The following is a 115,343-nucleotide window of genomic DNA, read 5'->3' as shown; positions in this document are numbered from 1 at the left end:
TCAAGAGGCTGAAGAGGTGCCCCTGCTAAGGGCATAGGTCGCGTAAGCGGCGCGAGGGTTCAAATCCCTCCTTCTCCGCCATACATATTGTTTTTTGGCCCCTTGGTCAAGCGGTTAAGACACCGCCCTTTCACGGCGGTAACACGGGTTCGAATCCCGTAGGGGTCATCTCATTAAAAAACCATCTGATTATAATCAGATGGTTTTTTTTATATATGAATTATCGTTATTGAAATCTAGTCTTCATCATCAACATAGCCGTCCGAATATTTATATGGAACATCTCCAAACGGTGCTTCAATTCCTTCTTTATCCAATATCTCTTCATACTCCATTTTTTCTTCAGAATTGTAGGATTTTACATCTTTTCCGTCTATATCAGTTCCGGTAAAGGTTTCGTATTCCTCAACAAATCCATCCTTTATTTCACCTTCGTACAGATCATTATAATCATTAAAGTCTCCTTCAAAATCAGAGGGTGTTTCAGATGTACCGTACTTCGCCACTTCCTGAAAACTATCTTGATAATCTTTTACAGCACTTCTCTTGTCGCGGAAGGCAAAAGAATTATCTGTTGCCGGTTTCAATAATTGTTCTTCAACAGGGCGGTCTTCGTGTAAAATTTGTTCTGGCGAGTGTTCTACACAAAAAGTAGTATTTGGAATAGCTTCTAGTCTTTCATAAGGTATATCCTTTCCACAAATTTCACATTTTCCATACGTTCCAGCTTCTATTGCTTCAAGTGCTTGGTTTACTTTTACTAGTTCCGATTCAGAATGATTAAGCAAAGCCAGATCTCTTTCCCGTTCAAAAAGCTCAGTTCCCATATCTGCAGGATGGTTATCGTACATGGATAATTCTCTTTCTCTTGCGTTTGCGCTTTCGACCGTACCTTCATCTTGATGAGTATCTTCTGTTAATTGATTTTTTATCTCTAAAAGTTCATTTTTTAAATGTTCTAGTTGCTCTTGTGTCAACATATCAATCACGTCCTTTTTATCAATTCCTTTTTAGTATGAACCTATTGTTTGTAAACAACCATTTCCTTATAGTTTCCTTTTTTTACAAAATAGTAAACATAATAAAAAACACTTGCTATAAAGACAAGTGTTTTAAGAAAAATAGCTTATGAAAAGTCCAACTGCCATAAGAAAACCAAATATTGTATTCGTTTGTGCTGTAGCTTTCATCGCTGGCATCATTTGTAGCGGTTCTGTTTTTCCAATAAATCCTTTAACAGCTTTCAAAGCTTTAGGTATACTGATAAAGGTTATTAATAGCCAAAAAGATGTTTCTGTAAAAAGTATTAAAAAGATGATCCAACTGTATGAAATGATAAACATAGCAGCTAAAAGGCCAATGGCTTTTTGTCTTCCGATAATGATTGCCAGTGTTTTACGGCCATTTTCTTGATCTCCATCCAAATCCCGTATATTATTCGCTAGCATAATACTACCAATCAAAATGGACACTGGGATGGACACAAGAATACTGATTGTTGAAATAGAACCAGTCTGAATAAAATAAGAAATTTGTATGATGACAACACCCATAAAAAATCCGGACATTAATTCACCGAACGGAGTGTATGCAATCGGTTTTGGTCCACCTGTATAGAAGTATCCTACTGCCATGCAAATTAGACCAATTACAGCAATCCACCAGCTACTGCTTATTACAATATAAAAACCTAATAGGATGGATATTCCGAAAAGAAGAAATCCTAAGTTTAGAACAGTCTTTGGCTTTACTCCGTTTCGAACGATGGCTCCGCCGATCCCAACGGATTCTTCATTGTCAAGGCCCCTAGCATAATCAAAATACTCGTTAAACATATTCGTTGCTGTTTGTATGAGCAAGCTTGCGACGAGCATTGCAATAAATATCGGAATATGAATCGGGCCATTTTGTATCGCCAATGCCGTTCCTAATAAAACCGGAATAAAAGCGGCTGTCAATGTATGTGGGCGACTTAATTGCCACCAAACCCGCCAACCTTTATCTGGATGAACGACACTGTTAGTTTGTAAATTCATTACTTGTCTCTCCCTTAAAATGATACATAAAAAAGTAATCGAAATTATAAATCCGTGTAACGAAACATCTTCACCTATTAAAGTGTAGGTAATGAGTAGGCTCGTGTCAATCCATTTCATTAGGTAATTGTGAGAAATGTTTTCCATAAGCACGATTGCTACATTTAGCATCAATATTCATATATAATAAAGAAGTGAATTAGTAATAATGTTTTTGGAGAGATTATGTTGACAAAATTATTAACACAGAAGTCCCGTGATATTTTACAGAATAAACTTAATGGGAAAAATAAACTTTTAAGCTATACGTTCCCCATAGATTTTTATGATCCTTTAGACTTTTTTAATTATCAATCTTCTACTTTTAAAGGAAATAGATTTTTTTGGAAAAGCTCTGATGGACTTTTATGGACAGTAGGACTAGGAATTGCCGCATCCATTTCAGCAGATGATGCTGATAAAAGATTTCAGATAACAAACAACCAATGGAATCGTCTCATTAAAGAGGCGGAAATTGATAATCCTTCAGGAGTCCCTGGTACAGGACCGCTTTTATTTGGAGGATTTTCGTTCGATCCATATAGTAACAACGAAATGGAATGGGAAAATTATGGACATTCTATTTTATATTTGCCGTCATATATGTTAACTGTTGCAGAAAACCAATATTATTTGACGATTAATGTAGTCTCTGAAGACGATCGAATTAATATTGATACGCTTCGTACAGAGGGAAACCAATTCGTTAAACAATTAAGGAAAAAAAATAATTCATCGTCAGTAATTCCTATTAAAATTAAGTCAAGTGAAGAAGTAGCGCCAAATAAATGGCTTCGTTCAGTAGAAGAAATTGTTCATGTATTAAAGACGACGGATGTTAAAAAAGTTGTTTTGGCACGAAAGCTATTACTAGAGTTTGAAAACAATGCTCAACCTTCTTACGTCATAGAACAATTAATTGAACAACAGCCAACAAGTTTTATATTTGCACTTGAAGTGGGAGATTATTGTTTTCTAGGTGCATCCCCTGAAAGGCTAATTAAAAAAACAGGTAATCATGTTTTATCTACATGTTTAGCAGGTTCAATCGGTCGAAATCATGATGAACAAGAAGATCAAAAGCTCGGAGAAACGCTTTTAAAAGATCATAAAAACCGATTTGAACACGAGTTAGTCGTATCAATGGTAGAAGATGCACTTAAGCCTTATTGCGCTGAAATCAATATCCCTAATGAACCAATCCTTATGAAAACACCAGACATACAACATTTATATACGCCTGTAACGGGAAAAGCAAATAATGATTTTTCAATATTAAATGTGGTAGAGAAATTGCATCCAACTCCGGCTTTAGGGGGAGTTCCAACAAATGCAGCTCTAGAGATCATTCGTGAAAAAGAAAACATGGACCGGGGTTTTTATGCTGGGCCGATTGGGTGGACCGATTATCAAGGGAATGGGGAATTTGCTGTTGGCATCCGTTCAGGCTTATTAAATGGTAAAAAAGCATTTTTATATGCTGGATGCGGACTAGTGTCTGATTCCGTTGCGGAAGATGAGTTAAAAGAAACGAGAATTAAATTCCAACCTATGTTAAAGGCAACCGGAGGAGAGAGTTTATGAGCCATCAGGAGGCACTTACAAAATATCTTGCTGCATTTATAACGGGGCTTGTCCAAGCTGGGATAAAAGATGTTGTCATTAGCCCTGGCTCACGCTCGACTCCTCTCGCATTAATGTTTTCAGAGCATCGTGACGTAAAAGTGTATATGAATGTGGATGAACGCTCTGCTGCATTTTTTGCTTTAGGACTTGCAAAAGCTTCAGGAAATCCAGTTGGTTTGCTTTGCACTTCAGGAACTGCCGCTGCCAATTATTATCCTGCTGTCATAGAGGCAAGTCTTTCAGGTGTGCCACTCATTGTGATGACAGCGGATCGTCCTCATGAGCTTCGCGACGTAGGTGCACCACAAGCTATTGATCAACTGCATTTATATGGTCGCCATGTAAAATGGTTTGCAGAAATGGCGTTGCCTGAATCTGGAGCAACTCAGCTTCGTTATGCGAAAACAACGGCAATAAGAGCAGTTAAGGAAGCAATAGGGCATGATAAAGGTCCAGTTCATTTGAATTTTCCTTTGCGAGAACCTCTTCTTCCTTTGCTTGATCCTTATCCATTTAATGATGAAGAGACTACCATTATTATTGAAGAAAGCATCCTTTTTCTTCCATATGAAAAGTTAAAGAACCTTGCTGAACAATTCCAGGGAGTAGAAAGAGGGTTAATCATCTGCGGTAAAATCGAAGAAGATGGTTTCACTGAAGCTGTTACAACTTTAGCGATAAAGCTCGGTTTTCCGATTTTAGCCGATCCACTTTCACAGCTAAGAAGTAGTTCTATGTCTTCAACGACTGTCATCGATAGTTATGACGCCATTTTAAGAGTGAATAAAGTTGTGGATGAACTCAAACCGGAAGTGATTATCCGTTTTGGGGGAGCGCCGGTATCAAAGTCGCTCTCAATCTTTATGAAAAGTCTATATGATTCGGAGCATATTGTTGTAGATAGTGGTTCGCAATGGAAAGATCCGAACTATGTTGGGACAACCATGATACATTGTAACGAAACAGCATTCTGTACTGAGCTTGCTATATTGATCCAAGAGAAGAAGTCATCTAACTGGCTTTCAACATGGTTGGCAATGGATGAAATAGCGAAAAAAACGATATCAGACCATATGCAATTAACGGAAGAGCTAGAAGAAGGAAAAGCAGTCTATGAGCTTGTAAATCTCCTTCCTGTTGACAGCACCGTATTTGTAGGAAATAGTATGCCGATTAGGGACATCGATTCGTTTTTTCATAAAAATAGTAAAAATATTATGGTGATGGCCAATAGAGGAGCGAATGGAATCGATGGAGTTGTATCAACTGCCCTAGGGGCATCCGTCTATAAACGACCGCTGTTTCTCGTCATTGGGGACCTTTCGTTTTTTCATGATCTAAATGGTTTATTGATGGCAAAATTACACAAATTAAATATTACAGTTATCTTGCTAAATAACGACGGGGGCGGAATCTTCTCGTATTTACCCCAGTATGGTGAGCCGAAGCATTTTGAAGTGTTATTTGGAACACCTACCGGCTTGAATTATGAACATGCAGTACAGATGTATCACGGCCAATATACAAAAATCCTCGACTGGGAGGGGTTAAAAATGGCCATTTTAGATTCAGTTAGTTACGAAGGATTAAATGTCATCGAAATTCCGACAGATCGTGAAAGAAATTTGACCTCTCATCGTGAAATGTGGCAGAAGGTTTCCCAGGAAATAAATTTATTCCTACAGGATGCGGAAAAATGAATATAATGGTCGATGGCATTGATTATTATTATGAGGTTTCCGGAAATGGAGAACCCGTCATACTTTTACATGGGTTTACAGGTGATCATTCAACATGGAATCCAATAAAACAATATTTAATCGATTCTTTTAAAGTCATATCTATTGATATTATCGGTCATGGAAAAACTTCATCTCCGCCAGATGTAAGAAACTACAGAATAGAACAGGTCGTTTCCCAAATAAGTGGTATCTTGGACCATCTATCGTTAAAAAAAGCTCATATCCTCGGTTATTCAATGGGGGGAAGGCTTGCTCTAAGCTATGCGATTGCTAACCCTGAACGAGTGAAAAGTCTCGTTCTTGAGAGCGCATCTCCAGGATTAAGGACGGAAGAAGAGAGGAGATTACGTGTCCAAGCAGATGAACAGCTTAGTAATAAAATCTTGCGAGACGGAATAGAAAAATTTGTTGATTACTGGGGAAATATCCCTTTATTTAAAACCCAAGAAAAAAATCTAAACACTCTAGATCGTGAGCAAATTCAGCAACAACGACTTGCAAACAACCCAACCGGTTTAGCGAACAGCTTAAAAGGAATGGGAACAGGTGCGCAGCCTTCGTATTGGGAGGAGCTTGCAATATTGGATATGCCTGTACTATTAATTTGTGGTGATTTGGATCCGAAGTTTTGCAGGATATCGCAAGAAATGCAATTATTAATCCAAAATGCGGATCTTATCGAAGTAAATGAAGTGGGACATGCAATTCACGTGGAGGTTCCCAAAAAATTTGGTACAATAGTGAAGGAGTTTTTGTGTAAAATTTCATAAAAGGAGGAAATGAAAAATGGGATTTAATTGGACAAAGGAAAGAGAATACGAAGATATTTTATATGAAACATATAATGGGATCGCTAAAATTTCAATTAATCGACCAGAAGTACATAATGCATTTAGACCAAAAACGGTTATGGAATTGATCGACGCATTTGCATATGCACGTGATGATGAAAATGTTGGTGTCATTGTTTTAACAGGTACGGGCGGAAAAGCATTCTGCTCGGGTGGAGATCAAAAGGTCCGCGGTCATGGTGGATATGTTGGAGAGGATAATATTCCACGTTTAAACGTCCTCGACTTGCAAAGACTTATTAGAGTGATTCCGAAACCAGTAGTAGCCATGGTTGCAGGGTACGCAATCGGAGGAGGACATGTTCTTCATGTTGTCTGTGATTTAACAATTGCTGCTGATAATGCGATATTCGGACAAACAGGACCAAAAGTAGGAAGCTTCGATGCTGGATATGGTTCCGGTTATTTGGCTCGTATTGTAGGCCATAAAAAAGCGAAAGAAATTTGGTTCTTATGCCGTCAATATAATGCACAGGAAGCTCTTGATATGGGGCTAGTCAACACTGTGGTTCCTCTTGAACAATTAGAAGAAGAAACAGTAAAATGGTGTGAAGAAATGCTTGAAAAGAGCCCAACTGCATTACGTTTCTTAAAGGCAGCTTTTAATGCTGATACCGATGGTCTTGCGGGCCTTCAACAATTAGCAGGCGATGCAACACTTCTCTATTATACGACGGATGAAGCGAAAGAAGGACGCGATGCATTTAAAGAAAAGCGCAAGCCGGACTTTGGGCAATTTCCGAGATTCCCTTAATACGCTAAATTTTAAGCCTGATGGAAATTCCCATTCAGGCTCTTATTTTATTTTTAGGAGGCCCCCACATTATGGGAGAAATGATTCCAAATTGGCTTCTGCAAAGAGCCTATCTGACACCGGAACGGACGGCGCTGGTCTTTAATGATCAAACCTGGACTTTTCGCGAAATGAAAGATATTGTTCATGAGCTGGCAACGAAAATAAGTGGATATTCCGTGTCTCGTCAGTCAAGGGTCGCTATCCTTGTCAAAAATAGGCAAACGACTGTATTTTTGATTCACGCTCTTCAATCGATAGGAGCTGAAATTGTATTTCTTAATAGTCGTCTAACAGCATCTGAATTAAGCTATCAGATTAAAGATAGTGGTTCATCGGTTTTATTATATGATCAAGACTTTTATACAACTGTAAAAGATCTTGAGTATCTTTCTATTGATCTAAATGCTTATTCAATTGAAAATATCATGACCTCTTCTCAAAAGAAGTTAGGTAATGTTCGTTCGGACTTTGATCTTGATGAAACTTGTTCCATTATGTACACTTCGGGAACTACCGGTAAACCGAAAGGGGTTCGACAAACATATGGAAATCATTGGTGGAGTGCTACTGGCTCATCATTAAATCTTGGGCTGCAAGAAAATGATGCATGGCTCTGTGCAGTACCTATTTTTCATATTAGCGGTCTTTCTATTCTTATGAGAAGTGTCATATATGGAATTCCAGTATTCCTAATGGAAGATTTCAATGAAAAGCAAGCTAATTTGTTTTTGCAAAGTGGAAAAGTAACGATTATGTCTGTCGTCACTGCCACGTTAAATCGAATGCTGACGGATTTACAAAATGAAATTTATCATGAAAATTTCCGGTGCATGTTGCTTGGAGGAGGTCCAGCGCCACTGCCACTGTTAGAAAAATGTGCAGCTAAGAATATCCCTGTTTTTCAAACGTATGGGATGACGGAAACGGCTTCCCAAATCGTTACGTTATCACCTGAGGATAGTTTCGCAAAGCTTGGATCAGCGGGGAAACCATTATTTCCAGCACAAATAAAAATCGTGAGGACCGATGGTAAAGCAGCGGACGCTCGAGAAACTGGAGAAATTGCACTAAAAGGACCGAATATTACACCGGGGTACTTAAATCAGAAGCATTTTTTACAAGATGGTTGGTTTCTAACAGGAGATCTTGGATATTTAGATGAAGATGGATTTTTATATGTGCAAGATCGCCGCTCTGATTTAATCATATCAGGTGGAGAAAATGTGTATCCTGCTGAAATCGAAGCTGTGCTGATAGCTCATGAGGCGATTGATGAAGCTGGAGTTGTGGGAATTAGTGATCCGACATGGGGACAAGTGGCGTATGCTTTTATTGTAGGGAAGGCTTTTTCGGAAGAAGAACTGCTCCAATTTTGCCGAGAGAGATTGGCTTCTTATAAAATTCCGAAGCGATTCATACAAGTAAAGGAATTGCCACGGAATGCCGCGAATAAATTAGTACGTGAAAAATTACGACTTTTAATCGAGGGAATAAAATAAATGTTACATATAGAGCGTGTCCGTTTATCAATTATAGAAATGCCTTTAAAAAAGCCATTCACTACCCATCTTGGGACCTTAGGAAATAGGCAATCAATCATCATCGAGGTGATCGACCGGGATGGTGTTTCCGGATTTGGTGAAGCGGTAGCTTTTTCATCTCCATGGTACACAGAGGAAACCACAAAAACTGAATGGCATATTTTAAACGATTATTTAATTCCTGGACTGTTTAATCAAGAAATCAATCATCCAAATGAAGTTTCTAGCCTATTTGATTCAATACGAAGGAATGAAATGGCTAAGTCTGGGATTGAGACGGCTATTTGGGACTTATACGCAAAAAAGCAAGCTGAGCCACTTTCTAAATTACTTGGAGGCAGTCGAAAGGAAGTTCCTACTGGTGCTGTTGTCGCAACACAAAATGCAGAAGCAGCAATAAAACAAATTGAAAAATTTCAAGAAGAGGGCTATCAAAGAATAAAAGTAAAGATAAGTCCTGGTAACGACATTGATTTTTTGAAAGCAGTTAGAAAGGAATATCCCAATCTTCCACTAATGGCTGATGCGAATTCGGCTTATACACTGGATGATATAGAGCAGTTGAAGGCGTTAGATGACTTCCAATTAATGATGATTGAACAGCCTCTTTCCGTAACAGATATGGTGGATCACGCCACATTGCAAAAGCATATCTCGACTCCCATTTGTTTGGATGAGAGTATAACTAGTTTTCACGATGCGTATAGTGCTATCAAGCTAGGCAGCTGCCAAATCATAAATATTAAAATGGGGCGAGTCGGCGGGTTGGAAAATGCTAAACGTATCCACGATTTATGCGTTGAACATCATATCAAAGTATGGTGTGGAGGAATGATTGAATTTGGAGTCTCACGAGCCCATAATCTCGCCCTTGCTACGCTAGAAGGTTTTACAATACCGGGTGATATTGTATCTTCTCAACATTATTGGGAAAAAGATATCATTGAACCTTTTGTTGAAGTGAATAATGGAATGATTTCAGTGCCAACGGGAGCTGGAATTGGATTTTCGATCAATCGTAAAAGATTAAAAGAAGTTACGATTTCTTATGAAGAATATGTAAAAGGGAAGGGAGTATAACACTCGCCTTCCCTTCTTTAGTTTTTGTATCGTAAAAGAAAGTATAATTTGTTTTAAATTGGTATTCTTTGAACAAAGACTGTCGCTGTCCAGCTCCAGCGCCTATCGAGTAGCAAACTTCTTGTCCTTCTCTTTTGCGTAAGTCAACATCGATTCACCTTATAGGTCCAGCTGCAGGCGCCTTCCGCTTTTCGTAGCTCATCGTGTTTCCTTTATCTCAGTCGAAGGCCGAAGAGGAACGTCGACTAGAACCGCCACCCTGTTGCGATGGCGACGGACCCACATCCTGTAGGCCTGTACGTCGATGAACAAGGCGCTTGCACTTTTCCCTATCATTTATGTTTAAACGTTTGGCAGTCCGTTTCACGCTCAGTCTCTGCTTTTTTTCCTGTGTGGCTTACTACATAAATTTGATCCGCTGAGCAACGGTTGCCTTTTGCCCAATATTGACAGTTTTCTACTTCACATAATACATCATCAGCCAACTGTATCACTCCTTTTCAGAATAGGATACAACAATATTTTTGGCTAAGTGATGGTTGTTATGAGAGGAAAAGAAACGTTAAGCAGCAACAACATTCCAATCCTGGCAAAATATTAGTGCTTTTTTTCAGGGACTGGATCGATGCCTCCAGGATGGAAAGGGTGGCATTTTAAGATTCTTTTTATAGTCAGGAACCCACCGCGCAATGCACCAAAACGCTGAATCGCTTCAATCCCATATTGTGAACAGGTTGGATAAAATCTGCAAGTTGGTGGTTTTAATGGCGATATAACCTTTTGATAAAATCGAATAATCATGATAAATATGTTTTTCAACATCATCGCTTCTTTCGTGAAGGATATAGTGTGATTTTAACATATTTTGAATGAGTAAGGAGAAAATACAATTGTTTGGAAAAAGGACACGCAGGGTAAAGTAACGATAGGAGGAATGATAAAAATGTCAGATACAACTAAGATGGTTCAAATAGTCAATAAGCAAGTAGCAAATTGGACCGTTCTCTACATGAAGCTACATAATTATCATTGGTATATTAAAGGACCTAATTTCTTTTCTCTCCATGCAAAATTGGAGGAATTGTATAATGAAGCGGATGCTAATATCGATGAACTTGCCGAAAGAATCCTTGCACTTGATGGAAGCCCCATTGCTACATTAAAAGAGGCACTTGAGTTGTCCAGTATTGGAGAGGCTGAGGGCATTGAAGATGCAAATCAAATGATTCAATCTCTTGTCGATGATTTTTCTGTTTTGATTACTGAATTAAAAGAGGGAATTGAAGTAGCAGACAATATGGGAGACGACCCAACTAGTGATATGTTAATCGCGATGCAACAAAGTCTAGAAAAGCATAACTGGATGTTAAAAGCATATCTTGGATAATAACAAAAGCGGAAGCGCATGTTTATCGACGTACAAACTTAGTGCCTTTGACTGAGATAAAGGAAACACGACGAGGAACGAGTCGATGTTGACTTATCGTAGGGAAAAGGACAAGAAGTTTGCTAGTCGATGGGCGCTGGAGCTAGACGTAAACTCATCTTTATAAAGTTATCCAACGCGTTTCAAATTTATAATTTCATAAATAAGAAAAAAACTTGGCACAATAGCCAAGTTTTTTTCAGGAATTTTTTATGTATCCTATCAGTGTAGATGTCTGGAGTTTGTATAATGAGTTCCATCTAATTGGGCAAATTTCCCTTTAAGTGTTTCCAGCAAGTACAAACGGATGAAATATTGGAGTTCATGCTCATCCATGTCTTTTACAATCTCCATCAATTCATTGCGGTTATAATGTTCTAAAACTGCAAATGTAATCATGTCTAAATCTTCTTCATCATCTGTAATTTTATTACGATACATGGCGAATAGTTCGTCCACCAATCTCATTCATGTCACCTCTTTACCATAAAATATCATCCCATATATGAGAGTTTCTAGCAACCCATAATTTTCTATACCCGAAATTTGATAGATACAATCGAAAAAACTTCGAGAATCCTTGTTAAGAATAAAATTAGTAGCTGTGCGGCAAAATATGCATAGTATTTTCAGTCAATTAGGAGGTACTTACCTTGGAAAATAAAAAGACCTATTATATATCAGTAGGTGCAGGAGAAATAATGACGGTTCCGAATGCCTCACCTTGGGAATTTATGATACAAGCAACTGATGATGAAATTACTCGATTAAGACAATTATTTGATTTTAATCAAGAGAATAGTGTAGACGATTTTTTACGGACTCACGTACCATTTGTAGAATATCATAACGATTCAACCAACGATATTCACGATGAAAATTTGATAAAAGTTTATGAAATGATTCATCAACTTGGTGATGAAGAAGCTAGAAACCATATAGAAAGTATGGACATTTTAAACAATTTTACAAGTGAATGATTAATAATGCACTCCTCTTTTCTCCATAACTACATTATCATATAGTGAGAAAGAGGAGTGATATTTGTGTTAGAATTTTTCGATACAAATGGAAATAAAGTCGTTTTTTCTTTTGAAAAAAATGCATTCCCGCTTGAAGTACGCCACGTATTAGTTCTATCTCGCTATAAAGGGGAATGGCTGCTAACTGAACACCCTATTCGAGGTCTGGAATTTCCAGGAGGTAAAGTGGAATCAGGGGAAAGTATCGAAGAAGCGGCTAAAAGGGAAGTAAATGAAGAAACTGGCGGCGTTGCAGAATCGTTGGACTACATAGGTGAGTATTACGTAGAAGATAAACAAAACATTCCTTTTGTAAAAGCAGTTTTTTATGCTGAAATTCGCACTTTGGAAAAAAGGGATCATTTTATGGAAACGAATGGGCCTGTCTTAAAAGGAGGGAATCTCGTAGAAGAGTTAATGAATCCGGAATATAGTTTTATTATGAAAGACAAGGTTGTTTCACTTGCCATTGGCAAAATAATAGAGAAATATGGAGACTGCCTCATTTGAGACAGCCACATTATTCTCCGGCGTCTTTTATCAGCTTTTTTTCCAGCCACTCTACAACTTTATACATGATCGTGGCTACAATAGCGATGAGTAGAAGGGAAAGCATCACAAGTGTGAAGTTAAACACTTGGAAACCATATATAATCATATATCCAAGTCCTTTTTTGGAAACTAGGAATTCTCCAACGATGACACCTACCCAAGATAAGCCAACATTTACTTTTAAAGTAGAAATAATGGTCGGAAAAGATGCTGGTAAAATTGCTTCTTGAAAGATTTGCCTTCTTGAGGCACCGAACGTTCTTAAAACCTTTAAGTAGTTGCCATCCACCTCGCGAAAAGAAGTATAGACGACGATGGTTGTGATGATGACTGAAATAATCGCTCCCATCGCGATGATGGATGTAAAACCCGGTCCGAGCCCTACGATTAAGATTGGGCCAAGTGCCACTTTAGGCATCGCATTAAAAATGACGAGATAGGGATCGAGTATTTTTGATAAAAATGGGGACCACCAAAGAATTGCAGCAAGAATAGTGCCAAGGACTGTCCCTACAATAAATCCTAACAATGTTTCGAATACAGTAACACTAAGATGAGTAAATAAAGATGAATCGGCCACTTTTTCGATAAACAGATTTGCCACTTTCGAAGGGTAACTAAAGATGAGAGGATCTACCCAATGGAGTCTGCTCGCCATTTCCCAGAAGGCAAAAAAGAAAATGAAGATTAATAACTGGTAAAATAACACCCATTTTTTTTCTAAGGCCAGTTTTTGTCTATACTTTGCATGAAGGAGATGTGGATCAGTTATTTTCTTCAAGACTCTCCAACTCCTTCCAAATAGTTTGAAATATTTCATTGTAGCCTTCCATGCTACGGACTTTAAATGGAGAAACAGCACGAAGTTCTTTAGGTACTTCAAATATTTTGTGAATCCTCCCTGGCTTAGATGAGAAAAGCAAAATCCGATCACTCATAGATATTGCCTCTCCAATATCATGAGTTACAAGCACGGCTGTTTTTTTATAGGATCTTAGTGTTTCAAACACTAGGTCTTCAAGTTTTAGTTTTGTCTGGTAGTCTAAGGCGGAAAAAGGTTCATCCAATAAAAGTAGCTTCGGATTTACGGCCATTGTCCTAGCTAGTGCGGCACGCTGCCTCATTCCTCCAGATAGCTGTCTTGGGAATTGTTTCTCAACACCTTCTAACCCAATTTGTTTTAGAAAACGTAGTGCATCTTCCTGAGTTTCTACACTTAACCGACCATTAAGTTTTAGTCCCAATAATATGTTCTCTTCAATTGTTTTCCACGGAAATAAATAATCTTGTTGAAGCATATAGCCGATTAAATTGGAGTTAGCATCCGGCGATTCATGGTCAATCGTTACATTGCCGCTTGTTGGAGGGAAAAGACCGGCTAATATGGATAGCATAGTCGTTTTCCCACATCCGCTCGGTCCTAATAAGGAGATAAATTCACCTTCTTCAATGGAGAAGGAAATGTCCTCCAAGGCTTTCGTAGCAGTGGAGGGAGTAAAATAAAAGTGGGCGACCTGCTTAACTTCTAAAAAACCCATTGCTTAAGCCCTCCTTTATAAGTGTCTAGCTCCAATGCCTATCGACTAGCAAACTTTTTGTCCTTTTCCCTACGATAAGTCAACATCGACTCGTCCCTCGTCGTGTTTCCTTTATCTCAGTCAAAGGCCCTAAAGTTTGTACGTCGATTAGCAAGGCATTTGCGCATTTCTTTATTTCATTACTTTATCAACAATCTCTGTATTTACTAGCTTTTCATAATCAACTTTTTCCGGTAGTTCACCAGCTTCTTCCATAATCGCTTGTAAATTGGTCCAACCTTCTTTTGTGATTTTCATTTCTTTCGCAAAAGAACCTTGGCTCTTGTAGCGTTCAACTACAACCTCCAATGTTTCAAGATCGGAATCTTCGAAGAACGGCTGTACGACTTTAGCGATATCTTTTGAACTATTTTCATCGACCCATTGTTGAGCTTTATAGAGAGCACGAACAAATTTTTCTACAATCTCTTTATTTTTTTCGATATAACTTTCCTTTGCCATAAATGATGTGTAAGGAACTTCTCCTGACTCTTCACCAAAAGAGGCAATAATATGTCCTTTTCCTTCTTTTTCAAAAATTGATGCAGTCGGTTCAAATAGCTGGACATAATCGCCTGTTCCAGAACCAAAAGCACTTGCAATATTCGCAAATTCAATATTCTGGATTAAATCCAAATCCGCATGCGGATCGATGCCATGTTTTTTTAATACAAACTCACCAACCATTTGTGGCATTCCACCTTTACGCTGACCCAAGAATGTCGATCCTTTCAGCATATCCCAATCAAAATTGTCAATTTTTTCACGAGAAACGAGGAAAGTACCGTCCGTTTTTGTCAATCCAGCAAAGTTTATAACCGGATCAGATGCTCCTTGCGCATAAACGTAGATCGATGTCTCTGACCCTACAAGTGCGATGTCAGCTCCATCTGCCAACAGTGTCGTCATTGTTTTATCTCCGCCCCAGGCAGTGGTTAGTTCAACATCAAGACCTTCATCTTTAAAAAAACCTTTTTCAATGGCCACATACTGTGGTGTATAAAATATTGATCTAGTTACTTCAGCAATTCTTACTTTACTTTCCTTTTGTGAGCAAGCAGTAATAGAAATAAGCATAAATGTTGATATGATGACTACGATTCCAGTTTTCATCCATGCCTTCATTGTGCGATCCTCCTTGTGATTTAATCTGGGCTAACATATAGTATGAATTGGGCTAAAATGTGTGATAGCCTATAAGAAAAGCGGAAGCGCCTGTTCATCGACGTACAGTTCCACAGGATGTGGTCCGTCGACGTTCCGATTTTGCCCTTTGATTTATCGTAGGGAAAAGGGCAAGGAGTTTGCTAGTGGATAGGCGCTTGACAATTATAAGAATGCACACTTTAGTAAAGGGGACCTCTATTAGCATGAATGGAACATTAATTGATAAACAACATTTTCCATCTCCTAATCCACTAGTTCGACTTTTTTTAGTCTCCTATATGTCACAAGGATTAAGGGTAAAAGGTTTACTTGCGGAGCCGATAGAGAATGGTATATATGAAGGGTTTCTTTACTTGCGTGGTGGAATAAAAAATGTGGGAATGGTCAGACCTGCAAGAATTGCCCAATTTGCTTCAGAAGGGTTTGTAGTCTTTGCCCCCTTTTATAGAGGGAATCGTGGTGGAGAAGGGAACGAGGATTTTGCAGGTGAGGATCGGCACGACGCATTTTCTGCATTCGAATTATTAAAAAACCTCCCTAATGTTCAAGAAAACAGAATTCATATTTTTGGCTTCTCAAGAGGAGGCGTCATGGCGCTTTTTACAGCCATACAATTTCCTAAAGCAGCCTCTGTTGTAACGTGGGGAGGAGTGTCTGATCTTTCACTTACATACGTGGAACGAAACGATATGAGAAGAATGATGAAGCGTGTCATTGGCGGCTCACCGAAAACAAAGCCAACTGGATATGAATCCAGAACACCATTGTTTGAATTAGAAAATTTGATGCCACCTGTCCTAATTATTCACGGTGAACTTGATGAAAATGTATCGGTCGAACATGCGAAGCGATTAGAAAAGAGGCTTCAATCACTTGGAAAACAAGTAGAAACTTGGTATTTTAAACAATTTACTCATTATTTTCCGCCTGCTATAAATCGAGAAGTCGTTCGAGACCTTTGCCTTTGGATGAAAAAACAAAGATGTGATATATATTAAGTAGGAATGGAAAAGGGGGAATCAAGAATGGGAATGCCGTTTGAATTAAATACGATGATTGTGACAAAAGGTAGGGAAAAAAGGGAAAAGGATAATATGTTCACGCTCGAAAAAAATGGTTACAGACTGTACCCAATTGATATTCCTTTAGAGGTTCGACATTCAATAAAAAGTGATTATCGTGCAACGGCCATTATTAAAAAAGTTGAATGGGAAAACGAAATGACCAAGATTTTGTATCAGCTGACTGCATTGCATTCGAGTAATTAAGTAACATTTGGGTGTGCATGTTAAGCTTCTCAAGCTTCTTTGAAAATACTCTTAAATAATAAGAGCAAATTTGATAAAGTATCCAAAGTGATCATCTCTCAGTGGATAGCGCGAATACAGTCAGATGAAGCGGTCAAAATGCCTGTGACCCTTGTGGAAAACGAGAATGCTGTCATTATAAAAGCGTTTAAAGTGCCAGTTTCTCAGTGAAAATCGTTAATCTTGTCAGTTTAAAGGCCTTTACTCCATATTATTTTTAACAAATGACACGTGCCCAACTTATTTTTCCAGCTAAAGGTCAAGATGTAGAAAGCTAATAATCTTTTACATTCAATATTTAAAATAGTCCTTGAAAAAAAACAAATTCAATGATTTTTCTTATTTGACAATGTCAAGCCCATTACGCTATTATTTTAGATTGAACGGATACTCTTATCCTGAGATGGTGGAGGGTACAGGCCCTATGAAACCCAGCAACCTACTGACAATTTGTTAGCAAGGTGCTAACCTGATGCAGGGCAATTGCCTTGGGCGATAAGAGTGAAAGGCTCGAATGATAACAAAACCTTTCCTCATTGTATAGAATAGGAAAGGTTTTTATTTTTTAGGCGACTTGCGTTTTTTAGAGTTAATAGTGGTAAAGATGCCTTAATATCATTACGTAGTCGTTATCATCATGAAGGAATTGAGTACCGTTACTTATATAGGGAAACCATACTGTTAGAGGGAGGAAACATCGTGTCTAAAACTCGCCATCTTTTTACATCAGAATCTGTAACGGAAGGGCATCCTGATAAGATTTGTGATCAAATCTCGGATTCCATCCTAGATGCTATTTTATCCAAAGATCCAAATGCACGTGTAGCATGTGAAACTTCTGTTACGACAGGTCTAGTACTAGTTGCTGGAGAAATTACGACGACCACTTATGTGGATATTCCAAAAATTGTCAGAGATACAATAAAAGAAGTAGGTTATACTCGCGCGAAATACGGATTTGACGCGGAAACTTGTGCAGTCATTACTTCAATCGACGAACAATCACCTGATATTGCTGCAGGAGTAAACCAAGCTCTTGAAGCAAGAGAAGGTTCTATGTCAGAGGAAGAGATTGAAGCAATTGGAGCGGGAGACCAAGGATTGATGTTCGGGTATGCATGCAATGAAACGAAAGAACTGATGCCACTTCCAATCTCGCTCGCACACCAGCTTTCAAGAAGGCTCTCAGAAGTTCGGAAAGAAGAAGTTTTACCATATTTACGACCAGACGGAAAAACGCAAGTGACAGTCGAGTACGATGAACATAATAATCCGGTTAGAATTGATACAATTGTTATATCAACACAGCATAATCCAGAAATTACGTTAGAACAAATTAAAAGTGATATTAAGGAATTTGTCATCACACCTGTTGTTTCTGCTGAATTGATTGACGAAGAAACAAAGTACTTCATTAATCCAACAGGACGTTTCGTTATCGGAGGACCACAAGGTGACGCTGGATTAACTGGCCGAAAAATTATTGTTGATACGTACGGTGGATATGCACGCCATGGCGGTGGTGCTTTCTCAGGGAAAGATCCAACGAAAGTTGACCGATCTGCTGCTTACGCTGCTCGATATGTCGCAAAAAATATTGTCGCTTCAGGACTTGCGGACCGTTGTGAAGTTCAGTTGGCGTACGCAATTGGCGTTGCTCGACCTGTCTCTATTTCAGTCGATACATTCGGAACCGGAAAAGTTTCTGAGGAAGTTTTTGTTGAAGCAATCAGACAAAACTTTGATCTAAGACCAGCAGGAATTATTCGGATGCTCGACCTTCGCCGTCCAATTTACAAAAAGACAGCTGCTTATGGTCATTTCGGTCGTACTGATTTAGACTTACCTTGGGAAAGAACAGATAAAGCTGAAGCCATAAGAAAATCGGCACAGCAATAACCAAATAATGATGAAAAATGGGCTGTATGAAAAATACGGCTCTTTTTTTGTAAATATTACTGCCAAATTTGATAAAATAATGTTAGTATTAACAAGTATGTAACGCATTTAAGCAACAATTGCGCTTGAAATATTTCAGAGTAGGTGACAAAGAAATGTGTGGGTTTATCGGTTGCATTCATGATCAGGCTACGGAACACCGCGAATCTGATCATGAATTATTTAAACAAATGAATCAAATCATCACTCATCGTGGACCGGATGATGAGGGATATTTTACAGATGAACATATACAATTCGGTTTTCGCAGGCTTAGTATTATCGATATCGAAAGCGGTAAACAGCCTTTATCATATGAAAATGATCGATATTGGATTATTTTTAATGGTGAAGTATATAACTTTGTAGAATTGCGTGAAGAACTTTTAAAAGAAGGAATCACGTTTGAGACAGCTTCGGATACAGAGGTTATCATCGCTTTATATAGCCAAATGAAAGAAAAAGCTGTTGAAAAGCTGCGTGGAATGTTCGCCTTTATGATTTGGGATAAAGAAAATCAGCAGCTGTTCGGTGCTAGAGATCCATTTGGTATTAAACCATTCTTTTATTTTGAAGATAATGGTCGTACCTTCTTTGCTTCTGAGAAAAAGAGCATTTTGCTTGCAATGGGCAAAAACGAATTGAACCGTGACGCATTACAACAATATATGACATATCAATTCGTTCCAGAGCCGGAGTCCATGACCGTAGGGATAAAAAAGTTAGAACCAGGTCATTATTTTATTAAAAAAATAGGGGAACCATTGCAAATTTCTCGATATTGGAAGGCGCAGTTCCATCCAGTCTATAAATCTGAAAAAGAGTTTATTAAGGAAATTCAAGACGTATTATTTGATTCTGTTAATATTCATATGCGCAGTGATGTTCCGGTTGGATCTTTCCTTTCAGGTGGAATTGACTCATCCATAATCGCATCCATTGCAAAACAATTTCATCCGAATATTAAAACATTCTCCGTCGGATTCGAACGCGATGGGTTTAGTGAAATTGTTGTGGCAAAAGATACAGCTGATAAGCTTGGAGTCGAAAATATAAGCTATGTTATCACACCAGAGGAATATATGAACGAACTTCCGAAGATTATGTGGTATATGGATGATCCTCTTGCCGACCCAGCATGCGTTCCTTTATATTTTGTGGCGCGTGAGGCACGGAAGCATGTAACCGTCGTTCTTTCTGGTGAGGGAGCGGATGAGTTATTCGGTGGATACAATATTTATCGAGAACCACAATCATTGGAAATGTTTAATAAAATTCCTGCTGTTGGTAAATCACTTCTTCGTGGTCTTGCGAAAGTATTACCTGAAGGAGTAAAAGGAAAAAGCTTCATTGAGCGTGGACTTACCCCAATGGAAGAACGCTATATCGGAAATGCAAAAATGTATTCAGAAGAAGAAAAAAGGAATTTGCTCAAATTTTATAATGAAAACATCGATTATCGTGATATAACAAGACCTTTATATGCTGACACAGTTGGGTACGATCCAGTAGATCAAATGCAATATATCGATATTCACACTTGGATGAGAGGAGATATCCTCCTTAAGGCAGATAAAATGACGATGGCTCATTCACTGGAGCTTAGAGTACCTTTCCTTGATAAAGAAGTATTCAATGTTGCATCCAATATTCCAACGAGTTTGAAAACTGCGGAAGGTACGACGAAATACATCCTTCGGAAAGCGGCAGAAGGAATTGTTCCTGATCATGTATTGAATCGTAAAAAACTAGGTTTCCCTGTTCCAATCCGTCACTGGCTGAAAAATGAGATGTACGATTGGGTAAAAAACATCATTAAGGAAAGCGATACGGATCATATTATTAATAAGCAATATGTTCTGAACTTGCTTGAAGACCATTGCCAAGGAAAAATGGACTATAGTCGTAAGATTTGGACTGTCGTAGTGTTCATGGTATGGCATTCGGTCTATATGGAAAATCAATATGACTTTCAAAATCAATATAAAACAGCCACCGCTCACTAATATGAATACGTGAGCGCTTGGCTGCCCATTTGCACCCAAGATTTTTCAAAATCTTTTATGGGTGCTTTTTTATTTTTTTTGCCTGTTAACGGATCATTAAAATAGACAAATTGATCGTCATAACCAGTAATTAGCACGGAATGCTCCTTCATCGTAATTCGGACTTTTCCGTCTTTCGTATGCCATATTTGAAAATATGAATCTTCTAATTCTCGGTATTGAGAATTAATAATAACCCAAACGGGACGACCATCCGAAATGGGGATTTTTAATTCATCGAAGGATTGTCCTGATAGATTAACCATTTTCTTAGGTAAATAATTTTCTGCAAGTTCCAAGATCGGTTCGTGATATACTCCAAGTCCCGGCTCATTAAATGTATACATATTGCCAACGAATCCTTTATGAGGATTGCCAAAATGGATTTCGCCATTATTTATCGTACGGGGTGTCGGATCTCTTTTGATTTCTTCAGCAAGGGTCATTTTATCCACTTCAACCCCTGCACTGCCTAAAAGCATAGCCAATGTTGTTACTTCACAGCCACGTGGCAGCTCTGGGAATTGCTTAATAACAGGAGCGTCAATCAACACTTTATTCTCTATCTTAATAATGGCTGTTTTTTCTTTTTGCTCAGTTGAGTTTGCAGCTTTAATATATTGCGGTGCTTCTTCAGTCTTTTCACTATACGTTCTGTCTATTCCATAAAAATAGATCGTGGCTCCAAAAACGATAATTGCTATAAAAGAAAAGAAACCGGAAATGAATGTTTGTCTTTTAAATTTTACAAATAGAAAAATGAATACACCGACAGCACATGCTATCGATATGAACTGTAGTGTTTCCATATAAATCAATCACCTTTTAGATATAATGAATGGATGATTACTAGAAAGTAACCTTCTTCTATTACATCGGAATATAATCAAGTCTTTTCAATCTTTTTGTAGAGATTTGTAGTATGTTGCTTTTTCTGCGTATTCCCTCGAAATTCGCTCCATATCTTTTATATCTTCAGCGTTTAATTCTCGTATGACCTTTGCAGGGCGTCCGAATGCGAGTGTATTTGGTGGAATGACTTTACCTTGTGGAACTAAGCTCCCGGCCCCGATAAAAGCACCTTCACCAATTTCAGCTCCATCCAAAATAATGGAGCCCATCCCAATTAATGCTCTCTTTCTTATTTTGCAGCTATGTAAAATAACCTGATGTCCAATTGTCACCTCATCTTCTATAATGAGAGGATTTTCAGGACTTTGATGGAGGACTGAGTTATCTTGAATATTTACTTTTTCACCAATGATGGTAGGAGCGACATCTCCGCGAATAGAACAATTGAACCATACACTCGATTTTGCTCCAATTTTGACATCTCCTGTAACCGTAGCATAATCAGCGATAAAAACAGAAGGATGGATGTCGGGGTTTTTTCCTTTATAAGGGTAAATAGCCAAATATAATCCCTCTTTCTAAATTTTTCTATCTATAGTGTAACAAATTATTTACAAATTTGTTGAAAACTCTTTTTGTTTGTCGAAAATATTTCATTTGTTAAAAAAGGGGGTAGAATATTTTTAACAATTACCTGAGGTGGTTATGTGCGAAAGTGGGAAGCTTATCAAAATCCAAAGGGAGTTATGGTTATTGTCCATGGAGCAATGGAACATCATGGTCGATATGGTTGGCTAATTGAAAATTGGAGACTGAATGGTTTTCATGTCATTATGGGTGATTTGCCGGGGCAAGGGCTAACAACTAGATCCAGTCGAGGTCATGTGGATTCCTTTGATGAGTATATAAAAGAAGTTTATAGTTGGATAAAGGAAGCTGAAAGATTTGCATTGCCTATTTTTCTTCTTGGGCATAGTATGGGTGCTTTAACTGTTATTAGACTTTTGCAAAACATCGAAGTGAAAATTGAAGGTGTATTATTATCTTCTCCTTGTCTTGGGCTTGTAGAATATCCCCCCGTTCCCATCAATGCTTTATCTGTCGGGTTGAATTGGATTCTCCCTGAATTTAAAGTTAGCAGCAAGATGGATATCGATCTTGTAACGAGAAATGAAGAAATTAAGGAGAGAGCCCATAACGACAGTCTCTACGTTACAAAGGTTTCAGTGCGTTGGTATCGAGAATTGTTAAAGGCAATGAAAACGGCCTTTACAAAACTTTCAAACTTTCCCGATGTTCCTTTATTGGTTCTACAAGGTGGAGATGATAAAATTGTGAATAAGCGCGATGTAATGGATTGGTTTAATCAGGTGAAAATTTCGGAAAAGATTTATAAGGAATGGGAAAATTGTTATCATGAAATTTTTAACGAGCCTGAAAGAGAGCGTATATTTGATTATGCAAAAAGCTTTGTTGAGATATGGCTGCGTCAAATAGGTTATAATGTATATACTGAATAAGCGAGCATTGATGATGAGGTGATTGGAAGATGTCTTTGCCGTTGCATCCAATAGCGTTAATGAATCAAGTTTATCGAAAAATAATGCCTGCCGTTCATGCTGAATTAGCACATTGGAAGGAGCGAGCAGCAGCTATTCCAGATATAGAATTAAGACAGCAAGCCCTCGCTAGCATAGAACATAAAACATTTCATTGTGAGGGCGGAGCAATTATGGCACTTACAGCTCATGATGGGAAGCAATCGGCGATAGAATTTATTGTTGCATATCAAACGATCAGCGACTATTTAGACAATCTTTGTGATCGAAGCACATCTCTTGATCCAAAGGATTTTGCCGCATTGCACGAGTCGATGAGGGATGCCTTGACGGTTGGGGAAGAGCCAAAACAATATTATCGTTTTAGAGTGGAGAGGGAAGATGGCGGTTATTTAACCGAGCTAGTGCAAACATGTCAAAATGTACTCGCGGACGTACCTCATTATGAGGCCGTAAAACCGTTTTTACTTGAATTATGTCAATATTACTGTGATTTGCAAATACATAAACATGTTTGTTGGGAAGAACGGGAAGATCGTTTAAAAGAATGGTTTGCCGAGTATAAGGATTTATTGCCTGAAATGGGATGGCATGAATTTTCAGCTTGTTCTGGATCAACTTTAGGGATCTTTTGTTTAATTTCGTATGCCTTGCGTAATGATTTTGAAGAAAAACACGCGGAAATGATTCGCGAAGGATATTTTCCTTATATTCAAGGCTTGCATATTTTACTTGATTATTTTATTGATCAAGATGAGGACCGCGCGGGCGGGGACTTGAATTTTTGTTTTTATTATGAAGACGAAGACCAAATGCTAAATCGGTTTATTCACTTTCTGGACGAGGCTGACAAGCATACGAAAAATTTACCTGACAAGAAATTTCATCAGTTAATAAATCGCGGCCTTCTCGGAGTTTACTTATCGGATCGTAAAGTTAACGAACAAAAGGATGTAAGAACACTTGCGAAAAAAATCATGAAGCACGGCGGAGTCACTAGTTATTTCTTTTACTGGAATGGAAGGCTTTATAGGAGACTTCAGCAGCTTGTAAGTGGATCTGGAAGGTTTTTGACTGCAAAATAAGAACAAAAGCGCAAGCGCCTGACCATCGATGTGCAGGCCCACAGGTTGTGGGTCCGCCGATGAAGACATGAGGATGTGGCGGTTTTAGTCGACGTTCCTATTTCGGCCTTTGACTGAGATAAAGGAAACACGGCGAGGTTGGAAAAGCGTAAGGCGACTGTTTACTGAAGGAAGGCTAAAGGCGCAACGTCCTGTTGCAACGCCTTCCTGACCCGCATCCTGCGGGCCTCCGACAAGCAAATGTTCTGAGTCAAAAGAAGTCTGCTCTTCGACTTTTATTGACTCAGGTTATTTGACCTCGAGGGGCTGGCGCCTGAAGCTAGACGGGAACCACATTCTTTAAAGGTATCCACATAGTCCAAATCCATAATTTTCCGGTGAATAGATAAAAGGGCGCTTGGAAGAATGTATCCAAGCGCTTCTTTTATAAAATATTTTTAAAAGTTTTATCTAGTGTATCAAAAGAAAAGTTGAACCCTTCTTTTTCGAGTCTTTCTGGTATAACCCAACGACTTTTTAAGACTAATTCCGTTTCTGTTTTAATTAAGACTGCACCAATTTCTAGCATCCATCTTGGTGCAGGTAAACCAAGTTTTACATTCATTGCATCCCTAAGTGATTTCATAAGCTCATGATTACTTACAGGATTGGGAGCAGAACAATTAAATACGCCTTCAAGGTCATTCCTGTTATTTAGAAAAAGAACGATTTGAAAAAGATCTTCGATATGAATCCAACTAAATTTTTGCTTGCCATTTCCTTGTATGCCGCCGAGCCCTAGCCTTGCTAAATTTCGATAAGGTGTTATAACACCACCATCTTTTCCTAATACGATTGCTGTTCTTAATGCGATTTTTCTTGTATTAGGTAAATCAAAACTGAACAATTCCTTTTCCCACTTAGTAGCTACATCGACCGAAAATCCTGCCCCAATTTCTCCATTTTCTTCAGTCATTGGTCTGTCTTCCGCATGTAGATAAATCGTAGCAGTACTTGAATTCATCCAAACTTTAGGCGGATTTTTACATTGTAAAATACTTTCCCCAAGAATTCTTGTCGTTTTTATTCTTGAATCCATAATTTCTTTTTTGTTTTTTTCATTATATCTACAATTTACTGATTTCCCGGCAAGATTTATTAATAGTTCAGAGCCTTCTAATGCTTCTACAATTGCTTGTCTATCGTCCCATTGAATATTGTGTTGTTGTCTTGAAATAATGATTACTTCGTAACCTAGTTGATGAAATCTATTCTTAAAGTATTGGCCGATAAAACCCGTTCCCCCAGCTATAATCACCTTTTTCATAATCATCCCCCTATATTTCGTGAAAAACTTCACAATATATAATCTAATTGTAACACAGATAAGTTGGAATAAATAAAATTATCTATAAATAAAATACCAATCTTAATGCAGATTGGTATTCCTTCTAACAAAAACTTATTGTTTGCCTCTTTTTTCAATCGCGATGATAAAAGGAGGATTGTTCATTTGGTTAATAAAAGCATATTGCAAAACGTGATATTTTTTTTGGTCTAAGCTTGATGTGTACCGAAGCAAAGCATCTCTTTCTAATTTTCCTCCATTATGACCATAATAAATAACGAGAACAACGACGCCTCCAGAAACCATAACTTTTAAAAGTTGATGAACTGCGTATATGGTTGTTTCAGGTTTTGTAATAATGGATTTGTTACCTTTTGGCAAATACCCTAAATTAAATATGGCACTTTTAATCCGGGAATGTTGATCTTTTGGAATAACTTTTAGGACATGTTCATGACCTGTATGCAAAAGGGTAGTACAACTTAATAAATCATTTGACATAAGCAATTTCTTCGTTTCGTGAACAGCCTCTTCCTGAATATCAAATCCGTATACATGGCCTGTAACCCCAACAAGATTGGCCAAAAAAAGAGTATCATGCCCATTTCCAATTGTCGCATCAACAACAATATCTCCAGGCTCCACGACCTTTTCAAGAACCGATCGTGCAAAAGAAAGAATATTCTCTAAAGACACTTCTTCCAACTCCTAACTCAACATACAAAAAATTGTAACATAACCCTAAACAGAAGAGAACAAACTAAACCTGACCCTTTGGGACAGTCTCAAAGGGGACGGGTCCAAAAGGGACAGGTTGAAAGGAGAGGATTGTTAGTGGCAACTCGCCAATCGATTGAGGATTGTATAAATCGTTGTGAGTCGGCAATTCTTTATGCGAATGACCAGTTTACAGAAGCAAAAAAGCAGGAACACTACTATGATGTGGAGTTCAGCGAGGCGCAGCAAGGGTTAGAAAACGCAGTGCAGGAGCTTGAAAAACTAACCGATAGCTCGAATCCACAGCAGAGAGAACAATTGCATCGAATTCGCTTAAAAGTGCAGCAGTTGCAAAACAAAATGATTCTCCAAAACCATGATCATCCGTTGTATAGCACTTGGCATTAATAAATGAAATCTGGCACTTTTAGGGTGCCAGATTTCTCAAAAATGAATTTATATAAAAGAACTACTTTGTATTTACCAAAACTAAATAATTCTTCTTTTGGTCAACGATTTGATGGCCAAGAGCCTTGCATTTTCTTAATTGTATAATTTACCCTGTATGATAAGCATCGTGAAGCATGATGTCTAGTAATTTCCCTTCAAGTGAATGATCAAGTCTTTCAGCGGAAATATTACTAAATACTTGTTTTAAATTGCGTTGAGCATTTTCCGCCCGTTCAACGACTTTTTTCCAGTCCATGTCGTCATTAGATTGATCATTTAAATAGAAGGTTTCATTACCGTCTAGATTATTTTCCCATTCAAGCCCTTCCAAGTTGGCAGCAAGCCTCTCTTTGTAATATATGAGATGATTAACGTTCTCCCAAATGTTATTTGTCGCCTCTCAAGATGGTTTCCAGTTAGTCTGTTCGGCAGTAAGTCCTTCTATAGCATGTTTAAATGGTGCATACTAACTCTCTTTATCGTAAGTTGAATCTAGGGCGGTTAAAAGTAAATCAATTCGTTTCAAAGTCCTCTCTCCTTGAAAAGTCAGGATTTAATATACAGGCCCTTAATGAGACTCTCCATTTTCAATAAAACATCCTGCTTCTCTCCCGCTAATATTGTCCAGCATCTCTCTCTGTTAACAATCAAAAAATTAGTATTTTCAACATAAAACTTAATAAATTAACTGAATTTATTTTTATCTTTTTCTTTCTTGCCAGCCTATATAAAAAAGCATAGAATTGCTTTGGTACACGAAATATAAGGTTAGGAAGGGTGCAGACAAACTTGCCAAAAGCATTATGGCTGTTAGTCATTGGGATGCTAGTAAATGTGACAGGATCCTCTTTTTTATGGCCGCTCAATGCGATCTATATCCATGAGCATTTAGGTAAATCTCTATCTGTTGCTGGATTAGTTTTAATGTTAAATTCAGCTGCAAGTGTTGTAGGAAACTTATTCGGTGGAATGCTATATGATAAATTTGGCGGTTATCGTTCGATTTTACTAGGAATCATTATCTCTGTCGTTTCATTAACAGGATTAACAATATGGCATGGATGGCCTCATTATGTTTATTTCTTGGCCTTAATTGGCTTCGGAGGAGGAATTGTGTTTCCGTCCATGTTTGCTATGGCCGGAGCTGTTTGGAAAGAAGGAGGCAGAAAAGCTTTTAATGCGGTGTATGTTGCGCAAAATGCGGGAGTTGCAATCGGTTCTGCATTAGGAGGTTTTGTCGCATTCTATTCCTTTGATTATATTTTTCTAGCGAATCTAGTTATGTATGTCGTTTTTTTATTTTTAGCGATATTTGGATATAAAAATATTGCAGGAAATCAGTTAGCGCAAACAAATGTATTGCAGGAAAGGAAATCCTTAAAAAGCAAAAATAAATTTTTTGCTCTTTTATTATTATGTTCCGCTTATTTATTAGGATGGGTGTGCTATGTTCAATGGCAATCCACCATAGCAGCATATACACAAGAGATTAATATTACATTAAAACAATATAGTTTTTTATGGACTGTCAATGGAGCCTTAATTGTCCTAGCTCAACCAATATTGCAAAGAGCTCTAAAAAAATACAGTGATAAATTAAAAGGTCAAATGATCATCGGTTTTTTTATTTTCGTTATTTCATTCCTCCTGGCGAGTACTGTAAATGGATTCAGCGGATTTCTCGCTGCCATGATCATTTTAACAGTTGGCGAAATGCTTGTATGGCCAGTAGTTCCTACGGTTGCGGATAAATTAGCTCCGAAAGGCAGAGAGGGCTTTTATCAAGGTATTGTCAATAGTACGGCCACAGGAGGAAGAATGATTGGGCCAGTTCTTGGGGGAATTCTTGTCGACTTAAATGGGATGAATATGCTATTTTATTTCATGATCGTCCTTCTAGTCTTTGCCCTAGTTCTTACTTACTTCTACGATCGGCCACTAAAATCGTTAGATAAAGATTCTTCATTCATTTCCTAACATTGAAATTTTGTTGAAACATTGTATAATATTGATTACAATTGGTAATATCATGAATAACATAAATGAAACGTTAACGAAGGATTAGTAATGATTAACAGCCTGTTTAGAGAGTTGGCGGAAGGTGCAAGCCAATCAGGAACAATCACGAACTCACCTTTTAAGTTGCATGTGTCAAAGGATTTTTATTAAGTTTTCGACCTCATTTCGAATATATAATAAAAGTCTAAGTAATACGTGCCGTTTTCCGCGTTAAGGATGAATGAAGTGAGTGTAATTACACTAATGTGGGTGGTACCGCGGGAGATTCAACCTCTCGTCCCAAGAAAAATGTTTTTCTGGGATGAGGGGTTTTTTGTTTATTAAAAATAGGAGGAAATAACATGAGTTTCAACCACAAAGAAATAGAGCAAAAATGGCAAAAATATTGGGAAGAACATAAAACATTTAAAACAGATGCACATGGGAAAGGGAAAAAGTTTTATGCCCTTGATATGTTTCCATATCCATCTGGTGCTGGGTTGCATGTCGGACACCCTGAAGGATATACGGCAACTGATATTCTTTCAAGAATGAAAAGAATGCAAGGCTACAACGTTCTTCATCCAATGGGATGGGATGCTTTCGGGCTACCCGCTGAGCAATATGCGTTAGATACTGGTAATAACCCTGCAGATTTTACGCAGCATAACATCGATACGTTTAAAAGACAAATTAAGGAACTTGGGTTTTCTTATGATTGGGATCGTGAAATCAACACGACAGATCCGAATTATTATAAATGGACGCAATGGATCTTCACTAAGCTTTTTGAAAAAGGGCTTGCTTATGTTGACGAAGTTGCTGTTAACTGGTGTCCTGCTCTAGGAACAGTACTTGCTAATGAAGAAGTCATCGATGGAAAAAGTGAGCGCGGCGGACATCCAGTAGAACGTCGCCCTATGAAGCAATGGATTTTAAGGATTACAAAATACGCAGATCGCCTTCTTGACGATCTGGAAGAATTGGATTGGCCAGAAAGCATTAAGGATATGCAGCGAAACTGGATTGGACGCTCGGAAGGTGCGGAAGTCATTTTCGGGATTGACGGTTTTGATGAAACGTTCACTGTATTTACGACTCGTCCTGATACGCTTTTCGGTGCAACTTATGCAGTCCTTGCACCAGAGCATCCATTCGTCGATAAAATTACGACAGCAGAGCAAAAATCCGCTGTCCAAGCGTATATCGATCAAATCAAATCAAAAAGTGATCTTGAAAGAACAGATCTTGCAAAAGATAAAACGGGTGTTTTCACAGGGGCATTTGCTGTAAATCCTGTGAATGGCAAAAAAATCCCAATTTGGATTGCCGATTATGTCTTAATGTCTTATGGAACTGGCGCCATAATGGCTGTTCCAGGGCATGATGAGCGAGATTATGAATTTGCTAAAAAATTCGGATTGGAAATCATCGAAGTTGTAGCTGGCGGAAATGTCGAAGAAGCTGCTTATACAGGAGACGGAGTTCACGTGAATTCTGGATTCCTTGATGGAATGAACAAGGAAGATGCAATTGCTGCTATGATTGAATGGTTGGAGAAGGAAGAGAAAGGGACGAAGAAGGTCACATATCGTCTAAGAGATTGGCTATTTAGCCGTCAGCGATATTGGGGCGAACCAATTCCGATTATTCATTGGGAAGACGGAACAATGACGACAGTTCCTGAAGACCAACTTCCTGTCGTTTTACCTGAAACCGATCAAATTAAACCATCTGGAACAGGGGAATCTCCACTAGCGAATATTGAAGATTGGCTCTATGTAGAAGATCCTGAAACGGGGAAAAAAGGACGCCGTGAAACGAATACAATGCCGCAATGGGCAGGCAGTTGCTGGTATTATCTTCGTTATATCGATCCTAAAAATGATAAAGCACTTGCAGATGAGGAGCTTTTGAAAAAATGGCTTCCGATTGATATTTATATCGGCGGTGCCGAGCATGCGGTTCTTCACTTGCTATATGCACGTTTCTGGCATAAATTTTTGTATGACATTGGTGTGGTACCAACGAAAGAGCCTTTTCAAAAGCTATTTAACCAAGGGATGATTCTTGGTGAAGGCAATGAAAAAATGAGTAAATCTAAAGGAAATGTAGTAAACCCGGATGATATCGTGGAAAGCCACGGTGCCGATACATTGCGTTTATATGAAATGTTCATGGGACCTCTAGATGCTTCTATTGCTTGGTCTACTACTGGTCTCGATGGATCTCGCCGTTTCCTTGATCGTGTGTGGAGACTTATTGTAGATGAAGATGGAAATCTGACAGATAAAATAAAAGATGGCGCTGGTCCAGTTCTTGAAAAAGTGTATCATCAAACCGTTAAAAAAGTGACGAGTGATTACGAAGCATTACATTTTAACACAGCCATTTCTCAGTTGATGGTATTTATCAATGATGGATATAAGGCTGATGTTCTGCCAAAAGAGTATGTTGAAGGTTTTGTAAAATTACTTTCACCAATCGCTCCTCATATTTCAGAAGAACTATGGGGAAAATTAGGACATTCAAACACACTTGCATATGAACAATGGCCAGTTTATGATGAAGCAAAGCTTGTTGACGATGAGGTAGAAATCGTTGTTCAATTGAATGGCAAGGTTCGGTCAAAGTTGACAATTTCTCGAAAAGCGACACGTGAAGAACTTGAAGAAGTTGCATTGAACGATGAAAAAATCAAAGAAATGATTGAAGGAAAAACGATTCGAAAAGTAATTGCGGTTCCTGGTAAATTAGTAAATATTGTTGCGAATTAGTTCAGAAAGGTGATAAGGAATGGAGCTTATTAAAACAGTTACTCCCGAAGAAGTCCAAAAGCAGCTAGAGGAAGGAAAAACATTAAATCTCATTGATGTGAGAGAAGATGAAGAAGTGGCAGAAGGGATGATTCCAGAAGCAGTTCATATAAAAATGGGTGATATTCCGGAAAAACTTGATAAACTGGATCTACATTCGGAATATATTATTATTTGCAGATCCGGTGGTCGGAGCAGCAGAGTTTGTGAGTACCTTTTTGATCAAGGCTATAATGTTTGTAATATGGTTGGCGGAATGCTTGAATGGGAAGGATCGCTTAAACCAAAAAAATAGTATTTTACAAAAAGGTTATCTAGAATGAGGTTGTAACTTTCTAGATAGCCTTTTATTATTAATATTATTAGATAATATAGATATAGATAATAAGGGGGAGTTGAGCATTACAGTTTTAATGAATGCTTTAAAATCAATAGCTCTATACATAATTGTATTATTATTACTTATCTTAATTGTACTATTTCCACGTAACCCAGTTTATGATTATGATGGGATAGCCATGACCCCAATTATAAAATATGAATTTCATTGGGAAGAGTACAAAAGTAGTTTGCAAAATTTTTATCATTTACTAAAAGATGAGCATTCGTTAGGTATGACGAGATTTGAAATAACAGCAGAAGAAGAGATTAAACGATACTTACCTAAAAGCTTAAAGGTCATTGCTGTTGCTTTTGTTTTAAGTATCGTGTTGGGGATCTTTAAAGGTATTTTTGACTATAGGGTCAAAGATAGTAAGCTTAAAATATTTGGAAATGGTAGTACTTGGTTCCTTCAGTCCATTCCTGATTTTTTCATTATTCTTTGTGTTCATTGGCTAACTATATTCATGATTCCTTCATTACGGCTCTTTAATAATGCTGTTTGGTATAATTTTTTGATAATTGGATTCCTTGTTTCCTTGTATCCAATGATGTATATTGCGCGAATCACATTTGCGTCAATCGCAGCTGAAGAAGGAGAGTTATATATTCAAGTTGCGAAGTCTAAAGGTTTTAGCAATAAGAAAGTTTTATATAAACATATTATGCGAAATAGTATGCAAACCATTTTAACGCATATTACGCCTTTAATGCTTTTTATCCTTTCAAGCCTTCTCATTACTGAATACATAGTTGGTTATCAAGGAATTGCGTATCGTGTATTTACAGCAATAGGTGTTGCTCAAACAATTGGTGGAGGTTGGCCAATTTATGAACCTGGGATAATAATCGGAACCGGTTTTTGCTTTATTGTGCTCGTCATGCTCTCTCAGCTTGTTGGTTTTATTATTAGAAAAAGTATAAAACTAGAATGGGAGAGAGATTAATGAGAAATAAATTTTTAATTATTGGATGTGTATTGTTAGCCATTCTATTATTCGTTATGTTTATTGGACCCAAATTACCATTTGTCGATACAAAATTAGAAGGTGAACGACTTTTTTTCCCTGAAAATGGGAAATTTCAAAAAGCTCCATTTGCACCGTCTGAACGTCAATGGCTTGGTTCTGACCGCGATGGAAGAGATTTATTTAGCTTGATTGTAATGGGTGCAAAAGAAACGATTCTCCTTATTTTTGGAATTACGTTTATTCGTTATCTGATCGCAATCCCACTAGGATTATCGGGTTATAAGAATAAAGGAATCATGCCCAAGATTATAAATGGATGGCATAAACTTTTTTCCAGCCTTCCAACAATCTTTATTGCCATCATTTTATTAAATATGCCTTTTCTTCTTTATGCCGAGCATCGAATGTATTGGGCTATCATAGTACTAGCCCTTGTAGAAGTTGGAAGAGTCAGCTACATCATTCAGCAACAAGCACATTTAATTTCAAAAAAACCCTATATGGATGCTGGAATTACAATAGGAATGAAGCCGGTCAATCTATTGAAAAACTATTATTTATCTAATCTAGCACCGGACATCGCAACGAATTTTTGTCTTGATGTTGGACGAGTTGCATTATTAATGGGTCAGTTAGCCATTTTTGGGATTTTTATGAAGGTCGAATTTATTCAAACTGGTTACGGTGTAAGCGATATCGTAAATACAAGTCTTGAATGGGGAACAATGATGAGAGAGGCAAGAAAAGACGTTGTTACTGCCTTTTGGATTCCTTTTTTCCCAGCACTCGCACTAGCATATGTAATTTTCACTTTCAATATATTAGGAGAAGGTTTAAGAAGATATTTCAATCGACATTTAGATTAAATTCTGAATTGTATAAAAAATCACCTCTTAGGGAATACTTAATAAAAAACTCTAAAAAGGTGAGTACAATGGTTCAAGTAAAATTATTCGATTGTGAGCATGAAAAAGATCTCGAGGTTGAAATGAATGCTTTTCTTGGAGATCTGGAGGAAAGAGATATAATTGACATTAAATATAATGTAGCTGCTATTGGGGAAGCTGGCGCAGAACAAGTTTATTGTTTTAGTGCCATGGTGTTGTATGTAAAATGAAAGCTGTCTAGATATGTCTAGGCAGCTTTACTTTTTTTATTTACTTGACTGGGCTGCGTTTATACCGGCTAATCTCCCAGTCACTAAAGCAGATGTGATATTGTAGCCCCCTGTGTATCCGTAAATATCGAGCACCTCTCCACAGAAATACAGACCAGACATTAGCTTAGAGGCCATTGTTTTTGGTTCGATTTCTTTAACGGATACGCCTCCGCCCGTGACGAATGCTTTTTCAAGCGATAATGTTCCATCTACTTTAAAACGGAATTGCTTGCAATTTTGCGCAAAGGAACGCAATTTTTCACTAGAAATCGATGTACATATTGCTCCAGAATCAATTTCGCTTCGCTCTAATAAGAACAATAAATATCGTTCAGGCAGGATTCCTTTAAACGCATTTTTTATAGCCTTCTTAGGCTCCTCCTTCACTATTTTTAATAAATCCTTATGTAAATCCTCCTGCTTACGTTCCGGAAGTGCGTCCAATGACATCATAACATCATCGAGTTTCCATTTTTTTTGTGCTTTAATAACGAATTGGCTGCACCTTAGAACAGCTGGACCGGAAATGCCAAAGTGTGTGAAAATCATATCCATTTGATGAGTAATGAGTGGCTTTCCTTTTGGGTTTAGAACACTTAATGCTACATTACGCAATGATAATCCTTGTAATGTTTTTTCTTTTATAAAATCTTCTGATGATGTGACAGGGACTTCTGTAGGAAATAGTTCTGATATCGTATGCCCTGCTTCAACTGCCCAAGGAAATCCATCGCCTGTTGAGCCAGTTTGAGGAACAGACTTACCGCCAGTTGCTACTACAACAGATTTACTTGAAATTTTTTCTCCTGTTTCTAATAAAACTCCAGCAATTTTATGATTGCTAAATAAAAGCTCTTGTACGGGACTATTTACCTTTATTTTAACTCCGAGAAGGTCTAACTGGTTTAAAAGGGCATCTACAACCGATTGAGCACGGTTGGAAACGGGAAACATCCTTCCGTGATCTTCTTCCTTTAGTTCTATTCCTAGATTTTCAAAAAAGCGGATGATATCTTCGTTATTAAAAACCGAAAATGCTCCGTAAAGAAAGCGGCCGTTTCCCGGAATATGACGGATAATTTCGTCGATCGGAAGCCTATTTGTAACATTGCAGCGTCCACCGCCGGAAATAGCCAGCTTGCGTCCTAATTTATTTCCTTTATCAATGAGAAGAACTTTAGCATTATTTTCAGCAGCTCCAATAGCAGCCATTAATCCTGAAGGTCCTCCGCCTATTACAATGACATCATACATAATATAGTCAACACCTTGTTATTTGCTGATACAATTGTAAAATTAGAGCAGATGAAAAGCAAACAGTTCATATCTCGTTCATTGTCAAATGGCGTGGATAACTGTAAACTAACAATAGAGATTTACCGAATAAAAGGCTCTTTAAGCGAAAGGAAACACTTCAAATTCGGTGATAAGATGTTTATAATTTGTGGTTTACCGTGTAAAAACGGATGTAATATACTTAATATTATTTTTACAGAAAAAAACAAATGGAGAGTTAGAGAATGTATGTCTTCTAAATTAATTCGGGGAACTTTTATATTAACGTTGGGTACATTATTGTCGAAAGTGTTGGGATTAATATACGTAATCCCTTTCTATGCCATAATTGGCGGGGAAGGACCGTATGCTTTATATAATTTTGGGTATGTGCCTTATACCATTTTTATCAGTATTGCAACAGCAGGAGTACCTTTAGCTGTTTCTAAATATATCGCTAAGTATAATGCAATGGAAGAATATGCGGTCGGTCGTAAATTATTTAAATCCGGTCTTTTAGTTATGAGTGCGACAGGGATCATAGCATTCCTGATAATGTATGCAACTGCTACACCGTTGGCGGAAATTGTTTTGCGGGGAGCGAAAACCACATATACTGTTTCCGACGTCTCACAAGTAATCAAGGCAGTTAGCTTTGCCCTGTTGGTAATTCCATTAATGAGTTTAATCCGTGGTTTTTTCCAAGGACATCAGTCGATGGGCCCTTCAGCAATGTCGACAGTAGTAGAACAAATTGCACGTATTATCTTTTTGTTGGCAGGAAGTTTCGTTGTTTTATTTATCTTAAAAGGAAGTATTGTTACTGCTATCAGTATTGCCACCTTTGCAGCACTTATCGGGGGAATCGCCAGCTTAGTCGTCCTTCTAGTGTATTGGAAAAAACGAAAGCCTGGTCTCGATGAACTATTAAAACATGACAAAGGAACCTTACAAATTTCTTTAAAAGATATGTATAAGGAAATTATCGTTTATGCGTTTCCGTTTGTTTTAGTAGGAATAGCGAACCCTCTCTATCAATTTATCGATCAAGCTACTTTTATGAGTGCCATGGAGCAAGCCGGTAAAGCTAAAAATAGTTTTAATGCTTTAGGTACTTTAAATGGAACAACACATAAGCTCGTCATCATTCCAGTTTCCTTAGCAACAGCCTTTGCGTTGACGCTCGTTCCGCTTATTACAGAGGCATTCGTAAATAATGATCGAAAAATCATGTTTCGTCAGCTCGACCAGACGATACAAGTGTTAATGTTTATTACATTACCCGCCGCTTTAGGATTGTCTCTACTAGCGGATCCGATTTATTCGGCATTTTTCACGTATAATCCTTTCGGGGGAGAGGTTCTTCGCGCGTATGCTCCTGTAGCGATTCTCTTCGCATTATACTCAGTTACAGCAGCGATTTTACAGGGGATTAATGAACAGCGGTTTACGATTTTAAGCTTGCTAACAGGTTTACTATTAAAATTATCCTTTAATATTCCATTCATTAAAGCATTTGGAACGGAAGGAGCCATATATGCAACTTCCTTGGGGTATACTGTTTCTATTATTATCAATCTTTTTGTCATTAGAAGTTTTGCGCGCTATCCATTTAGGTTAATTTTTAGACGATCCCTATTAATAATCATATTTAACGTCATGATGGTCGTACCTGTTTATTTTGCTTATAAGGGATTGCTCCTTTTCCTAACTCCAGAATCTAGATTTCAATCGATCCTGATCATTATTATCTGTGCTTCCATCGGAGGTGTGATTTATGCCTATCTAGGACTTAAATCTGGACTGGCTGATCGACTGTTTGGCGAAAGATTGACAAAAGTAAAACGTAAATTAGGGATTAGAAGTATATAAGAAAAGTGCAAGCTCCAGTAGCTGGACAGCTAAAGCCTAAGATGAAAATTGATGATCAAAAAAGGTGTGCTTTATCTACTTTTAAAAGAGAACTGACCGTTTGGATCTTCCAGTACAGTCAGTTCTTCATTTGGTTAATAGTAGTCTTGGTATTCGAACCCCGGACGACCTCCTGGAAACTGCATTTGTCCTGGAAAGCCCATTCCAGCAGATGTCATTTGACCAGGAATCCCTGTTTGTCCCGGGAACCCAGTCTGTCCTGGAAAACCTGTCTGTCCCGGAAATCCCGCTTGCCCAGGAAACCCTGTCATACTACCACCCATGCCACCCATGCCTTCTAGTCTTGTAAGCCGCGAATGCAAGCGCTCATGTTCTCTCTCTAATCGTTGCATTCTTCTTTCTATTTGGCTCATTCTTTGGGTCATTCCAGTGCTTCCAGACGTACCAGGGAATTGTTGAGGAAGCATTTCTCCATGAAACTGGGGTTGCATTTGTTGTCGAAATTTCATGTGTGTATTCACTCCATTCCATTTATCACCTGCATCATTAGCCTATGTTTCAAGCTAAATTATGTTTGGGCAACAGCCTAAAAACTGCGTATTATTATAAACAAAAGGGGTCGAGAGTTTTGCGAATCGATAAGTTGTTATCAAATATAGGATATGGAAGCAGAAAAGAAGTAAAAAAAATTTTAAAAAATGGACAGGTTACGGTGAATGGGAACATAGTAAAAGATGCGAAATTTCACGTGGATCCGATAGTGGACTCTGTCTACCTTTTTGGTGAAAAAGTTCAATATCGTGAGTTTATTTATCTCATGATGAATAAGCCTGCGGGTGTCATTTCAGCTACGGAAGATGACAGAGATGAAACGGTGATTGATTTATTGAACGATGAAGAAGCCGTTTTTAGTCCCTTTCCAGTAGGAAGGCTCGACAAAGATACGGAAGGCTTGTTGCTGCTAACAAATGATGGGAAGCTTGCACACCAACTTTTATCCCCGAAAAAAAAAGTTCCTAAAAAATATTTTGCCGTCATTAATAGCCCTGTAACTGAAGATGACGTAGCAGCTTTTGGGAAAGGGGTCACTCTTGATGATGGTTATGAGACAAAACCGGGGAAATTAACCATTTTAAAATCTGGAGAGTATTCAGATATTGAATTGACCATTACAGAAGGAAAGTTTCATCAAGTAAAAAGAATGTTTGAAGCAGTAGGAAAAAAAGTAGTTTACTTAAAACGTATATCGATGGGGCCACTTCTACTAGATGATACATTGGAAAATGGACAGTACAGAGAGCTTACTGAAGAGGAAGTACTACAGTTAAAGGAATTTTCCCCAAAAGAACAGGACTAATTTGGTCATAGTAGTCATAGTGTGGTTTTAAAGGAAAATGGTAGTCGATAAAGAATAATGAATGTGGATACAAAATTCATGTAGGATAATGATTTAGAAAAGAGGAATACACAATGGTTAAAGTAAGAAAAGCCATTATACATGACGCATCCCAAGTAGTTGCTGTCATGAAAAATGCAGAGGAATCAGGGTTTATGCTATTCTCACCAGGAGAAAGAAAAGTAAGTGCTGAAGCTTTTGCAAAATATATTGAATCTATTAATAGCAATAGCAAATCAGGTTTATTTGTAGCTACTGATAACGAACAAATTATAGGCTATATGATTGTTCAAAATGAGAAACCACAACGAATCGCACATAGAGGCTATATTGTTATTGGTGTACATAGTGAAAGCCGGGGAAAAGGTGTAGGGAAAGCTCTTTTTAGCTATGTTCTTGAATGGGCAAAACAAGTCGGTCTACATCGTCTAGATTTAACAGTAATTGCAACAAATGAAGTAGCTGTCAAACTCTATAAAAAAATGGGCTTTGAAATCGAAGGAGTAAAAAGAGATTCATTATTCATTGATGGAGAATATGTAGATGAATACTATATGTCGATTTTATTATAATGTAGAGAGTAATGGGTGGTTTTAATCTAGTAATATAAACATTATTAGATAAATGATTCGAAATAATAGAGAGTAGCGCTTGCTTTTTCAAGCTAAGATATTATGAATCTTTATTTTTATGTTAATTAAAATAATATGTAAAATAGACAAGTTACCGAAAAATCATGAGGTTAAGACCAATAAGAAGAATACAAACAAAAAATCCTGGGATTATGTCCAATATGAATAGGAAACCTAAAATTTAGAGAGTAAAAATAATAAAAAAGCCATTTAGTCTGCAACCTTGTTTTAAATGAGATTTGCATGATTAAATGGCTTTTTATAGTGAATCGTTTCAATAAACAACTCAACAACGGTTTATATTATTTTCTATGATGTTATTTTTACCTTTTTCTTTGTTGTCGTCCATTTTCCCCGGTGTGGGCTGCTGATTAAGTCATTGTATTCTAACACATTCAAATCTCTTTGAATGGTGCGAGGAGTGCTCCCAAATTCATCCGCAAGCTCACGTGTCGTTACGGTGCCATTTTCCTTAATGTATAAGTAAATGGCTTTAATTCGGGTAAGCATTCTGTTCGTCGAAGGTTTCAAAAAACCACTCCCTCATCTTTAATTCCTTGGCAGATGGAACGGTCGGCTTAATGTCCCGGACAGAACGGGCTATTATCTTTTTCCGTATAGACAACTCCTTAAAAATTTTTCACTAATACTAAAGTCTGTTATTCATAAAAGGCAACTAATTCAGACAGTTCTATTTTAACGCATTAATGTGAAAATTTAAAGGGTTTTTGCAAAATGAACAACACCGAAACTTTCCACTAAATTAATTCGTATAAAAAAGTGATCAAAATATAAGGTGTGAGCAACATGTCATTGTTGGAAGTGAATATTAAACAAGCAGGCTATAAAACGAATGTGGAAACGATCAACCATATCCAATTTTCAATAAAGAGGTCTGAATTAGTCGGTATGATCGGTTCAAATGGTGCGGGAAAAAGCACAACGATCAAAGCTTTTCTAGGAGAGCTTCCATATTTGAATGGTGAGATTAAGAGAGAGGAAGGAAGCCACTATTCATACATACCTGAAAGGCCGATTTTTTATCCAGAATTAACGTTATGGGAGCATTTTGAATTTGTCACTGCAGTGGAGGAACTGGGGGAATCTTCCCTATCGTACGCAAAAGAAATCTTAAAAAAATTTCGGTTAATCGATAGAATTCATGAATTTCCAGGAACTTTTTCAAAAGGGATGCAGCAAAAAGGGATGATTGCTCTCGCTTTATTTACAAAACCAGATTTATTAATTATTGATGAGCCATTTATGGGTCTCGATCCAGGGTCTACAAAACTATTATTGAATATGCTCGAGGAAGAACGTACAAAAGGAACAGGGATTCTAATGTGTACACATATTTTAGACACTGCACAACGTATTTGTGATTCTTTTATCATAATAGAAAAAGGAACAATGAAGGCAGCGGGCACTTTTGATGAAGTGATAAAACAATGTGGTGCAGAAGATGGGAGTCTTTATTCATGCATTTCGATTGAGGATGAGATTAATGAATAGCAGGCAGCTTTTGTTTAAACGAATCAGTCAAAATTGGAAACAGCAATTTGCTGTTGTTAAAAGAGTTGTAGATTGGACGGTACTCGTTTATTTAGTCATACCTGCCATTGTCATTTCCTTTTTTGTATATCGATCGTGGTGGGTTCAAATTCCAGACTGGATGACGCTCCTACCATTTCCAGCTATTTTCATCCTTTTTTTCTTGTTATTATGGAGCGATCATTTTTTAACATATGTAAGGGAAGCAGATCAAATCTTTTTAAGAAAAAAAGAAACTCTTTTCCTCGGCATGAAACGGGGCGGCATTATTTATTCATACGCTTTTCAGTTGTTGTTAGCTGTAACCATTTGTTCATTAATAGCTCCTCTATGGTTTATACAATTTGGTTTACACATGGGGCAGTTGGTTGTATTGGCGGCGATGTGGGTTTCAATGAAATGGCTAATTATGGGAGTAAAAGGTAGATTGAATGTCGAATTAAGAGGCTGGAGAAGTCTTTTAAGAGGAATTCCTCTATTTATCGGAGCGGCTATCATTTGGATGTGGTGTTATAAAGCATTCATAAACGAAAATTTTGTATTGATCCTTGCGTTAATATTAATCAATACAATCGTCTCTGCATGGTTCATTCGGCGGCGTTTCAACTCTGTACATACGTTTGAGCAGGATTTGGCGATTGAAGAACTAGAAAAAAATAAATATATCGAAATTATTTTTGGGCTTTCAATGGATATGGAAAAGATGCCGAAACCAGTTCCAGTCCGAAAAAGTCCACGTCTATATTCTAAATCAAATCGAATATTTAAAAATCGTACACCTAAAAATGGATTTATTGAACTTTTTATTAAGGCGACAACTAGAAATACCGAATATATTATTGGATATTTTCAAATAATGGGTGTAACATCTGCGGCAACAGTGATGCTTCCGCCTCTATGGTTAAAAATTACGATGGCCATTATTGGAACGGTATTCCTTCTTACTTGGCTTGGTTCTGTTTGGTATAAGGTAGTAGGCAGCCACTCTTTTACAAAAAAGTATGCCTCAGAAGAAGCTTATTTTGAAGGGAAAAAAGTTGTGAAGACCATACTTGTTTTACCATTTCTCTTCATTATCAGTTGTTCTCTGTTTCTGAATATTTGGATTCGTAATCATTTTTTCTTTTTCTGATGGGCTAAAAAGAGGTACAATATAAAACATAGTGAATACAAGTTTAAGGCAAAAGAAGAAGGGGCCTTTGAAAAGGAGTATGATCATGGGTTCAATCAATTGGTTAAAAGAGGTTGAAAAACGAAAAGAACATTTAATAGCAGATTTACAAGGATTATTAAAGATTGAAAGTGTATTGGATGAAGGAAATGCCACGGAAGAAGCACCATTAGGAGTAAATGTTAAAAAAGCATTGGATTATATGCTGGAAATAGGAGACAGAGACGGGTTTGTTTCAAAAAACAGTGGGGATGTGGCTGGCCACCTAGAAATGGGGACTGGCGAACGTTTAATAGGTGTACTAGGACATGTTGATGTTGTGCCCGCTGGTGATGGCTGGTCCGTCAATCCTTTTGAAGGTGTCGTACAAGATGGCAAGATCTTTGCTAGAGGTGCGATTGATGATAAGGGGCCAACAATGGCCGCTTATTATGCGATGAAAATTATTAAAGAATTGGAATTGCCGCTAGAAAAACGTGTGCGGTTAATCATCGGAACTGATGAAGAAAGTAAATGGCGTTGTGTAGATCATTATTTTCAGCATGAAGAAATGCCTGATATGGGCTTTGCCCCTGACGCCGATTTTCCAATCATTAATGCGGAAAAGGGAATAGCGGATTTCGACCTTGTTCAAAATGTGGAAGAATCGAATGATTCAACTAGTGCAATTACACTTTTATCATTTGAATCAGGACTGCGTTATAATATGGTTCCAGATAAAGCAAAAGCTGTGCTCGATGTTAATGAGAATAATACGGAACTTATGCAAATGTATAATGATTTCTTAAGCAATCAAGAATTGCAAGGACAATACTATGTTGAAAGTGGTTATTTTATCATTGAACTTGAGGGAGTTTCTGCTCATGGCAGTGAGCCTGATAAAGGAAGAAATGCTGGTCTCCTATTAGCTAACTTTTTATCAACAGTTGAATTAGATAATAAAGGAAAAGTATTCATATCATCAGCAGTCGATTTCTTTTTTGGGGATTCACGAGGACGAAATCTAGGTGTTCAATTTAAAGATGATATTTCAGGGGAACTGACAATTAATGTGGGCATTATGTCATATAATGAACAGGAAGGCGGCAAATTCGGATTAACGATGCGCTATCCTGTCACGTTTAAATGGAAAGAAGGCTTAGAAACCCTTACAAAATCTGTAGAAGAAAAAGGTTTCTCCGTCGCCAATTTTTCAAATTCTGAGCCGCATCACGTCTCCGAAGATAATGAATTGATTCAAGTTTTAAAAAATGTTTATGAAATGCAGACACATAAACCTGCTTCTTTAATGGCTATTGGCGGTGGGACATATGCTAGATCATTAAAATCAGGTGTCGCCTTCGGGGCATTGTTCCCTGGTCGTCCTGACGTAGCCCATCAAAAAGATGAATATATGGAATTAGATGACTTAGTAAAAGCAACAGCGATATACGCACAAGCCATTTTTGAGCTTGCACGTGAAAAATAGGGAGATGAAAACAATGGTAAAAGTAATTTTGAATGATAAAATCATCGATCGATCAGAAGCAGCAATTGATATCGAAGACCGTGGTTATCAGTTCGGGGATGGAGTGTATGAAGTGATCCGCGTTTATGACGGGGTACTCTTTACTGGTGACGAGCATTTGGAGAGATTTTATAGCAGTGCCGATAAAATTAAGATTACAGTACCTTTTCAAAAAGAAGAACTACTCGAATTAATGAATCAACTTATTCAAGTAAATGATGTTCATGATGGTTCCATTTATATGCAGCTTACTCGAGGGGCATCTCCGAGAAACCACGTTTTTCCAAGTGCAGATACGAAACCTGTATTAACTGCCTATACAAAAGAAGTAGCAAGACCAGTAGAATCTTTGGAAAATGGCGTTGCCGCAATGGTTGCGGACGATATTCGCTGGCTTCGTTGTGACATTAAAAGCTTAAATCTTCTCCCAAATTTATTAGCGAAGCAAGCTGCAACTGAACAAGGCTGCTACGAAGCAATTCTTCACCGAAACGGCCTAGTGACTGAGGGCTCTGCATCAAATGCTTATATTGTCGTAGATGGAAAAATAAAGACCCATCCAGCTACAAACTTAATTTTAAACGGTATTACTCGCCAAGTCGTTGCTCGCTTATGTAAGGAAAATAATATTCCATTTAGTGAAGAAGCATTTACGTTAGAGGAATTGCGAAATGCAGACGAAATTTTCGTTACAAGTACAACATCTGAAGTAATGCCAGTTGTAAAACTAGATGAAAGAGAAATCGGTAACGGCAAGCCTGGTCAAGTGACTAGAAAACTCCAAACATTATTTGTTGAGGAATTTGAATCTGCAAAACAAGCTTATTCACTTTAAAATGAAAATTCGGCATCTCCGAAAGGAGTGTAATTGCCGAATTTTTTTATTTAGTAATAACACATTTGAAGAGGTTATAACCTGTCCGTAAGGTTCAATTGTAGTTCAAAACGATAGATTACCATTGAATCGTTCTAAGATGTGCTATTGCCTTTCACGAGTGATCCATTTACGCATATACAAGTTTAATTCCTGTTCAAATCATTTCTTGCCATTTTTTATGTTTAAATGGTAATACTAAATATAAAAAAAGGAATTGAGCTTATGACAGGACATTACTTTTTTGCCTTAACACTACCAGATGAAGCAAAGAAATTTTTATTAAAAGTAAGTGAGCAAATCAAGGAAGAATTTCCATTTAATAAATGGGTTCATCACGAAGATTATCATATTACTCTTGCTTTTCTTGGTCATGCGGATCAGTCCAAATTGGAACAATCCTTACGAATAGTAGAAAAAGAAATAAATGATTTTCAATCGTTTCAGTTGAATATAATCAATACAGGCATTTTCGGGAGTCCGAAAGCACCAAGAATTTTATGGGCTGGGGTCAATCATTCAGTAAATCTGCAAAGCCTTCGTTCAAAAGTTTACGACAGCTGTATTCAAGCAGGTTTCCAACTTGAAAGCCGACCTTTTAAACCGCATATTACTCTAGCGAGAAAATGGAATAGTGACAGTTTATTTTCATCTTCTGATTTTCAGAAATTCACCTCGGAAGTTTTTACCGAATTCAAATTTATTGCAGATGAGGTTGTACTATATCAAACTCATCCTGAAAAGACACCTAAATATGAAAAGGTTGAGTCTTTTCGATTAAAGTAACGTTAATAAAGGCACAACCTTCCTTATAATTGTTAAACATATTATAATTGGAGATATTATACTTTTTTGACAGTGAGTAAAGGATGATTTTCGATGGCTCAGCTCATCAAATTACAAGATTATGTATCTCGATACGAAACCGATATGTCACGGTATCCGGCACAATATGTCCGATTGAAAAAGCAGCAGTGGGAGAATCTGAAAGAAGCATGGGAATCCGGGACTCTCCTATACGATAATGAATTTTCGAAACAAGAGATCTCTAATGAGAAGCAAAGTATCTTCAATAAAGTGAAGGGTTGGTTTTCAAAAGAGGACGAATCAACTGTAGAAGAATTTGATATTCAGTTAGAAAAAGAGGAAGAAGATTTCGCTTTTCGAAACTTTTTACATGCACCCAATGAACAGGAATTAAAACAACAATTTCTTGATCATCTCTTCCGTTTTCAAATTAAATGGGCGAGTTCAACCATTTATGAAAAATCGTTTGTAAATGAAGAGTATTATGTGAGTGAGACGCTGCAGCATTTTTTGCAGCGATTGCCTGATAATATCTTTCTTTTATATGAACCTATTTTTCTATTGAAAAAAGCTCCTGTTGAGGTGGAGGTTTTACTGCTTACTCCTACTGAAATATGGTGTTTAGCTTTTTTGGAAAAGGAGAACGATGCAGCCTATCTAGGTTCAAAAGACCATTTTTGGATTGAAAAACAACAAGATCATGAAACAAAAGTTTTAAATCCTTCGATGTCCGCAAACAGAATGGGTAAAATCGTTAAACAGGTTTTTCAATTATACGAAGTCGAACTGCCAATTCGTAAAGCAGTTGTTTCAAGAAATGGATACATCGATTATCCAGAGGCCCCAGGAGATTTATTATTGCTAGATAAACGGTCTTATGATGAGTGGTTTCAAAGATTGAGAAGCTTGGCTTCACCGTTAAAAATGATGCAAATTAAAGGTGCGAAAGCCCTTCTGGAGTATTGCCAGACTACATCCTTTCGCAGGCCAGATTGGGACAAAGAGAATGATGATGAGTGAAAAAAGAAAACTTATTTTTATTGTAAATCCCGCTGCTAAAAACGGGTTCAGTTTACGAATATGGAGGAAGTTAAGTAAACAATTAATAGATATTCCCCATGAGGTTTATTTTACTGAAAAAACAAATGATGGGGCTAAAATCGCAAAAAAAGTAGCGATGAAAGATTCTAATCCCCTTCTGATCGTCGCTGTCGGTGGAGATGGAACTATTCATGAAGTAATCAACGGAATCATAAATATGCCTCATGTTACAATCGCCTATATCCCAGCGGGTTCTGGAAATGATTTTGCAAGAGGATTCAGCTTGCCAACTGATCCGTTGAAGAGCATTGATTTCATTAAATCGCTAATAGATTCTCCCGCAACTTTATTTGACGCAGGAATATATACAACAAATAAATCCGGGAGTGGAGTTTTTGTAAACAGTGTAGGGGCGGGATTTGATGCGTTGATTTCTATGAAGGGAAATCGATCAAAAGCTAAAAAATGGTTAAATTCCATCTCACTTGGAAAACTCGTTTATACATATTTTGTCATTACGGAACTTTTTCGTTATCGTCCAACTACATTAACGCTTGAGGTGGATGGCGAAAAAAAAATATATGAAAAAACTTGGTTTGTCACTATATCCAATCAGCAGTATTTTGGTGGCGGAATGAAAATCGCTCCACATGCAAATGCGCGGGACGGAGAATTCAATATAACGGTAGTTCATAACTTATCTAAAATAAAACTGCTGTTCATTTTCATAACCGTTTTTTGGGGTGGCCATTTAAAATATAAAGAGGTAGATTCATATAATGGTCGGGAAATTTCTATACGTTTTGAACAACCTGTATGGGTTCATGCTGATGGGGAGGATATTGCAGAAACTCCTTTTTATGTAAATATTTCTCCCAAAAGCTGGAGACTCATCCAAAATGCAGAATGAACTAATAAAATCTTTTTTATATTTTATGTTTTCCTCAAAAACGTCTTGACGAAAAATGAGGATTAGTTATAAAATTTAATAACTGATAGCTATTGTAGTCGAATATTTTCCAATAGCTGTCTTTTTTTGTTGAATAGGGCTATTACGACAATTCGGGGATTTTCTCCGTTGATATAAACGAAGGTGAACATAAAGTGGATTTTTCATTAGGGCAGGATTGGGAAATCACTCCTGCTGGCGGGGCAACAGGGGAAGCTTTTTTTGCAAAAAAAGATAATAAAAAGCTGTTTCTAAAGCGTAATTCTTCACCATTTCTCGCTGTGTTATCGGCAGAGGGGATTGTTCCGAAGTTAATTTGGACAAAAAGAATGGAAAATGGAGATGTGATTACGGCCCAGCAATATTTAATTGGCAGGGAGTTTACACCGAATGAAATGGCTGATAAGAGGGCAGCGAAACTATTAAAAAAGATACATGATTCGCAGCCTCTATTAATGATGCTTACACGTATGGGAAAGACTCCTTTCGGTCCTTACCAAATGCTTGATGAGGTGGATTCCACCCTTGATCAAGCAATACAGAATGTAAAATTGGTGAAGGATGCTCATGCGTTTCTAAATAAAGAAGTATTAAATATTGAATGTAATGAATGGGCAGTTTGCCACGGTGATGTAAATCATAATAATTGGCTCATTTCTGATAAAAATAAAATCTATCTTATTGATTGGGATGGCGCGATGATTGCGGATCCAGCCATGGATCTTGGATTGCTTCTCCATTGGTATATCCCGAAAACCGATTGGGAGAAGTGGCTCGAGCAATATGGAAAACCATTGACGGACGAGCTTAAAATAAGAATGAAGTGGTATACAATTGCTCATACGTTGTTGTCCATTCAATGGCATAAGAACAAAAATCGATTCCGAGAAATGGAATATTGGCTTAATTATTTAGATCATTTTAACTACGAATAAGAATTAATTTGACCTACCCACTGGGAGAGTTCTTCCTGGTGGGCATTTATATGACTCTCGAGATCGGGAGAATTTTTCCCAGACTGACAATAAGTATAAATTTCTTCCAGGAGCGGCTGCAGTTCCGGGGATACGGAATTATTGGCGAGCAAGGATTTTACTAGTCTTCCTATTTGTTCACATTCCGAAACCGAACCACAGCAATCTTCTAGGTGATTAACCAAAATATCCTGAAGTAAATTAACTTGGTCTTGGTAGCTAAGTGACATAAAGAAATCTCCTTTTTACACTAATCATTTTGTTGCTAGTGTACGGAGAAGTGCCTTCTTTTATTCATACAAATATATATGAGGTGTAACATACATGCGTTTAAGACATAAGCCTTGGGCAAAGGAAAAAATCGAGAACTATCCACAATACGTCATTCCGAATCCAGCGCAATATCGAGGAAACTGGGATGCGTTGTTTAAAAATAATCAGCCTGTCCATATTGAAGTAGGTACAGGAAAAGGACGTTTTGTAACTGAAATGGCGAAAGCCAACCCAGACATTAATTATATTGGGATTGAGCTTCAGGAAAGTGTGATTGTAGCAGCACTTGATCGATTGATTGAAGCTGAGCTTCCGAATGTAAAATTGTTGAATACGAATGGGGAGGATTTGCAAGAGTTTTTTGCTAAAGGTGACGTGGAACGAATCTATTTAAACTTTTCCGATCCATGGCCAAAAAATCGTCATGAAAAAAGACGGCTGACTCACGACTCCTTTTTACGAATATATGAAGAGATTTTAATCGATAATGGAGAGATTCATTTTAAAACAGATAATCGTGGACTATTTGAATATTCTTTAGTAAGTTTTACAAATTTTGGCCTCCGATTAAAATTTGTAAGTTTAGATTTGCACAAGAGTGATTTCGAAGGAAATATTATGACAGAATATGAAGAGAAGTTTTCATCGAAAGGTCATCCGATTTATCGGTGTGAAGTAAAATACTAGTTTGCTAGAATCCACTAAAACTTTTAGTGGATTTTTTTTATGAGCCATCAATGTTAAAATCAACCTAAAGAGATGGAAGGATGTGGATAGCATGGAGGTTTTTAAACTAGGAGCCATTACCTTAAAATGGTTGAACGGCGGTGTCACTCATATGGATGGAGGCGCGATGTTTGGGGTTGTCCCAAAACCATTGTGGTCGAAAAAATATCCCGTAAATGAAAAAAATCAAATTGAATTGCGTACAGACCCCATTTTCTTACAAATTAATGATAAAAATATATTGATAGAATCCGGCATCGGAAACGGAAAATTGACTGATAAACAAAGAAGAAATTTTGGCGTGATAGAGGAGTCAAAAATATCAGAGTCTCTCGCCGAGTTAAGATTAACTCCTGAGGATATCGATATTATTTGTATGACACATCTTCATTTTGATCATGCTTGTGGTTTAACAAAACCTGATGGAGACGGTTATGCTTCTGTTTTTCCAAATGCTGTCATTTATACATCCGAAGTAGAATCGAACGAAATACGAAATCCAAATATTCGTTCGCAGAATACATATTGGAAAGAAAACTGGGAGCCGATTAAGAATCAAGTAGTAACTTTTAAAGAAAGGCAAGAAATTGAAGGTGCCATCACGATGATTCATACAGGCGGACATAGTAACGGTCATTCAATCATTGTGATTGAAAGTGAAGGAGAGCGTCTAGTTCATATGGGGGATCTTATGCCGACACATGCACATCAGAATGTTCTCTGGCTCCTTGCTTATGACGATTATCCAATGGATTCAATTAGAGCGAAACAGGCATGGATTCCATCGACCATGAAGGCTGGAAATTGGTTCACCTTTTATCACGATGGACATTATCGTGCTTTGAAATGGGACGAGGAAGGGAATATTGTGGATTCGGTGAAAAGAAACAGGGAGGAATAAATCTTACCGATTCATTAAGACTGAATTCAAAAAATATTGTTGGCACGGGTCCACTTAAATTTATTTACACACCATTTTAATTGTACGGATGTCTTGTCGATCGCAAAATCAGGTTTAAGTCCTTCCGCACGAGGAAAATAGTAAGTTGATGGTCACAATCGAGTTTTTGAGTCCTTGTGCCTCAGATAAATCACAAGTTCCCGGTCTCAATCGGATATTTGAGTTCTCATAGTTGAGAGAAATCGAAAATGAGTGGCATCAATTAGGTTACTATTGTTTCTAGCTTTAATTATTTTTCTAACAAGGGGTCTCAATTGAGTTATTGAGACCCCATTTTGGTAAACTTATAATTTTACCGCAAAATCTATATTGGATTTATATCAAGAACGCTTCCTGTATAAGCGTCAGCAATGAATTCATATTGCTGGCGTTCTCCGTCTTGTCTCGTTGAAATTCCACCTCGATATACCTTTGTTTTAATGGCGTATTTTTTATAATCCTCCGGCTTCATTTGCAGCCAGGAGCCATCGATTTTACCTTCTTTTTTGAAGGCACGCTTTACATTTGCAAGAACCTCTTCCCCAGATAAAGGCATTGTCTCATTCAATTTTTTACTTAAACAATAACCTCCGACTATTCCAGCCGCCGCCCCAGCAAAAAAAGATTTCCAATCCAACGGATGCACCTCCGAATTTGATAAGTAATTTTAGTATACAGGAAATAGTTTAAATCTTCGACAATTAGTATTGACCAAAGTTATATACAGATTAATGGCAAGTCATTTGCAAGTTCTGTAAAATAATACGTGTACATAAATTGGAATGATCAGGAGGCCTATAAATGAACCAAGAGACACTGGACTTATTTAAAACACTAACTGAACTCCCAGGGATTGCTGGAAATGAACATGCTGTGCGCAATTTCATGAGGGAGCAATTAGAAAAATATGCAGATGAAGTGGTCCAAGACCGTTTAGGCGGAATCTTTGGAGTAAAGCGTGGAGATGAGCAAGGACCAACTGTCATGGTAGCGGGGCATATGGATGAAGTTGGTTTCATGGTTACGAATATTACCGAAAATGGAATGATTCGTTTTCAAACGATTGGCGGTTGGTGGAGCCAAGTATTATTAGCCCAACGTGTTCAAATCATTACCGAAAATGGACCAGTAGACGGAGTCATTGGATCTATTCCTCCCCATCTGCTTAGTGACGAGCAACGGAAGAAGCCAATGGATGTTAAAAACATGATGATTGATATTGGTGCTGATGACAAAGAAGATGCTAAAAAAATCGGCATCAAACCTGGTCAGCAAATCGTACCACTATGCCCGTTTACTCCAATGGCAAATCCAAAGAAAATTATGGCGAAATCATGGGATAACCGCTACGGATGTGGATTATCGATTGAGCTTTTGAAAGAACTGAAGAATGAAAAAATCCCGAACATCCTTTATTCCGGGGCGAATGTTCAAGAAGAAGTTGGGTTAAGAGGGGCAACAGTTGCAGCAAATATGATTAAACCTGATATTTTCTTTGCTCTTGATGCAAGTCCTGCAAATGATATGTCAGGCGACAAAAATGAATTCGGCCAGCTTGGAAAAGGGGCATTGCTTAGAATATATGACCGTTCAATGGTTACTCATAAAGGGATCAGAGAATTTATTCTCGATACGGCAGAATCAAATGATATTCCTTATCAGTATTTCGTTTCCCAAGGTGGAACTGATGCAGGGAAAGTTCACCTTTCTAACGAAGGAGTACCAAGTGGAGTAATCGGTATCTGCTCGCGTTATATTCATACACATGCATCGATTATCCATGTTGATGATTATGCAGCAGCGAAAGAGCTCATTGTGAAGTTAGTAAAAGCGAGCGACCGTGCCACAGTTGAATCTATTAAAAAAAAATAAGTAGTATGAGGTGAAGGAAACTTCGCCTCTTTGCCATGTAATAAAAAATAAAAGGAGTCATACCATGAAAATAGCAGTTGGGTCTAAAAATGCAGCAAAAATTAAAGCAGCTGAAACCGTTCTGTGGGATATCGGCAATCAGAACGAACTTTTTCCTATAGATGCACCATCGAATGTAAGTGGGATGCCGTTTTCAGATGAAGAGACAATGACAGGGGCAATGAATCGAGCAGAGTTTTGCTTAACCCATGAGGATATAGATATTGCTATAGGTCTTGAAGGTGGTGTAACAGAAACGCAGCATGGTCTTTTTTTAATAAACTATGGTGCGTTAGCTGAAAGAGATAAGGAGACGATTGTTGCAGGTGGAGCAAGAATTAAGCTGCCAGAGGAGATTGCTGAACGCTTGAGGGCGGGAGAAGAGCTAGGTCCAGTGATGGAGGATTATAGTAAGAATAAGAATGTGCGTTCCAATGAAGGTGCGATTGGAATTTTTACACATGGAATGGTAAATCGCGATGAAATGTTTATGCATATAATGAAATTACTTGTTGGACAAAGAGGAGACTGGCATAAATAAACCAGTCTCCAACATGTATTATTCAAAAACATAAGCGAGTGCTTTAATCGCTTGGTTGACTGTTTCAACGGTTGCATTGGCTTTCCTGGATAATTCTTTTAGCGGATGGTGTAATTCTTCAGGACGTATGAGAATTAATGGTTTTCCGAGTGCAACTGCAGCACTTGCATCCATAGCAGTATTCCACTGTTTAAACTTTTCACCAAATAAAGCAATAACAAGATCAGCTTTTTGCATAAGCACTTGGGTTCGTAAGTTATTAAAACTTGAAGCAGCAGCATCGCGGAATATGGCATTAGGCTGTTCACCGAGTATTTCTTCCCCGATTGCATCGGATCGATCATGATCTTCCATCGGTCCCACGAAATCAACTGGAAGCTGCAATGCTTTAGCCTTTTCCTTAATTTCTTCGCGCCAGTTACTATGAATTTCACCTGCTAAATAAACGGTTAACCTCATCACTTATCCCTCCTATATGTACTACCTGACATTGTATCATTTTTTTCCAATAGTTTCTTTGTCTGTACCTGGGGTTGTCAAGCGGTTTTTAGGAGTAGTATGATAGACATGTGAGTTTAGTAACATAGGGGGAAGGATCATGAAAAAAATAGTAGCAAGCATCATGATCATGTTTAGTGTTCTGATCATAGCAGCTTGCGGGAAATCGATAGATGAGGAAAAAGTAAAAGCCGAGACGAACGTTGAAAAGACTTTTCAAGCAAAATCTGAAGAAGCCAATGAAGAGGTTCAGTCGATAAAGTTCAATCTACCAACAGGATTTACAATAAAAGATGAATCGCCAAATAATATTATTATGAAAAAAGGAGACCACACTTATATCCTTTTTTATAATCCTAACGAACAAAGTGATAGTAAAGCGCTTTACGATGGTGTTGTCGAGAATGCAAATAAAGTAATTGTTAATAAAACTTATTTAGATAAAGATCGAGTTGGATACATTGTCATCAATGAAACAGATAAAGAACTGTACGAAGTTAGTGTTGGGATTGGCGGGGTTAAAGCCACTACAGAATCTGATTTAAAAACACTTGCTGCTGATGCCGAACTTTTAATGAAAATCGTTAACTCTACATCAATCAAAGAATAAACAATTTTAGAGGCGGAGCATTCCGTCTCTTTTTTATAGGAAATTATAGATTGGAAACTGTGGATAACTTTTAAGAAGGTAGTTCCCATCTAGCTCCAGCGCCTAGCGACTAGCAAACTTCCGGTTTCTTCCTACGATAAGTCAACATCGACTCGCCTTTTAATGTCCAGTTACAGGCGCCAGCCCCTCGAGGTCAAATAACCTGAGTCAATAAAGTCAAAGAGCGACTTTTTTGACTCAGAACATTTGCTTGTCGGAGGCCCGCAGGATGCGGGTCAGGAAGGCGTTGTGACGTACATGGATGTACTAGTGCAGGCGAAGCGACAGGACGTCGCTGCCTGAGCCTGCAACAGGACGTTGCGTACTTAGCCTTTCTTCTTTTATTCAGGCGCCTTCCGCTTTTCGTGGCTCATCGTGTTTCCTTTATCTCGTTAGAACCCTAAAGAGGAACGTCGACTAAAAACGGCCACGTCCTGTGGCGACGTCGACGGACCCACATCCTGTGGGCCTGTAAGTCGCTGAACAGGCGCTTGCGCTTTTGTTTTTCTTCAAGTCATTTTACTCCTTATTTTTTGTCTGGCTGTGGTAAGCTTAAACAAATTGGAATTTAAAAAGCATGGCTGGATTAACTAGCCAATTGTTAATCTACATAGGAGGAAAAAGAGATGGAAAAATTACAATCCGTAGAGCAATACGAATCATTAAAAAATGAAGAACGGACAATCTTTATGTTTTCTGCCGATTGGTGTGGAGACTGCAGGTTCATTGAACCATTTTTGCCAAGACTTGAGGCGGATTATCCAGAATATACATTCATTGAAGTCGATCGCGATCAATTTATTGATTTATGTGGCGAGCTAAATATTTTTGGAATTCCAAGCTTTATTGCTTATCATGACGGTGAGGAAGTAGGACGCTTCGTCAGCAAGGACCGTAAGACGTTGGAAGAAATTGAAGAGTTTATTAATGGTCTATAAATAATTTACAAAACCTCTGCAAATTCTGTGGAGGTTTTTTTGTTGTTTCTTTGAGACTGTAGTCAGTTTCATGTAAAATAAACGATAGTGTATTGCACCCAAGGAGGGTTGAATGATGAAAATGGATGAAAAGAAATTAAGAAGAGAATTAGAGAAAAGGCTTGAAAAACAAGGCCGTTCTTTTAAATATGATCGCAAAAAAGAATCACTTCGTATTGAAAACGAGGAAACTGGGAAAGGGATTGACGTTGCCCTTCCTGGAATCGTGGCAAAATGGCATGAGCATAAAGAAAAGGCGATTGATGAGGTTGTCTATTATGTGGAAGAAGCCCTTGAGGTAATGGGGAAAGAACAAAGCTTAGCGGGTAGTGAAAAGAAAATATACCCGGTGATTCGCTCTACTTCCTTTCCAGTTGAAACGAGTGATGGCATTCCGTTTATGACAGATGACCATACGGCTGAAACAAGAATATATTACGCCTTGGATCTCGGTAATACATATCGAATGTTAGATGAGAACCTAATTGAAAAAGAGGGGCTTGAACCGCAAAAAATTCGTGAAATAGCCCGTTTTAATGTCAGATCGTTGTCTACTGAAATGAAAAGAGATTCTCTTGCAGGAAATGATTTTTATTTCTTAAACACGAACGATGGTTATGATGCGAGTAGGATACTAAATGACAAGTTCCTCCAAGAAAAAGCGGAAACGATTGAAGGCGATATGGTGGTAGCTGTCCCTCATCAGGATGTACTCATTATCGGGGATATTCGCAATGGAACAGGTTACGATATATTAGCTGAATTAACTATGAGCTTTTTTACTTCAGGAAATGTTCCGATTACCGCACTTTCGTATATTTATGAAAATGGAAAATTAGAACCAATCTTTATTTTAGCAAAGGATCATAAGAAAGAAGACTGAAAGGGGATTTTAACATGAATGTATTTTATAATTTAGAAGGTGTAGGCGATGTTCTGCTAATTAATTTAGGAGATATTGAACATAGAACGTTTGAACGAAAAGGGGACGTTGCCCGTATTTTTGATGAACAAACGAATAAAACGGGAGGATTTAATATATTTAATGCTTCTCAATATGTTCAGGTAGATGCGAAGGGTCAAGTAGATTTAAATGAAGAGATTTTAGGAAAAATCAATGAAGCACTTGATAAAAACGGTTTTGAAGAAAAACTGGAAGCCGATTTCTCACCTAAATTTGTCGTCGGGTATGTAAAGGAAAAAGAAAAACATCCAAATGCAGATAAGTTAAGTGTTTGTAAAGTCGATGTTGGGACGGATGAACTGCAAATCGTTTGTGGTGCACCAAATGTCGACACAGGACAAAAAGTTGTTGTGGCAAAAGTAGGAGCAGTCATGCCAAGCGGAATGATCATTAAAGATGCAGAACTACGCGGTGTACCTTCTAGTGGGATGATATGTTCTGCTAGGGAATTAGAACTTCCGAACGCACCTCAAGAAAAAGGGATTCTCATTTTGGAAGATGAAAAATACGAAGTAGGACAGGAATATAAGTTTTAACGTATTAAAGAAAATAATTGGATTATGGCACTTATTGTAAGTCAAATATACAAAGCTTTTTTAGGGATAAATATAAATGATGCGTGGAGAAAATCATAAATTTTCTCCACGTATTTTTTTATCTCTCGTTATTGCCTACTGATATTTTACTTAAGGCATATAGAACTGGAATTTCTAAAGGTTTAATAGATTTATGTAAGGAAATATAAATAGATGAGATAACACATAAGGAGGATGTCAGATGGAAAAATATACGGAGTTAAACAAACAGTTTATTGCCGGTGAGTGGCGAGACGGAATGAGTAAAACCGTATATGACGATATGAATCCATATAATCAAGAAGTGATCACAAGCATTCAAATGGCCGATCAAAATGATATAGATGATGCATACTCCTCAGCCAAAAAAGCTCAAAAAGAATGGGAGCAAGTCAACGCTTTTGAGAAAGCGGATATTATGGAAAAAGCTGTGCAAATTATGAAGAATCGGCGTAATGAACTAGTAGAGCTTCTTATAGAAGAGTCAGGTTCATCTTTCATTAAAGCAAACGTAGAAGTAGATTTTTGTATTTCTATTACTAGAGAAGCAGCAAGTTACCCGATGCGTATGGGCGGGGAAATGGTTCCGTCACTTGTATTTGGAAAAGAAAATCGCCTGTTCAGAAAGCCTTTAGGTGTACTAGGTGTTATCAGTCCGTTTAATTTTCCTATGTATCTATCAATGCGTTCCGTAGCCCCTGCCTTAGCCGCAGGTAATGGAGTAGTTCTTAAACCAGACGAGCAAACAGCGATGTCGGGTGGCACTGTTATCGGAAAAATATTTGAAGAAGCTGGGTTGCCCAAGGGTTTGTTTAATGTTGTGGTAGCTTCGATAGAAGATATAGGAGATGGTTTCGTTGATCATCCTATCCCTCGAATGATTTCATTTACAGGTTCTACCCCTGTAGGGAAACATATCGGAGCACTTTGCGGAAAAAATATAAAGAAAGTTGCATTGGAGCTAGGTGGAAATAATGCATTAATTGTATTAGAGGATGCTGATTTGGAAAAAGCCGTCCATTCAGCTATTTTCGGTAAGTTTATGCATAATGGTCAAATTTGTATGGCAATAAATCGTATTATTGTTGATGAAAAGATCTACGAGGAGTTTTTGGAAAAATTTATAGAAAAGGCTAAGAAAATACCTGTTGGTGATCCTACTAATAAGGAAAATTTAATAGGACCATTGATTAACAAAGGGGCCATGAACGAATACTTGGAGAAATAGAAAAAGCTAAACAAGAAGGAGCAAAGGTAGTTCTTCAGGGGAAAGTGGATGGAAGTGTTATGCATCCGACTATTTTAACGTCAAGTTCGAATAATGTTGCGACTGCAAAAAATGAAATGTTTGGCCCTGTCGTAACAATTATTCCATTTAAAACAGAAGAGGAAGCAATTGAAATTGCAAATGATACACCATATGGGCTAAGTGGTGCTGTCCATGCCGGTTCAATAGAAAAAGGGGTCCAAGTGGCTTTGAAAATGGAAACAGGAATGGTTCATGTAAATGATCAGAGTGTAAACGATGAACCTTTAATAGCATTTGGAGGAGAAAAGCAATCGGGTATTGGGAGATTTGGTGGGAGATGGTCCCTCGATGAATTTACAACATATCAATGGATCTCCACACAAGATATTACGAGAGAGTATCCATTTTAACAGAAAAAGATGTGACGATTTTTCGTTCACATCTTTTTTTTAGGTTGTGCAAAATCATTTTTTTTGGGATAATTCTCATATTGTCGAATACTAATAATTTCGTAAAAAAATAGGAAAAAAATATTTTAGAAGGCGGGGAACAGAATGTACAATAGAATATTACTGGCAGCAGATGGTTCCGAAAACTCTATTCGCGCAGCTAAAGAAGCAGTAAAAATTGCTTCATTCGCGGAAGGCACAGTTGTAGAAATTGTATTTGTTATCGACTATTCAAAAGGGTCAAAAGAGGTACTCCAAAGTAAGGATGCCGAAACCATGGATGTTGAACGTCGAAAAAAACTCCTGCCAATCGAGGAAATGTTTAATCAAGCAAACATTACATATAAGGTAACATTACTTCACGGAGATCCTGGTTCAGTAATCGTTGAATACGTAAATAAACTATCATGTGATATGGTTGTAATGGGCAGTCGTGGTTTGAATGCATTGCAAGAGATGGTACTAGGAAGCGTTAGCCATAAAGTGGCGAAAGATGCGAAATGTCCTGTTTTGATAGTGAAATAATAATTTTTTAATAGAGATACTTTTAAACAAACAGGGACTTGAATCATACCCTGTTTGTTTTCTTCTATATAGAATCTCGATTCTTCGTAACTTTAAATTATTCACATGTAAAATATGGTAAACTTTAGGATAAATAACTCAGTTTGAGGTGGCACAATATGGGAGATGTATTATTTCAATTATTTAGTATTGGTTATATAGTTCTCATCATTATCCTAATTGTATTTCTTGTTCTTACTTTTTCTAAACGCAAACATCAGCTTGATAGAATTGAAAAGAAGCTAGATGCTATAAATGAACGAATAAATAATGAGAAGAATGAAGGAGTTTGATTTGTAATTAATTTAAACTTGATATGGAGAACAAATTATGAATAAACTCATCGCTATATGTTTGGCTATTCTTATATTTTTATCTGGTTGCCAATCGTCAGATGCGAGTATGGTTAATAAGCCGGAGATTCTTTCTGCTTTAAGAGAGCAAGACTTATTGTTGAAGGAAATGAAAGTTCCAAAGGATAACATTTTTGGAATGAAACTAAATGGCATCAGGCCAACTACTTTTGAATTAGATGACAAGTTGTTTTTGGTTTATATTTATAAATCTGAACTGGAAAGAGAGAAAGGATTCAAGGATTTTCAAAATAAAACAGCTGCAGTTAATTTAGTATCTTACAATTATTACGAAGCAAAAAATGCGTTAATTTTCTATGTTCATGGACGTAACCTAGCTATAGAAGTTGAAAGAGACGATAAAATTCAAAAGGCTGTAGATGTATTAAATGGAAAATAGTGGAAAAGGAAACCTATTGAATAAGGCTTCCTTTGAATTCCTTCATTTTGTGTAAACCTATTTAATCATTTGGAAATCTTTAAATGGCCAAAATATTATTTTTGCTGTGCCTAGCACATCTTCGATTGGAATTGCACCGATATGCCGGCTGTCCGTACTATGTCCCCTATTATCACCCATAACAAACAAATGACCTTTTGGTACAGTATCTCTACCGATTGGAGTATCCTTTAAAGAAAACGAATATGTAAGAGGTATACCAGGCATATTCTGTTTTTTATATTCATCCAGGTAAGGTTCTTCATATGCTTTTCCATTGATATATAAAATATCGTCTTTATACTCGATAGTGTCTCCAGGCAATCCAATTACTCGTTTTACATAGTTTTCACTTGGAGAGGCTCGGAAAACAATAATATCAAATCTTTTTGGTTCCAATAATGAATAATTTACTTTATCTACAATCATCCGATCTCGGTCATGCAAAGTCGGCATCATAGATTCTCCTTTAACTGTGGCCGGTGAAAAAATAAAGTGCCGAACTACAACTGCTAGCAAAATAGCAATAAGAAACGCTTTTGTCCATTCCCATAATTCACTTTTCTCTTCTTTCATAGCAATCACCCTTTCAACTATCCTTATAAAAATATAAATTATACTGATTCCGTTATAAAATATTCAATTATATATTTTTTAAACAAGTCCAATGGAAGAAATGTTTGATCATATAGTTCACTAGTGAAGACCATTACAAATTCGAACACTGGATTAATGATGATAAAATTACCTCCATATCCCATTGCAAAATATACAGGAAAAGTAAGTCGCTCATCTTCTAAAACCCACCAATGGTAACCGTATGATCCAATCCATTCATAACCTTCGTATTTCTTTGTAGTGGATGCTTCAATCCATTCTTTTGAGACGATTTGTTTATTGTTCCATTCCCCGAGTTGCATCATTAAAAGACCAATTTTTAATAAGTCGCTTGTTTTTATTGAAAGACCAAATCCGCCTATTCCAATCCCTTTGGAATCTTTATGTAGATTAAATTTTTCTATTCCAATTGGTTTAAAAAGCTTTTCGTAAGCATATTTCTCCAATGACATGCCAGAAACTTTTTGTAATATTGCGCTTAATAAGTGAGAGCATCCCGAGTTATAGTTCATTATTTCCCCAGGAGTAGTCACTAATTTCTTTTCCAAAACAAATTTGACCCAATCCTTGCTATTGATCATTGGGAAAGGACGGCCACCCCAATCTCCGAATTCACCCCATTCGAAACCTGTTGTCATCGTTAACAGATGTTCGACAGTAATTTTTTTCTTCTCATCTTCCAGAGTAGGAAAGAAAGTGTGGATCGGTGTATGGATATTCTCAATTAATCCTTCATCGATTGCTATACCGACTAAAATTGAAAGAATGCTTTTTGTGACTGAATTCACTTTAAACAATTTTTCTTTCATTTTCCTATTTTTATAGTATTGAAAAATCGTCTCTCCTTTAACATAAATTAAACAGGAGCTTATTTTTTCTTTTTTGATATCATTTTCAAGGCTATGTAAAGCTTTTGAAGATATTTTCATGTATTCCTCCAAATATTAAAATAATGTTACCAATTTTTAGAATTTCTCATCTATAATTATATTAACAAAATGGGACGACTAATAAAAAGAGTAAAAATGAAAGGTGGAAAAGTTTTGGGTGGTAATGAATACTTTGTTGGATGGGGAACGTTAACATTGATAAATGCTGGATTAGCACAAGCGAAGAATAGAAGTGGTTTAAATTGGTTTTTACTTTCCATTATTCTTGGACCAGTAGCAACTTTCTTACTTGTAATAATGGAAAAAAAATAAACGAAAAAAAGGAGAATGGAGAAATGACAGTCATACAAAAAAACGATGCGGCATTAATTTCCAAAGAATCATTTCACGCAATTGGTTTAAAATGGGAAGGAACATTTGCTGAAGCTGGTGAGGGAGGGATTCGAAAGATTCAAACTGAACTGAAAGAGAGATTAAATGAGATCCCTCATATCGTGAATCCAGATATTTTGCTCGGTCTTTCCTATCATGCTAAACCTGGTGGCGATGGTTTTACCCACTATGCAGCTGTTGAAGTGGAGAAGGTAGAAAACATTCCCTTTGGCATGGTAAGCATATATGTCCCTACTTTATCGTATGCAACATGTGAACATCTTAAAGGTCAAAATATTGAACAGTCATACAATAATATATATAGTTGGATAAGTTCTGAAGGACTAAAGGAAAATAATGTCCATCATTTAACTCACTTTGAAAAATATCCTATGAAGCAAGATCCTTATTCGACTGATCCTGAATTTACCATTATGATTCCTGTAACTAGGTGATAAAAATGTATTCTACATATGTTAATTGGAATGGGAAGGTAAAACTAACTTGGATTCCGAGTTCTGTTCTTCCAGAACGGAATCTGATAACGAGTGTACACGGCTTTTGCTTTTATGAAAATGAATTATTAATGATTGATTTATATGACCGAGGTTGGGATTATCCTGGAGGACATATTGAAAGTGGAGAAACTCCAGAAGAGTGTTTTAAACGAGAAGCTATGGAGGAAGGGTATGTAGAAGGGGATTGTCACCTTTTAGGGCATATTGAGGTAAACCATCAGGAAAATATGAATTGGAAAGAAGATAGTCCTTACCCTCAAATTGGTTTTCAAGTTTTTTATCGTATGGATATCCAAAAACTCCATCCTTTTGAAGGGAAATTTGAATCTTTAAAAAGAATTTTTATTTCCCCATGTAAAGCATCTGAGTATTATGAGGGGTGGAATGTGGCCCACGAACAAATTTTAAAAGAAGCTAAGCGAGGATTAGTCATTAATGAATATCAGGACTGAAACATTTAAAGACTATAAAGCTGTTTATGATTTGAATTATGTGGCGTTTGGAATGCGGGAAGATGAATCGAAATTGGTAGAGCGGATTCGAGAATCTGAAGGCTTTATTTCCGAACTATCTATTGTAGCTGAAGAAAATAGTGAAATCGTTGGCCATATATTGCTAAGTAAAGCAAGTGTGGTACATGGTGATGAGTCAACGGAAGTCATTGTTCTAGCGCCTGTATCAGTAAAACCAGGACATCAGAAGATTGGCATTGGAAGTATGTTGATCAACGAAGGATTAAAAAGAGTAAGGGAGTTGGGTTATGGACTGGTTTTGTTAATTGGTCATCCATCCTATTATCCTAAATTCGGTTTTAAACCTGCCCGACAATTTGGATTGGAATTACGGCAGTTTGATGTTCCGGATGAAGTTTTTATGGTTTGTGAACTAAAAGTGTGGGAACTTGATCACGTTCAAGGCGAACTTCAATATCCGCCAGCATTTTTTTGAAAAGGACATAGAGATGTATATAAAAAAGATAAATGAAATATTAGAAAGAGAATTAAATAGAGAGATTATTGATATTTGCCTTCAGTCGGAAGGATTTCAAAATATCGTGGCAACCTTTAAATCGGATGAAAAGCAATATGTTGCAAGATTTAGCCAAAAGAAGAAAGAATCGATTCAAGCAGAAATCCAATGGATGGAATATTTACAAGGCAAAGGGATTAGTCTTGCAGCTCCTGTTCAGTTCGGTAGTTTAGAAAAAGTCATTGAAATCGAAATAAATCAAGAGAATTATTTGCTTACTTTTTTTCAGCATACAGGGGGTCAACCAGTAAATGTGTTGGATAGTGCTGAATGGAATGGTGAATTCTTTTATCGATGGGGTAGGATGATTGCTTTATTACATAATATTTCTGGACCTGCCTTTAAACGGCCAGAAGGTAGTGCAACCATCGAATCCGATACTAAATGGGTAAATGATTGTTATAAGGATTTAAAGATACAGCTTAATACCTTTTCTAAAACTACTACTAATTTTGGCCTTATCCATAATGATCTTCATCAAGGTAATTTCCACATTGTGGATGGCGAAATTATTTTATTTGATTTCGACGATTGTGCGTATCAGTTTTTTGCTCAAGATTTAGCTGTTTCGATTTATCACGCCATATGGACGGGAACTTCTTTTTATCCAGAGTGGGAGGATTTCCCTCACTATTTTCTCACCCATTTTTTAAATGGCTATCTTTCCATAAGACAACTTTCAGAAGATATGTATGACCAGCTTCTTGTCCTTTTGCAAATGAGAGAGCTGTTTTTATACACATTGTTCTTAGAAAAATGGGACCCAGAAACTATGGAAGACTGGCAGTTTGGGAAATTGAGAGAATTAGAAAGAAATTTGAGGGAGAAGAGAATTCCGTATGAGCAGGAAATAAGGAAAGTAAGCATTATTTTGTGAGGGAAATTTAAGTTAGAATGTATTCGATATTGATTATTATTTTCTAGAGTAGGAACATGTTAATCGAGAGTATTGCATTCAAGCTGACACTATTTATCTTACACGTTTACTTTCTTTATTTCTAAAATCATTAATATCCCCTTCGCAAATGCACAGCGAGAGGGGATATTAAAGTTATTTCACATCACTCCTAATGCTTTAATCATCCCAGCATGTATTCCTTCATGCCAGATAACGAATTGGAGAAGCGCATCTACTGTTTCCATCTTATGAGGGCCAATCTCAAACGATTCAGAAGCTGCATTACCTAATTTTCCTACAAAGAATTCATCTATGTATCGACTTTGCTTTTTAAACGCATCCAACATTTCTTCCGCTGAAGGTGGAATCTCTGTCCACTGAGATGGTCGTGTTCCAGGGGCAAATAATGCTGTCCAATTGGGATTTTTTACTTCATATTCATTATCAGCTTTATGTAATAAAATTTCCGCCGTTACATAGATATGACCAACGTTCCAACGAATCGAATTAGAGAAACCATCTGGAATATCGTCCCATTTATCAAGATTTGTTTGATTAAGTGCTCTGATCGTATAAGTACGGGCGAATTGAAACTGTTTTAAAGAAGCCATTTCTATTCCACCTCTTTATATGATAATACCATTATATACCATATTACTAGTCGTTGTTTTATTTAAAAAATGCTAAAATAGTAGTACTCTTATCAAAAATAGAAAGGGTGTTTTCTTTTGCAAAAAGCTGTATCTATTTCTCATAATGGTCTTACACTTCGCGGGATGGAACATTTTCCATCTGGGGAAAAATTACCCGCGGTTATTTTATTTCATGGATTTACAGGTAATAAGCTCGAGCCTCATCGCTTATTTTTACAAATTTCAAGAGCTTTGGAAAAGCAAGGCTTTGCCAGTTTCCGCTTCGATTTTCTTGGCAGTGGTGAGAGCGATGGAGACTTCGAAGACATGACTGTCACAAAAGAGTTCGAAGAAGCAAGAACAATATTTGATTATGTTAAATCCCATCCAAAGATTGATGAAAATAGAATTATTTTATTAGGTCTAAGCATGGGAGGACTCGTTGCTAGTTTGCTGGCTGGTGAGTTGAATAACGGTATCGAGAGATTAGTGTTACTTGCTCCAGCAGGAACAATGCATCAAATTATAGAGCCAATGGAAGCAACTGTTCCTTTTATCGCCAGCCACAACGCTTATGATTATGGTGGAAACCTTGTAGGAAAAGCTTTCGGTGAAGATTTAAAAACCATAAATGTTTGGGAACGTGCTGCTAAATATAAAGGCAACGTTTTACTTATTCATGGAACAAAAGATGAAGCTGTTCCATACGAAGTATCTAATATGTATATTGAAAAATGCTACAGTGATCGGGCTACACTACATACGATTGAAAATGGAGATCACACTTTTAACTCCTACCAATGGGAGAATGAAGTGATTGAGTCGATTGTGAATTATGTAAAAAACTAAGAAAGAACTAGAATCGTTTTTAGTCGATTCCATTCACTATTGGAAACGGCTTTTTTCGGATACTTTAAAAAAGCAGTTAGATTTCAAAATTTCTAAATCTAACTGCTTTCCCTAACATAATATCCGTAATATTAATTATTCGAAAGTACCTTTTACAATTGCTTCTCCATTTTCAACCATCATTCTCCCCATTGCGAAAACATTATCAATGGTCAAATCTTCTTTGTTCAGTATTACTAAATCAGCATCTTTTCCTGCTGCAATCGTCCCTTTTTGCTCTAGTTTTAGTATGGATGCGGGATTTTGTGTAATCACTTTAAAAGCGACTGCTGGGGAAATGCCTTCTATCAAAATAGCATCCCGTACTTCCTCAAAAAGTGAAGAGACTTTTCCAATTCCTAATCCCGTAAAATTTCCTTGCTCATCAAATTTGGGTAGACTCCCTTGAGCATCGGAAGTGAAGGTGATTTGCTCTATATCAATCCCGTCATCTAGCAATCTTCTTAAACCTTTACTCGATTTAATATTCCAATCGTTTTCCTTATTTGGTATAGAGCTTGTAGTAAAGTCGATATAGCCACCAATTTTTGCATATTCGACCGCTGCTTCAAACAAATGAGGATTTCGATTTATATGAGTTGGATAAAATTGCTGGATAGGTATTTCCGTTGTTTTTATGACTTCTTCAATTAAACGTAAATGTTCATAACTGTCGCCAACGTGTATATTTACGATCCCAGCTTTGCCTGAAAGCATACCACCGATTCTTGCTGCGGATGCAATTTTCGCAAGCTCTTCTACTGTTGGTTGAGATGAACGATGATCTGATATTGCAATTTCTCCTACGCCGATAATTTTATCAACAAGAATAATATCATCTTCAATTTTATCCATTAAAGTTTTAACTGGAACTTGATAGGAACCTGTTTGAACGTAGCAAGTAATTCCTTCTTCCTCTAGCGCTCTTGCTTTGGCAATTAAATTGGTCATTGTTCTTGTTGTGCCATCCGTGCCAATTACACCAATAATCGTTGTCACTCCTGCAAGGGTAGCATCAGTCAACTGGAGTTCGGGGGTTCTAGTTCTATAACTGCCTTCGCCTCCTCCACCAGTAATATGTACATGGGCATCAATAAATCCAGGAACAACTATTTTTCCAGTTGCGTCCACAACATGTATATGGACAAAATCCGTAGGGACATCAATTCGCTCTTGAATAAATCCAATCTTTCGATCAACCACTAGGATATCCTTTTTGCCAATAAAATCAGGAGAATAGACTTCACCGTTTTTGATGAGAGTTAACAAACATGCCCAATCCTTTCCATATGAAATATTTAATATTATTATTGTACACTTTTTTCTTATCCCATTTCTAATTGACCTCAAACATGAATATAGGATTCAATGTAACTTGATTGAAACTAAACTTTAATTAAAACGTATATATTAGACAAAGATTAGTAATGTAGAGGTGAAAATAATGAACGAACAAAATCAAGACCAATTGATGACTGAAATTGCAGAACTTAAGGAAATGGTAAGGAAGTTGGAATCGGATATAGAAGATATTAAATTTTTTACAAAAAGGCCAATTTTTGATTCTAGTACAATAGGGACGGTTGGAGGAATTATTTTAGGGGCGCTTGCTATTATAGGTATTTTTTGGTGAACGTGAAAACATGCCCTCCGCAATTGCTAAAGGGCATGTCTTATTTTTAGTAACGCTTAATCGATCTCCTTGCATAAATCAATGCGTTTCCTCAGTGTTATTATTATTTATCGTGCGTTTGGAAACACTCTTCGTACAGTATCGCTAAAGTCATTAAAGAAACCACTAGCAGGACGTCCAGCATTTATGTCATTTCTATATCCAGTCATTCGATTAAAGAAATCAGGGTTTTCTGAAATGTAGACATTATCGATATTATTATCGACATCTCTAACCTGTTTAGCGATTTTTCTTTGTACCGTATTATTCATTTCGTTATTTCCTGTATTGCTTAACTTTACTGCTACATAAGCATTTCGCCTAGTAACAAGAACATTTGCTGTATCGACCTCTTTAAGCTTGGTAATCTCATCTGCAATATTGTCTGCTACATCGATTCGATCATTGTCATTGAAATCACGATTATTATTTACTCCAAACCCAGTGTTATTATTTACTCCAGTACCTGTGTTATTAAATCCTGTATTATTGTTTGCACCATATCTCGTTCTTGTGTTATTAACACCGTATCCATCCCTTGTTGTCACATTTCGATTATTGTCTGTCCAATTTCTGTTGGTGTCAACGTTTGGGTTATATCGAACTCCGAGTGGTGTATTATTATCATTATTTGCGATTCGATCGTTATTTTTATTGTTGGTTGCACATCCTCCCATAAATATGACGGAAGCAAGGCCAACACAAATCACCGATTTTGCAAATTTCATTCATTCTCCTCCTTTTAATCGTGATTCTTTTATAATGTTCCATTTACCTCAATTTTTATCCGCATTTTTGTTATAATGAATAAATGACAGCTATGACGGTATCAGGTATAAAGACCGTATTTATACAGAATTGAAAGAATAGAGGGATAAAATGTCCTGGTTGAAAAAAATATTTTCTAAATTAATGGATGAAACAGAAGAAGAAAATTATCATGAATCAAAGCAAGCTGCTAAGCCTCCTGCTCAGCATCTGGAAATAGATACTCGTATGAAATACCACTATCCGAAAGGAAATTTTCGATTTCCTTTAATTGAAGATCCTCCGAGAAAAAGGGAAATAAAACCAGAACGAATAAACCAAAATCAGAGACAAAGAGCAGACAAAAATATCAGTGTGCGAAGTGTATCGCAAAATTCACAAAATAAAAACCTTGAAATGCAACAAAATGAGGAAAAACAACTACTTAATAAAAAGACCGATAGTAGAAAAGTTGTATCAACTATAAAACAGCCATTCCGTCTAACAGAGATTCCATCTCCAATTTATGGCTTTGAACGCCCTGAGAAAGTGGAATTTGAATACGAATTGAATGATTCTTTTTTTATAAATCAAGATGGAATTGAAGAAACAAAGCTCGAGGAAAATCTTGATGAAGACACAATTTGGGAAGATGGATCTAAAGATTTAGAAGATAAAGGCATAGTTCAGGACATTTACTTTGTAGAGCAAGTGGAAACAAAGGAAACCGATATTACAATTCAAGATGGAATTGCAGAAACACAGCTCGAAGAAAATCTTAATGAAGCCACAAGTTGGGAAGATGAAAGTATAGTTCAGGACGTTGACTTTGTAGAGCAAGTGAAAACAAAGGAAATCGATATGATGGAGGACCTTGTTTTAGAAAAAGAACAACCACAGAAAGAAGTTGTAAAAGAAAGAGAACCCCAAAGAACCCATTTACCTTTTAATGTTCTAATGTTAAAAAAAGATAAAGAAAAATGGCAAAACAGACAAAATGAAAAAATAGAGACACAAAAGCCAATCCAAATAGCTAAAGAAGAAACAGCTGCAACCATTTTAGAATCAAGTACATTACAAGATGATTATAATTTTCCATCCTTAAGACTATTGAAACCTCCAGTGATTATGTCAGAAAATAGAGAGTGGCTGGAAGAACAAAAAGAATTACTAAACGAAACGCTTAAAAATTTTAATGTAAATGCCCATGTTGTCCACGTAAGTCAAGGTCCAGCTGTTACAAGGTTTGAAGTTCAGCCGGAACGGGGAGTGAAAGTAAGTAAGATCACAAATCTTAGTGATGATATTAAATTAAGTATGGCAGCTAAGGATATCCGAATTGAAGCGCCAATCCCGGGAAAACGTTCGATTGGCATTGAGATTCCAAATTATGAGAGCAGACCTGTCCAAATTAGTGAAATTATCGGAAGCAAAGCGTTTTTACAAAGTCAGTCGTCCCTTACCGCTGTCCTCGGTCTCGATATTTCAGGGGTTCCAGTCGTTACGGATTTAAGTAGAATGCCGCATGGACTAATAGCAGGGGCCACAGGTTCGGGAAAAAGTGTTTGTATTAATTCCATATTAGTTAGCTTGCTTTATAAAGCGAAACCAGATGAGCTAAAACTTTTATTGATTGATCCAAAAATGGTGGAACTTGCGCCTTACAATCATATTCCACATCTAGTGAGTCCTGTCATTACTGATGTTAAAGCTGCCACTGCTGCATTAAAATGGGCTGTAGATGAGATGGAGCGCCGCTATGAGTTATTTTCGCATGCAAGTGTTCGTGATATAAGCCGCTTTAATGAGTTGGCTGTGGAGAGCGGACATTATAGCGACAAACTGCCATACATTGTTGTTGTGATAGATGAGTTGGCCGATTTAATGATGATGGCACCAACAGATGTTGAGGAATCAATTTGTCGGATCGCTCAAAAGGCAAGGGCATGTGGAATCCACTTGATTATCGCAACACAGCGACCTTCCGTTGATGTCATTACGGGTTTAATCAAAGCAAATGTGCCGACACGAATTGCTTTTTCCGTTTCCTCTCAAGTTGATTCTCGAACGATTATAGATATAAGTGGGGCCGAAAAACTGCTTGGTCGAGGCGATATGTTATTTTTAGGAAGTGGATCATCCAAGCCTGTAAGACTACAAGGAACTTTTGTATCTGATCAAGAGATCGATCGAGTTGTAGAATTTGTGCGTACTCAAGGAAAGCCAAACTATATGTTTGAGCAGGAAGAATTATTGAAAAGAGCACAAGTACAAGAAGACGAAGATGAACTGTTTTTAGAGACATGTGATTTTGTCGTCAGTCAAGGTAGTGCTTCTACTTCACTTCTCCAAAGACAGTTTAGAATTGGCTATAATCGTGCTGCACGGCTAATATTGATGATGGAACAGCAAGGAATCATCTCTGAAGCAAAAGGAAGCAAGCCGAGAGATGTACTGATTAACGAGAATGAACTAAAAGTACTAAAAGATTCTCTAGAATAAAAAGGCTGAAAATGTTATTCTTATTTTTGGGTGTTTAGATGAGAAATGGTCATTTAACATATTCAATGCTATAATGACTAAATACAAAAATTATCATAAAACATTACTAAGGCTTTTACATACTAATCTTTCTGCCGTAAATAATAATGGCGAGGATTGATAAAAGCGATTTTGAGCAAAATGTGGTTCTAAATCATATGATGCAAATAGACAGAAGATTGTTGGAGGTTCAAATATGACTGTATACCATTTCGTAGGTATTAAGGGCTCCGGGATGAGCGCACTTGCACAAATCCTTCACGATATGGGATATAACGTGCAAGGATCAGATGTAGGAAAATACTTTTTTACACAAGCTGCCCTCGAGGACTCAAATATAAAAATTTTACCCTTTCAGCGCGAAAATATAACAAAAGGCATGACGGTTATAGCCGGAAATGCTTTTCCAGATACACATGAAGAAATTGAAGAGGCAATGAGTCAAGGGATTCCAGTGATTAGATACCATGCTTTTCTAGGCGAATTTATGAAAAAATTCACAAGTATAGCTGTTACCGGTTCACATGGGAAAACTTCAACAACTGGTTTACTTTCCCATGTCATGGGCGGTGCAGAGCCAACTTCTTATCTTATTGGCGATGGTACCGGAAGTGGAGTAAAAAATGCGGAATACTTTGTATTTGAGGCTTGCGAGTATCGAAGACATTTCCTATCCTATTTCCCAGATTATGCTATTATGACGAATATTGATTTTGATCATCCAGATTATTTTTCAAATATTGATGATGTTTATTCTGCTTTTCAGCAATTGGCTAAGCAAGTCAATAAAGCCATCGTTGCTTATGGCGATGATGAACAGCTTCAAAAAATACAAGCTGACGTACCCGTTATATTTTATGGTTTTGGTGATGGAAATGACTTCCAGGCTCGAAATCTTCAAAAATCAACTAGTGGAACAAAATTTGATGTGTTCGTTCGCAATCACTTTTATGCAACGTTTGAAATTCCTACCTTCGGCGACCATAATGTGTTAAATGCTTTATCCGTTATTGCATTATGTCATTATGAAGAAATTAATGTAGAAGTGCTTCAAATACAGTTGAAGTCATTCGGCGGAGTAAAGCGACGTTTTACGGAGAAGGTTATTGGAGATCAAGTATTGGTTGACGATTACGCGCATCATCCAGTTGAAATTAAAGCGACTATTAACGCTGCTCGCCAAAAATATCCTAATAGTCAAATCGTTGCAGTCTTTCAGCCGCATACCTTTACACGAACTCAAGCATTTTTACAAGAATTTGGTGAAAGCTTGGGTGAAGCGGATAAGGTATATCTTTGTGAAATTTTCGGTTCGGCTCGAGAAAATCATGGGAAATTATCCATTAATGATTTAAAAGATAGAATCGACGGTGCGGAAATTTTAAATGAAGAAGATACCTCTCCACTGTTAATGCTAGATAACTCGGTCTTACTCTTTATGGGGGCTGGCGATATTCAAAAGTTTCAATCAGCCTACGAAAGCCTTTTACAGCAACAATTAAAAAAGGCACAATAACGAAGAAAAGCGTAAGCGCCTTGAACAGCCCCGACAAGCAAATGTTCTGAGGCAAAAAAGTCCGTATTATGACTTTTTCTGTCTCAGGTTATTTGACCTAGAGGGGCTAGGCGCTGGAGCTGGACTAAGAAAAGCGCAAGCCCCTTGTAGAGAGGAAGGAAGGCTAATAACGCAACATCCTGTTGCAGGCTAAGACGGCAACGTCCTGTCGCTTCGCCTGCACTAGTACATCTGTGTACGTCGCAACGCCTTCCTGACCCGCATCCTGCGGGCCTCCGACAAGCAAATGTTCTGAGGCAAAAAAGTCGCTCTTTGACTTTATTGACTCAGGTTATTTGACCTCGAGGGGCTAAGCTCTAGAGTTAGACATCAGAAAAGACATAATTTAGGGGTTGCCCCATTTGGCCTTGTACTAGCAAGACTTTGGGCAACCCCTCTTATTATTATGTTAGGAATACTTAATTTTAAATAAGAGAACTATAATACATAATTAAGAAGGATATCAACACGATAGTAACGAAGTATAAATTTATCAGTTTAGGAAAAGTTGAACAAGGGTAAAGTGAATTGTACATTAGGAGGTGCTGCATACATGCAGATTATTTTATATTTAAGTGTGGCATTAATTGCGGTAGCGTTTTTTATTTTAGTCCTAAGCTTAACAAAAACTTTAAAAGCAATGAAGGAAACGCTAGAAAGTGTTTCTCATACATTGGATGGCCTTGAAACGCAGTTAAAGGGTGTAACAGGTGAAACAACGATGCTATTACATAAAACAAATGCCCTTGCCGACGATATTCAAGGCAAAGTTGAGAAGCTTGATACAGTCGTTTTGGCTGTCAAGGATGTTGGAAATACGATACAAGATATGAATGATTCCGTAAGAAAAGTAACGACATCCATTTCATCAGTAATGGTTAGAAATCAAGACAAAGTAGCCCAAGTAGTGCAGTGGGGTGCAGTTGCAAAAGAATTAAAAGATAAATGGTTTGGTGAAAAAAATAAAAAACAAGACTATAAACCATTTGATTCTGAAGTTAAAGTCCACAACCATCAATTAGAACGCAGTGAAGGGTAGAAAAGTAAAACAAAAGGATGGAGGATGATAGCATGAGTAATAATCAAAATAATTCCGGAAGTTTTATGACAGGAATAATTGTTGGTAGTCTTGTAGGGGCGGTAACGGCTTTGATGATGGCTCCAAAATCAGGAAAAGAGCTTCGAAACGATATCACTAACCAGATGGAAACTTTGAAGGAAAAGTCGGGTGAATGGAAAGAAACCGTAATGGAAAAAGGTTCTGAGATATCCTCGACAGCTATGGAAAAAACGAATCAGCTTCGCCAGGTTGCAATGGAAAAAGGCAGTACCGTAGTAGAAGTGGTGAAAGATAAAGCTGATCAATTCAGTAATACTATGAATGGTGCATCCAATCAAGTTGCAGAAAACACGAAAGACATGGTGGATGGCTGGAGAGACACTGTTCATGAAACAGCTGATAACATGGCTGACAAAGCGAAAGATAATATCGATCAAGTACAATCTCAATCAGAAAATATAACTGAGAAGACGAAAGAAATGGCGGATAAAATCAATAACTCCATGAATGAGTAAAATGACAGGCAGTTCACATTGTGAACTGCCTGTTTTTTAATGATTTGTAACAGTAGGCCAAACAATTTCAAGATGATCACCATTTTGGATAGGAGAATAAAATGTAGCCTCTTCATTATTTATTAAAAGCGAAAAGTTTCCAGTTGCATTTTCTGGCTTTTGTATTTCAATATAATTAAAGATGTCTTGAAATATGAATGCTGATTCGCTCGTTTCGTTCCACTCAATATGGTCTCCGGAACTTAATTCATCATCTGGTCTTAATATCTCTCCATTACGGTTATATTCAACAGCTTTTTTCGAAATAATGATTCGTTCATTATTAAAAAATACTGTGATGGACCGTTGTAATAAGTGACCCATAGATGAAGCAAGATTATGAATCGTTGGCGTCAGTTTTCTTGTAATATCTAGGTCAACGATGGCTGGCAATGGTTCATTTACATTTGCTTTATTACCATTAAGCCAAATTTCAGCTGTAAAATTAGGAATGACTTGTTCCTTACCATTAATGAATAGTTTAAAAGGACGAGTGATGTTCGATAATTCTTTATTATTCAATGTTATAAGGAGCTCGGATACCGTATTAGGAATGTGGACTGTTATTACGTCACGGTCATTCACCATATCGTTAAGTGCAGCCTTTTTACCGTTTTTCTGAATGGTTGAATTTACATAATAAGACTCTTCATTAATAACAACACGCTTTTCAGGGACCTCATCAATTAAATCTCTTATTCTAATTTGTGATTGTTCACCATCCGCACCTTTTTTAGCGATAATGACATCCCCGTTTTTAACAGGATCTTCTAAACTGCATTCCTTCCCATTTTTTAATAGAATAGGAGGTTCACCATATGAGCCAGGAATCGTAACTTGCTGCCCGTTGATTGTAGCGAATATAGCCATTCCAGGCTTTCCATAAAGCTTATTAATGATGATTCCTGAAGCAAGAATACAATCTGCAACTGTTAATTCCTTTACCTCGAACATCCGGGTTGTTTGTTCGTTTACGGTAACTGTTACATATTGTATCGGCGATTTTCTAGCAGATATAGCAATTCCAATCGGTGTAATATTTTCTGGTCCACCAGGGATATGATCAGCAAATGTTAATCCTTGAATGGCTTCTGCCCCTCTTATAGCAACTCTATTTTCAGGTAACTGCAGCATTTCGGCTAATCTTTTAGGTAATTCAGGAGTTTTACTTCCTCCTCCTACAAGCATGACTGCTTTTGGTGCTTGTCCATTATTTAGTTCTCTTATTTGCATACTAATTTCTCTTGAAAGCTTATCAATGACTGGAGAAATTTGTGAAACTACATCAGATTTTAATATTTCATTTTCAAAACCAAGAATATCGTGAACAATTATGGAATCTTTCTCCCAAAGTTCCCTTTTTGCTTGCTCGGCTTCTGGAAAATCGAGTAGAAGCTGATCGCTGATAGCTTCAGTTATTTCGTCGCCAGCAGTGGGGACCATTCCATATGCAAGTACTGTTCCTGTATTTGTAATAGCGATATCAGATGTTCCTGCTCCAATATCAACTAGTGCCACATTCAGCCTACGCATCGAGACAGGTACAAGCACGTTAATTGCCGCAATCGGCTCCAAAGTTAGAGCATCAAGCTCTAGGTCTGCTCTTTGTAAGGCCTTAATAAGCGAATCTACTACGACTCGAGGCAAGAATGTAGCAATAATTTCTACTGATGCCTCATCACCTTGTTGATCAATTAAATTTCCTATGAGCTGATCATCTATAAAATAATGAAGAACTGAGTATCCTACACAATAATAGGAATTAACTTTTTCCGCTGATTGCTGTTCGGCAGCTGCTGCTTGTGCATTTTGGACTGCCGTCAGCTCAAGATAGAGGATATCCTCTTGATTAATTATCGGCTTGCCTTTTATATTAACGACGGCTTTTGCACGTTCTGTTTTCAATGATCTTCCAGCGGCAGCTACACAAACCTTAGAAAGTTTTCCATGTGTTTTTTCTAATTGATCTTTAACTTCTTTGATTACATGTGCAACAGCTTGTATGTCATGAATTTGACCATCTAACATCGCCCTTGCTTTATGCTCTTTTACGACTAAATCTAGCACTTTATATTGTTCAACGTTCTCTTCAAGTATAAGGCCAACAACAGAACGAGTACCGATATCTAATGCGAAAATTTTTTCACCCTGCACGGAATTTCACCTTCCAGCTTAAAACATTATGTATTAGTGCTAATTTAAAATGTATCATAACTTTTAGCTAAAAAGAAGATTAGCTGTCATTGTTTTACAATTTTAACGAAAGAAAAACTCAAATATTTATCAAAAAAGAACATTTTTTGAAAAAAGGAAACGCAATCATGAAAAATATTTCACAAACAAGGGAAATAATTTGCAGGCAGAGGCTCTGTATCGTATGATTATTGAAGAATTAATAAACGGTTGTTGATCGTTTTGTCGAATGATGATGTTATATAGGAGTGTGAATTGCTGATGAATGTAACAATATATGATGTTGCAAGAGAAGCAAATGTTTCAATGGCTACTGTTTCGAGGGTTGTGAATGGTAATCCAAATGTAAAGCCAACTACAAGGAAAAAAGTATTAGAAGTAATTGAACGATTAGAGTATAGACCTAATGCGGTAGCAAGGGGTCTTGCTAGTAAAAAAACAACAACAGTCGGTGTTATTATTCCTGATATCTCAAGCATATTCTACGGGGAACTGGCCCGTGGTATTGAAGATATAGCAACTATGTATAAATACAATATTATATTGAGTAATTCCGATCAAAATTTGAACAAGGAATTACATCTCCTCAATACAATGCTTGGAAAGCAAGTGGACGGAATCGTGTTTATGGGCGGAAATATTAATGAGGACTTGCGAAATGAATTCAAACGTTCTCCTGTTCCAATTGTTCTCGCTGGTTCTATTGAAGATACAGGCACTGTACCATCAGTCAATATTGATTATCGCCAGGCTGCGTACGATGCCGTTACTGCTTTTATTAATGAAGGACATAAGAAAATTGGATATGCGATTGGTTCACTGAATGATACAATTAATCGCGAGCAAAAATTAGTTGGCTATAAAGAAGCTCTTGAAAATGCTGGATTGGAATACAATGAAGAGTATGTAGTTGAAAGCGATGACTCTTATGATTCCGGACTTGAAGCGTGGACAAAGCTAAGTCAATTGTCTGACAGACCAACGGCAGTTGTAGCGGGGCACGATGAATTGGCATTAGGTATTATGCATGGAGCACAAGATGAAGGATTAACGATTCCTAATGATTTAGAAGTTATTTCTTCTGATGATACAAGGCTTACTCTTATGGTACGCCCACAACTTACATCTGTTGTGCAGCCTTTATATGACATTGGTGCTGTTTCCATGAGATTGTTGACTAAATTGATGAATAAAGAAAAAGTAGACGAGCAGACTGTTGTTCTTCCTCATCGAATTGAATATAGAGGAACGACGAAATAAGCATATTTGCTAGTCGATTAAGGAAAGGGCCCATGTGATTTGGGTCCTTTGATGTTTTATATAGGAATAGCTCTTTAAGTTATAGATCCTAATTTGATCTAAGCAAGAGAGTAAATTTGGTTTTGGGCTAGGTGAAGCCCTTCTACATGACAAAACAATGTAAATCTTCGAATAGGCTTTAGATCAGATGATTATGTCGAATTGATTCTGAATTTACGAATAAGTTGATAGAATTATGGACTTCATTGAAATTCGAAGCAGGATTCGCGAATAAGATGAAATTATTTCGGAGTTGTTCGCTAATCGAAGCTGAATTCGCGAATAAGATGAAACTATTCTGGAGTTGATCGTGAATAGAAGCTGAATTCGTGACTAAGCTGAAACTATGTAGGATTTAATCGTGAATTGATGCGGAACTACGACTAAAACGGTAAATTGCGAATATATGCTGTGTTCAAGACAATATTAAATATTCGATGCTTTCATTGTGTATGATGGCATCATTCAAAAAAAACGATGTATTTCTTCTCAAAAAAACGGGCTACTAATTAATCTTGCCCGTTTTTTTGACTGTTTCTATTTAATTGTTGCCTCACCATGTATAGTGCTCGATCTACATTTTGTTTATTTTTCTCTTCAATGTCCTTTTTTCTAGGGATAGGTTCATACATATCAACTGGATCTTCCCATTTGTCGATCAACTCAATGGAGGCTTTAGGCCGCCAGCGTTTAATCCAATTTTCTGGCAGAGGACCGGAAACTTCCGGCCAACCAATCATTTCAAGCCATATTAGTGACCAAGCTCTAGGTACAACACGCCATATATCATAGCCGCCCCCACCGACGGCAATCCATTTCCCATCACAATATTTATGTGCGATTTCATGGGCCAATTTCGGGATTGCTCTATAAGTTCTCATTGAAGTGGAGAGGTGAGTTAAAGGATCAAAATAATGTGCATCTGCACCATTTTGAGTCAAAATGACGTCCGGTTTAAAATATTCTGCTATATCCATGATAGCATTCCGATAGGATTCGATAAATGAATCATCCTCAGTAAAGGCATCAAGTGGGATATTAAAGGAATATCCGTAGCCTTCTCCTTGCCCCCATTCATTTACACTTCCTGTCCCGGGAAATAAATACCTTCCCGTTTCGTGAATGGAAAGTGTACATACCATATTATCATCGTAAAATGAACTTTGTACCCCATCACCATGATGTGCATCTGTATCTACATATAATACTCTTGCTTTGTATTTTTCTAAAATATATTTAATCGCAACGGCACTATCGTTATAGACGCAAAATCCTGATGCTTTCCCAGGAAAACCATGATGAAGCCCGCCGCCAAGATGAAGGGCATGATTAGCTTTGCCTTGTAAAACATAGTCTACGGCAGTTAAAGTACCTCCGACAAGTTGTGAACTTGCATCATGCATTCCTTTAAAAATAGGGGTGTCTTCAGTACCTAAGCCAAAGCTTTCCACCTTTTCTTTTGAAAGATTTCCCTCACTTGCAAGCTTAACTGCCTCAATATAGGAATATTCATGATTCAAAAGAAGATCTTCTTCGCTTGCTATTCTAGGGGCGACGATATTATCTGGTTGAATGGCTCCTAGTTCCTTCAACAAATCTAAAGTTAAAGTTAAGCGATGCTGATTGAACGGATGATGATTCGAAAATCGATATGATAATAATGAATCAGAATAAATAAATACTGCATCTTTTTTCATAGTTTCATCCCTGGCAAATTAGGCCACATCACTTGAAGTCCTTCTTTTTTTAAGTTTTCTATCAGTGAAAGAGGATTGATCGTGGCTACCCGAAAAACAAGGATTTTACTGCTTTCATTATCTTGGTCGGGATAGACAAGGACACTATGGACATTGACGTTTAATTTTTGAAAAATCCCCGTTACTTCATGGAGCACGCCTGGTCGATTTTTTACTTTAATTTCTATTTGTGAACCTGGTTTATTTGCTCCAGTCAATTCAACCAGTGTATGTAATAAATCTGTGCTCGTAATAATTCCGACTAATTCTCCATTATTTAAAATAGGTAAACATCCAATTTTTTGATCATAAAAAATCACGGCTACTTCCTCTACAAAATCAAGAGGGTTCCCAGTAATGATATTAGTCATCATAATAGTTGAGAGTGGCATTTCAAGTTGTTCATTCATTTTTTCACTATCAGTAAATACAGGTGTTGCACTTTTTATATCCCGATCAGTAACTAGACCGATCAATTTCTTTTCATTGTTTAATAGGGGGAGATGCCTTATATTTTTTTCTCGCATTAAATGGATGGCTGTTCTAATAGAATCGTCGGGTGATAATGTAATGACATCCTTTTTCATAACTTGCTCTACTATCAATATTTTCACTCCCTTTCAATTTAGTTATCAATACATAAAGCGATTTACAAACCGTATACTATCAAACTGTTGAATGGATTCTGAATCTACCCTTTTGCCAATACGGACCATCAAACAGTTTGCAGGATGAGACGTAATTTCCGGATCATCAGTGGCATACCATTCCAATCCACCGGAATTCATCATTTTCTCCATTATTTTTCGATATTCCCAAACGTCTAGCCCAGTACCTTTTAAATCCCAATGCCAATAATATTCAGTTGTAATGATAATATAATCTTCCATTGCATCATCCATCATCGAAACATGTAAAAGTCCTTTACCTACTCCAGATCCTCGATGCTTAGGAATGACTTCTATAGCGCCTAGTTCAATTAAGTTCACCATATTTCCCTGTGACCATCTTTCCAAAGGATCTGGATATAAAAAGGTGACATAGCCAACTACTAGATTTTCATCTCTTGCAATAATGATTCTTCCCTCAGGGAGATCTGCTATTTCAATTAGCGCTTCATGCTGCTGATGGGCCGGCCTAAACGCAACAAGGTCTTTATGAAAATCTAGATTACTGAGCTGTTCTGCAGATATAGGTCCTTCAATGAGCAAACTGCCATTTTTTGTTTTTAATTCCATCGCATTATACGTTTTTATATGCTCCACAAAACGACCTCCTTCAGTTTGATAATTATATTATAGCTGTTATAAATGGTAAAAAATATTCAAAGAAGTGTTAAAAAATTGAGAATAATAGTTCTTTATATTATAATATAAAACGATATTCTAGACACTAAAGGGGAGTTGTGCACATGAAAGTGGAAGCGTTACCAGTCATCGAAGGTAAATATAATTTACAAAATTACGATGAAATGTATGCAAATTTTAATTGGTCTGAAGCAGAGAAAAGCTTTTCATGGTATGAAACAGGCCGAGTGAATATGGCCTACGAAGCAATAGATCGTCATACGGAGACGTTTCGCAAAAATAAAGTTGCGCTTTATTACCGCGATGGTGTTAGAGACGAAAAATATACGTTTAATGATATGAAAAAATGGACGAATAAAGCAGGAAACGTTCTAAAGGAATTAGGTAATGTTGAAAAAGGCGATAGGGTATTTATTTTTATGCCTAGATCACCAGAGCTTTATTTTGCTATCCTTGGAGCGATTAAACTTGGAGCAATTGTTGGTCCACTTTTTGAAGCCTTCATGGAAGGGGCTGTAAAAGATAGATTAGAAGATAGTGAGGCAAAGGCTCTTGTAACGACTCCAGAATTATTGAAAAGGGTCCCAGTCGATGAATTGCCTGCTTTGAAGCATATTTTTCTAGTAGGCGACGATATTAATGAAGAAGGCCCATATATTGATTTTAATAAGCGTTTAAAAGAGGCAGACAAAAATCTTGATATTGAGTGGGTCGACCGAAATGATGGGATGATTCTTCATTATACTTCAGGATCTACAGGTCGTCCAAAAGGTGTTCTGCATGTTCATAATGCAATGATTCAGCAATACCAAACGGCTCGTTGGATTTTAGATTTACAAGAAGAAGACATTTATTGGTGCACAGCCGATCCGGGATGGGTGACAGGGACTTCATATGGAATCTTTGGTCCATGGTTGACAGGAACCACTAATGTGATTGTTGGAGGACGCTTCAAACCGGAGAATTGGTATCAAACATTGGAAGATTACGGAGTAACAGTATGGTATAGTGCTCCAACAGCGTTCAGGATGTTAATGAGCGCAGGCGATGAGCTTGTAAAGCAATTTGATCTATCCGAGCTGCGCCATATTCTAAGTGTTGGCGAACCACTTAACCCAGAAGTCATCCGCTGGGGAATGAAAGTGTTCCATAAGCGTATTCACGATACTTGGTGGATGACAGAAACGGGAGCAATGTTAATCGCCAACTATCCAAGTATGGACATCAAGCCAGGATCTATGGGAAAACCAATCCCTGGGGTTGAAGCGGCGATTGTTGATGACCAAGGAAATGTCCTTCCTGCAAATAGAATGGGCAATCTAGCGATTAAAAAAGGCTGGCCATCTATGATGCATGATATTTGGAATAATAAGGAGAAATATAATTCGTATTTCTTGCCTGGAGATTGGTATGTATCAGGTGATTCTGCTTATATGGATGAAGATGGTTATTTCTTTTTCCAAGGTAGAGTTGACGATGTAATTATGTCTTCTGGCGAACGTGTAGGACCATTTGAAGTAGAAAGCAAACTTCTCGAACACCCTGCAGTAGCTGAAGCAGGTGTCATTGGAAAACCGGATCCGGTTCGCGGAGAAATCATTAAGGCATTTATTGCACTGCTTGAAGGTTATGAGCCATCAGAAGATTTGGCAGAGGACATTAAACAATTTGTGAAAAAAGGTCTTGCCGCCCATGCAGCACCTCGCGAAGTTGAATTCCGTGATAAACTACCTAAGACGCGTAGTGGAAAAATTATGCGTCGCGTGCTTAAAGCTTGGGAACTAAACTTACCAACTGGCGATTTGTCTACTATGGAAGACTAATAAAAATTATGAGATCTCTTATCGTAGAAACGATAGGGGATCTTTTTAGGATTAAGATTAATATTATAGTGGAATTAATAAGGAATTTTCTAGCATTTTCTGAACACATCTCTTAAATAGGAATTTGTCTACTTCTTATAAGTTTGGATAGATCCTTCATTTTTAATAATTCAATCGGTCAGGATACGGTAATTTCCATGTGAAAAGTGCCCATTGAACTCTTCAAACGGCCAGGGTACGGTGATTTCCATGTGAAAGGTGTCCATTGAAATCTTCAATCGGTCAGAATACGGTAGTTTCCATGTGAAAGGTGTCCATTGAACGCTTCAAACGGCCAGGAAATGAAGATTTCCATGTAGAAGTGTCCATTGAATGCTTCAATCGGCTAGAGAACGAAGATTATTCATTAGATATTTTATGGATTTTAGTTTCGATTGTTTGTGAAATTTGAAAGTCATCATCTGTTTAAGTTTTCGCTCACATTTGATGAAAGTAGGATATACCACCAAGGGTGTACAAAATAAAAAAAATAACCGGGCACATAGCCCGGTTCTTCATTCTTATGGATTTTTCTCACCTGAGTCATTTCCACCGTTATTTTTTTTCTGTTCTTCTTCTTTTCTTTTTTGTTCCTCAGCTTTTTTCTTTTCTTCTTCTTGTTTCTTTTTCTCTTCCTCTTGTTTCTTCTTCTGTTCTTCTTCTAGCTTCTTCTGCTCTTCAGCTTTCTTTTTCTCTTCTTCTTCTTTTTTCTTCAGTTCTTCACCATTACCCATTGGTTTGGATGGCTTTGATTCTCTGCCCGCAATATCTACAGCTACAACATAGAACATTCCGTCTCCAACTCGATGTGATAGTTCTGCATCTGGCATGATGGATGCAATCTTTTTACCAGTATCCGAGTAAATACGGTATCCAATGACGTCTTTACTTGAAGATGCACTCCATTTTAACGTTCCGTTTGAGTAGGATGCATTGACTTCAGCAGGAGCCTTTCCATCATCAACAAGCTTATCATCAGCGACTAATAAACTCTTCCATTTAGGATTATCTGGAATTAGCTGCGAAAAGTCTTTTACATATCCCATCGTAATCCGTTTTAAAAATTCTGGATTAATGACTAATCCTTGCTTTGTAAACTCTTCAGGAGTAGAAGGCAATGCAGCGTATTTTTTACCGCCGGCTAAAACAAATCGACCACCTGCACCTAAGCTATCATCCGTTTTTGAAGGAACATATTTGGCGTTAAAAATATCTGCTTGAATGAGCCCGGCTTTTGAACATGCTTCAGATGGCAACATACCTGATACAGCACAATAAGAGCGGTTGACGATTCCACCAGGCATTTCGAATCGTTTATTATCTTTTGGTTTAACAATATCTGGCTCAACATCGTACGCAGCGTTCATTAATTTGGCCCAAATCCCATAGTTTCTAAAGTCATATCCTTGACTCTGAGGTTTATTGGAATTATATCCAATCCAAGTTCCCATTGTGACATTTGGATTCGAAACCACAAGCCAAGAATCTTTTGAATCATTGGAAGTCCCTGTTTTACCAGCCCAATCAGCTTTGAATTTCAGCATTCCAGGTAAACTAGCCGCGGTACCATAATTTAATACATCACGCATGACATCTGTCATTAAATATGCAGTTTGTGGACTAAATACATCGACCGGTTCTGATTTATGCTCGTAAATGATATTTCCTTTTTGGTCAGTAATTTTTTCGATCATATAGGCGTCTAGAAACTTACCGCCGTTAGCAAAAGTGGTATAAGCATTCGTATTTTCCTCGACACTTACACCAACTGTTAATCCTCCAAGTGCAAGGGATGGATTGGCGTACTCATTAGGTTGTAAACTTGTAAAGCCCATTTTTTCTAAAAATGTCGTTGGCTTTTGATCCATGATTTTCATATATGTTGCAACCGCTGATGCGTTATATGATTTGGCAAGAGCATATCTAGTTGAAACTAGTCCATAGAATTTTCCTCTTGAAAAGTTATAAGGTGTGTACGACTTTCCTCCAGCAGGAATATTATATGGAAGGTCTGCAACAACAGCTCCTGGTGCACTCGCCCCAAGCTCATAAGCAGGTGCATATACGAGAAGCGGCTTCATTGTCGAACCATTTTGACGCTTTGTATGAGTTGCATGATTGTTTTGATTCAATTCATAATCACGGCCAGCGACAAAGCTTAATATTTTCCCTGTTTTATTTTCTATTAAAATGGAACCAATTTGAACAGGATCATCTACTGTTTCCATCTCACCCGTTTCCTCATTTTTCACTTGCATTGTATATGTTGGTCCATAATTTTTATACTCATCTTTTGTCTGTTGCTGAATATCATATATTTTCTTATTGATAGTAGAATGAATATTATATCCGTTTTGGCGTATATCTCGATTGGCGAGTGTCCAATACTTGCCATATAACTTATCATCCTTCTTTAAATCTTCTTTGGAATAACCGTCTTTTTTCGCTAGCACCTCAGCTAAAATATTTACTGCCCTTTCTTCAAGTTCGAACGAAAGCGCAGGGTATTCTTCAAAAGTCCTCGGCTGTTTTGGAATGAAATCCTTCGTAATATCATAAGTATTGGCTTCATTGTATTCTTTGTCTGAAATGTAATTTTCTTTTTTCATCCTGTTTAAAACAGTTTTCATTCTGTTAAGACCAGGTTCCAGTCCTTCTGGGCTCTTTATTTCGCCTTTATTCGTAAAAGGAGTATAGCCGAATGGACTTTGGGGCAATCCTGCAATAAAAGCGGCTTGAGGTAAATTAAGGTCTTTCGCTTCTATTCCAAAGATACCTTTAGCAGCTGCTTGAACTCCTCCGACGTTTTGACCAGAAGAGTTCCGGCCAAATGTAGAAACATTTAAGTAAGCTTCTAAAATTTGATCTTTATCTAGAAATCTTTCAATTCTTAACGCAAGGAGAACTTCCTTTGCTTTACGATCAAAGGAAACCTCATTTGTTAAAATTTGGTTTTTAATAAGCTGTTGGGTAAGCGTACTTCCACCAGATTGCACTGAAGAGTTCGTAAACTCCTGAAAAACTGCGCGGAATAAAGCTTTAGGAACAACACCTTTATGCTCATAAAAGTATTCGTCTTCAGTAGCAATAACAGCTTTCTTTAAATAGTCGGATACATCCTTAATTTTAACTTCTTCACGGTCGATATCCGATCGCAATTTTCCTAATGGAACATTATTATCAAAGTATAAGGTTGACGTTTCTTCATATTGATGAATATCTTTTACCATTGAAGCTTCGGCACGCACTTTTTCATTTTTCACAAGAGCTGCAAAATATCCAGCTCCAACTCCTCCAGCAAAAGCACCGCCTACTATGATGACGATTAAAAGCAGAAGCAGTAAATTCCAAACGACTCCGTATGTAATGCGGACTCCCTTACCGACTTTCTTTAAATTAAAAGCGGAAGCGAGTTTATTCATTCGTTCTTTGCTTCTATTATCGTTATTTGTCATAAGTTTTAATCCCCCCAAAATCATAACTATTATAGCATAATTGAAAGGAATGGTATGTAAAAATGGAAGAATTTCCGCATCAAGATTGACATAATTATTGAATTATGTTTAAAATACGATATATTGAGCATAAAATTATTATACAAATAAGCGCCGACAGGAATGAGTAGTCAGCTGTCCCTGTTTTAAGAGAGCCAGTGGGTGGTGGAAACTGGCACAAACAGTGTGATGAATTACCTCCTCGAGCTTTTGCCGTGAAAATGAAGTAGCGGTAAACGGTGAACAACATCGTTAATGGATTTGAGTGAGGAGTATGACTGTTCATATTTCTAAGTTGGGTGGTAACACGGTAAATAGTCGTCCCTTCGTTTTAAACGAAGGGACGTTTTAATTTTTATGGAAAGAAGGGAAACAAGATGGGACAATTATTAGAAGACTTAAGATGGCGTGGAATCATTTATCAAGAAACTGATGCTGAGGGCATGGAAGATACATTAAATAAAGAGAATATTTCGTTATATTGTGGTGTGGATCCAACTGCGGATAGTATGCATATTGGACATTTGTTGCCATTTTTAACGCTAAGACGTTTTCAACAGCATGGACATCGGCCAATCGTACTTGTTGGTGGAGCTACAGGATTAATTGGCGATCCAAGTGGAAAAAAAGAAGAGCGCCAATTACAAACGATTGATCAAGTTGAGAAAAACGTTCAGGGAATTAAAAAGCAGCTTGAACAAATATTCGATTTTGACGGGGAAAACGCTGCTGTTATGACGAATAATTTCGACTGGGCAGGCTCGATGGATCTTATCACATTTTTAAGAGATTTTGGTAAAAACATCGGTGTTAATTACATGCTTGCAAAAGATACAATCGCATCTCGTTTAGATACTGGCATTTCGTTTACGGAGTTTTCATATACGATTCTTCAAGCGATTGATTTCTTTAAACTATATCAGAACCTAGATTGTAAAATGCAGATTGGTGGAAGTGACCAATGGGGAAATATTACATCCGGTCTTGAAATGATTCGAAAAATGGCGGGTGAGGGTGCTAAAGCTTATGGCATGACGATTCCACTTGTGACAAAAGCAGACGGTACGAAATTTGGAAAAACTGAAGGGGGAGCAATTTGGCTAGACCCTGAGAAGACAACCCCATATGAATTTTACCAATTCTGGATTAATACTGCAGACGCGGATGTTGTTAAATACTTGAAGTTCTTTACATTCTTAGAAAAGGAAGCAATTGAAGAACTAGAGACTTCCGTTAAGGAAGAACCACATTTAAGAAAAGCACAACGAGCTCTAGCAGAAGAAATGACGCGTCTCATTCATGGTGAGGCTGCATTGCAACAAGCAATTAAAATTACAGAAGCTCTATTTAGTGGAGACGTAAAAAAATTAAATGTAGAAGAAATTGAGCAAGGATTTAAAGATGTGCCTTCTTCCGAACACCACGAAGGAGACGATTTAAATTTAGTCGAAGTTTTAGTCGCAGCAAAAATTTCTTCTTCCAAACGTCAGGCAAGGGAAGATATTCAATCTGGTGCCATTTCCATAAACGGTGAAAAAATTACGGATATCCAATACAGTTTAGGTGAAGAGGAAAAACTTGGCAATAAATTTACCATTATCCGTCGTGGAAAGAAAAAATATCATTTGATTCGGTTTAAATAAGAAAAGCGAAAGCGCCTAGTTCATCGACGTATAGGCCCGCAAGATGCGGGTCCGTCAACTTCGCCACAAGACGTGGCGATTTTAGTCGACGTTCCTTTTTGGTATTCGACTGAGATTAAGGAAACACGACGAATACGTTAAGGGCGAATCGATGTTGACTTACGCAAAAGAGAAGGCTAAGAAGTTTACTAGTCGATAGGCGCTCTAGCTAGACTTAGAAAGCCAGCTTCGGTTAAGAAGCTGGCTTTTATGAAATATCTGATTCCTCCTTAGGGAAAGAGAACTCGAACGTCGTTCCTTTTCCAACTTCACTTTTGACCGAAATTGTACCTTTCATTGCTCTAACAATATTATAAGCTACCATAATACCAAGACCAGTACCACTTTCTCCCTTTGTAGAATAATAAGGTTCTCCAAGATGTTCTAATTGCTCAGGTGTCATTCCTTTTCCGGTATCTTGAATCCGAATGATATGATTTGTTTGAGATGATTCAACTTCAATGGTAATGGTTCCTCCATCTTCCATTGATTCAATCGAATTTTTAATAATATTTACGAAGCATTGATGAAAGCTTTGTCGATCTCCCATAATTTGAACTGTTGTTAAAAACTTAGTATCTATCGTTACCATACTTCTTTTGGCAAGGGGCTGGAGTGTATTAACAACAAATTGTAACTCCTCATTCACATCAAGTGATTCGATTGTTTCAATTTGAGGCTTAGAAAAGTTTAAAAAGTTTTGTATAACTTTTTCAGCGGAATTAAGTTCACTTTTTAAAATGGAAAGATATTGATCACTCTTATTTTTTGTAATGGTTTCATCCTGCATTAGTTGAACAAATCCAATAGCCGCTGTTAATGGATTTCGAATTTCATGAGAAATTGCCGTAGCCATCTTCTCCACCACTTCTAATCTCTTAGTCTTCACTAAATGTCGACGAAGATAAAGTGATTCACATACGATTTCAATAATCATGGCTATTATTGCCACACCGAGAGGTTGAATGATTAAATAGGCAAAATAAACGTCAAATAATGGGTGCGGTTGTTGACTTATTTCCAGAAATAACACAGGAAATAAGTTAACAATAAAGCACATCCCAGTTGCTATAATAACCCTTTGTCGGTATGTTTGTTTTAAAAACCATGGGGACATTTTCCAATATACTAAAGAAAAACTTACAATAATAATGACAGTAGAAAAAAATCCAAAATCAATGCCATACATACCTCTAATAAATATGATAATTAGTCCCATTAATGGCCCTATGCCTACATAGAGGCCGCCAATTGTAAATGGAATAACCCGCAAATCTAGAGTCAAATCTTCATGGAAACGATAACTAAAAACAAAACAAATTGCTAGAGATACTAATGAAAATATAATAGCTAATATTTTGAAAGAGTCTAGATTGTTAGAAAATCCTATCCATATAATAAGTAAAAAGAGCAATATGATTAGTAAAGATAAGTTAAAAAAGAAATGTAGAGTGATGTCCAATCAATAATCTCTCCTAGTCCAATTTAGAGTGTAAAAAGTTAGGAAATACATTTATATCATTCTCTTAAATGAAAATCGGTATGTCGTTCCAATCCCTACCTCACTTTTTACGTCAATCGTCCCTTTCATAGCCCGTACAATACTGTAGGCAACCATGGTACCGAGACCTGTTCCTTTTTTACCGTTTGTTACATAGTGCGGTTCTCCGAGACGTTCGATATTAATCTTACTCATTCCTAATCCAGAATCTTTAATATATATAATGATATTTTTTTTGTTTACTTCCGTTTCTATTAAAATGTCTCCGCCATTTGGCAACGATTCAATGACATTTCGAATTATATTAATAAAACATTGATGGAAATTCTGACGGTCACCTTCAATGTATCCAATTGAAGAGAATTTACAGGATATTTTGATAGAATATGAGTTTGCAAGGGGTTCCATTAATTTTAAAATATGAAAAAGTTCGTTATTTACATTAAGTTTTTCTAATGTATCAATTTGTGGTTTTGAAAAAGTTAAATAGTCTTTTATGACTTGTTCGGCCGCCTCTAATTCTCCCTTTATAATTGAAAGGTATTGTAGTCTCTTTCTTGATTCCAATGACTCCTCGTTCAGCAGCTGGGCGAATCCAATTGCAGACGTTAGCGGATTCCGGATTTCATGAGAGATGGCGGCACCCATTTGTTCAACGGCTTCAAGCTTTTCAGTTTTTAATAATTGTTGATATAACAATTGATTTTTTTCAATCATTTCAATAATAAATGAAAGCATGGCAACACCAATAGGAGCAACTATAATCAAAGCAATAAAAATATCTAGAATACGAAAAGGAGGGATTGTGACCACCATTATCGTTAAATTAATGATGGAAAATAATAGTGTGAAACTAGTTGAAAACAAAATTCTCTTTATAGAAAGCAGATTTAGAAACCAAGGTGATATAAACCAAGTAATGATACTTATAAAACTATAAAATCCGAGTATAAAATAGAATCCAGAATCAATGCCATAAAAGGAACGGAAGACAATAATAAGTAGAGCTAGCAATGGGCCTTGACGTAAATACAATGCTCCAATCATAAAGGGTACCATACGTAGATCCATTACCACGGAATCATTCAATCTGTATGAAAATAGAAAACATACCATAATCGAAACTATACAATATAAAAGTGCCGTTTTTTTATAATACTGAAAGGTTAAGAATCGCTTTGGAAGCATAAAACACAGAAACAGAAGAACAATTAGTAAGGATAGATTGAACAGTAAATGCGTCGTTAAATTTTCCAATTGCTAACCTCTCTTTCTTATAATTTAGATAAATATTACTATGGAGGCTGTAAATGTACAACAACTTTTTACATTTTCAACCAATAATTTAATAGATTTAACAAAATTTTTAGAGTATATTGAAATTAAGAGGAAACATACTAGGGGGTTGTTGTGTTGACAAAAACTACGAATATTGCTCCGTGGCTATCAGTAAGTAGTGGTGCAAAGGCTGTTGATTTTTATCAAAAGGGTTTTGGTGCTGAAGAAGTATATCGACTAGGAGAAGGTGACGCTGTAATAATTTCTCAACTTTCCGTTGATGGGGCCCTTTTTTGGATTCAAGAAGATTCTGCTTCAAGTCCTGAAGTGTTAGGTCAAGGATCAGTACGGATGATTTTAACAGTGGATAATCCAGATGCAATGTTTGAAAAAGCGGTTTCCGCAGGAGCTAAAGAAATTGCACCTATATATGAAGAACATGGGTGGAGGATCGGACGTATCGAGGATCCGTTTGGGCATCATTGGGAAATTGGGAAAATAACTGTAGAGTAGAAGGAAAAAGGAGGACAGTTGGATTCCTGAAAATTGTTAATATGATCAGAAAAAAGGGAGTCCTTATAAATGATTAGTTTTTTTAAAAGAAAGTGCATATTATGTAAGAGAACTATGGACAGCAAAGCGCACAGAAAATATGTAAATGATAAAGGAAAAAAGATAATACTTTGCGCACAATGTACAACTTACGCTGAAAGGAGAGCGTTTAGAAAAGTAAATTAAAGCCGATGTGCTAATTTTGTCCCGTTTTTACCTTTGCTGAAATGTTAAAATTGATGATTTGAGGAGAGATGTTGTGCAAACCATATATGACTTTATAGTTAAGATGCCAGATGGCAAAGACAAATCAATGAGTGAGTATAAAGGGAAAGTACTACTCATTGTAAATACAGCTAGTAAATGCGGCTTTACACCTCAATTTGAAGGCTTGCAAGCCCTTTATGAAAAATATAAAGAGCAAAATTTTGTAGTACTTGGTTTCCCGTGTGACCAATTTAAACAACAAGAATTTGATCATATTGAAGAAACTATTCAATTTTGTCAAACTAACTATGGGGTTACCTTCCCAATGTTCGCTAAAATTGATGTGAACGGCACAAATGAACATCCTCTATACACTTATTTAAAAGAACAAAAAAGTGGCATGCTTTCAAAAGCAATAAAATGGAATTTTACAAAATTTCTTGTTGATCAAAATGGACTAGTCATTAAACGATATTCTCCGATGACAAAACCTGATCAGATCGAAGAGGATATTGTAAGAAATATAACCTGACAATCCCGCTCCTAGTAGAGTGGGTTATTTTATTTACAATCTTTTCATCAAATCAATTTGAAACTAGGATGTTCGGGTCAAACTAGGAATTCCTTCCTGTTTAATAAAAGGTCCACTTAATCTTCCATGCTTCAAATATGGATGTAGAATCTAGTGAAACTCATTTAATGTAGCAACACATTTATTTAATGGCTCTCCTTGTAAAGTAAAGCCATTAAAACAATAGGTTCCGTCTTTTCTTTTAGAGATTTTATAAATTGCCCTTCCTTGCCCAGTTGTATCATGTTTTACATAAACATAAGCGTAACGTTTGAGTAATTTTTGTAGAGTTTTGATACTGTATATCTTCGTTTCTGGAGTATTCTTAGCCGTTAAGGGATCTTTTTGCAATAGCAAACTTTGCTCCCATTTTCCTACTGGTTCGCTCAAAAAAATACACCTCATTTTTTCTTTGTACCTAAAAAATCTTATAATGGATACTTTGATGGCAGCTAATCTTCTTGAGTCTCGTAAAGTATTGAAGACAAATTTTCTTCCTTAGTTTCGATTCCTATACTCTGAAGATATTTTTCTAATAAAGATAAAAATAGATCGATATCACTTTTGGTGAGATTTCCAATATTGGCTACTCTAAAAGAATTCATATCTTTAAGCTTTCCTGGATAAATCGTTATTCCGTTATCATAAAAATAATCATGCATGGTGTTGAAATCATAATTTTTACATGTTGGCTCCACTATGGCTGTTATTATTTTTGAATGGTGTTCCTTAGGAACGAGATATTTTAAACCCAGTCTAGTGATACCTGAAATCAAAGTTTCCCATAAAAGTGAATATCGTTCATATCTATCTTTAATACTTTCATCATTTAATTCTATTAATGCTTGTTTTAGTGCATAGATTGTTTGGACAGGTGGTGTAAAGCGCATCTGTCCTGTCTCAATAAAATATTTATATTGTAAATAAAGATTTAAATAATAATTAGTAGGCTTTGTCGCTATTTCTTTCTCCAATTCGGTATTTTTAGCTACAACAAAAGAGACACCCGCCATTCCTTGGAGATTTTTATTCGAGCTTGCTGCCAAATAACTAATATTCATTTTGTTCATATCTATAGGAATGGCTGCAAATGAACTCATTGCATCTACCATCATCTCAATGTCGTTTTCAAGGCAAATAGTTCCGATTGCCTCAATATCGTTTAACAATCCTGTTGTTGTTTCGTTATGCACAACAGCTAGGTAGGAAACTTTTTGAGGAAGTCCTTGAATAAACGATTCGAGCAAATCTAATTGAATCGGTTGATCTGGTTTACTTTGATACTCAATCCAATCTAGCTGATAAGCATCCGCAATTTCACACATTCGTTTTCCGTAGGCTCCATTATTAATAATAACAATAACCCCATCGGTCATAACAGAACTCAAAACTGATTCCACAGCGGCGGTACCTGATCCTCCGAACAGAACTGTCGTATATGCGTCCGGATGTGCTACTAAGCCAGTTAATTCAAATGATACAAATTGCATTAAATCGCAAAACTCTTTCTCACGTGGGCAAACATCGGGTACCACCTGTGCGTATTTAACCGAATCTGTAGTGGTAGCAGGGCCTGGGTTTAATAATATATTTCGCTTAACACTCTCCATGCCGTTCATCCTTCATTATTAATAAATTTTCGTAGGCGATTTTTCACCTCATATGGACGGACTTTTGGGCGACCTAAGTTAGGACGAGATCCTTTCGATATTTTTACATAAAGAAAAGTAAGACCCTTTGTCTTTTTCCATAATTGAATGTGTTCTTCGAGTTCCCATAAGCTATGGATATAAATTGATTTATCGTAACCACAAGCAGCAGCAATAGCGATAAAATTTACGTTGTGGGAAACGGTACTTTGCCCTCCAGTTGAATCATGAGTTTCGTTATCAAGTAGGATGTGAAGCATATTTTCGGGTCGATAATAGCCATTAGTAGCTAAACTACCCATTCGCATAAGGAGAGAGCCGTCTCCATCAATGACAATTACATCTTTTTCTTTTCGCGACTGGGCTAAACCAACTCCTAAAGAACTGACACAACCCATAGACCCAACCATATATAGGTTATTAGGAGAATCTTCTATTTCATAAAGCTCTCTACCTGTTTTTCCGGTAGTTGCGAGTTGAATAGTATTCTTGTTTTTTAAACTATTAATCACTTTTAAAGTATCAAACCTACTAGGAAGTTCATCTGTTAAGGTTTTTCCTATTATTTTTTTATTGTTATGAACAGAATGTTCCTCTTTCAATAATTTTTCACTTTCAAAGGTTCCTTTTTTCACGACAAAGAAAAATGGTTTGTTTTTTTCAATCCAATTGTTTGCAGTTTCAACCTGCATCTTTGCTTCGTTAAAATCGGGGGAAAGGTATTGCCATTTTATTTGCATAAGATCGAGGATTTGTGTTGTAATCTTCCCCATAAGTTCATGCTGAGGTTCATCAATTAATCCAGGTTCACCTCTTAAACTTACAAAACCAAGGACAGGTATTTGAAAGGGATAATTTAAGGAAGTCAATGGTGACACGGCGTTAGTGAGACCGGAGTTTTGCATTAAAACAACAGGTTTCTTACCCCCTAAATAAGCTCCAGATGCTATGGCAACAGCATCACCTTCGTTTACAGCAGCGATATATTCACACTCATTTATGGCATAGTTGATAAGATTTTTTAAGAATGAACAGGGGATACCGCTGTAAAAGTCAAAACCAAGTCTTTTAAGTTCATTTCCGAAACTGTTAGTGTTTAACATTCCATAACTCCATTTCCAAACAGGATTGTCTTTCCGTTTAAGGTAAATATTTTTTCTCAGCTTCTTGAAGTTCCTCAGCATTTTGGATTCTAAAAATTTCCTCTACACTTGCTATAGAACCCTCTACATGATTAATACTTTCATCTATTAGTATTTGTTTTGTTATTTTCTGCATGGCAGAAAGTGAGGCTCTTAAGTTATGGTTGGCCCAGATTATAAGGTTCACTCCCAATCTCCTGAATTCCTCTTTTGGTGTGGAATAATATTTAGTGGGAACAATTACAACAGGATGTCTACCATTCCATTCTTTCATAAATGCTTCGATTTCATTAAAATTAGACTTTTTACTATGAATGAGAATTGCATCAGCACCTGCCTGTCTATAGGCCTCCGCACGTTTAAGAGCTTCTTCTAATCCCCAACCCGCAATTAAAGCCTCAACTCTAGCTACAACAATAAAATCTTCATCCATCTGAGTATCCTTCATCGCTTTAATTTTCCCGCAAAACTCTTCAATTGATGCAAGTGGCTGAGCCTCTCCATTAATAAATGAGTTCGTTTTCGGGAAAATTTTATCTTCAATACAAACTCCGGCTATATCCAATTGTTCAAGTTTTTTAACGAGTCTTCTCGCATTATTGAAGTTTCCATATCCTGTATCACCATCTAAAAGAATCGGTATTGTAGTGGCATCACTCATAAATTCAAGAATATCTAATACTTGTGTCCACGAAGCTTCATTATTATCCCTCACTCCCATTGTTGCGGATATTGATAGTCCACTAGCCCATATACCTTTAAAACCTGCTTCTTCTACAACTTTTGCAGAAAGACCGTTATGGGCTTCCATAATAAAATCAGGATTTTGTGGAGAATTAAGCAAATGTTTTAATTTCGATGTTTTTTTCATGATGTTCTCCTCACGCTATGAAAATGGTTACACTTTTAGAGTAGTATTAATATTACATGCAGTTCAGAATGGTTATGATACGGACAAAAGTTTAGTTTAGGGAAAGTAGTATGTGGAAGCTGGGATGAGGGGATTCTTCTATACAATAATAAAAAACCCTAGAAACAATGGAAGCAAATATTCATTTACAACGTGATAATAATCCCCAAAACGCCTATGTCAGCTATATCTCATCAAAACTGTTGTTAAATGACAATAAAGGTGTTTAAAAACTCCAATCCCTTATTCCATTAAAGGGCCAGATTGTGGAGTAAGGGAGGTAATCAGATGGTTCATCTCGAAATTGTAAGGTATACCAGAACAACATGCCGCAAATGAAGTTTTGACCGAGGGGGATTATCTATTAAAGGGATTAAATTGGAAGGAATAGAAGATAGATGTAAAGACACTTTTGTTACAACAGTGGGCAAGCTGCTTAGACGAAGAAGACTGGTTTCCACCACTTGAAAAAGTGCTAGAGGATATCACTTTTGAACAGGCAATTTGGAAACCAGCTGATGGAGCAATGAATTCAATTTGGAATTAGTTTGTCATTTACTTTTCTATGAAAAGAGATTTCTGATGCGATTTCTTGGTGAAACAGCGAATGAACCACAGGCAGAAAATAATGAATCTACATTTCGATTACCAACTGAGACGTTAGAAAATTGGAAGGAAACAAAAGAAGAATACTTTTATGTTCATCGTGAACTTGCAAAAATACTAGCAAAATCAGAACATGAAGATTTGTATAGACCAATCCCAGGAGAAGATAATTCATTAGTGTTCGAACTGAAGAGTTTAGCAATGCACGACGCATATCATATTGGGCAAATTGTATTCCTAAGTAAAATGCAAGGAGCTTGGGTAGAGAAACGTAGCTTTTAAAAAGCTTTATTAGCCTTAGAGTTATCACACTAGGGAGCAATACATAAAGAAATGTATCGTTTTTTCTTATTCTAATAAACTGTGATAGTTGAATGTCTTAAAGCATTAGGTGCTTGAGTCAACAATCAGTAAAACATAATAAGAGCAGCGACTCTTCCCGTTCTTTATATTACTGATCACCTTTCGACTCTAAAAAAGCATTGACTGATTCATCCAATAAACTTTCCCGATTTGGGTCTTCATTAACATCTGAATCCACTTCCATTGCTTGTTTAAGTATGACGTATGTATCATCTTCTTTATTTAATTGATTAACTTGAATTCTATGTGAGACTGGATTATGGCGACTATTTTTTTGATTTGGCATATGATTTCCTTCTTGTAACAGGTATTTTATCATCAGTATGAACAATAATCTAAAAAAAAATCCAATACTAGGTTTAGATTGATTATTATTTCAGTTTTTTTCATGAACTGGTGCCTGTAATTGACATGAGAGGCTTTCTTATCTATTTTCGCACTTTCGTTGTTCAACAATTGGGCTAGATTATTGAAGAATGGATTTTACTATATTTTAAATCATTTAATATTAAGCACGGTGAACCGTACCATAAGTAAAGGCGGTTTTATTCACTTCTTACGAATGGAATTGCATCTATTTAAGCTTATTTAATATTTCAAGCTGAATTTAGGAAGGATATTAGGGAGAGAAGATTTATCTAACCGATAAGTCATCTCTCCTTTTCTATTGAGGTTTGTCATAAATGAATAGCAAGTCTATTATTAAAGAATTAATTACGTGAAAAAAATTAATCTGTTGCACAAATCAACGAAAATGAATCGTATTATTAGTGAAGGAGGTTAGTTATGAAATCGTTTGCCGGCTTACGTGTTCATGAGATTGTTCAAACTTATAGCGACACCTTAATACGAATCGCTGTGCAGCAGACAAAAAATATGTCTGAGGCTGAGGAAATTGTTCAGGAAGTCTATATGACACTTATGAGACAGAAAAAGCCCTTTGATAGTGAAGTACATTTAAAGGCTTGGCTTATCAAAGTGACTTTTAATAAATGCAAGGATTACTTTAAGTCTTCTCGCGTCAAGAAGACAGTACCGATGACAGAGGAAATGACGTTTATCGCAAAAGAAGAACAAATCGTTCTCCCTGAAATTTTTGAGCTTGATCCAAATGAGAGGTCGATTGTTTATTTACATTATTACGAAGGTTACACGACTGCAGAAATTGCCAATCTATTAGATATGAAAGTAAACACGGTAGGATCAAAGCTGAGAAGGGTTCGAATGAAGCTAAAAGCTTTTTTAGAAGAAGGGAGTTAAGTGTCATGAGTGATTATAAGAAAGTGATGAATCAGGTTCGTGCTTCTGAAGAATTTAAAAGCAAAGTGCAAAAAGAGATGATGGAATATGAAAAGAAGGTAAAGAGGGTTCTTATGAAAAAGATAAGTTTATTGGTTGGAAGTTTAGTAGCTTGTGCTGTCATTTCTGTAGTAGTTTTATCAAATATAAACAATAATGGAGCGTTAGATTTGACGGAAAGAATTGTAGTGGATAATTCAGGACCTGCTGCAAGTGCAGTGGTTAATATCGATGGAGTGATAACAAAAGTTGGAGAAGATGGGCTGAGCTTTAAGTTGGATAACGGAATAGAAGTAGTGGTTACAGATGAAACAGAATTGGGAATAGATGGTCCAACAGCACCACCTAAGGAAGAACAGTTATTTGAGCCTACATTTAGAGTAGGCAATCTAATTGGCGGTTTTACGGAAGACACGTCGGCAGATCCAGTTACTGCAGCTGTGATTTATACTAACTGGAACTTTGAGAATCCTATTCGATAAGGTGCTGTTAAACAGATCCTTCACGTGCAGGAGAGGGGAACATATCATAAATTGGTGCAGTTTTTAAAATATAAAAAGAGAAACAGATAGGCTACTTTAATCTGGAGGGTATTCACTTTCTGAGAGAAGTACGGATGATTTGATTATTCAATTTTGTGTTGAAAAGTAAATTTAAGACCTAGACACAGTCAATGAAATACTAGATCTTTTTAACACTTCAAACCCTTAATAAACTAAAAACTGGGAAGAGCTTATCTCTACCCAGTTTTTTTCTACCTTCAGAATTTTAATAGACCTTTTAGAAATACTCATTCCTGCTCCTGTGTACGTATGTTTTTTATTCTACTCGTTCGTTGAGATCGGTGTTTCAGAATTTCCTAATGTAGTGCCCTTTTGAAATGAAAGGACAAATCCAAGGTAATATAAAAGAAACCGCTATTAAATAAGAGCTGCAAAAATGAGATGGGAACAAAACCCAAAAGTGGTACAATCATTGTGACAAACATTAAATAAGCTAACCATTTAGGCAGAACTTTTGATTTTAATGTGCCAATTCCAAATAATAGAGATCCAAAAAAGACCATGGGAATAAAAATGATAAAATATTTGAAAATAGATTGGTCAAAAACATTGACCATAAATTGCTCTCCCTCCATAAACGCCGCCTGGGTTGTCACTCCATCAAAGATCACCGGCGCTATTGAAGTAGTTAAAGTAGAGGTCGTCATCTCATAAATAATAAAATAAATATACAAAAAGACAAAACCTATTAAACCAGCAATTCCTGCTTTTAATCAATTGGAAGCTCCTATAACGGTTGTTGTCGCAGATTTGGATGATTGAAACCGATCAATGATACATATGGACATCAAATGGGAGACATATTAATTAGTGAAACAGCAAATTGCTTAAAGGCTAATGCAGAGAAAGACATGATTGTCGCACGTATTGGTGGTGATGAATTTGTCATACTAATACCAAATGTAGGTTTTCCGCAAGTCGGTACTATATAAAAAATGTTCAAAAAAAATGCAACGGGTTGATGGGATTTTACCTTTTTCGTCAATTCAAATGTCTATCGATTATGCATATGGAAACTCTTCTTATGGAGTCATGGAACAATTCCTAAGTATGGCAGATGCTAATATGTATCAGAATAAGAAAATGACTAAGACGTTGTTGTCGGTAAAAAAATAGTTTCCTCCTTCACAATCAATCCCGAAATAGAATAATAAAAAACAACATGGAATCCAAATTAACACCATCAAAGCTTACAGATAGAGGATGATACCATTGAATAATACTTTTATTTACGAAATGCGTATGCCAGCAACAGAAGAACTAAGAAGAACTTATCCTGCTATATTCCTAATGCATGGAATGGGAAGTAATGAACAGGATATTTTGACCCTGGTAAGTGGGCTTGAGAAGGATGCCTACATATTTGGTATTCGCGGTCCGATTGAACAGCCACCTGGATTTGCATACTTCACTATTGAAGGATTTGGAAAACCTCATCGTTCAGTATTTGCTGATACGGTTCGGAAGCTGGAGGAATTTATTGAAAATGCCTTAAATACATATACAATAGACCCAGAAAAGGTATTCCTGGGCGGTTTTAGCCAAGGAGCCATTCTCTCTATGACTCTCGGTTTAACGATGGGGGGTAGAATAAAGGGAGTAATGGCCTTTAGCGGTTATATTCCACTCTTTGTAAGAGAAGAGTACTCGAAACAGCATACAAGCAATCTACAGATATATATTTCTCATGGTGAAAAGGATCCAGTGTTTCCGCTTGAATGGGGTGAAGCGAATCGGGATTATTTTGATAAATTAGGTGCTACTGTAACCTATCATGCTTATCCAGCAGGACACACAATTTCGTTAGAAAATTACAATGATTTCCGAGAATGGCTCGATCAGCAGCTGTCAACAAAATAACTGTTAGGAGTTTTTATTTTTGGTAAATCAAGTATCCATATATATATTATCAATGCTCATATTAATTAGGGACTGAAAAAAAGTAGAATTATCAAACGTCTGAGTCGGTACAATGGTTAAGTGAATTGGAGGTTGCTTCATCACGCGTTCGGAATTTCCTATTCATGATGTTATTCGAGAGACCATAGTAGATGGACCAGTTCCCAAACTTGCTGAGCAAGTTCATGAATTATCCAATGTCGAATGAATGATCGTGTCAATTTGATTCTTAACGGTTATGAAAAAGATGAAGTTGAACTATTGAAAGCTCACTACGAAATTACGAGTATAAAGCAAGAACAACTGGCTGATTTTGTGATGGAAAGAGGATTAACTCGATTAGAAAGTCATATATGGGTCAGAACATCGAATAGGTACAGTTAGTACATGTGATGGGCCTTTTAATCAGTTGGGGTATTAAGCCATAGAATTGATGATTGACTAATATTTTGTGCAAAATAGGGACTCTGTTAAGGAATCCCTATTTTTTATGGAAAAACCTCATTTAGATATATCACGGGGAACCATATCATAAGTACTGATGAAACAGAGAATGGGAATAGTTATTAATAAGAATGGCTAGAAAAGATATAGAAAAAGACAGGGTTTTAAACGTTAATACCGAAATACATAATAGGATGGAAGAATATCTTTAGGATACGAATAAATGAAGAATTTTGCGGATCATGATTTACAACATTTTGAACAGATTAATGGAGTGATTCGTAGAAATAACGAATAGGGAAAAGGGGATTGAAAATGGATGTAAGATACCCAATTGGGAAACTACAAGTTCCTGAAAAAGTAACATTAGATAATATTCAAGAATGGCTACTGGAAATCGAATCTTACACGATTCGATTAAGAGAAACTGTCGGCTCATTAAGTGATATGGAATTAAGCAGAACTTATCGTGAAGGTAGCTGGACAGTTCGTCAACTTGTTCATCACATTGCAGATTCTCAGTTGAACATGTATCAACGTTTGAAGCTAGCTTTAACAGATGAGAATCCAACAGTACCACCTTTTGATGAAGAAAAGTGGGCTATTCAACCGGATACAAAGCTTCCTGTAGAAAGTTCTATCAAAATGTTAGAAGATATAAATGAGCGCATTGTATCTTTAGGACATAGTTTATCTGAAGAGCAATTAGATCGAGCTTTTACTCACCAGATAAACGGTATAATAACAGTTGCATCAAAAGTTGCAAAATTAGCTTGGCACGAGGAGCATCACTTAGCCCATATAAAAATCGCATTATCAAAATAATACAATATGTATAAAAAGTGGCTTATCGAACCCCGATAAGCTATTTTAAAAATTAAAATAAGGAATAATTACAGAAGTTTTATTCAACTAAAGGGCGTTATCCTGGAACAAGGATAAGCGCTTATTTTTCATTTTAGAATCATATGTGGAGCAATACCTTTAAGGTAAATTGGATTTTAGGTTAAAATTTAGAATATAGTTTGAAATTGGTTACTTTAAATAATGGGGCAGAATAGTGAAATAAGAGAAGGGGGGCTGACTAACGGGATTTTGAGGAGTTACTTGGGATAAAAGGAAGTAAACGCTTGCATTCAAATGTAATTATTCGGTAAAATGAGAATAACTCTATTTGGATAGAAAGGATACAGGAGAACACGTATGCCAACATTTACTTTGTAATGATCAATAAATTGGATAGCATCACCCTCAAAAAAACAAATGTTTTTTTCTAAGGGGGTAGTGTGCCCATTTTTCTCATTACAAAGGAACCAAGCAACCCTGTAGTCTCGAGCGAAGGGAGGTCCTTGTGTAGGATCTCCTTTTTAATTTTTTCAATTTAATTTTATAATGCGCTGCAAGATATCCAAATAGATGCTTGCGTTCCTTTATCTTATTAAGAGGTGAAGGATTAATGTTAAATATAACATTCAGCTGGAAACTTTCTCAAATACCAGAGCAAGCTGTAAAGAAGCACTGCAAAATGTGTGGCAAATTATCAGTTTTTACGGACACCAATGTGCGAAGGCATAACGCAAACGGAAAAAGCATATACAAATATGCGATTTATAAATGCGAAAAAAATCATACATGGAACAAAAAGTTAGCTATTTATAAAACGTACTCAGAGCATGTTGCTGAAATTGAGGAGCAGAAAGAAGAATCTTCAATTATGTCAGCCATTCCAATAACCAGCTTAGCAGAACAAGGAGTAAAGGTGATACAGATTGTACTAGATGATGTGATAGGAAAACATCGAATTGATAAAGTGCTTGCGAACCAAATTGAAGATTGGAGTCGATCACAGATTGTAGAAAAGATTGAAAAAGGATCGATTCAATTAAATGAACAAATGATTAAACCTAGTTCAAGATTGTCAAAGGGAGAACGCATTTCCATTTTCATTTGAGGAAAACATTTAGCAACCGAACTAAACTTATAAATTAGTGAATAGGATATTTTAAATTATTCAACTAACTGGTGAGTTAATCGATAGCTGTACAGCACCCCAAATTTTAGATACGAATCTAACATTTGGAGGTGCTTTTTTTTGGCTGAATTATAAATCGAACAAAAATTAGAAACTGTTAATCGTTACGAATTAATTCTTCTTAACTACTTTACATACAAAAATTGGATAGTATGGAACACTTCAAGCGTAAACTAGAAGAGTATATCGATTACTACAATCAAAAACGGATTAAAAGGATTGTGTCCGGTACAATGCCGAATTCAATTTTCTCTGGCTTATAACATTACTGTGTCTAACTTTTTGAGGTAACTAATAAGAAGGATTAACGCTTTTTTTGTTGAAATTATTAAACTAACGGGACAGTTCAGTTTAAGAATCTCCTTTTTAATAATTTTATTTTTCTTTCAGCCTCTGTATTATTAAAAGTTGCCCCACTTGCCCCAAAACAATAGATCTTTATACGCTATTTTACAAACCTGAAATAAAAGGAAAAGCCCCAAATCCTTTTATTTCAAGGGTTTGGGGCTTTTAAAATATTGCGTTCTACAAAGCAATTTTATTAACGTGAGTAGAACTCAACGATAAACGCTTCGTTAATTTCAGCAGGAAGTTCAGAACGCTCTGGAAGGCGAGTGAATGTTCCTTCTAATTTATCAGCATCAAATGTAAGATATTCTGGTACGAAGTTAGTAGCTTCAACAGATTCTTTAATGATGTCAAGGTTACGTGATTTTTCACGAACACCAATTGTTTGGCCAGGAACTACTTTGAAAGATGGAATGTCTACGCGACTTCCATCAACTAGGATGTGTCCATGGTTTACTAATTGGCGAGCTTGACGACGAGTACGTGCAAGGCCAAGACGGTAAACAATGTTATCAAGGCGTTGTTCAAGTAAGATCATGAAGTTTTCGCCGTGTTTACCTTTCATTTTACCAGCTTTTACGAACGTATTATGGAATTGACGTTCATTTACTCCATACATATGACGAAGCTTTTGTTTTTCTTGAAGCTGTAAGCCATATTCAGAAAGCTTTTTGCGTTGGTTAGGACCATGTTGTCCTGGTGCATAAGGGCGACGATCTAATTCTTTTCCTGTACCGCTTAGAGAAATTCCAAGACGACGGGAAATTTTCCAGCTTGGGCCGGTGTAACGAGACATAATTGTCTCCTCCTTCGTTTTTATTTTGTTGTAAAATAAAACCGATTATGAGACAGCATATATGTGTATTTTGTTTTCATGCACCTTCGCCCTAGCAGCGGCGGGTTACGAGATGCACCTCGAATCTCTTAAGTCTGAGGAACAAAATACGAGCATTATGTGTTCATCTAGGCTGCATTATTTTACACAACGACCATTATATTATTTTTATAATACAAAGTCAACAAACGAAAAATGTATTTTTTTAGATATTAGGTAGGTAAAAAGGTCTACTTATGTTATAATAATTATAATAAACTCTAGTGTATGTAGGAATAGTAACGATTTTTTTATAGGTAAATAGTATTATCTTGAACTATTAGTACTTGATGGGTGGGTAGAATGATGCCAGATCGGACATATCCCATAGATGATAATAAAACATTAGAAGAAATAAAGTATCGAGAATTATTCAGAGTAACTGAAAAATTCCATTCTAGTATGGATATTAATAGTGTGTTAGCGGAAATTATTCAAACGCTGAAAAGAGTTTTTCCTACATATGATTACTTTTTGCTTCTATCGAACGATCATGACGCGTGCGAAGATTTACCTATCAAAAATTTAGAATATAATTCTGAAAACGCTACAGCTATTGCTTCGTATGTAAACGCTACAGTCGAATTAGAAGATACAGAATATCCTGTTATGTATGCACCTTTAAAGGGAAAACAAGGTGTATATGGTGTTTTGCAAGTTAAGTCCCTTTTAACTTCGGAGCTTGAAAATAGTCAGATTGATTTTATACGATTATTAGCTAATACGGCAGGAAATGCATTGGAAAATGCAAAACTATATCAGCAATCACAAAAACTTGTCGAGGATTTGCGATTAATCGATGAAATATCACAAAAATTGAATTCTACTTCTAGTTTATTTGAAACGATGAATTATTTACATAATCAGATTAAGAAGTCATTTCAAGCAGCTGCAATTGGATTTATCATTCTAGAAGACCACCGACCGAGAGTGCTAGAAGGTAGTTCCAGTTATTTTGAAGAAGAATCAAGTAATGAGCTAATTCATGCAGTTTTAAAGAAAATTGAAAATACCAATGAATCTCTTTTCATGGGAGAAATCAAACAAATGCCTTTATCTGTTCAAACATTTTATGGTTCATTAATGGCAGTGCCTATGATTCATAGTAATGCGGTTAACGGTTTAGCCATTGTTCTTGGTAACAAGCCTTATAGCTTTTCCTTTGAAAAATTTAAGCTTTTACAATCATTAATTCAACGATCTTCATTGGCCGTTGCGAATTTGATGCTAAGGGAAAAACTAGAGAAATTGGTGATTACAGATCAATTAACTCAGTTATATGCTAGAAATTATTTAAATGATATGATTGAAGAGTCGATGAAATCAGACCGTGGTGGGACGTTCATACTTATTGACTTAGACGATTTTAAAGAAATAAATGATACATTTGGCCACCAAACAGGCGACCAGGTTCTTATCCAAGTTGCAGACTTAATCCGCAAGTGTCTTCGCTCAACGGATATAGGTGCTCGTTGGGGTGGGGAAGAGCTTGCCGTATATTTGCCAGACATCCCAATCGAACAGGGAGCTCAAATTGCAGAGCGACTCCTGAATCACGTATCACAACAAACAAAACCTGCAGTCACCATGTCTTGTGGAGTTTCTAATTGGGATCCTTGCAAGCCAGATGGACTTACACAGTTATTTAGCCGCGCTGATACAGCTCTATATGAGGCGAAAAAAGCAGGGAAGAATCGAATTTCCGTAAAGAAAATATAATTCTTAAAGGCTACCTTTCGAATGGAAATAGGGTAGCTTTTTTGTCCTTGTTTATTTAGTTGATATTTCATACAATTAAGATAATTAAATTGAAAAGAATGTGGAAAATGAAACTTAGATTCGAGAGTAAAGAATTAAATGTGTATAGGATTGTTAATAGCAGGAAGAATGATTCGCAAATATCTCCTTATATATTGTAATTTAATCGTGAATTGATCAATAAATTCGCTAGTAACTCTGTCGATATTAGAATATAATCTAGAATCAGTTAATAATTCGCAAAAACATCGCATTTTATATTTGTTCTCGAATACACAATATACTCAAAAAATAGCGGAATGAAACCGAGGAAATATCGATTTCATTCCGCTATACTCGTAACCTCTAAATATACTCCTGCAACTTCTCAACAAACTTCTCTAAATACTCTTTATCAAGTTCGTCAAAGCGATTTTTTTCCGGGCTATCAATGTCGAGAACTCCTAATAATGTTCCATCTTTGATTAATGGAATCACGATTTCGGATTGAGAGGCGGCATCACATGCGATATGTCCAGGGAATAAGTGTACATCAGCTACCACGACTGTTTCCCTATTAGCCGCAGCTGTTCCGCAGACACCTTTTCCCAATGGTATTCTTACACATGCAGGCAATCCTTGGAATGGACCAAGTACTAGTTCATTATCTTCTATTAAATAAAATCCAACCCAATTGATTCTATCGAGGAATTGGTTCAGTAAAGCAGATGCATTACTTAAGTTAGCAATTTGATTAGATTCGCCCTCTAAAAGTGCAGCGAGTTGTTTCGTAACAAGCTCATAATTTTTTACTCGATCTCCACTATAATTTTTCACTTCAAACATTTACCCCACCCTCTCTAAACAAACAAATTTTTACAAAAATCATCATTGCTGAATAAACTGTCGATAAATCTTCAAAGGATTTCGTGTATTTCTCTCGAATTGTACATTATATATTGATGGAATGCTCGGATAGACTGTTGAATTATTTTTACATATTTTTTCATAATATTCAAGACGTTGAAAGCGGGGATCGTATGAATACGCAGGAAGCGATAATAGAAGCGGCCATTGCTTTGTTCAATTTAAAAGGCTATCAAGGAACGTCGATTCGGGATATTGCTAGCAGGGCTAATGTAAATCCAGCTACTATCTCATATTATTTTAAAAATAAACAAGGGTTGCTTGAAGAATGTCTTATTTATTTTTTCGAACCGTACTTATCTTTTCTGGAGGACGAGACAGAAAAGCTCGAAAATGATTCAGCTCAGCTATGTTTGATAAGAGCGATAAAAAAAGTAATATTTTTTCAAAGTAAACATTATCAGCTGGCGCGCTTTGTATGGAGAGAAGTAACGATAGATTCTCAAACATCCCGGGAAATGATTTCATTATATTTGATGAAAGAGCAATATTTCTATACGACTATGATTCAAAAGGCATTAAAAGAAAATAAAATTCCATCTCCTATCAGCATGATTGTCATCCAGCTTAAAGGAATGCTTATGATGCCGTATCTAAATAATTTATACGTTCGTGAAGTGTGGGGGATGATTCCGCAAGAACCATATTTTGCTGAAAAATATTTTAATACAATCAAAAACTGGCTGCTCATTTTATTAGGATCCGAAGAAGAAAATGCTTCTCCCACTATAAAAAAATTACCTGTTTAATGATCTTTATCGCCTACCAAGGCGTTTTTTATTTTGTTAGAAACCACTTTTTGTAAAATAATCAACTTTTTATTGGGTAAAATTGCATTTATTAGTCAAAAATTGTCGCCTTCATGGTATTATAGAAGAACATAATCTTAAAAACATTTTTTACTAATGTATTATACATAGATGATCGGTTGGAAGATGGAAGGAACAGGGGGCTTACTATGGTAGAAATCGTTATTGCTTCGATAATTCTAGTCCTTATTTTATTTATTGTAGGATATTTTATGAGAAAAAAATATTATAAGGAAGTTGACAACCTCGAAACAAGAAAATTGGAATTAATGAATCGTCCTGTTATGGAAGAAATGGCGAAAGTGAAAAAACTAAATATGACGGGGCAAACTGAGGAGATGTTTGAGCGCTGGCGAGCGATGTGGGATGATATTATTGCCGTCCAACTTCCTAATATTGATGAAATGTTATTTTATGCAGAAGAGTATTCCGATAAATATCGCTTTAAAAAGGCGAAAGAAACGAATATTAAAATTGAAAAAATGCTTGAGGATATTGAAGTCCAAATTAGCCAAATCCTTGAAGAACTAGCTGAACTGATCGGCAGTGAAGAAAAAAACAGGGAAGAAATCGAAGGGCTGCTTGATCAATATCGTAATTCCAAGAAGAATGTTCTGGCGCATCGTCATATATATGGAGTTGCTGCAGAGAAACTTGAAGAATTGCTAGATGCCGTTGGTGAAAAAATTGCTAACTACGAAGAATTGACTAATGGTGGGAATTATTTAGAGGCTCGTAAAGTTGTCATTACCCTTGCTTCCGAGTTGGAACAACTGATTACAAAAATGGAAAAAATTCCCGACTTACTTACTGAATGTCAAACGGTGATTCCTTCTCAAAAGAATGAGCTTAGAGATGGTTTTAATGATATGAAGCAACAAGGATTTGTTTTGGAACACCTTCAAATTGATCGTCAGTTTGAAGAACTTGATGAAGAACTTAATACTTATATTGAGTTCCTAAAGGCAACGGAAACAGAAGAAGTAGAAAAAGGACTGCAAGAAGTAAAAGAAAAGATAGATAATCTATATGACTTACTTGAAAAAGAAGTATATGCTAAACATTATATTTTACAAGAAAATGAAAATGCCGATGCAACTTTACAGCAACTAAAAGAAGTTAATCGTGAAATTAGCCATGAAACAAAGATTGTCCAACATAGTTATCAATTATTACAAGACGATCTTGAGACACCAAGTAAGTTTGACAAAAACTTGAGCCAGCTTTCAAAGCGTTATGAAATTTTAAAGGCTAAAATAGATGAAGAAAATACGGCTTTTACTCTTTTGAGTGACGAACTAAAAGAAATTGATGCTCAAATTAAAGCGTTGCAACAAGAACAAAATGAGTTTATCGTAAAACTTCAAAACTTAAGAAAAGACGAATTAGAAGTTAGAAAAAATATTGAAATATTGCAGAAGAAAATTAAGGAAATTATTTGGCTCGTAAAGAAAAGCCGAATGCCTGGGCTTCCGGGAGATTTCGAATCTCTGTTTGAACAGGCTGAAGAGCAAATAGAAGATGTGCTTAAAAGTTTAGAGGAAAAACCACTCAATATGAATTCTGTCCAAAAGTTTTTATATGATGCAACGGACACTGTCGATTATTTGTATTCTAGGACAGAGGAACATATTGAAAATGCTCATCTTGCAGAAAAAGTGATTCAATATGGAAATAGATATAGGGGACGCAACCCACAATTGAGGGCAAGTCTTGAAAAAGCGGAGCAGGCTTTTAGAAATTTCGAATATAAGTCTGCTCTAGAACAGGCTGCAACTGCGGTTGAAGAAATTGAGCCTGGAGCATTAAAGCGGATTGAAGAAATATATCACGATGACTTTGTTAAACAATAATGGATTCCAAAGTTAAGCTTGTAGAGACTCTACAAGCTTTTTTGGATGCTTAATTAGACAATTACCGTCTAATTGACCAGACTCATCTCATGTAGCTGTAATTGGGAGTGGAACAACTATCTACAACATGAACTTCCGCTTTTTATCATATATTTTTAAAATACACAAATTATAAGATAAGTCCTTTTTCTTTTTTAATTTCAATGTTATGATTTAAAATTGCCATAATGATTTTTTTAAAGGTGTGTTAACAATGATCTATTTTGATAATAGCGCGACCACAAAACCATATGAAGAAGTATTGGATACATATTTAAAAGTAAATCGGGATTTTTACGGAAATGCGTCTTCTCTTCACAATTTTGGCGGGAGAGCGGAAGGGTTAATTAGTAAAGCGCGTGAGCAAATTGCTAATCTTATCGGTGTAAAAACGTCCGAAATTATCTTTACTTCAGGTGGCACCGAAGGAAATAATTTAGCCATTAAAGGAGTAGCACTAAAATATAGAGGTAGAGGAAATCATATTATTACTACATCCATCGAACATCCATCCGTTCTGGAACCATGCAGGCAGTTGGAACAAATGGGATTCGATGTGACTTATTTGCCAGTTAACTCGGAGGGAATAGTTTCGGTAGACGATGTTGAAGCAGCTCTAACTGAAAACACAATTTTGGTCTCGACGATTCACGTAAATAACGAAATTGGTTCAATTCAGCCCATTAATGAAATTGGCCAATTGTTGAGTCGATACTCTAAAGTGATATACCATATTGACCATATTCAAGGAGCAGGAAAAATCCCGCTTGATCTTTATGGAAATTCCGTCGATCTTTGCACATTTTCTGCGCATAAATTTCACGGCTTAAAAGGAAGTGGGTTTCTATATAAAAATCAAGGTGTACGGCTAGATCCACAAGTAACTGGTGGCAATCAAGAACAAAAAATCCGAAGTGGTACGGAAAATACAGGTGGAATTGTAGCAATGGCGAAAGCCCTCAGAATGGAATTATTAGCTCAAAAAGAAAAAGGTAATACGCTGCAGCAAATCAGTGAATTTTTATTTTATGAACTAATGAAGCTGCCGCAGATTATCATCCATTCACCTCGTAACGGAGCTCCACATATTGTGAATTTTTCAGTAATTGGGCATAAAGGGGAAGTTATTGTTCATGCGCTTGAAGAAGAGGGAATTATCGTCTCAACTACGAGTGCCTGCTCTTCAAAGGAAAATACTCCAAGCAGTACGTTATTAGCGCTTGGGGTAAATGAGGATATTGCAAAATCTGCAGTTCGAGTAAGCCTTTCATATGAAAATACGATGGATGAAGCACAACAGTTTATGAAAGCATTACATGAAGTTTTAGAGAGATTAAATAAAGTAATGAGGCGAAAAAAATGAATTACGACAGAATTTTAATACGCTATGGTGAAATGTCACTTAAAGGACGAAATCGGAAGCATTTTGTACAAAAGTTGAAAAAGAATATAAAGTTTATTCTTCGCGAATTTAAAAATATTCGGATTGAATCTGAATGGGATCGTATGTATGTTCAATTAAATGGAGAACCAGTTGAACCAGTAATTCACGGGTTAAAAAAAGTCTTTGGCATTCAATCTTTTAGCCCAGCAATTAAGACGGAAAAAAATATTGATGCGATAAGAGAAGCTGCGCTACATATTGTAAATCAAGCACATCAGCCTGGAAATACGTTTAAAATAAGTGCACGACGTTCTGATAAATCATTTGAATATGATACGAATGGATTAAATCATGCGGTTGGTGCGCATATTCTTATCAATGTAGATGATATTAAAGTGGATGTGAAGAATCCAGATATTAATCTAATTGTGGAAGTCAGGCATGATGCAGTGTATGTTTCGGGAGAAGTTTTTCAAGGAGCTGGCGGTTTTCCTGTTGCTTCTTCAGGAAAAGCAATGCTTATGCTATCAGGTGGAATCGATAGCCCTGTAGCTGGATTTTTAACAATGAAACGCGGGGTAGGGATAGAAGCGGTTCACTTCCATAGTCCTCCTTTTACGAGTGAAAGAGCAAAGCAAAAGGTTATTGATTTGGCTCATAAACTTGCGGAATATTCTGGAAGCGTTAAAATTCATATCGTTCCGTTTACAAAAATACAGGAAACGATTCATAAAGAAATTCCAGAAGGATATACAATGACATCAACAAGAAGAATGATGCTTCGAATTACGGAAGAACTTCGACAAAAGCATGAGGGATTAGCGATTGTAACTGGAGAAAGCCTAGGACAGGTAGCAAGTCAAACGATGGATAGTATGTATGCGATCAATAATGTAACAAACACACCGATTTTGCGTCCGCTTATTACGATGGATAAAATCGATATTATTAAAATTGCCGAAGAGATTGATACTCTGGAAATATCAAATCGACCATATGAAGATTGCTGTACCATTTTTACTCCCCCATCTCCTAAAACACGTCCAAGACTGGAAAAAGTTATGGCTTTTGAGGAAAAATTGGACTGGCAGCCATTATTGAGTGAAGCAATCGAAAATACGGAAACAATTATAGTAAGCGAAAGAAGGAACCAACAGGAAACCGATGTTGAAGATCTATTTTAGTGATTACAAGATTATGTAGTGAATGGAACAATTACCAGTGAATGATTGAATGAAGGCAAGTGTTTTCGCACAATCTATGTGTACAAGGAGGTGAAGACACATGCCAAACAACAATCAACTTTTAGTAAATGGTGCTGAACAAGCTATTGACCAAATGAAGTACGAAATCGCTACAGAATTTGGTGTTAATCTTGGCGCAGATACAACTTCACGTGCCAATGGTTCTGTTGGTGGAGAAATCACTAAACGTCTTGTACAAATGGCTCAACAACAACTTGGTGGCGGCGCCCACTAACATATAATATAAATGGCTAGAAGCGGGGAATTATTTCCCCGCTTCTTTTTGCATATGTCGAAAGCTGGAAATATATTCTCCTTTTGTATATCATTTTTGTATTAATGCTAGAAGGAGAAAAAAATGAAGACGATATGGTATAACGGAATGATTTATACGATGGAAATAGAAGGCGAAACAGTAGAAGCTGTTGTATCAGAAGATGATCATATTATTGAAACAGGTTCGTTAGCTACTTTAAAAGAAAAGTATAAAATAGCGCGTTCCATTGATTTAAAGGGTGCCATGATGATTCCGGGATTAGTGGACAGCCATATGCATTTAATTGGGTATGGAGAAACGTTTTTAAAGCTAAATGTTTCGGGGAAGGCTTCTAAGCATGAGGTCTTAAATGCTATATATGAAAAAGTTAAAACATCTTCACCAGGCGAATGGATTATTGGAGAAGGTTGGGATGAGAACCTCTGGCAAGATAAAACACCTCTATCTAGATGGGAACTAGATAAAGTGGCACCGCAAAATCCTATCGTAATGAAAAGAGTGTGCCGCCATGTCATTGCTGTAAATTCTCTAGCAATTGAAGCAGCAAATGTAAAACCACAGGATCCTGCTCCTGTTGGTGGCGTTATTGAACGAGAGGAAAATGGAGAATTATCAGGGATATTTAAGGATGAAGCACAAAACTTTATTTTTTCAAAAATGCCAAGCATCACAGATGAATATGTAGAAAAAGCATTAAGATTAGGAATTAAAAATAGTTGGAAATTCGGGTTAACAGGAGCGCATACGGAAGATTTAAGCTATTACGAAACATATAGTCATGCGATGACAGCGTTTTTAAGAGTTTTAGGAGATGGATCACTTCCCTTTAAAGCGCATTTACTTGTACATCATAAAATCGTAGACGAATGGAAAAAAGATGGATACCAATTCATGTCGGCGATTGGGAATATAGAATTCGGTGCTATGAAAATATTTGTAGATGGTTCATTAGGAGGAAGAACTGCTCTTTTAAGTAAACCATATGCAGATGATCCCTCTACCCAAGGAATGGCTATACATTCATTATCAGAATTAAAGCAACTCGTAGCAAAGGCAAGAAAATATCATATGCCAATTGCCACTCATGTTATTGGGGACCTTGCTTTTGAAAATGTATTAGAGGTAATTGAGGAGTTTCCGCCGCGGGAAGGAATATTTGATAGGCTTATTCACGCACAAATTTTACGGCCGGAATTAATTGAGCGTGCGAAAAAGCTGCCGGTTGAAATCGACATTCAACCCGGTTTTACAGGCTCAGATTTCCCATGGGTTATTGATCGAATTGGCAAACAAAACATGACATATAACTATGCATGGAAGACACTGATTGACAATGGTTTACCGTGTTCTGGAGGTTCAGACGCCCCAATTGAGCCTGCAAATCCTTTACTAGGCATTCATGCTGCTGTTACCAGGGAAAAGCCTTATGATAATAAGCATCAAATTTATATGCCTGAACAAAGATTGTCTATGTTTGAAGCAATTTCGCTTTATACAAAAGGCAGTGCTTTTGCTTGCGGACATGCTCATGATCGTGGAATGATAAAACCAGGTTTTTCAGCAGATTTTACGATATTTAATCAAGATTTATTTTCCGTTGAAAATGATGATATTTTAACAACAAGCGTTGAGATGACAGTTGTTGATGGGAAAATTGTGTATGAAAAAGCAAAAGACGGATCGCCTGTTTATAATCATGTAAGCAATTGATTTTGACTTCTTTCTTGAGGGCAAAAGTTATACAGACCCCAGCCTACCAATTAATAGTTTTCTGGTAAATAAAAAAGCTAAAGCATTATTTTAATAAATCGTATATAATTATTGTTATTTCGGAAATCTAAATAACAGGGGAAATACGATGGAAAAACATAGTCGTGAAGGAATTTTTTATGCAATCGCCGCTTATTCTATTTGGGGGATATTGCCGATATACTGGAAGCAAATCATTGATGTAACAGCACATGAAGTATTGGCAAATCGAATTTTTTGGTCTTTTTGGTTTATGGTCGTACTATTAATTTTTAGTAAAAAGCTCCCATTATTTATAAAAAGCTTGAAGCAATTTAAAGAGGAACCTAAAAAGTTTGCTGCACTAGCAGCTGCATCCATTTTGGTGAGCGGAAATTGGTTTTTATTTATATGGGCAGTTAATAACGATAAAGTGGTAGAATCAAGCCTTGGATACTATATCAACCCATTAGTGAGCATCGTTCTAGGAATTGTATTTTTAAAGGAAACTTTATCAAGGGTTCAAATATTTTCGTTTTCCTTGGCAGTTGTTGGAGTACTTATTTTAACGATGTCATATGGAAAATTTCCATGGGTTTCTTTTGGTCTTGCGCTGACCTTTGGAGTTTACGGATTAGTAAAAAAAATGATAAAAGTCGATTCATCCATCGGGTTAGCGTTGGAAACTCTACTCATAATACCGATTGCATTAATCTATCTTTCCATTCATATGGTAAATGGCAGCAGCGCCTTATTTTCAGGCTCATTTATAAATGATATCTTGCTTATTGCTTCTGGAGCGATAACGGCGATACCTTTGCTCTTTTTTGCAAAAGGCGTTCAGAAAATTCCTTTATATTTAATGGGCTTCATTCAATATATCGCTCCAACGATGATGCTCGTTTTAGGAGTTTTCATATATGGTGAACCATTTGGCGTGGCACGTCTTATTGCCTTTGCTTTTATATGGAGTGCTTTAGCTCTAGTAACTTTATCTTCTTTCAATTGGAACTACGTTAAAGGGCGAAATCGAAAAAAAATAGCATGACTTTATCCTCTTAACGGTATTAAAAAAGCGAGAATCTAATCTATCCAAATAGATTAGATTCTCGCTTTTTTTATATAAGTTGAGTGTTTTGTTTTTTTAAAACTTACTATTTTTGGTCTAAATATGGTGAACCTAGACTGAACTCATTACTAAAACTGATTTTAGTCTTGATTGCGCATGAATTGGGACGGAAGGGACACAATTCCAAGGTTTCAGTCTCGATTGTGCATGAATTGGGACAGAAGCGGCTCAATTCCGAGGTTTCAGTCTCGATTGTGCATGAATCGGGACAGAACTAGCTCAATTCCAAGGTTTGCGTCTCGATTGCGCATGAATCGAGACAGAAGCGGCTCAATTCTAAGGTTTCAGTCTCAATTGCCGCTGAATCGGACAGAAGCGGCTCAATTCCAAGGTTTCAGTCTCGATTGTGCATGAATTGGGACAGAAGCGGCTCAATTCCGAGGTTTCAGTCTCGATTGTGCATGAATCGGGACAGAACTAGCTCAATTCCAAGCTTACAGTCTCGATTGCGCATGAATCGAGACAGAAGCGGCTCAATTCTAAGGTTTCAGTCTCAATTGCCGCTGAATCGGGACAGAAGCGGCTCAATTCTAAGGTTTCAGTCTCGATTGCCGCTGAATCGGGACAGAACTGGCCCATTTCCAAGGTTTCAGTCTCGATTGCGCCTGAATCGGGACAGAAGCGGCTCAATTCCAAGGTTTCAGTCTCGATTGAGTATGAATCGGGACAGAAGCGGCTCAGTTCCAAGGTTTCATTCTCGATTGTGCATGAATTGGGACAGAACTAGCTCACTTCCAAGCCTTTCATTCTCGATTACGCCTGAATCGGGACAGAACTAGTTTAATTCTAAGGTTTTGTCTCGATCAGGCAACAATCGAGAAGACAGAACCAGGCCATTACGAAAGCTTTCAATCTCTAGTCCAGCCCTCTTTATACAATTTTCAATCCCAACTTAGCTGGACAACAAATATCATAAAAACGTCCGTTTTACTTTTTCCCAAAAGGAGTTGTTTTTTAATTTTACGGTTTTGATTCGTCTATCAGATAAAAGGATTTCAACTTGTTCGACGCGCTGGGTGCTCAGAGCCTCATTGTCCATTCCCATGGTAGGGTAGTCATTCCCATTTTGAACAACTTTTAATAATAGTTTTCTGCCTTCACTTAGGATAAATGGTGAACCGAGTGTACGATAGCGGTTATTGTTCAAGGATGCCATTTCACTCACTTGGAGACATGGGATAAGTGGATCGACTACGGCACCTTTCACGGATTTA

The 115,343-nt window shown here is 36.9% G+C and carries 116 protein-coding genes, 2 tRNA genes, 2 pseudogenes, 1 riboswitch and 2 other annotated features (2 of these 123 only partly in view); of the genes and pseudogenes, 80 read left to right on the top strand and 40 right to left on the bottom strand.

What is annotated here, in order from left to right; genetic code table 11:
• Both KHA97_RS08535 and KHA97_RS08530 read left to right on the top strand, forming a co-directional pair.
• A tRNA-Ser gene (locus KHA97_RS08535) sits at positions 1–81 on the top strand; it begins 10 nt to the left of the window's first position.
• Between the two features lie 15 nt (positions 82–96).
• Positions 97–168: transfer RNA gene (locus tag KHA97_RS08530), tRNA-Glu, on the top strand.
• Positions 169–236: 68 nt separating this feature from the next.
• Here the strand turns inward: KHA97_RS08530 and KHA97_RS08525 are convergent.
• Together KHA97_RS08525 and KHA97_RS08520 are read right to left on the bottom strand one after the other, a co-directional pair.
• Positions 237–980, bottom strand: a complete 744-nt coding sequence (locus KHA97_RS08525) for a TraR/DksA C4-type zinc finger protein (RefSeq protein ID WP_213124252.1) — start codon at positions 978–980, stop codon at positions 237–239.
• 132 nt (positions 981–1,112) lie between these two features.
• The gene (locus KHA97_RS08520; RefSeq protein WP_213124251.1) at positions 1,113–2,036 is read right to left on the bottom strand and encodes a 1,4-dihydroxy-2-naphthoate polyprenyltransferase; all 924 of its coding nucleotides are present in this window, start codon (positions 2,034–2,036) and stop codon (positions 1,113–1,115) included.
• A gap of 228 nt (positions 2,037–2,264) precedes the next feature.
• On the opposite strand from KHA97_RS08520, the gene KHA97_RS08515 reads away from it, so the two are divergent.
• From KHA97_RS08515 to menC, 6 genes are all read left to right on the top strand, one after another.
• Positions 2,265–3,659, top strand: a complete 1,395-nt coding sequence (locus KHA97_RS08515) for an isochorismate synthase (RefSeq protein ID WP_213124250.1) — start codon at positions 2,265–2,267, stop codon at positions 3,657–3,659.
• Positions 3,656–5,401, top strand: coding sequence for a 2-succinyl-5-enolpyruvyl-6-hydroxy-3-cyclohexene-1-carboxylic-acid synthase (gene menD, locus KHA97_RS08510; protein WP_213124249.1), 1,746 nt, complete (start codon positions 3,656–3,658; stop codon positions 5,399–5,401). The genes KHA97_RS08515 and menD overlap by 4 nt, the downstream gene beginning before the upstream one ends.
• Positions 5,398–6,213: a 2-succinyl-6-hydroxy-2,4-cyclohexadiene-1-carboxylate synthase gene (menH, locus tag KHA97_RS08505; RefSeq protein ID WP_213124248.1), complete on the top strand. Its 816-nt coding sequence runs from the start codon at positions 5,398–5,400 to the stop codon at positions 6,211–6,213. Before menD ends, menH begins: the two co-directional genes overlap by 4 nt.
• Positions 6,214–6,229: 16 nt before the next feature.
• Positions 6,230–7,048, top strand: coding sequence for a 1,4-dihydroxy-2-naphthoyl-CoA synthase (menB, locus tag KHA97_RS08500; protein ID WP_213124247.1), 819 nt, complete (start codon positions 6,230–6,232; stop codon positions 7,046–7,048).
• Positions 7,049–7,119: 71 nt separating this feature from the next.
• On the top strand, positions 7,120–8,589 hold the full coding sequence (locus KHA97_RS08495; RefSeq protein WP_233713343.1) for an o-succinylbenzoate--CoA ligase: 1,470 nt from the start codon (positions 7,120–7,122) through the stop codon (positions 8,587–8,589).
• Complete coding sequence (gene menC / locus KHA97_RS08490) at positions 8,590–9,711, top strand: o-succinylbenzoate synthase (protein WP_213124246.1); 1,122 nt, start codon at positions 8,590–8,592, stop codon at positions 9,709–9,711.
• Between the two features lie 332 nt (positions 9,712–10,043).
• Here menC and KHA97_RS08485 read toward each other — a convergent pair whose 3' ends face one another.
• Both KHA97_RS08485 and yidD read right to left on the bottom strand, forming a co-directional pair.
• Positions 10,044–10,196 carry a DUF1540 domain-containing protein gene (locus tag KHA97_RS08485; RefSeq protein WP_213124245.1) on the bottom strand — a complete coding sequence of 51 codons (153 nt, stop codon included), beginning with the start codon at positions 10,194–10,196 and terminating at the stop codon, positions 10,044–10,046.
• 112 nt (positions 10,197–10,308) lie between these two features.
• A complete protein-coding gene (gene yidD / locus KHA97_RS08480) occupies positions 10,309–10,533 on the bottom strand; it encodes a membrane protein insertion efficiency factor YidD (protein ID WP_407657997.1) in 225 nt (74 codons plus the stop codon).
• A 121-nt stretch (positions 10,534–10,654) separates the two neighbouring features.
• Between yidD and KHA97_RS08475 the strand changes: the two genes are divergently transcribed.
• Positions 10,655–11,098: a Dps family protein gene (locus KHA97_RS08475; protein ID WP_213124243.1), complete on the top strand. Its 444-nt coding sequence runs from the start codon at positions 10,655–10,657 to the stop codon at positions 11,096–11,098.
• 261 nt (positions 11,099–11,359) lie between these two features.
• Here the strand turns inward: KHA97_RS08475 and KHA97_RS08470 are convergent, their stop codons facing one another.
• Positions 11,360–11,605 (bottom strand): DUF6154 family protein, encoded by a 246-nt coding sequence (locus KHA97_RS08470; protein WP_213124242.1) that lies wholly within the window; start codon positions 11,603–11,605, stop codon positions 11,360–11,362.
• 185 nt (positions 11,606–11,790) lie between these two features.
• Between KHA97_RS08470 and KHA97_RS08465 the strand changes: the two genes are divergently transcribed.
• Positions 11,791–12,117: a hydrolase gene (locus tag KHA97_RS08465; protein ID WP_233713342.1), complete on the top strand. Its 327-nt coding sequence runs from the start codon at positions 11,791–11,793 to the stop codon at positions 12,115–12,117.
• Positions 12,118–12,183: 66 nt separating this feature from the next.
• Positions 12,184–12,669 (top strand): RNA deprotection pyrophosphohydrolase, encoded by a 486-nt coding sequence (gene ytkD, locus KHA97_RS08460; RefSeq protein ID WP_213124241.1) that lies wholly within the window; start codon positions 12,184–12,186, stop codon positions 12,667–12,669.
• 10 nt (positions 12,670–12,679) lie between these two features.
• Here the strand turns inward: ytkD and KHA97_RS08455 are convergent, their stop codons facing one another.
• From KHA97_RS08455 to KHA97_RS08445, 3 genes are all read right to left on the bottom strand, one after another.
• The gene (locus KHA97_RS08455; protein WP_233713341.1) at positions 12,680–13,492 is read right to left on the bottom strand and encodes an ABC transporter permease; all 813 of its coding nucleotides are present in this window, start codon (positions 13,490–13,492) and stop codon (positions 12,680–12,682) included.
• Positions 13,476–14,249 (bottom strand): ABC transporter ATP-binding protein, encoded by a 774-nt coding sequence (locus KHA97_RS08450; protein ID WP_213124239.1) that lies wholly within the window; start codon positions 14,247–14,249, stop codon positions 13,476–13,478. The genes KHA97_RS08455 and KHA97_RS08450 overlap by 17 nt, the downstream gene beginning before the upstream one ends.
• 171 nt (positions 14,250–14,420) lie before the next feature.
• Positions 14,421–15,413, bottom strand: a complete 993-nt coding sequence (locus tag KHA97_RS08445) for an ABC transporter substrate-binding protein (protein WP_213124238.1) — start codon at positions 15,411–15,413, stop codon at positions 14,421–14,423.
• 245 nt (positions 15,414–15,658) lie between these two features.
• Between KHA97_RS08445 and KHA97_RS08440 the strand changes: the two genes are divergently transcribed.
• From KHA97_RS08440 to asnB, 4 genes are all read left to right on the top strand, one after another.
• Positions 15,659–16,453 (top strand): alpha/beta hydrolase family protein, encoded by a 795-nt coding sequence (locus tag KHA97_RS08440; RefSeq protein ID WP_213124237.1) that lies wholly within the window; start codon positions 15,659–15,661, stop codon positions 16,451–16,453.
• Positions 16,454–16,480: 27 nt separating this feature from the next.
• Positions 16,481–16,723 (top strand): DUF2584 domain-containing protein, encoded by a 243-nt coding sequence (locus tag KHA97_RS08435; RefSeq protein ID WP_213124236.1) that lies wholly within the window; start codon positions 16,481–16,483, stop codon positions 16,721–16,723.
• A 429-nt stretch (positions 16,724–17,152) separates the two neighbouring features.
• A riboswitch (SAM riboswitch) is annotated at positions 17,153–17,264 on the top strand.
• Positions 17,265–17,461: 197 nt separating this feature from the next.
• Complete coding sequence (gene metK / locus KHA97_RS08430; RefSeq protein WP_213124235.1) at positions 17,462–18,661, top strand: methionine adenosyltransferase; 1,200 nt, start codon at positions 17,462–17,464, stop codon at positions 18,659–18,661.
• Positions 18,662–18,816: 155 nt separating this feature from the next.
• On the top strand, positions 18,817–20,706 hold the full coding sequence (gene asnB, locus KHA97_RS08425; RefSeq protein ID WP_213124234.1) for an asparagine synthase (glutamine-hydrolyzing): 1,890 nt from the start codon (positions 18,817–18,819) through the stop codon (positions 20,704–20,706).
• On the opposite strand, the gene KHA97_RS08420 is transcribed toward asnB, so the two are convergent.
• The gene (locus tag KHA97_RS08420; RefSeq protein WP_213124233.1) at positions 20,703–21,554 is read right to left on the bottom strand and encodes a C39 family peptidase; all 852 of its coding nucleotides are present in this window, start codon (positions 21,552–21,554) and stop codon (positions 20,703–20,705) included. The genes asnB and KHA97_RS08420 overlap by 4 nt on opposite strands.
• A gap of 87 nt (positions 21,555–21,641) precedes the next feature.
• A complete protein-coding gene (locus KHA97_RS08415; protein WP_213124232.1) occupies positions 21,642–22,160 on the bottom strand; it encodes a gamma carbonic anhydrase in 519 nt (172 codons plus the stop codon).
• Between the two features lie 144 nt (positions 22,161–22,304).
• Between KHA97_RS08415 and KHA97_RS08410 the strand changes: the two genes are divergently transcribed.
• A complete protein-coding gene (locus tag KHA97_RS08410; protein WP_213124231.1) occupies positions 22,305–23,117 on the top strand; it encodes an alpha/beta hydrolase in 813 nt (270 codons plus the stop codon).
• 29 nt (positions 23,118–23,146) lie between these two features.
• On the top strand, positions 23,147–24,241 hold the full coding sequence (locus KHA97_RS08405) for a tetraprenyl-beta-curcumene synthase family protein (RefSeq protein WP_213124230.1): 1,095 nt from the start codon (positions 23,147–23,149) through the stop codon (positions 24,239–24,241).
• Positions 24,242–24,665: 424 nt separating this feature from the next.
• On the opposite strand, the gene KHA97_RS08400 is transcribed toward KHA97_RS08405, so the two are convergent.
• On the bottom strand, positions 24,666–25,550 hold the full coding sequence (locus KHA97_RS08400; RefSeq protein WP_213124358.1) for a TIGR01777 family oxidoreductase: 885 nt from the start codon (positions 25,548–25,550) through the stop codon (positions 24,666–24,668).
• Between the two features lie 132 nt (positions 25,551–25,682).
• On the bottom strand, positions 25,683–26,264 hold the full coding sequence (locus KHA97_RS08395; RefSeq protein WP_213124229.1) for a tRNA (mnm(5)s(2)U34)-methyltransferase: 582 nt from the start codon (positions 26,262–26,264) through the stop codon (positions 25,683–25,685).
• Positions 26,265–26,402: 138 nt separating this feature from the next.
• Here KHA97_RS08395 and KHA97_RS08390 point away from each other — a divergent pair, with 138 nt between their 5' ends.
• The gene (locus KHA97_RS08390; protein ID WP_213124228.1) at positions 26,403–26,693 is read left to right on the top strand and encodes a YtzC family protein; all 291 of its coding nucleotides are present in this window, start codon (positions 26,403–26,405) and stop codon (positions 26,691–26,693) included.
• A gap of 148 nt (positions 26,694–26,841) precedes the next feature.
• Here the strand turns inward: KHA97_RS08390 and KHA97_RS08385 are convergent.
• Positions 26,842–27,261: pseudogene (locus KHA97_RS08385) on the bottom strand (DinB family protein).
• 263 nt (positions 27,262–27,524) lie between these two features.
• Here KHA97_RS08385 and KHA97_RS08380 point away from each other — a divergent pair.
• The 6 genes from KHA97_RS08380 (at position 27,525) to KHA97_RS08355 (ending at position 34,018) form a co-directional block, all read left to right on the top strand.
• Complete coding sequence (locus KHA97_RS08380) at positions 27,525–28,712, top strand: MDR family MFS transporter (protein ID WP_213124227.1); 1,188 nt, start codon at positions 27,525–27,527, stop codon at positions 28,710–28,712.
• A gap of 64 nt (positions 28,713–28,776) precedes the next feature.
• Positions 28,777–29,039, top strand: a binding site (T-box leader).
• Positions 29,040–29,095: 56 nt separating this feature from the next.
• Positions 29,096–31,510 (top strand): leucine--tRNA ligase, encoded by a 2,415-nt coding sequence (gene leuS, locus KHA97_RS08375; protein WP_213124226.1) that lies wholly within the window; start codon positions 29,096–29,098, stop codon positions 31,508–31,510.
• Between the two features lie 19 nt (positions 31,511–31,529).
• Positions 31,530–31,844, top strand: a complete 315-nt coding sequence (locus tag KHA97_RS08370; RefSeq protein ID WP_213124225.1) for a rhodanese-like domain-containing protein — start codon at positions 31,530–31,532, stop codon at positions 31,842–31,844.
• Positions 31,845–31,944: 100 nt separating this feature from the next.
• Positions 31,945–32,877 (top strand): ABC transporter permease subunit, encoded by a 933-nt coding sequence (locus tag KHA97_RS08365; protein ID WP_213124224.1) that lies wholly within the window; start codon positions 31,945–31,947, stop codon positions 32,875–32,877.
• On the top strand, positions 32,877–33,767 hold the full coding sequence (locus KHA97_RS08360) for an ABC transporter permease (protein ID WP_213124223.1): 891 nt from the start codon (positions 32,877–32,879) through the stop codon (positions 33,765–33,767). The genes KHA97_RS08365 and KHA97_RS08360 overlap by 1 nt, the downstream gene beginning before the upstream one ends.
• A gap of 68 nt (positions 33,768–33,835) precedes the next feature.
• On the top strand, positions 33,836–34,018 hold the full coding sequence (locus KHA97_RS08355) for a sporulation protein Cse60 (protein WP_213124222.1): 183 nt from the start codon (positions 33,836–33,838) through the stop codon (positions 34,016–34,018).
• A 36-nt stretch (positions 34,019–34,054) separates the two neighbouring features.
• Here KHA97_RS08355 and KHA97_RS08350 read toward each other — a convergent pair whose 3' ends face one another.
• Positions 34,055–35,317, bottom strand: a complete 1,263-nt coding sequence (locus tag KHA97_RS08350; RefSeq protein ID WP_213124357.1) for a BaiN/RdsA family NAD(P)/FAD-dependent oxidoreductase — start codon at positions 35,315–35,317, stop codon at positions 34,055–34,057.
• Between the two features lie 267 nt (positions 35,318–35,584).
• Here KHA97_RS08350 and KHA97_RS08345 point away from each other — a divergent pair, with 267 nt between their 5' ends.
• A complete protein-coding gene (locus KHA97_RS08345; protein ID WP_213124221.1) occupies positions 35,585–37,207 on the top strand; it encodes a putative polysaccharide biosynthesis protein in 1,623 nt (540 codons plus the stop codon).
• 134 nt (positions 37,208–37,341) lie between these two features.
• Here KHA97_RS08345 and KHA97_RS23940 read toward each other — a convergent pair whose 3' ends face one another.
• Positions 37,342–37,716: a bZIP transcription factor gene (locus KHA97_RS23940; RefSeq protein WP_233713337.1), complete on the bottom strand. Its 375-nt coding sequence runs from the start codon at positions 37,714–37,716 to the stop codon at positions 37,342–37,344.
• A 119-nt stretch (positions 37,717–37,835) separates the two neighbouring features.
• Between KHA97_RS23940 and KHA97_RS08335 the strand changes: the two genes are divergently transcribed.
• Both KHA97_RS08335 and KHA97_RS08330 read left to right on the top strand, forming a co-directional pair.
• The gene (locus KHA97_RS08335; RefSeq protein ID WP_213124220.1) at positions 37,836–38,564 is read left to right on the top strand and encodes a pseudouridine synthase; all 729 of its coding nucleotides are present in this window, start codon (positions 37,836–37,838) and stop codon (positions 38,562–38,564) included.
• Positions 38,565–38,677: 113 nt separating this feature from the next.
• Complete coding sequence (locus tag KHA97_RS08330) at positions 38,678–39,175, top strand: GNAT family N-acetyltransferase (RefSeq protein ID WP_213124219.1); 498 nt, start codon at positions 38,678–38,680, stop codon at positions 39,173–39,175.
• A gap of 369 nt (positions 39,176–39,544) precedes the next feature.
• Here KHA97_RS08330 and KHA97_RS08325 read toward each other — a convergent pair whose 3' ends face one another.
• Positions 39,545–39,766, bottom strand: a complete 222-nt coding sequence (locus KHA97_RS08325) for a DeoR family transcriptional regulator (protein WP_213124218.1) — start codon at positions 39,764–39,766, stop codon at positions 39,545–39,547.
• 276 nt (positions 39,767–40,042) lie between these two features.
• Here KHA97_RS08325 and KHA97_RS08320 point away from each other — a divergent pair, with 276 nt between their 5' ends.
• The 8 genes from KHA97_RS08320 to KHA97_RS08285 all read left to right on the top strand — a co-directional run bounded on the left by KHA97_RS08320 (position 40,043) and on the right by KHA97_RS08285 (position 48,070).
• Complete coding sequence (locus KHA97_RS08320; protein ID WP_213124217.1) at positions 40,043–40,747, top strand: ABC transporter ATP-binding protein; 705 nt, start codon at positions 40,043–40,045, stop codon at positions 40,745–40,747.
• Positions 40,740–41,918, top strand: coding sequence for an ABC transporter permease (locus KHA97_RS08315; RefSeq protein ID WP_213124216.1), 1,179 nt, complete (start codon positions 40,740–40,742; stop codon positions 41,916–41,918). The genes KHA97_RS08320 and KHA97_RS08315 overlap by 8 nt, the downstream gene beginning before the upstream one ends.
• 85 nt (positions 41,919–42,003) lie before the next feature.
• Positions 42,004–43,425, top strand: coding sequence for a dipeptidase PepV (gene pepV, locus KHA97_RS08310; RefSeq protein ID WP_213124215.1), 1,422 nt, complete (start codon positions 42,004–42,006; stop codon positions 43,423–43,425).
• A 13-nt stretch (positions 43,426–43,438) separates the two neighbouring features.
• A complete protein-coding gene (gene dat / locus KHA97_RS08305; protein ID WP_213124214.1) occupies positions 43,439–44,299 on the top strand; it encodes a D-amino-acid transaminase in 861 nt (286 codons plus the stop codon).
• 264 nt (positions 44,300–44,563) lie between these two features.
• On the top strand, positions 44,564–45,124 hold the full coding sequence (gene thpR / locus KHA97_RS08300) for an RNA 2',3'-cyclic phosphodiesterase (protein WP_213124213.1): 561 nt from the start codon (positions 44,564–44,566) through the stop codon (positions 45,122–45,124).
• A 93-nt stretch (positions 45,125–45,217) separates the two neighbouring features.
• Positions 45,218–46,165 carry an NERD domain-containing protein gene (locus KHA97_RS08295; protein WP_213124212.1) on the top strand — a complete coding sequence of 316 codons (948 nt, stop codon included), beginning with the start codon at positions 45,218–45,220 and terminating at the stop codon, positions 46,163–46,165.
• Positions 46,158–47,096, top strand: coding sequence for a diacylglycerol/lipid kinase family protein (locus tag KHA97_RS08290; protein WP_213124211.1), 939 nt, complete (start codon positions 46,158–46,160; stop codon positions 47,094–47,096). The genes KHA97_RS08295 and KHA97_RS08290 overlap by 8 nt, the downstream gene beginning before the upstream one ends.
• A gap of 194 nt (positions 47,097–47,290) precedes the next feature.
• Positions 47,291–48,070: a phosphotransferase family protein gene (locus KHA97_RS08285; RefSeq protein WP_213124210.1), complete on the top strand. Its 780-nt coding sequence runs from the start codon at positions 47,291–47,293 to the stop codon at positions 48,068–48,070.
• Here KHA97_RS08285 and KHA97_RS08280 read toward each other — a convergent pair.
• Entirely contained in the window at positions 48,061–48,339 is a 279-nt protein-coding gene (locus KHA97_RS08280) for a YtzH-like family protein (protein ID WP_213124209.1), read from the bottom strand. The genes KHA97_RS08285 and KHA97_RS08280 overlap by 10 nt on opposite strands.
• Positions 48,340–48,433: 94 nt before the next feature.
• On the opposite strand from KHA97_RS08280, the gene trmB reads away from it, so the two are divergent.
• Entirely contained in the window at positions 48,434–49,069 is a 636-nt protein-coding gene (gene trmB / locus KHA97_RS08275) for a tRNA (guanosine(46)-N7)-methyltransferase TrmB (protein ID WP_213124208.1), read from the top strand.
• Between the two features lie 91 nt (positions 49,070–49,160).
• Entirely contained in the window at positions 49,161–50,009 is an 849-nt protein-coding gene (locus KHA97_RS08270; protein WP_213124207.1) for a YtnP family quorum-quenching lactonase, read from the top strand.
• Between the two features lie 364 nt (positions 50,010–50,373).
• Here the strand turns inward: KHA97_RS08270 and KHA97_RS08265 are convergent, their stop codons facing one another.
• Complete coding sequence (locus KHA97_RS08265) at positions 50,374–50,694, bottom strand: PepSY domain-containing protein (protein WP_325167422.1); 321 nt, start codon at positions 50,692–50,694, stop codon at positions 50,374–50,376.
• A 155-nt stretch (positions 50,695–50,849) separates the two neighbouring features.
• Between KHA97_RS08265 and KHA97_RS08260 the strand changes: the two genes are divergently transcribed.
• A complete protein-coding gene (locus KHA97_RS08260) occupies positions 50,850–51,920 on the top strand; it encodes a M42 family metallopeptidase (RefSeq protein ID WP_213124205.1) in 1,071 nt (356 codons plus the stop codon).
• 64 nt (positions 51,921–51,984) lie between these two features.
• Entirely contained in the window at positions 51,985–52,500 is a 516-nt protein-coding gene (locus KHA97_RS08255; protein WP_213124204.1) for a DUF84 family protein, read from the top strand.
• Between the two features lie 18 nt (positions 52,501–52,518).
• Here the strand turns inward: KHA97_RS08255 and KHA97_RS08250 are convergent, their stop codons facing one another.
• Complete coding sequence (locus KHA97_RS08250; RefSeq protein WP_213124203.1) at positions 52,519–52,959, bottom strand: YtoQ family protein; 441 nt, start codon at positions 52,957–52,959, stop codon at positions 52,519–52,521.
• 139 nt (positions 52,960–53,098) lie between these two features.
• Between KHA97_RS08250 and KHA97_RS08245 the strand changes: the two genes are divergently transcribed.
• The 8 genes and pseudogenes from KHA97_RS08245 to KHA97_RS08210 all read left to right on the top strand — a co-directional run bounded on the left by KHA97_RS08245 (position 53,099) and on the right by KHA97_RS08210 (position 59,178).
• Positions 53,099–53,608 (top strand): hypothetical protein, encoded by a 510-nt coding sequence (locus KHA97_RS08245; protein WP_213124202.1) that lies wholly within the window; start codon positions 53,099–53,101, stop codon positions 53,606–53,608.
• 665 nt (positions 53,609–54,273) lie between these two features.
• Complete coding sequence (locus tag KHA97_RS08240) at positions 54,274–54,585, top strand: thioredoxin family protein (RefSeq protein ID WP_213124201.1); 312 nt, start codon at positions 54,274–54,276, stop codon at positions 54,583–54,585.
• A gap of 121 nt (positions 54,586–54,706) precedes the next feature.
• On the top strand, positions 54,707–55,507 hold the full coding sequence (locus tag KHA97_RS08235; RefSeq protein ID WP_213124356.1) for a DUF1444 domain-containing protein: 801 nt from the start codon (positions 54,707–54,709) through the stop codon (positions 55,505–55,507).
• Positions 55,508–55,521: 14 nt separating this feature from the next.
• Positions 55,522–56,124: a YtpR family tRNA-binding protein gene (gene ytpR, locus KHA97_RS08230; protein ID WP_213124200.1), complete on the top strand. Its 603-nt coding sequence runs from the start codon at positions 55,522–55,524 to the stop codon at positions 56,122–56,124.
• Positions 56,125–56,365: 241 nt separating this feature from the next.
• Positions 56,366–57,822: pseudogene (locus KHA97_RS08225) on the top strand (aldehyde dehydrogenase family protein).
• A gap of 144 nt (positions 57,823–57,966) precedes the next feature.
• Positions 57,967–58,386 (top strand): universal stress protein, encoded by a 420-nt coding sequence (locus tag KHA97_RS08220; protein ID WP_213124199.1) that lies wholly within the window; start codon positions 57,967–57,969, stop codon positions 58,384–58,386.
• A gap of 158 nt (positions 58,387–58,544) precedes the next feature.
• Positions 58,545–58,718, top strand: a complete 174-nt coding sequence (locus tag KHA97_RS08215; RefSeq protein ID WP_213124198.1) for a DUF4083 domain-containing protein — start codon at positions 58,545–58,547, stop codon at positions 58,716–58,718.
• Between the two features lie 37 nt (positions 58,719–58,755).
• A complete protein-coding gene (locus KHA97_RS08210; protein ID WP_213124197.1) occupies positions 58,756–59,178 on the top strand; it encodes a hypothetical protein in 423 nt (140 codons plus the stop codon).
• 57 nt (positions 59,179–59,235) lie between these two features.
• On the opposite strand, the gene lepB is transcribed toward KHA97_RS08210, so the two are convergent.
• Both lepB and KHA97_RS08200 read right to left on the bottom strand, forming a co-directional pair.
• Positions 59,236–59,793, bottom strand: coding sequence for a signal peptidase I (gene lepB / locus KHA97_RS08205; RefSeq protein WP_213124196.1), 558 nt, complete (start codon positions 59,791–59,793; stop codon positions 59,236–59,238).
• Between the two features lie 38 nt (positions 59,794–59,831).
• Complete coding sequence (locus KHA97_RS08200) at positions 59,832–60,764, bottom strand: serine hydrolase domain-containing protein (RefSeq protein ID WP_213124195.1); 933 nt, start codon at positions 60,762–60,764, stop codon at positions 59,832–59,834.
• A gap of 114 nt (positions 60,765–60,878) precedes the next feature.
• Here KHA97_RS08200 and KHA97_RS08195 point away from each other — a divergent pair, with 114 nt between their 5' ends.
• Genes KHA97_RS08195 through KHA97_RS08175 form a run of 5 tightly spaced genes read left to right on the top strand, consistent with a single transcriptional unit; the run spans position 60,879 to position 63,521 of the window.
• Positions 60,879–61,037, top strand: a complete 159-nt coding sequence (locus KHA97_RS08195) for a hypothetical protein (protein WP_213124364.1) — start codon at positions 60,879–60,881, stop codon at positions 61,035–61,037.
• Between the two features lie 23 nt (positions 61,038–61,060).
• Positions 61,061–61,552: a GyrI-like domain-containing protein gene (locus KHA97_RS08190; protein ID WP_213124194.1), complete on the top strand. Its 492-nt coding sequence runs from the start codon at positions 61,061–61,063 to the stop codon at positions 61,550–61,552.
• Between the two features lie 5 nt (positions 61,553–61,557).
• Positions 61,558–62,067 (top strand): NUDIX hydrolase, encoded by a 510-nt coding sequence (locus KHA97_RS08185; RefSeq protein ID WP_213124193.1) that lies wholly within the window; start codon positions 61,558–61,560, stop codon positions 62,065–62,067.
• Positions 62,051–62,563, top strand: a complete 513-nt coding sequence (locus tag KHA97_RS08180; RefSeq protein ID WP_213124192.1) for a GNAT family N-acetyltransferase — start codon at positions 62,051–62,053, stop codon at positions 62,561–62,563. Before KHA97_RS08185 ends, KHA97_RS08180 begins: the two co-directional genes overlap by 17 nt.
• Positions 62,564–62,576: 13 nt before the next feature.
• Positions 62,577–63,521, top strand: coding sequence for a phosphotransferase enzyme family protein (locus KHA97_RS08175; protein ID WP_213124191.1), 945 nt, complete (start codon positions 62,577–62,579; stop codon positions 63,519–63,521).
• A gap of 179 nt (positions 63,522–63,700) precedes the next feature.
• Here the strand turns inward: KHA97_RS08175 and KHA97_RS08170 are convergent, their stop codons facing one another.
• On the bottom strand, positions 63,701–64,153 hold the full coding sequence (locus KHA97_RS08170) for a DinB family protein (protein ID WP_213124190.1): 453 nt from the start codon (positions 64,151–64,153) through the stop codon (positions 63,701–63,703).
• Positions 64,154–64,270: 117 nt separating this feature from the next.
• On the opposite strand from KHA97_RS08170, the gene KHA97_RS08165 reads away from it, so the two are divergent.
• Complete coding sequence (locus KHA97_RS08165) at positions 64,271–65,023, top strand: alpha/beta hydrolase (protein ID WP_213124189.1); 753 nt, start codon at positions 64,271–64,273, stop codon at positions 65,021–65,023.
• Positions 65,024–65,158: 135 nt separating this feature from the next.
• Here the strand turns inward: KHA97_RS08165 and iadA are convergent, their stop codons facing one another.
• Positions 65,159–66,331 (bottom strand): beta-aspartyl-peptidase, encoded by a 1,173-nt coding sequence (gene iadA / locus KHA97_RS08160; RefSeq protein WP_213124188.1) that lies wholly within the window; start codon positions 66,329–66,331, stop codon positions 65,159–65,161.
• Positions 66,332–66,506: 175 nt separating this feature from the next.
• Here iadA and KHA97_RS08155 point away from each other — a divergent pair, with 175 nt between their 5' ends.
• A complete protein-coding gene (locus tag KHA97_RS08155) occupies positions 66,507–66,695 on the top strand; it encodes a hypothetical protein (protein WP_213124187.1) in 189 nt (62 codons plus the stop codon).
• Positions 66,696–66,802: 107 nt separating this feature from the next.
• Here the strand turns inward: KHA97_RS08155 and KHA97_RS08150 are convergent, their stop codons facing one another.
• Positions 66,803–67,462, bottom strand: a complete 660-nt coding sequence (locus KHA97_RS08150) for a YhcN/YlaJ family sporulation lipoprotein (RefSeq protein WP_213124186.1) — start codon at positions 67,460–67,462, stop codon at positions 66,803–66,805.
• Between the two features lie 151 nt (positions 67,463–67,613).
• Between KHA97_RS08150 and KHA97_RS08145 the strand changes: the two genes are divergently transcribed.
• The 4 genes from KHA97_RS08145 (at position 67,614) to KHA97_RS08130 (ending at position 73,152) form a co-directional block, all read left to right on the top strand.
• Entirely contained in the window at positions 67,614–69,983 is a 2,370-nt protein-coding gene (locus tag KHA97_RS08145) for a DNA translocase FtsK (RefSeq protein WP_213124185.1), read from the top strand.
• Positions 69,984–70,218: 235 nt separating this feature from the next.
• Positions 70,219–71,538 (top strand): UDP-N-acetylmuramate--L-alanine ligase, encoded by a 1,320-nt coding sequence (gene murC, locus KHA97_RS08140; RefSeq protein WP_213124184.1) that lies wholly within the window; start codon positions 70,219–70,221, stop codon positions 71,536–71,538.
• A 592-nt stretch (positions 71,539–72,130) separates the two neighbouring features.
• Complete coding sequence (locus tag KHA97_RS08135; protein ID WP_213124183.1) at positions 72,131–72,616, top strand: DUF948 domain-containing protein; 486 nt, start codon at positions 72,131–72,133, stop codon at positions 72,614–72,616.
• Between the two features lie 32 nt (positions 72,617–72,648).
• Entirely contained in the window at positions 72,649–73,152 is a 504-nt protein-coding gene (locus tag KHA97_RS08130) for a YtxH domain-containing protein (protein WP_213124182.1), read from the top strand.
• A 36-nt stretch (positions 73,153–73,188) separates the two neighbouring features.
• Here KHA97_RS08130 and KHA97_RS08125 read toward each other — a convergent pair whose 3' ends face one another.
• Positions 73,189–75,345, bottom strand: coding sequence for a cell division FtsA domain-containing protein (locus KHA97_RS08125; protein WP_213124181.1), 2,157 nt, complete (start codon positions 75,343–75,345; stop codon positions 73,189–73,191).
• Positions 75,346–75,645: 300 nt separating this feature from the next.
• Between KHA97_RS08125 and ccpA the strand changes: the two genes are divergently transcribed.
• On the top strand, positions 75,646–76,644 hold the full coding sequence (gene ccpA / locus KHA97_RS08120) for a catabolite control protein A (RefSeq protein ID WP_213124180.1): 999 nt from the start codon (positions 75,646–75,648) through the stop codon (positions 76,642–76,644).
• Between the two features lie 548 nt (positions 76,645–77,192).
• Here the strand turns inward: ccpA and KHA97_RS08115 are convergent.
• From KHA97_RS08115 to KHA97_RS08105, 3 genes are read right to left on the bottom strand one after another with little or no spacing between them, the layout of a single operon-like run.
• Complete coding sequence (locus tag KHA97_RS08115) at positions 77,193–78,380, bottom strand: acetoin utilization protein AcuC (protein WP_213124179.1); 1,188 nt, start codon at positions 78,378–78,380, stop codon at positions 77,193–77,195.
• Complete coding sequence (locus KHA97_RS08110; protein ID WP_213124178.1) at positions 78,377–79,024, bottom strand: acetoin utilization AcuB family protein; 648 nt, start codon at positions 79,022–79,024, stop codon at positions 78,377–78,379. The genes KHA97_RS08115 and KHA97_RS08110 overlap by 4 nt, the downstream gene beginning before the upstream one ends.
• Before the next feature lie 27 nt (positions 79,025–79,051).
• Complete coding sequence (locus KHA97_RS08105) at positions 79,052–79,684, bottom strand: GNAT family N-acetyltransferase (RefSeq protein WP_213124177.1); 633 nt, start codon at positions 79,682–79,684, stop codon at positions 79,052–79,054.
• Between the two features lie 146 nt (positions 79,685–79,830).
• On the opposite strand from KHA97_RS08105, the gene acsA reads away from it, so the two are divergent.
• Positions 79,831–81,549: an acetate--CoA ligase gene (gene acsA, locus KHA97_RS08100; protein WP_213124176.1), complete on the top strand. Its 1,719-nt coding sequence runs from the start codon at positions 79,831–79,833 to the stop codon at positions 81,547–81,549.
• Positions 81,550–82,109: 560 nt separating this feature from the next.
• On the opposite strand, the gene KHA97_RS08095 is transcribed toward acsA, so the two are convergent.
• On the bottom strand, positions 82,110–85,043 hold the full coding sequence (locus tag KHA97_RS08095; protein ID WP_213124175.1) for a transglycosylase domain-containing protein: 2,934 nt from the start codon (positions 85,041–85,043) through the stop codon (positions 82,110–82,112).
• Between the two features lie 144 nt (positions 85,044–85,187).
• Positions 85,188–85,411: a binding site (T-box leader), on the top strand.
• Between the two features lie 48 nt (positions 85,412–85,459).
• On the opposite strand from KHA97_RS08095, the gene tyrS reads away from it, so the two are divergent.
• Positions 85,460–86,725, top strand: coding sequence for a tyrosine--tRNA ligase (gene tyrS, locus KHA97_RS08090; RefSeq protein WP_213124174.1), 1,266 nt, complete (start codon positions 85,460–85,462; stop codon positions 86,723–86,725).
• Positions 86,726–86,972: 247 nt separating this feature from the next.
• Here tyrS and KHA97_RS08085 read toward each other — a convergent pair whose 3' ends face one another.
• Complete coding sequence (locus KHA97_RS08085; protein WP_213124173.1) at positions 86,973–88,226, bottom strand: ATP-binding protein; 1,254 nt, start codon at positions 88,224–88,226, stop codon at positions 86,973–86,975.
• 51 nt (positions 88,227–88,277) lie between these two features.
• The gene (locus KHA97_RS08080; RefSeq protein ID WP_233713336.1) at positions 88,278–89,336 is read right to left on the bottom strand and encodes a sensor histidine kinase; all 1,059 of its coding nucleotides are present in this window, start codon (positions 89,334–89,336) and stop codon (positions 88,278–88,280) included.
• Between the two features lie 342 nt (positions 89,337–89,678).
• Between KHA97_RS08080 and KHA97_RS08075 the strand changes: the two genes are divergently transcribed.
• Positions 89,679–90,056: a VOC family protein gene (locus tag KHA97_RS08075; protein ID WP_213124172.1), complete on the top strand. Its 378-nt coding sequence runs from the start codon at positions 89,679–89,681 to the stop codon at positions 90,054–90,056.
• A gap of 298 nt (positions 90,057–90,354) precedes the next feature.
• On the top strand, positions 90,355–90,834 hold the full coding sequence (locus KHA97_RS08070) for a glutathione peroxidase (protein WP_213124171.1): 480 nt from the start codon (positions 90,355–90,357) through the stop codon (positions 90,832–90,834).
• Positions 90,835–90,984: 150 nt separating this feature from the next.
• Here the strand turns inward: KHA97_RS08070 and KHA97_RS08065 are convergent, their stop codons facing one another.
• The 4 genes from KHA97_RS08065 to aepX form a co-directional block, all read right to left on the bottom strand.
• Positions 90,985–91,263, bottom strand: coding sequence for a YheC/YheD family protein (locus KHA97_RS08065; protein ID WP_213124170.1), 279 nt, complete (start codon positions 91,261–91,263; stop codon positions 90,985–90,987).
• A 62-nt stretch (positions 91,264–91,325) separates the two neighbouring features.
• On the bottom strand, positions 91,326–92,483 hold the full coding sequence (locus tag KHA97_RS08060; RefSeq protein WP_213124169.1) for a 2-aminoethylphosphonate aminotransferase: 1,158 nt from the start codon (positions 92,481–92,483) through the stop codon (positions 91,326–91,328).
• Between the two features lie 5 nt (positions 92,484–92,488).
• Positions 92,489–93,625 carry a phosphonopyruvate decarboxylase gene (aepY, locus tag KHA97_RS08055; protein ID WP_213124168.1) on the bottom strand — a complete coding sequence of 379 codons (1,137 nt, stop codon included), beginning with the start codon at positions 93,623–93,625 and terminating at the stop codon, positions 92,489–92,491.
• Between the two features lie 37 nt (positions 93,626–93,662).
• Positions 93,663–94,535 (bottom strand): phosphoenolpyruvate mutase, encoded by an 873-nt coding sequence (gene aepX, locus KHA97_RS08050; RefSeq protein WP_213124167.1) that lies wholly within the window; start codon positions 94,533–94,535, stop codon positions 93,663–93,665.
• A 451-nt stretch (positions 94,536–94,986) separates the two neighbouring features.
• Here aepX and KHA97_RS24280 point away from each other — a divergent pair, with 451 nt between their 5' ends.
• Positions 94,987–95,121: a hypothetical protein gene (locus KHA97_RS24280; RefSeq protein WP_267912413.1), complete on the top strand. Its 135-nt coding sequence runs from the start codon at positions 94,987–94,989 to the stop codon at positions 95,119–95,121.
• Between the two features lie 35 nt (positions 95,122–95,156).
• Positions 95,157–95,462 (top strand): DUF1572 domain-containing protein, encoded by a 306-nt coding sequence (locus KHA97_RS23935; protein WP_233713335.1) that lies wholly within the window; start codon positions 95,157–95,159, stop codon positions 95,460–95,462.
• 169 nt (positions 95,463–95,631) lie between these two features.
• Here the strand turns inward: KHA97_RS23935 and KHA97_RS08040 are convergent, their stop codons facing one another.
• The gene (locus KHA97_RS08040; protein WP_213124166.1) at positions 95,632–95,829 is read right to left on the bottom strand and encodes a hypothetical protein; all 198 of its coding nucleotides are present in this window, start codon (positions 95,827–95,829) and stop codon (positions 95,632–95,634) included.
• 500 nt (positions 95,830–96,329) lie between these two features.
• On the opposite strand from KHA97_RS08040, the gene KHA97_RS08035 reads away from it, so the two are divergent.
• Positions 96,330–96,803, top strand: coding sequence for an RNA polymerase sigma factor (locus KHA97_RS08035; RefSeq protein ID WP_213124165.1), 474 nt, complete (start codon positions 96,330–96,332; stop codon positions 96,801–96,803).
• A 5-nt stretch (positions 96,804–96,808) separates the two neighbouring features.
• Positions 96,809–97,324: a hypothetical protein gene (locus KHA97_RS08030; RefSeq protein ID WP_213124164.1), complete on the top strand. Its 516-nt coding sequence runs from the start codon at positions 96,809–96,811 to the stop codon at positions 97,322–97,324.
• Between the two features lie 377 nt (positions 97,325–97,701).
• Here the strand turns inward: KHA97_RS08030 and KHA97_RS08025 are convergent, their stop codons facing one another.
• Positions 97,702–98,079, bottom strand: a complete 378-nt coding sequence (locus KHA97_RS08025) for a hypothetical protein (protein WP_213124163.1) — start codon at positions 98,077–98,079, stop codon at positions 97,702–97,704.
• An 84-nt stretch (positions 98,080–98,163) separates the two neighbouring features.
• On the opposite strand from KHA97_RS08025, the gene KHA97_RS08020 reads away from it, so the two are divergent.
• The 5 genes from KHA97_RS08020 to KHA97_RS24590 all read left to right on the top strand — a co-directional run bounded on the left by KHA97_RS08020 (position 98,164) and on the right by KHA97_RS24590 (position 102,043).
• Positions 98,164–98,337 carry a diguanylate cyclase domain-containing protein gene (locus KHA97_RS08020; protein ID WP_213124162.1) on the top strand — a complete coding sequence of 58 codons (174 nt, stop codon included), beginning with the start codon at positions 98,164–98,166 and terminating at the stop codon, positions 98,335–98,337.
• A gap of 271 nt (positions 98,338–98,608) precedes the next feature.
• A complete protein-coding gene (locus KHA97_RS08015; protein WP_213124161.1) occupies positions 98,609–99,265 on the top strand; it encodes an alpha/beta hydrolase in 657 nt (218 codons plus the stop codon).
• A gap of 798 nt (positions 99,266–100,063) precedes the next feature.
• Positions 100,064–100,573 (top strand): YfiT family bacillithiol transferase, encoded by a 510-nt coding sequence (locus tag KHA97_RS08010; RefSeq protein WP_213124160.1) that lies wholly within the window; start codon positions 100,064–100,066, stop codon positions 100,571–100,573.
• Positions 100,574–101,204: 631 nt separating this feature from the next.
• Entirely contained in the window at positions 101,205–101,699 is a 495-nt protein-coding gene (locus KHA97_RS08005; protein WP_213124159.1) for a S4 domain-containing protein, read from the top strand.
• Positions 101,700–101,914: 215 nt separating this feature from the next.
• Positions 101,915–102,043 carry an IS3 family transposase gene (locus KHA97_RS24590; protein ID WP_407658007.1) on the top strand — a complete coding sequence of 43 codons (129 nt, stop codon included), beginning with the start codon at positions 101,915–101,917 and terminating at the stop codon, positions 102,041–102,043.
• A gap of 278 nt (positions 102,044–102,321) precedes the next feature.
• On the opposite strand, the gene rpsD is transcribed toward KHA97_RS24590, so the two are convergent.
• Positions 102,322–102,924, bottom strand: coding sequence for a 30S ribosomal protein S4 (gene rpsD, locus KHA97_RS07995; protein ID WP_213124157.1), 603 nt, complete (start codon positions 102,922–102,924; stop codon positions 102,322–102,324).
• Positions 102,925–103,308: 384 nt separating this feature from the next.
• On the opposite strand from rpsD, the gene KHA97_RS07990 reads away from it, so the two are divergent.
• Positions 103,309–104,721: a sensor domain-containing diguanylate cyclase gene (locus KHA97_RS07990; protein ID WP_213124156.1), complete on the top strand. Its 1,413-nt coding sequence runs from the start codon at positions 103,309–103,311 to the stop codon at positions 104,719–104,721.
• Positions 104,722–105,105: 384 nt separating this feature from the next.
• Here KHA97_RS07990 and KHA97_RS07985 read toward each other — a convergent pair whose 3' ends face one another.
• Positions 105,106–105,585, bottom strand: coding sequence for a GAF domain-containing protein (locus KHA97_RS07985; protein ID WP_213124155.1), 480 nt, complete (start codon positions 105,583–105,585; stop codon positions 105,106–105,108).
• Between the two features lie 194 nt (positions 105,586–105,779).
• On the opposite strand from KHA97_RS07985, the gene refZ reads away from it, so the two are divergent.
• The 7 genes from refZ (at position 105,780) to rarD (ending at position 114,048) form a co-directional block, all read left to right on the top strand.
• Positions 105,780–106,415, top strand: coding sequence for a forespore capture DNA-binding protein RefZ (gene refZ, locus KHA97_RS07980; protein ID WP_213124154.1), 636 nt, complete (start codon positions 105,780–105,782; stop codon positions 106,413–106,415).
• Positions 106,416–106,624: 209 nt separating this feature from the next.
• On the top strand, positions 106,625–108,328 hold the full coding sequence (gene ezrA / locus KHA97_RS07975; RefSeq protein ID WP_213124153.1) for a septation ring formation regulator EzrA: 1,704 nt from the start codon (positions 106,625–106,627) through the stop codon (positions 108,326–108,328).
• 253 nt (positions 108,329–108,581) lie between these two features.
• The gene (locus KHA97_RS07970; RefSeq protein WP_213124152.1) at positions 108,582–109,730 is read left to right on the top strand and encodes a cysteine desulfurase family protein; all 1,149 of its coding nucleotides are present in this window, start codon (positions 108,582–108,584) and stop codon (positions 109,728–109,730) included.
• Positions 109,727–110,935 carry a tRNA uracil 4-sulfurtransferase ThiI gene (gene thiI / locus KHA97_RS07965; protein ID WP_213124151.1) on the top strand — a complete coding sequence of 403 codons (1,209 nt, stop codon included), beginning with the start codon at positions 109,727–109,729 and terminating at the stop codon, positions 110,933–110,935. The genes KHA97_RS07970 and thiI overlap by 4 nt, the downstream gene beginning before the upstream one ends.
• Positions 110,936–111,035: 100 nt before the next feature.
• A complete protein-coding gene (locus KHA97_RS07960; protein WP_213124150.1) occupies positions 111,036–111,230 on the top strand; it encodes an alpha/beta-type small acid-soluble spore protein in 195 nt (64 codons plus the stop codon).
• Positions 111,231–111,353: 123 nt separating this feature from the next.
• On the top strand, positions 111,354–112,982 hold the full coding sequence (locus KHA97_RS07955) for an amidohydrolase (RefSeq protein ID WP_213124149.1): 1,629 nt from the start codon (positions 111,354–111,356) through the stop codon (positions 112,980–112,982).
• Between the two features lie 148 nt (positions 112,983–113,130).
• The gene (gene rarD, locus KHA97_RS07950; RefSeq protein ID WP_213124148.1) at positions 113,131–114,048 is read left to right on the top strand and encodes an EamA family transporter RarD; all 918 of its coding nucleotides are present in this window, start codon (positions 113,131–113,133) and stop codon (positions 114,046–114,048) included.
• Positions 114,049–115,039: 991 nt separating this feature from the next.
• Here rarD and KHA97_RS07945 read toward each other — a convergent pair.
• Positions 115,040–115,343: the 3' end of an NAD kinase gene (locus KHA97_RS07945; protein ID WP_213124147.1), read on the bottom strand. The gene runs 497 nt beyond the window's last position; 304 of the gene's 801 nt are visible here — the last part of the coding sequence; its start codon lies beyond the right edge, outside the window; its stop codon occupies positions 115,040–115,042.

It is taken from the genome of Lederbergia citri, from assembly GCF_018343625.1.
Taxonomy (GTDB): domain Bacteria; phylum Bacillota; class Bacilli; order Bacillales; family Bacillaceae_C; genus Lederbergia; species Lederbergia citri.
The sequence above is the reverse complement of the archived record's forward strand: the minus strand, read 5'-3'. Positions and strand labels throughout refer to the sequence as shown.

What these genes read in the sequence shown, in the direction of transcription:
- KHA97_RS08525 (WP_213124252.1), bottom strand. Translation starts at nt 980, where the DNA reads ATGTTGACACAAGAGCAACTAGAACATTTAAAAAATGAACTTTTAGAG.
- KHA97_RS08520 (WP_213124251.1), bottom strand. Translation starts at nt 2,036, where the DNA reads ATGAATTTACAAACTAACAGTGTCGTTCATCCAGATAAAGGTTGGCGG.
- menD (WP_213124249.1), top strand. Translation starts at nt 3,656, where the DNA reads ATGAGCCATCAGGAGGCACTTACAAAATATCTTGCTGCATTTATAACG.
- menH (WP_213124248.1), top strand. Translation starts at nt 5,398, where the DNA reads ATGAATATAATGGTCGATGGCATTGATTATTATTATGAGGTTTCCGGA.
- menB (WP_213124247.1), top strand. Translation starts at nt 6,230, where the DNA reads ATGGGATTTAATTGGACAAAGGAAAGAGAATACGAAGATATTTTATAT.
- KHA97_RS08495 (WP_233713343.1), top strand. Translation starts at nt 7,120, where the DNA reads ATGGGAGAAATGATTCCAAATTGGCTTCTGCAAAGAGCCTATCTGACA.
- menC (WP_213124246.1), top strand. Translation starts at nt 8,590, where the DNA reads ATGTTACATATAGAGCGTGTCCGTTTATCAATTATAGAAATGCCTTTA.
- yidD (WP_407657997.1), bottom strand. Translation starts at nt 10,533, where the DNA reads ATGTTGAAAAACATATTTATCATGATTATTCGATTTTATCAAAAGGTT.
- KHA97_RS08475 (WP_213124243.1), top strand. Translation starts at nt 10,655, where the DNA reads ATGTCAGATACAACTAAGATGGTTCAAATAGTCAATAAGCAAGTAGCA.
- KHA97_RS08470 (WP_213124242.1), bottom strand. Translation starts at nt 11,605, where the DNA reads ATGAGATTGGTGGACGAACTATTCGCCATGTATCGTAATAAAATTACA.
- KHA97_RS08450 (WP_213124239.1), bottom strand. Translation starts at nt 14,249, where the DNA reads ATGGGTTTTTTAGAAGTTAAGCAGGTCGCCCACTTTTATTTTACTCCC.
- KHA97_RS08445 (WP_213124238.1), bottom strand. Translation starts at nt 15,413, where the DNA reads ATGAAGGCATGGATGAAAACTGGAATCGTAGTCATCATATCAACATTT.
- KHA97_RS08440 (WP_213124237.1), top strand. Translation starts at nt 15,659, where the DNA reads ATGAATGGAACATTAATTGATAAACAACATTTTCCATCTCCTAATCCA.
- KHA97_RS08435 (WP_213124236.1), top strand. Translation starts at nt 16,481, where the DNA reads ATGGGAATGCCGTTTGAATTAAATACGATGATTGTGACAAAAGGTAGG.
- asnB (WP_213124234.1), top strand. Translation starts at nt 18,817, where the DNA reads ATGTGTGGGTTTATCGGTTGCATTCATGATCAGGCTACGGAACACCGC.
- KHA97_RS08420 (WP_213124233.1), bottom strand. Translation starts at nt 21,554, where the DNA reads ATGGAAACACTACAGTTCATATCGATAGCATGTGCTGTCGGTGTATTC.
- KHA97_RS08405 (WP_213124230.1), top strand. Translation starts at nt 23,147, where the DNA reads ATGTCTTTGCCGTTGCATCCAATAGCGTTAATGAATCAAGTTTATCGA.
- leuS (WP_213124226.1), top strand. Translation starts at nt 29,096, where the DNA reads ATGAGTTTCAACCACAAAGAAATAGAGCAAAAATGGCAAAAATATTGG.
- KHA97_RS08370 (WP_213124225.1), top strand. Translation starts at nt 31,530, where the DNA reads ATGGAGCTTATTAAAACAGTTACTCCCGAAGAAGTCCAAAAGCAGCTA.
- KHA97_RS08360 (WP_213124223.1), top strand. Translation starts at nt 32,877, where the DNA reads ATGAGAAATAAATTTTTAATTATTGGATGTGTATTGTTAGCCATTCTA.
- KHA97_RS08355 (WP_213124222.1), top strand. Translation starts at nt 33,836, where the DNA reads ATGGTTCAAGTAAAATTATTCGATTGTGAGCATGAAAAAGATCTCGAG.
- KHA97_RS08345 (WP_213124221.1), top strand. Translation starts at nt 35,585, where the DNA reads ATGTCTTCTAAATTAATTCGGGGAACTTTTATATTAACGTTGGGTACA.
- KHA97_RS23940 (WP_233713337.1), bottom strand. Translation starts at nt 37,716, where the DNA reads ATGAAATTTCGACAACAAATGCAACCCCAGTTTCATGGAGAAATGCTT.
- KHA97_RS08330 (WP_213124219.1), top strand. Translation starts at nt 38,678, where the DNA reads ATGGTTAAAGTAAGAAAAGCCATTATACATGACGCATCCCAAGTAGTT.
- KHA97_RS08320 (WP_213124217.1), top strand. Translation starts at nt 40,043, where the DNA reads ATGTCATTGTTGGAAGTGAATATTAAACAAGCAGGCTATAAAACGAAT.
- KHA97_RS08315 (WP_213124216.1), top strand. Translation starts at nt 40,740, where the DNA reads ATGAATAGCAGGCAGCTTTTGTTTAAACGAATCAGTCAAAATTGGAAA.
- pepV (WP_213124215.1), top strand. Translation starts at nt 42,004, where the DNA reads ATGGGTTCAATCAATTGGTTAAAAGAGGTTGAAAAACGAAAAGAACAT.
- dat (WP_213124214.1), top strand. Translation starts at nt 43,439, where the DNA reads ATGGTAAAAGTAATTTTGAATGATAAAATCATCGATCGATCAGAAGCA.
- thpR (WP_213124213.1), top strand. Translation starts at nt 44,564, where the DNA reads ATGACAGGACATTACTTTTTTGCCTTAACACTACCAGATGAAGCAAAG.
- KHA97_RS08295 (WP_213124212.1), top strand. Translation starts at nt 45,218, where the DNA reads ATGGCTCAGCTCATCAAATTACAAGATTATGTATCTCGATACGAAACC.
- KHA97_RS08290 (WP_213124211.1), top strand. Translation starts at nt 46,158, where the DNA reads ATGAGTGAAAAAAGAAAACTTATTTTTATTGTAAATCCCGCTGCTAAA.
- KHA97_RS08280 (WP_213124209.1), bottom strand. Translation starts at nt 48,339, where the DNA reads ATGTCACTTAGCTACCAAGACCAAGTTAATTTACTTCAGGATATTTTG.
- trmB (WP_213124208.1), top strand. Translation starts at nt 48,434, where the DNA reads ATGCGTTTAAGACATAAGCCTTGGGCAAAGGAAAAAATCGAGAACTAT.
- KHA97_RS08270 (WP_213124207.1), top strand. Translation starts at nt 49,161, where the DNA reads ATGGAGGTTTTTAAACTAGGAGCCATTACCTTAAAATGGTTGAACGGC.
- KHA97_RS08260 (WP_213124205.1), top strand. Translation starts at nt 50,850, where the DNA reads ATGAACCAAGAGACACTGGACTTATTTAAAACACTAACTGAACTCCCA.
- KHA97_RS08255 (WP_213124204.1), top strand. Translation starts at nt 51,985, where the DNA reads ATGAAAATAGCAGTTGGGTCTAAAAATGCAGCAAAAATTAAAGCAGCT.
- KHA97_RS08250 (WP_213124203.1), bottom strand. Translation starts at nt 52,959, where the DNA reads ATGAGGTTAACCGTTTATTTAGCAGGTGAAATTCATAGTAACTGGCGC.
- KHA97_RS08245 (WP_213124202.1), top strand. Translation starts at nt 53,099, where the DNA reads ATGAAAAAAATAGTAGCAAGCATCATGATCATGTTTAGTGTTCTGATC.
- KHA97_RS08240 (WP_213124201.1), top strand. Translation starts at nt 54,274, where the DNA reads ATGGAAAAATTACAATCCGTAGAGCAATACGAATCATTAAAAAATGAA.
- KHA97_RS08235 (WP_213124356.1), top strand. Translation starts at nt 54,707, where the DNA reads ATGGATGAAAAGAAATTAAGAAGAGAATTAGAGAAAAGGCTTGAAAAA.
- ytpR (WP_213124200.1), top strand. Translation starts at nt 55,522, where the DNA reads ATGAATGTATTTTATAATTTAGAAGGTGTAGGCGATGTTCTGCTAATT.
- KHA97_RS08220 (WP_213124199.1), top strand. Translation starts at nt 57,967, where the DNA reads ATGTACAATAGAATATTACTGGCAGCAGATGGTTCCGAAAACTCTATT.
- KHA97_RS08215 (WP_213124198.1), top strand. Translation starts at nt 58,545, where the DNA reads ATGGGAGATGTATTATTTCAATTATTTAGTATTGGTTATATAGTTCTC.
- KHA97_RS08210 (WP_213124197.1), top strand. Translation starts at nt 58,756, where the DNA reads ATGAATAAACTCATCGCTATATGTTTGGCTATTCTTATATTTTTATCT.
- lepB (WP_213124196.1), bottom strand. Translation starts at nt 59,793, where the DNA reads ATGAAAGAAGAGAAAAGTGAATTATGGGAATGGACAAAAGCGTTTCTT.
- KHA97_RS08200 (WP_213124195.1), bottom strand. Translation starts at nt 60,764, where the DNA reads ATGAAAATATCTTCAAAAGCTTTACATAGCCTTGAAAATGATATCAAA.
- KHA97_RS08190 (WP_213124194.1), top strand. Translation starts at nt 61,061, where the DNA reads ATGACAGTCATACAAAAAAACGATGCGGCATTAATTTCCAAAGAATCA.
- KHA97_RS08185 (WP_213124193.1), top strand. Translation starts at nt 61,558, where the DNA reads ATGTATTCTACATATGTTAATTGGAATGGGAAGGTAAAACTAACTTGG.
- KHA97_RS08180 (WP_213124192.1), top strand. Translation starts at nt 62,051, where the DNA reads ATGAATATCAGGACTGAAACATTTAAAGACTATAAAGCTGTTTATGAT.
- KHA97_RS08175 (WP_213124191.1), top strand. Translation starts at nt 62,577, where the DNA reads ATGTATATAAAAAAGATAAATGAAATATTAGAAAGAGAATTAAATAGA.
- KHA97_RS08170 (WP_213124190.1), bottom strand. Translation starts at nt 64,153, where the DNA reads ATGGCTTCTTTAAAACAGTTTCAATTCGCCCGTACTTATACGATCAGA.
- KHA97_RS08155 (WP_213124187.1), top strand. Translation starts at nt 66,507, where the DNA reads ATGAACGAACAAAATCAAGACCAATTGATGACTGAAATTGCAGAACTT.
- KHA97_RS08150 (WP_213124186.1), bottom strand. Translation starts at nt 67,462, where the DNA reads ATGAAATTTGCAAAATCGGTGATTTGTGTTGGCCTTGCTTCCGTCATA.
- KHA97_RS08145 (WP_213124185.1), top strand. Translation starts at nt 67,614, where the DNA reads ATGTCCTGGTTGAAAAAAATATTTTCTAAATTAATGGATGAAACAGAA.
- murC (WP_213124184.1), top strand. Translation starts at nt 70,219, where the DNA reads ATGACTGTATACCATTTCGTAGGTATTAAGGGCTCCGGGATGAGCGCA.
- KHA97_RS08135 (WP_213124183.1), top strand. Translation starts at nt 72,131, where the DNA reads ATGCAGATTATTTTATATTTAAGTGTGGCATTAATTGCGGTAGCGTTT.
- KHA97_RS08130 (WP_213124182.1), top strand. Translation starts at nt 72,649, where the DNA reads ATGAGTAATAATCAAAATAATTCCGGAAGTTTTATGACAGGAATAATT.
- ccpA (WP_213124180.1), top strand. Translation starts at nt 75,646, where the DNA reads ATGAATGTAACAATATATGATGTTGCAAGAGAAGCAAATGTTTCAATG.
- KHA97_RS08115 (WP_213124179.1), bottom strand. Translation starts at nt 78,380, where the DNA reads ATGAAAAAAGATGCAGTATTTATTTATTCTGATTCATTATTATCATAT.
- acsA (WP_213124176.1), top strand. Translation starts at nt 79,831, where the DNA reads ATGAAAGTGGAAGCGTTACCAGTCATCGAAGGTAAATATAATTTACAA.
- KHA97_RS08095 (WP_213124175.1), bottom strand. Translation starts at nt 85,043, where the DNA reads ATGACAAATAACGATAATAGAAGCAAAGAACGAATGAATAAACTCGCT.
- tyrS (WP_213124174.1), top strand. Translation starts at nt 85,460, where the DNA reads ATGGGACAATTATTAGAAGACTTAAGATGGCGTGGAATCATTTATCAA.
- KHA97_RS08080 (WP_233713336.1), bottom strand. Translation starts at nt 89,336, where the DNA reads ATGGATCTACGTATGGTACCCTTTATGATTGGAGCATTGTATTTACGT.
- KHA97_RS08060 (WP_213124169.1), bottom strand. Translation starts at nt 92,483, where the DNA reads ATGGAGAGTGTTAAGCGAAATATATTATTAAACCCAGGCCCTGCTACC.
- aepY (WP_213124168.1), bottom strand. Translation starts at nt 93,625, where the DNA reads ATGTTAAACACTAACAGTTTCGGAAATGAACTTAAAAGACTTGGTTTT.
- aepX (WP_213124167.1), bottom strand. Translation starts at nt 94,535, where the DNA reads ATGAAAAAAACATCGAAATTAAAACATTTGCTTAATTCTCCACAAAAT.
- KHA97_RS23935 (WP_233713335.1), top strand. Translation starts at nt 95,157, where the DNA reads ATGCGATTTCTTGGTGAAACAGCGAATGAACCACAGGCAGAAAATAAT.
- KHA97_RS08040 (WP_213124166.1), bottom strand. Translation starts at nt 95,829, where the DNA reads ATGCCAAATCAAAAAAATAGTCGCCATAATCCAGTCTCACATAGAATT.
- KHA97_RS08035 (WP_213124165.1), top strand. Translation starts at nt 96,330, where the DNA reads ATGAAATCGTTTGCCGGCTTACGTGTTCATGAGATTGTTCAAACTTAT.
- KHA97_RS08030 (WP_213124164.1), top strand. Translation starts at nt 96,809, where the DNA reads ATGAGTGATTATAAGAAAGTGATGAATCAGGTTCGTGCTTCTGAAGAA.
- KHA97_RS08015 (WP_213124161.1), top strand. Translation starts at nt 98,609, where the DNA reads ATGATACCATTGAATAATACTTTTATTTACGAAATGCGTATGCCAGCA.
- KHA97_RS08010 (WP_213124160.1), top strand. Translation starts at nt 100,064, where the DNA reads ATGGATGTAAGATACCCAATTGGGAAACTACAAGTTCCTGAAAAAGTA.
- KHA97_RS08005 (WP_213124159.1), top strand. Translation starts at nt 101,205, where the DNA reads ATGTTAAATATAACATTCAGCTGGAAACTTTCTCAAATACCAGAGCAA.
- rpsD (WP_213124157.1), bottom strand. Translation starts at nt 102,924, where the DNA reads ATGTCTCGTTACACCGGCCCAAGCTGGAAAATTTCCCGTCGTCTTGGA.
- KHA97_RS07990 (WP_213124156.1), top strand. Translation starts at nt 103,309, where the DNA reads ATGCCAGATCGGACATATCCCATAGATGATAATAAAACATTAGAAGAA.
- KHA97_RS07985 (WP_213124155.1), bottom strand. Translation starts at nt 105,585, where the DNA reads ATGTTTGAAGTGAAAAATTATAGTGGAGATCGAGTAAAAAATTATGAG.
- refZ (WP_213124154.1), top strand. Translation starts at nt 105,780, where the DNA reads ATGAATACGCAGGAAGCGATAATAGAAGCGGCCATTGCTTTGTTCAAT.
- ezrA (WP_213124153.1), top strand. Translation starts at nt 106,625, where the DNA reads ATGGTAGAAATCGTTATTGCTTCGATAATTCTAGTCCTTATTTTATTT.
- KHA97_RS07970 (WP_213124152.1), top strand. Translation starts at nt 108,582, where the DNA reads ATGATCTATTTTGATAATAGCGCGACCACAAAACCATATGAAGAAGTA.
- thiI (WP_213124151.1), top strand. Translation starts at nt 109,727, where the DNA reads ATGAATTACGACAGAATTTTAATACGCTATGGTGAAATGTCACTTAAA.
- KHA97_RS07960 (WP_213124150.1), top strand. Translation starts at nt 111,036, where the DNA reads ATGCCAAACAACAATCAACTTTTAGTAAATGGTGCTGAACAAGCTATT.
- KHA97_RS07955 (WP_213124149.1), top strand. Translation starts at nt 111,354, where the DNA reads ATGAAGACGATATGGTATAACGGAATGATTTATACGATGGAAATAGAA.
- rarD (WP_213124148.1), top strand. Translation starts at nt 113,131, where the DNA reads ATGGAAAAACATAGTCGTGAAGGAATTTTTTATGCAATCGCCGCTTAT.